Raw genomic sequence first — 111,745 nt, forward strand, 5'->3', positions numbered from 1 at the left:
CTGCGAGCTGACGGCGATGATGCTGCAACTGGTGGCCAGCCGCCGCGGGGTCTGCGTGCTGCCCAACTGGGCCCTGGCGGAATACCTGGCGCGCGACTACGTCGCCGCCCGGCCCCTGGGACCGCAGCCGCTGTGGGGAACGCTGTACGCGGCGGTGCGCGAAAGCGAACGGGAACTGGCCTACGTGAAGGGGTTCCTGGAGACGGCCAGGCGAGTGTCGTTCGAGACCCTGCGGGGGATTCGGATGGTTGGGGATCAGTAAACTTCGATGCAGGCGCCATTGCCACTTGCCAACCATTCCAGGACGTCATAAACCGTGATGCGCAAGCCACGAGTGCAGGGTTTACCGCCCCGTTTGCCGGGTTCCAGGGTGATGCGCTGTTTGTAGCCGTTCATTGCGCCAGGCCAAGCCTGGAGAAGGAGGAAGTCATGTAGAAGGAAAGACATTGCTGAAACCTTCAGAGCGACCTGACAGGTGCAAGTCCTGTCCGGCCAAGGCTGGCCACCAGCCGGAACCGAGTGTTGCGTGGTCGAGGAGTGATCCTGGCTGCGAAGCGTACACAGGGAGCCTGTAGGCTGCGTGATGGAGCCTCGAAAGTACGGAATGCGGAGCCGACGTTGTTGAACGGACGGAAGGCAACAGGGGTGGTGCTGTACAGGCCTGGCATCATTCCTCCGCCGGGGTCGAAGAGCGGGGCATGCAGGCAAGGGTCGCCCGGGAACCTGGGAGGGCTCGATCACTCCCTGCGAGGAAGAGCGGTGCGGGCGCCGTGTGAGAAAAGGCCCAGGTCCATCAGATTGGTGTCCGGCTGATGGAAGCGAACAGGACACAACTCAGGGTACCGGCGCGCGAAGGCAACCGAGCGCGCTGGGAAGGTGATCGAGCAATCGGAGCCTGCTGATAGTACCTGGGAAGTCGGGGAACCTGCCCCAAGGGACCCGACGGAGGGAAGCGGCAGGTCGGACGATGGGGCTTTCGGAGGGACAGATGGCCGGGACATCGAGCCAGGAGAACATCTCAACACGACAACGGAAGCTAGCGGAACTGGCCCGGATCGAACCGAAGCTGGTGTTGACCACGGTTGCCCACTGCCCAAGCCGGACCCGCCCGATCGGCATCCCCACCTTGCCACCTTGGAAGACAAGGTACTGCTGGAGCTAAATCTGGTGTACGCCATGATCAGGCGGCGCTTCTGCTGTCGTCGGTTCCGCTGTTCACTTCGACTTTCACTCCGTCCCTGAACTTTACTCCCTCAACGACCTTGGCCAGGTAATTGAATCCACGGATCCGGCGCCAGCGCTTCTCGGCACTCATCCCCAGCTTGTACAACATCGCCAGCATGGTGTTCCGGCTCACACATCCCTTGGCCTGATTGCTCCGGTGCCGAATCGTGGCAAAGGTCGACTCGATCGGATTCGTCGTCCGGATGTGCACCCAGTGCTCGGCCGGAAAGTCATAGAAGGCCAGCAGGGCCTCCCGGTCCTTCTCCAGACAAGCCACCGCCTTCGGGTACTTGGCCTGGTACGTCTCTACGAAATGGTCAAAGGCCTTGTGGGCCGAGGCCCGGTCCTCGGCCATCCAGATCTCCTGCAGGGCCTTCTTCGCCTTGGGCTGAACGGCCTTGGGCAGGTAGTTCAGCACGTTCGCAGTCTTGTGCACCCAGCAGCGCTGATGACGGGTCTCGGGATACACTTCATCCAGCGCCGCCCGGAAGCCCAGAGCGCCGTCGCCCACCGCCAGCTTCGGCGGCACTTCGAGGCCACGCTTCTTCAGGTCCAGCAGCACCTCCCGCCAGCTCTGGGTCGATTCCCGCATGCCATCCTCGATGGCCAGAAAATGCTTCTCGCCCCGCTCATTGACACCAGGGCGCACAGCCTCTGGCGCTCGGCCCGCAGGCCGCTGCAGATACCGTCCACCCACCAATAGACCCACCGGTCCCGGCTCATGTCCCGGTGGCGCCATTCGGCATATTCCGCCTCCCATTGCCGCTTCAAGCGGCCAATCACCGAGGCCGACAACCCTTTCGCCTCGGGACCGATCAGCACTTCCAAAGCTTCCTGCATCCGGCCGCTCGAGATACCCTTCAGGTACAGCCACGGCAGGGCCGCCTCCACCCGACGGGCCTTCCTCACGTAGGGCGGTACCAGCGAGGACCGGAATACCACCGGCTCGCCCGTCCGGCTGCGCACCTTCGGCACCTTCACCGGCACCGGTCCCACGCCGGTCAGAATCTCCCGCTCCGGCAGGTAGCCGTTGCGGACCACCGCCCGCCGGCCCTGATCGTCGACCTCCCCTTCATACCGCGCCAGCAGCTCGGCCAGCTCCGCCTCGATCGCCTGTTGAATCAACTGCCGTGCACCGCGCCTCAGCAGCTCCGTCAGAGGGTCCTCAACTCCCTCTGGCGAGGGTAAGGCAACTACGTTATCTTTGCTCACCGTTAGGTTGGCGGGAGTAGTTCATTATCTCGAGTGCGGCATCCGCGATACCCACTGGCAGGGACGATCCCTGGCCGACATCCGCCGGGAACTGCTGCAGCTCACCGGCATCGGCCCCTGGACCCTGGAGATGTTCGCCATCTTCCACCTCCACGAGCCGGACGTCTTCTCCCCCGGCGACATCGGCCTGCAGAAAGCGGTCGGACAGCTCTATTTCGAGCGCCCCGTACTGCCGCGCCCGGAGCTGGAGGACTTCGCCCGCCGCTGGGCGCCCTTCCGCACCGTCGCCGCCTGGTATCTGTGGCGCCATCTGGACCCGGAACCGGTGATCTACTGAAATGGCGGTTGCGCTTGCTTTGAGGAATATCCAATGAAACGCTGGTCGCTGATGTGGCTGGTTTTACTGGCCGACTGCGGGGAGCAGAAACCGGCGGAATCACTGCCGGAAACCGCCATCGCCGTGACCGTGACGCCTGCCGCCCAAGCCGACCTGGAAATCTGGGAGGAAAGCGTCGGCGGCCTGGAGGCCGTCAATGCCCCGCGGCTGGCCGCCGAGGTGGCCGGGCGCATCGTCGCTACCCGCGCCGAGATGGGGGACCGGGTGACGCCGGGGCAGACGCTGGCCCGCATCGATTCCGGGGACTACCGCCTTGCCCGGGATCTGGCCCGTGCCGAGATCGCCCGCCTTCAGGCTTTGCTCAAAGAAGCCCGTCTCAAAGTGCAGCGCCTGCGCCACCTGGTTGGCGCGCAAATCCGCCAACCAGGCGGCCCTGGACGAGGCCGAGGCCCGCTTGGGATCGCTGCTGGGGCAGCTGCAGGCGGCCCGGGTGCGCCTGCAGCAGGCCGAGCGCGATCTGGGCAAGACCGTGATTGTCAGCCCGGTAGGTGGCCGGGTCGATGCTCGCCACGTCTCGGTGGGCGACTACGTAAAACTGGGTTCACCTCTGTTCGACCTCACCGACCTGACCCGGCTGCGCGCCCGGCTGCCCTATCCTGAATCCCTGGCGGGTCGGTTGCGCCCCGGCCTGCCGGTGCGCCTTTCCACCCCCGCCGCGCCGGGGCAGACCGTGGCGGCGGTGGTGACCGATTTGCGCCCCCGCATCGATCCCGGCAGCCGCGCCGTCGAAATCCGCGTCGATTTCGCCAATTCCGGCGACTGGTGTCCCGGGGCGAGCGTCACCGGAATGTTGCAGGTGGCGCGCCACGAAAACGCCGTGACGGTGCCGGAGGCGGCGGTGGTGGCCCGTCCCGCCGGCAAGGTGGTGTATGTGATCGAGGACGGCAGGACGGCCGGGCCAGGCAGCGGGTGGTGCGCACCGGGCTGGTGCGGGGAGGCCGGGTGGAGATCCTCGACGGCCTTGCCGCCGGGGAGCCGGTGGTGGTGGACGGCGCCGGCTTCCTCACCGACGGGGCGGCGGTGGAGGTGGCCCGGTGAACTGGGGCCGTCTGGCCATCCACCGCCACGTTCTCACCTGGATGCTCAACGCCCTGATCGTGCTGGCGGGCTGGGTGGCTTTCGAGCGCATCGGTGTGGACCGCTATCCCCGGATCGATTTCCCCATGATCTCGGTGACCACGGTGCTGGCCGGAGCCAATCCGGACATCATCGACGCCAGCATCACCAACGTCGTCGAGAGCGCCGTCAACAGCGTGCCAGGCATCGAGCACGTCCAGTCCGACTCCTTTCCCGGCGCTTCGGTGGTGCGCATCACCTTCGAGCTGGAAAAGGACATCGATGTGGCCTTCAACGAGGTCCAGGCCAAGGTCAACCAGGTTCTGAGCGAGCTGCCGGACAACGCCGAGACCCCGGTGGTAGCCAAGGTGGAATTCGGAGCGGTGCCGATCCTGTGGCTGACCCTGAGCGGTGACCGTACCCTGCAACAGCTCAACCAGTACGCCCGCCTCCACATCAAGAAGCGCCTGGAGAATGTCGCCGGGGTCGGCGAGGTGCGCATTGGCGGCCGCCGTGAGCGCACCATCCGGGTCCATCTCGACCCCGCCCGCCTGAGCGCCTACGGTCTCACCGTCGGCGACGTGGTCGCCGCCTTTTCCCGGGAACACTTCCAGCTGCCGGGGGGCTTTTTGGTGGGACGCGACCGGGAGCTGCTGATCAAGCTGGACCTGGAATTCCACAAGCCGGCGGAGATCGAGGAACTGATCGTCGCCGCGCGCAACGGCGCGCCGATCCGTATTCGCGATATTGCCGCCGTGGAGGATGGCACCGAGGACGCCCGGCGGTTGGCGCGTTTCGGCAAATGTCAGGAAACGGCGGGACGGGAATCTGCGCGCCAGCCCGGAAATGCTTTCCTGCATTTAGGGCTGGTGCGGCCATCCCTGGCCGCCGGCGCTGCAGATTCCCGTCCCGCCGCCGTGCCTTCGGACTGCCACAGCGTCCCCGCCGTCGGCCTCGGCATCGTCAAGGTCACCGGTGCCAACGCGGTGGCGGTGATCCAGCAGGTCAAACAGCGCCTCGAGGAGGAAATCCTGCCCCAGCTGCCGCCGGGGCTGCGGATCGACATCGCCATCGACGATTCGGCCCTGATCCTGGCGCTGGTGGGGGCCCTGGAGGAACATCTGACCCTGGGCACCTTGCTGACCGCCCTGGTGGTGTGGCTGTTTCTCAAGAACCTGCGCGCCACCCTGATCATCGCCCTGGCGATCCCGGTGTCGCTGCTGGGGGCGGTGGCGGTGATGTATTTCGCCGGCTTCACCTTCAACACCATGACCCTGCTGGGGCTGCTGCTGCTGATCGGCATCGTGGTGGACGACGCCATCGTGGTGCTGGAGAACATCTATCGCCACCGCGAGGAAGATCCGGGCACCGGTTCTTTTGAGGCGGCCGAAGCCGGCGCCCGCCAGGTGGTGTTCGCGGTGGTGGCGGCGAGCCTGACCCTGGTGTCCATCTTCGCTTCGGTGCTGTTCATGGGCGGGGTGATCGGCAGTTTCTTCCGTTCTTTCTCGGTGGTGGTGAGCCTGGGGGTGCTGGTGTCCCTGTTCGTGTCCATCAGCCTCACGCCCATGCTGTGCGCTCGTTATCTGGAGGTGGCGCGCCGCCACGGTCCCCTCTACCTGTGGCTGGAGCGGGGTTTCAGGGCCCTGGAATCCGGTTACCGGCGGCTGCTGGGATGGACGTTGCGTCACCGGGTGTGGGTGGTGGCGATGGCGGTGATGGCGGTGATGCCGAGCGGCTTCTTCCTGGGCCAGCTGGGCAAGGGCTTTCTGCCGGAAGAGGACGAAGGCCGTTTTCTCATCAGCTTCAAGGCGCCCCTGGGTTCGAGCCTGCGCTACACCGAAGGGCGCCTGCGGGAAATGGAAAAGGTGCTGGCCCGCCACCGGGAGATCGCCTCCTGGTTCGCGGTGATCGGCGGCGGGGCCAGCGGCCAAGCCAGCCGCGGCGACGTCTTCGTGCGTCTGGTGCCGCGCGAAAAGCGGGACATCCACATGTACCGCCTCATCGACCGCCTGCGCGGCGAGCTGGCGGGAATTCCCGGTCTCCAGGCCTTCCCCGCGCCCATCCCGCCCCTGGGCGGCCAGTGCGGCGAGTGCTCCAGTTCGTGCTCCAGGGCCCGGACGTGGCGGGCGTGGCCGAACAGAGCCGGCGCCTGCTACAGGCGTTGCGCCGCCACCCGGAACTGGGGACCATCGACCTCGACCTGCAGCTGGAGCTTCCCCAGCTGCGCCTGCGGGTGGACCGCACCCGCGCCCGCCAGCTGGGCCTGCCGGCACGGGAGGTGACCCTGGCGGTCAACGTCCTGGCCGGGGGCCTGGACGTGGCCAAGTTCAACGACGAGCCCGGCGACGGCGAGCGCTACGACGTCCGTCTCAAGGCCGCCGAGGGAAGCTTCCGCGCCCCGGCCGACCTGCGCCAGATCTTCCTGCGGGCCAGCGGCGGCCGTCTGGTGCGCCTCGACACCGTGGCCCGCTGGGAGGAAAGGGTGGGGCCGGCGGTGGTGACCCGCTTCGACCTGCGCTATTCCGGCAATTTCTTCGCCACCCCCAAGGTTTCCGAGGGAGAGGCCGCCGCCATCGTCAAGCAAGTCGCCGCAAGTTCGTTGCCGCGCGGCTACCGGGTGAAGATGATCGGCCGTGCCGAGGAGTTCGAGAAGACCGCCGGCTACATGCTGTTCGCCCTGGTGGCGGCGGTGGTGCTGGTGTACATGGTGCTGGCCAGCCAGTTCAACGCCTTCCTCCAGCCCCTGGTCATCATGGCCGCCCAGCCCCTGGCGGTGGTGGGCGGGCTGGCGGGCCTGTGGCTTACCGGCCGCAGCCTCAACATGTTCTCCATGATGGGGCTGGTGCTGCTCATGGGGCTGGTGGCCAAGAACTCGATCCTGCTGGTGGACCTGACCAATCAGCTGTGCCTCCAGGGCCGCGGCATCGACGAAGCCCTGCGCGAGGCCTGCCCGGTGCGCCTCAGACCGGTATTGATGACCTCCCTGACGGTGATCGTCACCATGCTGCCGGCGGTGCTGGGTCTGGGAGCCGCCAGCGACACCGCCGCCCCCTTGGCGGCGGCGGTGGTGGGCGGCATGGTCAGCTCCACCCTGCTGACCCTGGTGGTGGTGCCGGCGCTGTATTCGCTGCTGGAGCACGGTTTGCGGCGCTGGCGCAAGGCCGATACGGTTACCGGGGATCGGGGGTGAGCAGTTTCAGCGGACGGTTGCGGTGTTTGCGATAGATGCGGAAATCGGAGTCCAGGGTAAAAATCAGATGGTCCGGGTGTTGCTCCGCCATCCGTACCAGACAGGCGTCGGCCAGGGACATGGGCACGTTTCGGTATCGTTGCACCAATGACCGGACCGAGGCTGCCTCTTCGGTCAGAGAAAAGTCAGGCAGCAGCAGACCGTTTTCGATCCAGCGATAGACCAGGTCACAGGCAATGGGAAAGGCACGCAGCAGGTGCAGGGTTTCAGCGATGACCGCCTCGCAAGTCAACAGCGGTGGCGGCAATTGCTTGAAGCATTCCACGCTCCAGGCGTGGTGGCGATCGTCCTCATCGAGGAATGCCACTAGGGGGCCGGTGTCAACGATCGCCTTTGGACGTTTCACCGAAATCCTCCAAGTGACGGGGGTCGGTGGCCAGGTCTCCCTTGCCGCTGTGAACGATGCCACAGCCGTCGGCCATGAGATCCCAGGCACTGCCTTCGGTTTCCTCCCCGCCCTCGGCTTCCGGTGCCGGTTGTTCGAGAACCCGGCGCAGCCCCTCGGCGATCAGGTCTTTCAGTTTTCGCCCACGCAGCGCCGCTTCCACTTTCGCCCGCCGGTAAAGTTCATCCGGGAGTTCCACGGTGGTTTTCATCGTTCCTACTCTCAGCCAGTAATATGGCTTTATGGTAAGCGACAGGCACAGTGATGTCCACGCGGAGGGTGTTTCCCTCACCCGATCCAGGTGGACGCAAACCTGGCCCTGTAGCTGGCGGTGTGCTGGCTCATCCATTCTATCGTTACAAAGGGGGGTGGGGGTGAAGGATCTGTGGCTCCTGATGACGCAACTGGCCGCATTGGGGGCCGTGGTCTTCGTCGCCGGCATCTGGCGTTTCCGGCGTCAGTTTGGTTGAATGGAGCGGAAACAGGAGGTGCAAATGAGCCGGGAACGACTGAACGTGCAGGCCCCCGTCCACGAACTGATCGCCGCCCGCTGGAGCCCCCGGGCGTTCGACGCGCGGCCGGTGGAGACGGAGAAGCTGGCCTCGTGCCTGGAGGCGGCCCGCTGGGCGCCGTCGTGCTACAACGACCAGCCCTGGCGCTTCCTGGTGGCCGACCGTCACCAGGAGGGGGAAGCCTGGCAGCGTTTGTTCGATTGTCTGTCCCCAGGCAACCAGACCTGGGCCCGAAGGGCGCCGGTGCTGATCCTGGCCTGCGCCGCGACCCGCTTCGGCCACAACGGTCAGCCCAACCGCTGGGCCCAATACGACACCGGTCAGGCGATGATGAGCCTGGTGCTGCAGGCCATCGCCCTGGGGCTGGCGGCCCATCAGATGGGGGGCTTCGACGCCGGTCGGGTCCGACAGGCCTTCGCCATCCCCGACGAGTACGATCTTATGAGCGTCGCCGCCCTAGGCTATCCTGGAGATCCCGCAGTGCTCGACGAAGAGACGCGGCAGCGGGAGCTGGCGTCCCATCAGCGCAAACCCCTGGAGGAGATCGCCTTTGCCGGGCGCCGGGGCCTGGGCTTCATGGTGCCGGATTCCCTGGGCTGGAAGGCGAAAGTCGGCCAGAGTGCCTGCCCTGGTACCATCCGGATCTCGATCCGGACGTGGCTGAAACCCTGGAGCGGCTTGGGATCGAGGGCAGGCGGGTGCTCGACCTGGGCGCCGGCCCCGGCACCCAGGCGGTGCCCCTGGCCAGGCGGGGCTTTCAGGTGGTGGCCACCGATGTCTCTCCGACCGCGGTGGATCGGGCCCGGCGGCTGGCGGAGCGGGAAGGGGTGGAGGTGACGTTTCTCGTGGACGACATCCTCGCCACCCGCCTGGAAGGGCCCTTCGACCTGATCCTCGACCGCGGCGTGTTCCACGTGTTCGCCCCCGAGGCGCACGGCCGCTATCTGGCGGCGGTTTCGTGGCTGCTCCGCCCCGGCGGGCTGCTGCTGCTCAAATGCTTCAGCGCCGAGGAAACCCGCCCGGAATGCCCGCCGGGACGCTACGCCCCGGAAGACATCCGGCGCATCTTCTCCGGCCCCTTCCGGGTCGTCGAGATTCGCCCCTCGGCCTTCGCAAGACCCGGGGACGACGATCCCCCCAAAGCCCTGTTCTGCGTTAATTTCCGATAGCGGCCCACTGAATGCGGGCTAACTGACATCGGATTACTTGTCGGCCAGATCATGCAGATAGGCCAGGCGCACCAGTTCTCCCAGGGTGCTGACCTCGAGCTTGCGCTTGATCTGGGTCATATAGTTGGCGGCGGTCTTGTAACTGATATATAGGCGCTCTGCGATCTCCTGCACCGACAGTCCTCGGGCAGCCAGACAGAAAATTTCGAATTCGCGGTTGGTAAGACAGCTCAACTTGCCTTCCTGCTCCTCGCCGTTGGCGTATTGCCAGGCCAGTTTCTGGGCGATGGTGGCGGCGATGTAGTGCTCCCCGCGGGCGATGGTGCGGATCGCTTCGGGCAGGATTTCCGGCTCGGTGCTCTTGCTGACGTAGCCCTTGGCGCCTGCTTCCAGGGCGCGTCTGGCGTACAGGGTTTCTTCATGCATGGTGTAAATCAGAATATTGGCCTCCGGATCGTGGCTGATGATGCGGCGCAGCACCGTCAGGCCCCCGGCGCCGGGCATGGACAGGTCCAGCACCAGGACGTCGGGGCAGTGATTGATGTAGCCGTGATAGGTGCGATCGCTGTCCTCGGCCTCGGCAACGATGCGGATGTCGTCGCTCTGTTCCAGCAGAAACCGGTGGCCGGCGCGGACTACCGGATGGTCATCCGCAAGCATGACGCGGATGGTCATCGTTTTCCTCCTCCTCGAAAGGCAGTTGAATGGACAGGGTGAAACCGCGGCCAGGGGCTGTGGTGACCTGGAACCGGCCGCCCAGACTCTCGACCCGCTCCCGCATGCCCTTCAGGCCGTAACCGCGCCCGCGCAGCGGTGGGATGGCGGCACCGCTGCCGTCGTCGTGGATGGTGAGGTGCAGCCAGCGGGGCCGGGGTGTTTCAGCTACCGTCAGTCGGACGCGAACGTGCCGGGGATGGCCATGGCGGAAGGCGTTGGTGAGGGCTTCCTGGACGATGCGGTAAACGTGGATTTGATGTCCAGCGGGGAAGTCGTCTGCGCCCGGGTCACATTGGAGCTGGATCCGGACTTGGGGACGCTGTTGCCGCCAGCGGTCGGCGAGGGCACCGAGGGCGGCGCACAAACCCAGATCATCAAGCATCAACGGCCGCAGGCGGTGGATCATGGCGCGGATGGTTTCGAACAGGTGATCCACCTGCTCGACGATCAGGCAGGCTGCCTGGCGTGTCGGTTCCGCGGGCCGTTGCTGCTTGATCGACAAAGCCAGCATCTTGATGCCGCTGAGCACCTGGCCAAGTTCATCGTGAAGCTCCCGGGCCAGCGTGCGGCGTTCCTCTTCCTCCACTTTGAGCAACTGCCGGGTCAGGCGGCAGTTGTCGGCGCGGGTCTGCTGCAACTCACCGGCGCAGTGGTTGAAGGCCTGGGCGATGCGGAACCACTCCGGTTGCGGGAATTGGGGCAGGCGGTGGTCATACCGTTCCTGCTCCAGGGCCACCAGCCCGCCCAGAACGGCATCCACCGGCTGAAAAGCCCGTCCCAGCACCCAATACAAGGCCGCGAAACACCCCCCTGCCAGAAGCAGGATCAGCCCCAGAAACAGGCGGGTTTCCTGCCAGGCTTCAGCGATTTCGTCGGCTGGATCGGCCACCAGCCGCACCTGCAGCCCCCGGCCCTGCCGGGTAGGGATGGTTTGTTCCAGAATGGCGGGCGGTGGCTGCACCAGGCGGGCGAACCAGGCCGGCACATCAGGGAGCGCCGGGGAAGGGGGCGGGGGTAGGGGCCTCTCGTCCTGGAGTATAAACAGGCGGACGTGACGTAATTGCCCCAGGCGTTCCAGCATCGACCGCCAGGCGGCGGCCTGTTCGTCGGGCAAGGGCCCCTGCAGATGACTGGCTTCCACCATTTCCCAGGCCAGGTGCAGGGCGGAACGGGTTTCCTCCGCCACTGATTTGCGCACGTGATGGACCACCAGCACGCTGCCGATGGCGACCACGAGGGTCAGGATGACGGCGATGATGAGGTTGACCCGGGTTTTCAGGCTCAACTGCATGAACATGCAGCCATTTTCAGGCATCCGCAGCCGGGATGCCATAGGAATCCTTCCTTGCCTTGAGGCGGGGGAATTTCCAAGGCCGGCCGGACGAATTTCATCCCGGTTTCAGGAACTTGGCGCCCCTGGATCCGGGAAAAACTCGGTAACGCGTCGGTGGGTTCCGGCATCACAATGGTAGCCGGAATTCAACACGAACAACCTGCAAGAGGAAGAGGAGCTGTTCCATGCGATACAAAACCCTGTCCCTGGTGCTGACGGCAATGCTGGCAGGCAGCGCCACCGTGGCCCAGGCCAACCAGAAGTTGATCGAACTGTCCAGGAAGGACACCAACTGGGTGATGCCGACCAAGGACTACAGCGCTACCCACTACTCCAGACTGGCTCAGATCGATACCGATAACGTCAAGAACCTTCAGGTGGCCTGGAGTTTTTCCACCGGTGTCCTCCACGGCCACGAAGGCGGGCCGCTGGTGGTGGATGGCCTCATGTACATCAACACCCCGTTTCCCAACACCGTCTATGCCCTGGATCTCGACAATCCCGGAAAGATCGTATGGGAATACAACCCCAAGCAGAATCCAGCCGCCCGCGCGGTGGCCTGTTGCGACGTGGTCAACCGCGGCGTGGCCTACGCCCCGGCGGAGAAAGGCAAGCCGGCCAAGATTTTCCTGGGCCAGCTCGACGGCAATCTGGTGGCCCTGAACGCCAAGACCGGTGAACCCGTCTGGAAGATGGAGGCATGCGACATCCGCGTCGGTGCCACCATCACCCAGGCCCCTTTCGTGGTCAAGGACAAGGTGTTGGTAGGCTGCTCCGGCGCCGAACTGGGGGTGCGCGGTTACGTGACCGCCTTCAACATCCACGATGGCAAAATGGAATGGCGGGCGTTCGCCACCGGTCCTGACAAGGATATTCGCCTGTCAGACAAGTTCAACGAGAAAACGCCACAATACGGCCGCTTTGGTCTCGGTCTCAAGACCTGGGAAGGGGACGCCTGGAAGATCGGCGGTGGCACCAACTGGGGTTGGTACGCCTACGATCCGGATCTGGATTTGATTTACTACGGCTCCGGCAACCCGGCGCCGTGGAACGAGACCATGCGTCCGGGGGACAACAAGTGGACCATGACCATATGGGCCCGCGATCCCGACGATGGCATGGCCGTTTATGGCTACCAGAAGACGCCTCACGACGAGTGGGACTATGCCGGGGTCAACTACATGGCGTTGTCCGAGCAGGTCATCGACGGCAAGAAGGTGAAGCTGGTGACCCACCCGGACCGTAACGGCATCGTCTATACCCTTAACCGGGAAACCGGGGAACTGGTGCGGGCCGACAAGCTGGACGACACGGTCAACTGGGTCAAGTACGTGGATCTGAAGACCGGCCAGCCGGTGCGCGACCCCGAATACGGAACCCGCATGGACCATCAGGCCAAGAACATCTGCCCTTCGGCCATGGGTTACCACAACCAGGGGGTGGATGCCTACGATCCCGAAAAACACTTGTTCTTCTTTGGTCTCAACCACATCTGCATGGACTGGGAGCCGTTCATGCTGCCCTACCGGGCCGGACAGTTCTTCGTCGGCGCCACCCTCAACATGTATCCCGGTCCCAAAGGGGTGATGGGCTTCGTGCGTGCCTACGATGTCAAAAACGGCCGATTCAAGTGGTCGGTACCGGAGAAATTCTCGGTCTGGGGCGGCACCCTGGCCACTCAGGGCAACCTGGTCTTCTATGGCACATTGGACGGCTGGATCAAGGCCCTCGACAGCCGCGACGGCAAGTTGAAATGGAAGTTCAAGTTGCCTTCCGGCGTCATCGGCCATCCCATCACCTATGAGCACAACGGCAAGCAGTACGTCGCCATCTACTACGGCGTCGGTGGCTGGCCCGGGGTCGGTCTGGTGTTCGATCTTAAAGACCCTTCGGCCGGTCTGGGCGCTGTGGGCGCTTTCAAGGAACTGGCCAAATACACCAAGATGGGCGGCGGCGTGATGGTGTTCGCCCTGCCGGACGAAACCTGATCGGCGCATTTTGCCAAACCAAGGTCTGCGGGCGGTCGTGTGGCCGCCCGCATCCAATCCCAAACAAAAAGGTGAAAGACACGTGAAGCGAATCGGCTGGTGGGGGATGGTGTGTTTGTGTCTGCTCGGTTGCCAGGGGCAGCCGGCCAGGGAAGCGGCGGCGCTGCCGGGGCCGCCGCTCAGGGTATGTGCCGGAGAGAACGAATTGCCCTATTCCAACCGCGCCGGCGAGGGTTTCGAAAACGCCATCGCCAGGGAATTGGGGCAAGCCCTGAGACGGCGGGTGGAATTCGTCTGGTGGCGGGATGCCCGCTTCGTGGTGCGCAATTACCTCGACGCCGGCAAGTGCGACGTGATAATTGGGGTCGATGCGGACAATCCGTTGGTAGAGACTACGACTCCCTATTACCGCTCCGGTTACGTCTTCGTCACCCGCAAGGGCGTGACGGTGCGTGATTGGGACGATCCGTTGCTGCAGCAGGCCGGGCGGATCGCCTTCGTACCTTATAGTCCGGCGGAGATCATGCTGCGCAAGATCGGGCGTTATGCGGATATGTTCTTCTACATGAACGAATTGGTGGACTTCAAATCCCGCCGCAACAAGTACGTGCGCTGGGAACCGAAACGCCTGATCGGGGATGTATTGTCCGGCAAGGCCGAGGTTGGGGTGCTGTGGGCGCCGGAGGCGGCCCGTTATGTGCGGGACGCCGACGGCCGGTTGCAGATGCAGTTGATTCCCGATCATCAGACCGACCGCCGCGGCGATCCGGTCCCGCAGCATTACAGCGTGGCCTTGGGCGTGCGTAAAGGCGACGGGTCATTACGTCAGGCCCTGCAGAGGGCGTTGGAAAAGCAGCGTTATGCCATCCGCGCCATTTTGGAGGCCGAGGGCATTCCCCTGTTGCCGCTCGATGAGAAAACCGCTTCACGATGACAGATGAAAAATTTTAAGGAGTAAAACCACGATGCAATTGAAAACGATGATCCTGGCTTCGATGTTAGTCACGGTGGCGGCAGGGACAGCCACGGCGGAAGTCACTTTCCGTCACGCTTTGGAAGGCATGCCGCTGGATCTGTCGGTAGCCAAGGACTACAAGAATCCCTCCGGGGCGGTCAAGCAGTTTCTGGAAAGCGGCGACAATCCCTATAACTGCGACAAGAAGGCCGTCGAAGAAGGCCACAGCCTGTTTCTGTCGGCCTGTTCCGGCTGCCACGGCCACGAAGCGGAAGGGAAACTGGGGCCGGGACTGGCGGATGACTACTGGACCTACCCGGCGGGCCTGACCGACAAGGGATTGTTCGAAATCATTTTCGGCGGTGCCCAGGGGATGATGGGACCGCAATACGGCAACCTGAGCATGGACGAGATGCTCAAGATCATGGCTTTCCTGCGCAGCATCTACAAGGGCAACCCCAGAAAGATCGAATGGAAAACCTGCAACGCCGCCGCCGACGGCGGTTCCAGTGGCGAGCAGAAAGGCATCATCCATATCAAACCGCAATCCTGAACAAAGGAGGAGACACCATGAAACGACACGCGCTGACATTGATCGGTATTTTGATGGGGCTGGGACTGGCGGCAACCGCCCAGGCCTATACCGGCACCAACTGCAAGGAGCCGGGTGTGTGCTGGGAGCCGAAGCCCGGCTATCCGGAAAAGATCAAAGGCACTCGCTACGACCCCAAGCACGATCCCAAGGAGCTGGACAAGCAGCGTCAGGCCATTGAGGCGATGGACAAGCGCAACCGTCTGCGCTGGCAGCACTTCAAGAAGACCGGCAAGTTCGTTTACGACGTGGACGAAATCGGTGGATAACTCGCTGTGACCCCCTTCGCACCGCCCCTTTCAGGGTTGGGGCGGGAGATCCTTCGGAAATGGATGTGGGACAGGGACGTTCCTTTTTTCAGGCATCATCGATCGTGAATCAAACGCAACGAAATCTGGAAAACTGGCGCCAGCAGGCGTCAGCTTTGGAAAACGCCTTGGGTCAGGCCATTCTCGGCCAGGCGGCGGTGATCCATCAATTGACCGTCGCCGTCTTCGCCCGCGGTCACGTGCTGCTGGAAGGCAGCGTCGGCATCGGCAAGACCACCACGCTCCGCGCCTTGGCGCGTCTGTTGGGCGGGCCTTATCAGCGCATCGAAGGGACCGTAGACCTGCTGCCCGCCGATCTTGTCTACCACACGTATCTCGATTCATCGGGAACGCCCCGGGTCGAGCCCGGCCCGCTGCTGGAGCACGGCGAGGCCCTGTCGGTGTTCTTCTTCAACGAAATCAATCGCGCCCGGCCCCAGGTGCATGCCCTGCTGCTTCGGGTCATGGCCGAACGTCAGGTGCGGGCGTTCGAGCGGGAATACCGCTTTCCCCATCTGCTGGTGTTCGCTGACCGCAACCGGGTCGAACGGGAAGAAACCTTCGATCTGCCGGCAGCAGCGAGGGACCGCTTCTTCATGGAAATCAACATGAAAATGCCTGAAGACGAACAGAGCCGCGACAGGCTGGCTTTCGAGCCCCGCTTTTACGACCCCGATGGGCTGGTCGCGGCCTTGCCGGAAGGGGTGTTCGACTACCGCGAGCTTGGACGGGTGGCGGCATCCATCCAGGAGCAGGTGACAGTCACACCGGCGCTGCGCAAATATGTCCTCGATCTCTGGCGGGCCAGCGAAGATCCCGGCCGGTTCGGCATCACCCTGCCGGAAGTAGAGATGGAGAACTTGATCCTGGCCGGCGCCAGTCCCCGCGGTATCGCGTCGCTGGTCCGGGCGGCCCGGGTGCGCGCTTGGCTGGCGGGGCGCGGCGCGGTGTCGCCGGAAGACGTCCGGACCGTATTTCCCACGGTCATGGGACACAGAATTTTCCTGCAACCGGTTTATGAAGCCCAGCGGGACTGGTGGATCCCCCAGCTGCTGACGGCCATCCTGGACCAGGTAGTGACGCCCGATCTGCCATGACCCGGTTGCGCCCCCTGCGTGAAATTTTCTATCGAATCCCCGGCCGGGTCGAAGGACATCTTCCCGGCGCCCACCGGAGCCGGGAGGCCGGTCTCGGGACGTTGTTCTACGGCGTGACCGATTTTCTCCATCATCCTGATCTTCAGAGATTGGAACTGCGGCGCAGTTTCACCGATCCCTTCCGCCGGCTGCATGTGCGCATCTTTGAGCATCCCACTGTTGCCACCGTGGTGATCGCCGCCGATCTCAGCGCTTCCATGGCCGCGGCCGGATCCAAGCGGCTCCAGCTGGCGACCCTGACGGAAGGTCTGGCGATGGGGGCCCGCCGTTTGGGGGACTGTTTCGGGTTTGTCGGCTTCGACCGCCGGGTCCGGCGGGGTTGGGTCATGCCCCCGATGACTGCCACCGGCTGGGTGCGGAGCTGGTGCCAGCGCCTGAATGACCACCCCTGGCAAGGGGACGGCGCCCAGGGTGCTTTGCAACTGGCCCAGTGGCTGCCCACCAGACGCTGCCTGGTGGTTCTTGTCTCCGATTTTCACTGGCCTGACGGGCTGCTGCCGCAGGTTCTGGGCCGACTGGGGACGCATCTGGTGGTGCCGGTGGTGTTGTGGAGCCGCGCCGAGACGGAAGACTGGCCCCGCTGGGGCATCCGCCGGGTGGTGGACGCCGAGACCGGGCGCGAGATTCTGGCCTGGTTGCATCCGCGTTGGCGGCACCGGCTCCAGGAGCGCTATCGGCAACGGCGGCAGACCTTGCAACGCCTGTTCCGGACGTCGGGGTGCCAGCCGTTGTGGCTGGAAGACGCTATCGATCCAAGCAGGATCGAACGCCATTTTCATGCCCTAGCCGGATGATGCGTGGTTTGGGATTGGCGATGCTGCTGGCGGTTTCCACTTTGATGGCCGGGGAGTCCATGCAGCCGCTTCCATACCGTGATTACGGCTGGTTCATCGGTGATGTGCTGACGCGTTGCTGGAGGGTGGCGGAACCGGGGAAGGTCCTGCCGCCGGAGCTGCCGCATTCTTTGAACCGGTGGCTGACGGTGATCCGGGTTCACCGGCAGGGGAATCGGCTGTGCATCGACTACCAGGTGGACTATGCCCCGTTCACAACCGAAACCGTGACCATTCCGGCCTGGAACCTGACCCTGCGGCAGCATGACGGAGAGAAGCCCCTGACGCTGGCGTCCTGGCGTTTGACTCTGGCTCCCCTGCGGCCGATCCAGAGCCTCAAGGGAGAACTGTTCCTGCAACCGGAACGCCTGCCGCCGCCGGAGGCCGCGCCATTGCGGCAGCGGTTCTGGATCGCCCTGGGTCTGATCGGGCTGGGACTGGGCGGCTTGTCATGGTACTGGCTCTGGGGACGGCGTGAGGTGAACTGGCCGTTTTGCCGCGCCTGGATCCGGATGGCCGGTTTCGAAGACGACGAAGCCGGTCGATTGCAGGCCTATCTCTGCCTGCACCGGGCTTTGGACAGCTACCGGGGAGGAAGCTGGTGGGGGAGATTGGACGACATGCTGGCGCGCTATCCGGGCTGGGGGAGCTTGGCGGATGAATTGAAAGCCTTTGCCGCCAGTTCTGCCGGATTGTTTTTCGCCGCCGGGGCGGCGGAGGCACCGTGGCCGTTGGAACGCCTGCGCCGGCTGGCGCGGCGGTTGGCGCTGGAGGAGCTTCGCCGTGGCGGTCTGGTCCGTTGACCTGGGCAATCCCTTGGGGTTGCTGCTGTTGCCGGCGATCCTGATGCCCTGGCTGGCATCCCCGCTGCGGCCTCGGGCCTGCGTCTGGAATGCGCTGCTCCCGGGCGGTCGGGTTTCAAAATGGCTGACCCGGCTGGTGCCGCTGGCAGGAAGCCTGACGCTGGGCGCGCTGATACTGGCCCTGGCGGGTCCCGCACTCCCGGAACGGGCGGTGGAGCGCATTGGCCGGGGGGCCCATCTGGTGCTGTTGCTCGACCGTAGCAACAGTATGGACAATACCTTCGCTGGCCGTGCGCCCAGCGGTGAAGAGGAATCCAAAGGCCAAGCGGCGGCGCGGTTGTTGTCCCGTTTTCTGGCGCACCGGCCCCACGACTGGATCGGGGTGGTCGGGTTCAGCACCGGCGCTTTGTACCAATGCCCCCTGACCGGTCGCCGCGCCCCCAACCAGGCGGCGGTCGCCACCGTCGCCTTGCCGGGTCTGGCTTACACCAACGTGGCCAAAGGCTTGGCCCTGGCGTTGGATTTCTTCGCCGATCTGCCTTTGAGCGGTTCCCGCGCCGTGGTGCTGGTTTCCGACGGCGCCGCGGTGATCGAGCCCAGGATCCAGCACGAACTGCGCATTGCCTTCAAGCGTCACCAGGTACGGTTCTACTGGATCTTTCTCCGCGGCGCCGACAGTCCCGGCATCCGCGAGAAGCCCACCGACCCGGCCCAGGACAATCCTCACGCCCGCCCCGAATACTATCTGCATCAGTACTTTCAGACGCTGGGCGTGCCGTATCAGGCCTTCGAGGCAGACACCCCCAAGATGCTCGAACGGGCCATCGCCACCATCGATCGCCTGGAAAAGCGTCCCTTCCACTATGTGGAAATCCGACCCCGCCGGGAACTGGACGGAACGCTGTACTGGCTGGCGTTTCTGGGCGTTCTGGGATTGCTTGGCGTCAAGATGTTGGAGGTGTGATGGCGACCTGGTGTTACCGGATCAGCGTGTTTTTGTTTTTGGCGGGCATCGGTCTAGGCGCGGCGACCGGCTGGCAATGGCGCCAACAGACAACCGAGGCCGGTCGTATCCGGAAGCTGGCCGAAGGTCAGGGGCATCCCCCCGACGCCGACGCCTCTCCCCTGCTACGCCTGGCTTGGGCCAATCATCTGGTTCAGCGGAGGCGGTATGAGGAAGCATTGACGATCTACAGCGATCTGCTCGAATCCGCTCCGGCCGGTTTGATGCCCTGGATCCATTACAACCTGGGCAATCTGTATTTGCGTCGTGCCCGTGAACAGGTGGAAAAAACCGCCTTCGACGAGGCCATCCCGCTGGTGGCACTGGCCAGGGGGGCTTATCGGCGGGCGCTGCGCCGCAGACCGGATCTGTGGGCGGCGCGTTACAACCTGGAGGCGGCGATACGCCTGTTGCCGGAGATCGAACGCATTGAAGCGAAAACCAAGGAAGGTAAGGAACCTGCCGAGGAGGCATTGTGGACCCGGGTGCCGGGATTTCCAAGGGGATTGCCGTGAGCACTTTCGATTTCCACCGCCTGCACGCGGAGAACGCAGAGGAAAAAATTTTTTCTGAGCATTCCGTGTCTCTGTGGTGTGCTTTCAAGCCGTTGGGGTTCCGATGAGGCGGCGCTTGCAAGATTGGCGCATGTGGCTGCTTGTGGCGGTGGCCGGGGTGATGGTTGCGATTCTGATCCGTCCTCACGGCTGGCGGGAGCGGCCCGGTTATCCGTTGGTGGCGGTGCTGGACATCACCCGCAGCATGAATACCCGCGATGTGATATTAGGGGGGCGCAAGGTGGACCGGCTGCGCTTCGCCAAGGACCGGCTGCGCCGGTTGCTCCGGCAGTTGCCTTGCGGTTCGACGCTGGGGTTGGGATTGTTCACCGAGCGCCGCAGCACCTTGCTGATGCTGCCTGTGGAAGTCTGCCGTCACTATTACGAATTGAGCCGGGTTATCGGCCGCATCGATTGGCGCATGGCCTGGGCCGCCGACAGCCGGATCGCCAAAGGACTCCACGACGCCATGGGGTTGCTGCAGCGTCCCGAACTGAAGGGCGCAGGGCTGCTGTTCATCACCGACGGTCATGAGGCGCCGCCGGTCAATCCCCGCTATCGGACCCGGTTCGATGACGTGAAAGGTCAAGTCAAGGGGTTGTTGGTCGGGGTCGGCGGCGACACGCCAACGCCCATTCCCAAATATGACGAATCCGGCAAGCCCCAGGGGTTCTATCGTCCAGAGGACGTGCCTCACCGTTCCACCTTCGGGGAACCGCTCAAGGCGCCCACGGAGCGGCCGGGGTTTCATCCCCGCAATGCCCCTTTCGGCGGCGAGTGGGTGCTGGGGCAGGAGCATCTGTCGTTCCTGCACGCCGACTATTTGCGCCAACTGGGAGAAGAAGCCGGTCTGGGCTTTCACCGTCTGCGGACTGCGGCACAGTTGCTGGCAGTGATCGATCGGCTGGGGGTGCAGCGGCTGACTATCCAGCCGTGGGACTGGCGCCCCTGGCTTGCGGCGTTGGCGTTGCTGTTGCTGACCGGACTGTATGGCATGGTCCGTTGGCAGGAACGCAGGGCCCCACTGGCAAAACCAAGTTTTTATTCCACTGACAACAAGGAGACAGGATGATGAAACCGTCGATCAGGACTTTATTCTGGATTTTGGCGGGAATTTGCCTGCTGGCCGGACAGGCCCAGGCCCACGGTCCCACGCCGCAGAAATCCGATGCCGCCATCACCATGAAAGCGCCGCTGAAAAAGGTTTGGCAGGCGATCAAGGAACCCACGGCCATCTGCCGCTGGCATCCCTCGATCGATCGCTGCGACTACGATGCCGACAAACAGGAACGGGTGTTTTATTTGCAAAGCGGCGAGCGCTTCAGCGAAGCGATTCTGGAAGTAAACGAGGCCAACCACACCGTCTATCTGCGTCAGGGAGAAGCCAACGTCAAGGCCCTGCCGGTCAGCTCCTATTCCACCCGCATCCAGGTGGAGGACAACGGCGACGGCACGGTTACGGTACGCTGGCGGGGACGCTATTACCGCGGCGATACCGGAAATTTCCCGCCGCAACATCTCAATGACGAGGCAGCGGTGAAAGCGATGAATGCGTGGATAGAGAAGGGGCTGAAAGGCTTGAAAAACGCTGTTGAAAGCTAAATATCTGGTCGCTTTCCCCTGATCGAAGGGGGCGGAGTCCAGTTTTGAGCCTGAGAGCTCGACCTCTGTCTTGTCCGGTTGCTGATGCTGGAACCGGCCTTGTGGGGGGCAGTGATCTTCGCCGCAGGCATCTGGCGTTTCCGGCGTCAGTTTGGTTGAATGGAGGCGGCTGAATGCTGCGTTCTGTGACAAGGAGGAAACCCGATGAAGACCAAGATCCTGCTGACCATCTCGCTGCTGGCCTGCACCGCAGCCCTGGCCCGTCCTCCCGCCGGGCTGCCGCCGGTGGAGAAGCGCCTCGATCGTCTGGAGGAGCGCCTGCAGCTGACTCCGGAGCAGCGGCCCAAAGTGCGCGAGATCCTGCGGGAACAGCAGAAGAAGATCCGGGCCATCCACGAGGAAACCCGCCGCCGTCTCAAGGAAGTGCTGACGGCCGAGCAGTGGGAGAAATTGCAGGAGATGCGCCGCAAGCGCATGGCGCGCTGGCGCGAGCGCATGGAAAAGCCCCGGAAGGACTGATGCTAGATGGCGTTGCGCAGCTCCAGGGCGGCGGGGTAGGGCGCCAGGTAGTACTGGCGGGCCAGATAGGGATCCCGGATGCGCTGCTGGTGGTGACGCAGCAAGGTAAGCGGAACCTCCAGGGTGGCTTCGCCGCGGCGGTAACGCTCGATGGCCTCGGCCAATTCCCGGCGGTCGGCGGCGCTCAGGTGGCCGCTTAAGCAACCGGCCAGGCGCTGAAGGACGCCTGCGTGGTTGCCGCGCTGCGCCGGTTGCGCCAGGGCGCTCATCAGTTCGGTGAAATAGGCGGTGCCCAAGGCTTCCAGGGAAAGTCTGCAGACCTGGGCCAGGAGGCGGCCGAGACGGCGGTAGGCGGCCACGCTGTGGGCCATCACCAGGTACTTGTGGCGGGTGTGAAAGTCGATGAGCCTGGCGGGAGTGAGTCCTTCTGCGCGAAGCTGGCGCCAGCGCCGGTGAACGAAGACCCGCTGGAGGAAATTTTCCCACAGCGCCGGATCGCGCAGCCGGCCTTCCTCCTCCACTGGCAGGCAGGGAAGATGACAGCGCACCCTGTGGGTGAACAGGCCGCTGCCGTAGTGGCGGAAATTCCCCTGTGGGTCTTTCACCGGGATTCTCTCCATGCCGCAGCTGGGAGATTTGCTCTTGGCGATGAAGCCGTCGGCCCGGGCCAGGAGCGGAATGTGATCGTGGGCGAAGCGCTGGAGCGCTTCGGTGTGGTCGCGGTCCGGATCATGGCACTCGCGCAGGCGGATTTGTCCGTCCGCCTCGACCAGATGCATCGGCGGCCGCGGGGTGCCCAGGCCCGCGCCCGCTTCCGGGCAGATGCCGCGGATTTCCAGATGCTCCGCCAGGACGTCGAGATGGGGGGCGTGCTTGTGGCCGCCGTCGTAGCGCACCGCCTGCCCCAGCAGGCAGGCGCTGGCGACGACGACGGGGCGCCCATTTTCGCGCGTGTCGCTCAAAGCCTCGTCAGGGCTTTTCGGTGTTGCCCTGCCGAGGGTCTGGGTCTTTCTTTTCCGGTGGGGCGTCATAGGTCGATGCCGCCAGGAGCGCAGGCTGCCCCGCCTCCCCATAGATCAAGTCCACCAGGCGCTTGAACCAGCGGGGACGGAACAGCACCACGTAGAGCATGATCAGGGTGGTGCCGGGAACCGGCAGGAAGCTGAACGCCACCATGAACAGTAGGAAGAAAAGGGTCAGAAGGCGAACGGTTCCGGGACTCATCGGGTTTCCTCCTCTCGTTGGTTCCGCTGTCTCCGCCATTGGAAGACTGGAAGACGCAGATGTTCCCTAGGGCGGGGCGTCCACCGGAGGCAGGCGCTGCAGCTCCTCGTCGGTGAACAGGCGCGAGCGGGTATGGAAGCGGACCCCTTCCGGCCCCTCCAGGGAGAACATGCCGCCGCGGCCCGGCACCACGTCGATGATGAGCTGGGTGTGGCGCCAGTATTCGAACTGGGGCCGGCTGATATAGAAGGGACAGCCGCCGATCTCCCCCAGCCGCACGTCCTGCTCGCCGACCCTGAATTCGCCTTGGGGATAGCACATGGGCGAAGAGCCGTCGCAGCAGCCGCCGGACTGGTGGAACATCAGCGGGCCGTGTTTTCCCTTGAGTTTTTCGATCAGTTCCAGGGCCGCCTCGGTGGCGACCACGCGGGGAACGGTTTCGGTCATGTCGTCACCTCCTGAAAAGGAAAGACCCCGGTGGGGCCGGGGTCGGGATGGACACCTTAGAAGAATCCCAGCGGCTTGGTGTCGTAGCTCACCAGAAGGTTTTTCACCTGCTGGTAGTGATCCAACATCATCTTGTGGGTCTCGCGGCCGATGCCGGACTGCTTGTAGCCTCCGAAGGCAGCGTGGGCCGGATAGAGGTGGTAGCAGTTGGTCCACACCCGCCCGGCCTGGATGCCCCGGCCCATGCGGTAGGCACGGTTGGCGTTCAGGGTCCAGACCCCGGCGCCGAGACCGTAGAGGGTGTCGTTGGCGATCTTGAGAGCTTCATCTTCGTCCTGGAAGGTCGTCACCGCCAGCACCGGGCCGAAGATCTCCTCCTGGAAGATGCGCATCCTGTTGTGCCCCTTGAACACGGTCGGCTGGATGTAGTAGCCGCCGGCCAGGTCTCCGGGCATTTCCAGCGGGCCGCCGCCCACCAGGCATTCGGCCCCTTCCTGGCGGGCGATGTCCAGGTAGGAGAGGATCTTCTCCTTCTGCTCGCTGGAGGCCTGGGCCCCCATCATGGTGTCGGTATCGAGGGGATCGCCCACCTTGACGGCCTTGACCCGTTCGATGGCCCGGGGGATGAACTCGTCGTAGATGGAGGCCTGGATCAGGGCCCGTGACGGGCAGGTGCAGACCTCGCCCTGGTTGAGGGCGAACATCGTAAAGCCTTCCAGGGCTTTGTCGAGGTATTCCTCACCGCTCGTCATCACGTCCTCGAAGAAGATGTTGGGCGACTTGCCCCCCAGCTCCAGGGTGACGGGAATGATGTTCTCCGAGGCGTACTGCATGATCAGACGCCCGGTGGTGGTCTCGCCGGTGAAGGCGATCTTGGCGATTCTGGGGCTCTGGGCCAGGGGCTTGCCGGCCTCGACCCCGAAGCCCTGGACCACGTTAACCACCCCCGGCGGGATCAGATCCCCCACCAGGTCCAGCCAGACGCCGATGGAGGCCGGCGTCTGTTCGGCCGGTTTGAGGACCACGCAGTTGCCCGCCGCCAGCGCCGGGGCCAGCTTCCAGGCGGCCATCAGCAGGGGGAAGTTCCAGGGGATGATCTGGCCCACCACGCCCAAAGGCTCGTGGAAGTGGTAGGCGACGGTCTTGTCATCCAGTTCGCAGATCCCGCCTTCCTGGGTGCGGACGGCGGCGGCGAAGTAGCGGAAGTGGTCGATGGCCAGGGGAATGTCAGCGGCCAGGGTCTCGCGGATCGGCTTGCCGTTGTCCCAGGTTTCCGCCACCGCCAGGGCTTCCAGGTTTTCTTCCATGCGGTCGGCGATCTTGAGCAGGATATTGGCGCGCTCGGCCGGTGAGGTCTTGCCCCAGGCGTCCTTGGCGGCATGGGCGGCATCGAGGGCCTTTTCCACGTCTTCGGTCGTGGAACGGGCCACTTCGCAGAAGGGCTGGCCGGTGACCGGAGTGATGTCCTCGAAGTACTGGCCCTTGACCGGCGGGGTCCACTGACCGCCGATGTAATTGTCGTAGCGGGGGCGGAAACTGACCTTGGCGCCATCGGTGTTGGGTCGGGCATACAGCATTTTGGGCCTCCTCAATCTGAACTTGAAAATCGCGGATTATTGTCGCGCGTCGGTCGCCCAAGTGGAAGGGATCAATCGGTGGCGAGATTGTGCCGATAAGCCAGGCGCACCAGTTCCCCGAGGGTGCCGACCCCGAGCTTGCGTTTGATCTGGGTCATGTGGTTGGCAGCGGTCTTGTGGCTGATGTACAGCCGGGCGGCGATCTCCGGTACCGACAGCCCCTGGGCGGCGAGGCAGAAGATCTCGAATTCCCGCTGGGTGAGGCGGGCAAGCGGATTTTCGGGGTCTTCTTTGCCGGGATGCCGCTTCCCCAGCTGGCTGGCGATGGCTTCGAGCACGTAGGTCCGTCCTTCGGCGATGCGGCGGATCGCCGCCGGCAGGATGTCGGGGTCGGCGTTCTTGGTGATGTAGCCTCTGGCGCCGGCTTCCAGGGCCCGTTTGGCGTATAACGCCTCTTCGTGCATGGTGAACACCAGGATCTTGGCCTCGGGATCGCGGCTGCAGATACGGCGGATGACGGTCAGCCCGCCGGCGCCCGGCAGGGACAGGTCGAGCACCAGCACGTCGGGACGATGGGCGAAATAGCCTTGGTAGGCGCCGTCGCTGTCCTCGGCCTCGGCGATGATGCGGATGTCGCCGCTCTGATCCAGCAGAAACCGATGGCCGGCGCGGACAACGGCGTGGTCATCCGCCAGCATGACACGGATGGTCACGGGCTTCCTCCTCGAAAGGCAATAGAATCGTCAACGTAAATCCCGCTCCCGGTGCGGTGGTCACCTGAAGACGGCCCCCTAAGCTTTCCGCCCGTTCGCGCATGCCCCGAAGGCCATATCCCCGCTGCCGCAGGCGGGACGGTTCGGCGCCGGCGCCGTCGTCGCGGATTGCGATCCGCAGCCAGTTCTGGTGGGGTTCCAGGCGGATGGCGATTTTCCGGGGCTGGGCGTGCCTGAAGGCGTTGGTCAGGGCTTCCTGAACGATGCGGTAGACATGGATCTGGTGTTCCGCCGGCAGCCGTTCCACGAAGGGATCGCAGCGCAGGTCGATGGCGATGTCGGCGTGTTGTTGCCGCCAGCCGTCCGTCAGGGCGTCGAGGGCGGCGCACAGTCCCAGGTCGTCCAGCATCAGGGGACGCAGGCGGTGGATCATGGCGCGCAGGAGCGCGAACAGGTGATCGACCTGCGCGGCGATCAGCCCGGCGGCGCGCTCGGCCGCTTCGGTCTTAGGGTTGTTTCGGATCGACTGCGCCAGCATCTTGATGCCGCTGAGGGTTTGCCCCAGCTCGTCGTGCAGCTCCCGCGCCAGGGCCCGGCGTTCTTCCTCCTCCACCTTCAGCAGCTGCCGGGTCAGGCTGCGGTTGTCGCGGCGGGTCTGCTGAAGCACCTCGGCGCAGTGGTTGAAGGCCCGGGCGATGCGGTTCCACTCCGGCTCGGGGAAGTCCGGCAGACGATGGTCGTAGGCTTCCCGCTCCAGGGCCACCAGCCCGGTCAAGACCGTCTCCACCGGCTGGAAGGCGCGCCCCAGCACTTGGTACACCGCGAGGAAACAGCCGCCGGCCAAAAACAGGATCAGGCCGAGGAACAATTGGGTTTCCTCCCAGGCTTCGGCGATTTCGTCGGCCGGATCGGCCACCAGCCGCACCCGCAGCACCCGGCCCTGTCGGGTGGAGATGGCCTGTTCCAGGATGGCGGGCGGTGGCTGCACCAGGCGGGCGAACCAGGCCGGCACGTCAGAGGGGGGCCGGGAAAGGGGTGGGGGCAGGGGCGCCCCGTCCTGAAATATGAACAGGCGGACGTGACGCAACTGCCCCAGGCGTTCCAGCATCGCCCGCCAGGCGGCGGCCTGCTCGTCGGGCAGGGGCCCCTGCAGGTGGCTGGCTTCCACCATTTCCCAGGCCAGCTGCAGGGCAGAACGGGTTTCCTCGGCCACCGAATCGCGCACGTGACGGATGACCAGGGCGCTGCCGATGAAGGTGATGATCAGCAGGATGGCGGCGATGACGAGGTTGATCCGGGTTTTCAAATTCAGACGGGTAAACACAGGCCCCTTCTCGACGATATTCCCCGAGGGCGGTATAGGAATAGGAACGTTTCCTTGGGTGCGCCACTGTTTTTAGGAAATCAGGGCAGCACGTCGGGATGGAACAGTTGCCTGCCGCCGACCTTGAACTCGCCGATCAGCTTCTGCCCCACCGGCCCGGTGAGGAAGGCGGCGTAGCGCATGGCCGCATCGAAGTTGGCCTTGGGGCAGCGTTTCGGGTTGACGGCGATGATGTGGTAGGGGTTGTACAGGGCCGGGTCGCCTTCGAAGACGACGGTCAGATCCGGCAGCTTGTCCCGCATCGCCAGCCAGGTGCCGCGGTCGGTGAGCAGGTAAGCGAGCTTTTCGTGGGCGAATCCGAGCGCGGCTCCCATCCCCTGGCCGATTGAATAGTACCAGCCGCCTTGCGGTTCGATGCCGGCTTGCCGCCACAGCTGTTTTTCCTTCTTGTGGGTGCCCGAGTCGTCGCCGCGGGAGACGAAGGGCGCCTTCGCCAGGGCGATTCTGCCGAGGGTTTCGGCGGCCGTTTTGGCCTGGCGGATGCCGGCTGGATCGTCCCTGGGGCCGGCGATGACGAAGTCGTTGTGCATCACCGCCAGACGGTCGATGCCATAACCGGCCTCGACGAACGCCTTCTCGGCGGCGGGGGCGTGCACCAGCACCGCATCCACGTCGCAGTTCCGGCCCAGCTTCAGCGCTTTGCCGGTGCCGACGGCGATCACGTCCACGGCGATGCCGGTGCGCGCCGTGAAGACTGGATTGATGGCCGCCAGCAGCCCGGAATTGTCGGTGCTGGTGGTGGTAGCCAGGCGCAGGCGTTCTGTGGCGGGCAGCGCTGGCGCCAGCAACAGAAGCAGCAGCAGGAAATGCAGTTTCATTTTCGTTCGGTTCAGTCGATCTTGTGGGTTGCCGGTTCCAGCCCCTGGGACTGATAGAAGCGGTATTTTTGCCGCCCGGCCTGGCGCACCGCCTCGTCCTGATCGACGATTTCGGCGAGGCGCCGGTAATGGGCCCAGTCCTCCGGCACGTCGGGGGCGAGGTTGATGAGGAAATCGTGAAAGTCCTCCGGTGCCGCGCCGGTGCCGATGAGGACGGCGGCCAAAGGATCGTTGTCGCGGTTCTCCGCCAGTGAGTGGGGGACGAAGCTGCCCTGGCGGAAGGTCCAGAGCAGCTCGTCCAGGATGCCCGCCTCGGCGGCATCGTTCACGCGGATGAAGATTTTGTGACCTGCTTTCCAGGCTTTTTCCGCCAGACGGCAGGCGAACACCCGCCGGGCGCTGGCGTCGGCGCCCGGCAGGACGTAGAAATCGACCCGGGTCATTCGAGCCGGTCGAGGAGGAACTGGGTCAGCAGCGGCACCGGGCGTCCGGTGGCCCCCTTGTTCTGGCCCGTGTTCCAGGCGGTGCCGGCGATGTCCAGATGGGCCCAGCGGAAGTTTTCGGCATAGCGGGCCAGGAAACAGGCGGCGGTGATGGTGCCGGCCTCACGGCCGCCGATGTTGGCCATGTCGGCGAAGTTGGACTTGAGCTGTTCCTGGTATTCCTCCCACAGGGGCAGCTGCCAGGCGCGGTCGAGGCTGGTTTCCCCGGCGTCGAGCAATTTCCGGCACAGATCGTCGTCGTTGCCCAGTAGTCCTGAGGCGTGGCGGCCGAGGGCGACGATGCAGGCGCCGGTCAGGGTGGCGATGTCGATGACCGTCTGCGGCTGGAAACGCTCGGCGTAGGTGAGGGCGTCGCACAGGATCAGGCGGCCCTCGGCGTCGGTGTTGAGCACCTCGATGGTCTTGCCGGACAGGCTCTTGACGATGTCGCCGGGCTTCATCGCGTTGCCGTCGGGCAGGTTCTCCGAAGCGGGGACGATGCCCACCAGGTTGATGGGCAGCCCCAATTGCGCCACGGTTTCGAAGGTGCCGAGCACGCTGGCGCCGCCGCACATGTCGTACTTCATCTCGTCCATGTTCTGAGACGGCTTGATGGAGATGCCACCGGCGTCGAAGGTCAGGCCCTTGCCCACCAGGGCGACGGGTTGGTCTTTGGCCTTGCCGCCGCGGTATTCCAGGACGATGAGCCTGGCCGGCTGGCGGCTGCCGCGGGAAACCGCCAGCAGCGCCCCCATCCCCAGCTTTTCCATATCCCCTTCTTCCAGCACCGTCGCCGTGATCTTGGCGTGGCGGTCGGTCAGTTTCCGGGCCTGTTCCGCCAGATAGGCGGGGGTGCAGACGTTGCCCGGCAGGTTGCCCAGATCCTTGGTCAGCTTCATGCCGGAAGCGATGGCCAGTCCCTCGCGGGCGCCGCGTTCGACCGCATCGCCTCGGGCCTTGTCCTCCAGGTGGAGATCGATCCGGGACAGGGCGGGCGGTTCGCCTGGTTCGCTTTTCAGCTCGGTGAAGCGGTACGTGGCGTCGGTGAACCGCTGCAGGATCTGACGGGCCTGCCAGCGGGCATCACGGTCGGGGACGGCGGCATCGGGCAGGGCGCACAGCGCCTTCTTCACCGGCATCCCGACCACCGCCTTGGCGGTGGCATCGATGGCCTTGGCATAGCGTTTGGCGTCGAGCGCCTTCTTCTTGCCCAGACCGACCACCAGAATCCGCTCCGCACGACAACCGTCGAGCTGGGGCAGGCGGAGGGTGTCGCCGGGCTCAGCCTTGAAGTTTTCGCGCTTGAGCACCCTGCCCAGGCGGCCGTCGGTGGCCTCGTCCAGGAGCTGGGCGGTGGGGGTGAGCTTGCGTTTGTCGTAAACCCCGACGATCAGACAGTCGGTGGGTTTTTTGAGCGGGTTTCCGGTGTGAAGGCTGAATTCCATGGCGCTACCCGATTGGGAATCAGGAGGTTTCTTCGCTGGGTTGGCTCTGGACGGGACCAGTCTCGCCGCTCTGGTCTTCCTGGGCGAAACGGACACCGAAAAACATGGCGATGTAAACCTCCACCGCCAGCATGAGCATGTACAGCAAGGCAGGCAGGCGGGCGAAGGTGAGACCGAAGAACAGGACCACGAAGGTGGCGGTGAGGGCGGGATGGGCCAGGAACTCCTCGGTGCGGATCTTGATCTTATAGGTATCAGGAATAGCGGTCATCGGTAGTCATCCTCCTCAAGACTGTGGTTTTTTGAAAATCCAGCTACAAGCTTAGCATTATAAGGGCATCCGTCCCTGTCAGCGAGCGCCTTTATAGGTGCTGCAAGTTTGGGGCTGTGGTAGGATTTTCCTCCATCGCAACGCTGGAGTACCTTGATGAGTGAAGAAAGCAAACGCCGATTGAGCGAAGGATTGGCGCGTCTGCGGGCGGAACTGGAGAATCTGGAGGCGGACGAGGCTACCCGCCAGCGCCTCGAGGATTTGGCCCTCCGGGTCGAGCGCCAGTTGGCGGAGGGTGGCGAGGAAAGCCATCACGGTCTGCTGGCGGAGCTGGAGGAGGAACTGCTCCGTTTCGAAGTGGAACATCCCCGCCTGACCGCCATTCTCAACGACATCATGGTAGCGTTGGCCAACATGGGGATTTGACATCAACCTGCCACGACGAGCCTTGCCGATTCTCAATCTGGTCAAAAAACTCCTGAAACCCGAGGAGGCGCCCAAGCCGGCTGCTGCCCATCCCGGTCCCCGCATCTATCCGCGATCCCAGCACTCGATTTCCCGGCGCCAGATCAGTCCGAACGCCCTCAAGGTGTTGTATCGGCTGCACAAGGCTGGGTTCCGCGCTTGCCTGGTGGGCGGCTGTGTGCGCGATCTGTTGCTGGGTCGCGAACCCAAAGATTTCGACGTCGCCACCGATGCCCATCCGGAACAGATCCGCAAGTTGTTTCGCAACTGCCGTCTGATTGGCCGCCGTTTCCGCCTCGCTCATGTGCGTTTCGGGCGCGAGATCATCGAGGTGGCCACCTTCCGTGCCGCCGCCCCCGAAGGGGCGGGGGATTGGGTCCGGGAAGAGGAAACCGGGCGGGTCTTGCGCGACAACGTCTACGGCACCATCGAGGAAGATGCCTGGCGCCGGGATTTTACCGTCAACGCCCTGTATTACGACATCGCCGACTTCTCGGTGGTCGATTATGTCGGCGGCATGGAAGACCTGAAGGCCGGGGTGCTGCGTCTGATCGGCGAACCGGAGGTGCGTTACCGCGAGGATCCGGTGCGGATGCTGCGGGCTGTCCGTTTCATGACCAAGCTCGGCTTCGTGCTCGACGAGTCCTGCCGGCTGCTGTTGCCGCGTCTGGCCCACTTGCTCGAAGACATTCCCCCGGCCCGCCTCTACGAGGAGGTGCTAAAGTTGTTCCTGTCCGGCTGTGCGGTGCAGACTTTCGAGGCGCTGCGCCGTTACGGCCTGTTCGGGCACCTGTTCCCGCTCACCGAGAGGGCCCTGGCCCGGCAGCCTGACGGGTTCCCCCTGACCCTGGTGGCCAAGGCGCTGGAGAACACCGACCGCCGCGTGGCCGAGGATGCGCCGGTGACGCCCTATTTCCTCTACGCGGCGCTGTTGTGGGAGCCGGTGCGCCTCGAAGCGCTGCGGCGTCAGGCCGAGGGGGCCACGTCGGCGGTGGCGGTACAGGAGGCCGCCAGCGAAGTGCTCAGCGCGCAGGTCCGTCACGTGGCCATCCCCAAGCGGGTGGCGCTGCCGATGCGCGAGGTCTGGACCTTGCAGCCCCGCTTCGAGCGCCGCCAGGGCGGCCGGCCGCTGCGGTTGCTGAGTCACCCCCGCTTCCGCGCCGCCTACGACTTTCTGCTGTTGCGCAGCGAGGCGGGAGAGATCGAGCCGGAGCTGGCCGAATGGTGGACCCGCTTCCAGCAGGCCGGCGAAAGCGAGCGCCGCAAGATGATCCAGGGGCCGGCCAGAGGCCGCCGCCGGCGGCGCCGTTCCCGCCGCCGTGCCAAACCCAGGGAGACCAGCGAATCATGACCGCGATCCGCGCCTACATCGGCCTCGGCAGCAATCTGGGGGAACCGGTGCGCCAGCTCGAACGGGCGCGGGCCGCGATCGCTGATCTGGACGGGGTCAAGGAGGCCGCCTTTTCCAGTCTCTACCGCAGCCGCCCCATGGGGCCTCAGGATCAGCCCGACTACGTCAACGCGGTCATGGCGGTCGATACTGAACTTGCAGCGCCGCAATTGTTGTCCGAACTCCAGGCCATCGAGGCCGCCCAGGGTCGGGTCCGGGAAGGCGATCGCTGGGGGCCGAGAACCCTGGATCTGGATCTTTTGCTCTATGGCCGCGCCTGCATCCGCACCGAGGATCTAACCGTGCCCCATTACGGTCTGGCCGAGCGCTGTTTCGTGCTCCTTCCCCTGGCGGAGATCGCGCCGGCGGATCTCTATGTGCCCGGCCACGGTCCGTTGTCCGAACTGGTCCGACACTGCCCCGCCGAGGGGCTGGAGCGTTTATGACCGCACCGATCACCGTTCCCGAACTGCGCGCGCGCAAGGCTCGGGGCGACAAGATCGCCTGCCTGACCGTGTACGACGCCACCTTCGCCCGGGTGCTGGAGCGGGCCGGGGTGGATGTGGCCCTGGTGGGGGATTCCCTGGGCGTGGTGGTTCAGGGGCAGCCGGCCACGGTGGCGGTGACCCTGGAACAGATGGCCTATCATGTCGGCTGCGTGCGCCGCGGCCTGGAGTGTCCCCTGCTGCTGGCCGATCTGCCTTTCGCCAGCTATGCGCATCCACACCAGGCGGTCGCCAGCGGCGCCGAACTGATGCGGGCCGGCGCCCAGATGGTAAAGCTGGAGGGTGGCCGCCAGCGTTTGGAGGCGGTGAAGGCGCTGGTGGCAGAAGGCATCCCGGTGTGCGGCCACCTGGGCCTGCTGCCCCAGTCGATCCACCGTCTGGGCCGTTACCGGGTGCAGGGCAACGATCCCCAGACGGCCCAGCGTTTGCTGGAGGACGCCTGCCTGCTGGAGGAAGCCGGTGTTGACCTGCTGGTACTCGAGTGCATCCCGGCGACCCTGGCCGAGGCGGTCACCGCCGAAGTTGCCGTACCCACCATAGGCATCGGCGCCGGGCCTCACTGCGACGGTCAGGTGCTGGTGCTTCACGATCTTCTGGGGCTGTGGTTCGAGGGCAGGCCGCCCCGCTTCGTGCAGGATTTCCTCGCCGCAGGGGGCAGCATCGAGGGGGCGGTGCGCGCTTACGTGGAGGCGGTCCGGAAGGGCCGCTTTCCCACCGCCGAACAATCCTACTGAGGAGGGGGAGCGATGTCCGTACGAGCCGAATCCCTGCGGCTGACGCCGCAGGCTTACCTCGAGGGGGAGAAGACCGCCTCGGTCAAACATGAATACCTCCAGGGCCAGGTATATGCCATGGTGGGGGCGGCGGACGGCCATGTGCGTCTGACCATGAATTTTGGTTTCCTGCTGCAATCCCACCTGCGTGGAACGCCCTGCAGCACTTACATCTCCGACATGAAGGTCCGCATCGACGCGGGGGAGGCGTTCTTCTATCCGGACGTGCTGGTGACCTGCGATGCCGAAGACCGCAGGCGGGTTTATTTCAAGGATCATCCGTTGCTGGTGATCGAAGTGCTGTCGCCGACCACCGAGGGTTTAGACCGCGGGGAAAAGTTCGCCTGGTACCGGCGGCTTTCCGCTTTGCGGGAATACGTGCTGGCCGACCCGCGCCGTTATGCCGTGGACGTGTTCCGCCGCAACGATCAGGGACGCTGGGAATTGTTCAGCTTCGCCGGCGAAGCGGCACGGCTGGAGCTGGCCAGCGTCGATTTCAGCTGCGCCCTGGCGGCGGTGTACGAAGGGGTGGATTTCAGCCTGGCGACAGGGGACGCCGATGCGCCGGATTGACCGCATCACCGACCTGCGCGCCTGCCTGGAGGGTTGGCGCCGTGCCGGGCAGCGCATCGCCCTGGCGCCCACCATGGGCAACCTGCACGAAGGTCACCTGCAGCTGGTGGATGCCGCCCGCCGCTGCGGCGACCGGGTGGTGGTGAGCATCTTCGTCAATCCGCTCCAGTTCGGCCCCGGCGAGGACTACGACCGCTATCCCCGCACCCTGGAGGCGGACTGCGCCAAGCTGGAGACGCGGGGCGCCGATCTGGTGTTCGCCCCATCTGTGGCCGAAATCTATCCCCGTTCCACGGCCGAATCCACCTTCGTCGAGGTGCTGGGGATCACCGAGATTCTCTGTGGCGCCAGCCGTCCCGGCCATTTCCGCGGCGTTGCCACGGTGGTGGCCAAGTTGTTCAATATCGTCCAGCCGGATGTGGCCGTCTTTGGCGAGAAGGATTATCAGCAGTTGCAGGTGATCCGCCGCCTGGTGGCCGATCTCGATTTCCCGGTGGAGATCGTCGGCGTGCCCATCGTGCGCGAGGCCGACGGCCTGGCGCTGAGCTCCCGCAACGGCTATCTCACCCCCGCCGAGCGGGCCAGGGCGCCGCTGCTCTACCGCAGCCTGTGTCAGGCCCGCGACGCCATCGCCGCAGGAGAGCGGGATTTTACCGCCCTGTGCCGACGCCAATTGGAATATCTGCAAAAGGCCGGTTTCCGGCCGGACTATTTCGAGATCCGCCGCCCCGATCTGGGGGAGGCGGGGCCGGACGACCGGCCACTGGTGATCCTGGCCGCCGCTTGGCTGGGCCGGACCCGTCTGATCGACAATCTGCAGGCGCCATGAGCGGCTTCGACACCCTCGCCGCCGAACTGGTCGAGGCCGGGCGGGAACTGTACCGCCGTGGCTGGGTGCCGGCCACCAGCGGCAATTTCTCCGCCCGCCTCGACGACGGCACCATCGCCATCACCGCCTCCGGCCGCCACAAGGGCAGGCTGACGGCTGGCGACATCCTGCGTATCGACGCCGAGGGCCGTTCCCTCGACGGCCGCCGTCCGTCGGCGGAAACCGGCCTGCATCTGGGGATCTACCGCCGCTTTCCCGAAGTGCGCGCCGTGCTCCATCCCCATTCCCCGGCGGCGGTGCTGGCCTCGCGCCTGTTCAAGGGCGAGCTGGTGCTGGCCGACCACGAGCTGCTCAAGGCCCTCGACGGCATCGACACCCACGCCCACCGCCTGGTGGTGCCGATCTTCGCCAACGACCAGGACATCCCGCGGCTGGCGCGCCAGGTGGATCAGTGGATCGAGCGCCACCGCCGCCTGCACGCCTACATCATCGCCGGCCACGGCTTCTATGCCTGGGGACGCAGCGTGGCGGCGGCGCTGACGGCGGTGGAAGCCCTGGAATTCATGTTCGACTGTGAAGTGAGACTGTACGGAGTGAGATCATGAGCCTGTTGACCGTTTCCCCCGAGACCGGCTTCGAGCCGTTCGAAAAGATCACCGATCCCGAGGAAATCGCCGCCCGTCTGGACCGGATCGGTGTGCTGTTCGAGCGCTGGGAGGCCGGAGAACCCCTGCCGGCCGACGCCGGCCCCGAGGCCATCCTGGCCGCCTACGCCGACCCGGTGGAGCGCCTGAAGCGGCGATACGGCTTCAAGTCCGCCGACGTCATCGCCGTCACCCCGGACCATCCCGACCGCGAGGCGCTGCGGGCCAAGTTCCTTTCCGAGCACACTCACAGCGACTTCGAGGTGCGCTTCTTCGTCGGCGGCCGCGGACTGTTCTATCTCCATCCCGACGACAAGGTCCACATCGTCCTGTGCGAGGCCGGCGATCTCATCAGCGTGCCCGCCGGCGCCCGTCACTGGTTCGACATGGGCGCGCGTCCCGAGCTCAAGTGCATCCGCCTGTTCACCACCCCGGAAGGCTGGCAGGCCGATTACACCGGCAGCGACATCGCCGCGCGCTTCCCCAGGTTGGAGGACTGGCTGGCGAAGGTCGGGGCATGATCCGCGCCATCCTCACCGACATCGAAGGGACCACCTCGTCCCTGAGCTTCGTCAAGGACGTGCTGTTTCCCTACGCCCGCCGGCGGCTGGCGGATTTCGTGCGGGCGCGTCGAAACGCGCCGGAAGTGCGGGAACTTCTGGACGAGGTCCGCCGCATCGCCGGCCGGGATCTTTCCCTGGACGAAGTCATCGCCCGGCTGGAAGCCTGGAGCGACCGGGACGAAAAGGCGCCGCCCCTCAAGGCGTTGCAGGGGATGATCTGGGAGGCCGGCTACCGGCGCGGCGACTTTCAGGGCCATGTCTATGCGGATGCGGCGGCGAAGCTGCGGGAATGGAAGGAGAAGGGGCTGGACCTGTACGTCTTCTCCTCCGGTTCGGTGCCGGCCCAGAAATTGTTGTTCGGCCACACTCCCTACGGGGATCTGACGCCGCTGTTCTCCGGCTATTTCGATACCCGCACCGGCCCCAAGCGCGAGGCCGAAAGCTATTGCCGCATCGCCGCGCGGATCGGACGGCCGCCGGCGGAAATCCTGTTCCTGTCGGATGTGCCTGAGGAACTGGACGCCGCCCGTGAAGCCGGCATGGAGACGGTGCAACTGGTGCGCGACGGTGAGCTGGACGACGGCGCCCGCCACCATCAGGTGCGCCGTTTCGACGAGATCGCGGTTTAATCGGCCCAGAGGCTTCCGAGGCCGAAGGGTACGGCCTGGAACGGTTCGGCGGCCACCGGGTCCTGGTCGGCGAAGGTGTGGAGCAGCAGCCACCGCCCGTCCTGGCGGCGATAGGCTTCCAGGGTGCGGGTTTCCGGATCCACCAGCCACAGCCAGGACACGCCGTGGCGCGCGTAGAGAGGCATCTTGCGCTTGCGGTCGGTCTTGCAGGTGGCCGGCGACAGCACTTCGCAGACCCAGTCGGGCGCCATCTCGAACCAAGCGGTGTCGGGCAGCCGGGGCAGCCGCTCGCGCCGCCAGCCCGCCAGGTCGGGCACGACCACGTCAGCGCCGAGGTGGACCTCCGGTTCGTCGAGAATCCACCAGCCGCCGGGGCCGCCGCTGCCTTTATGGTATGGATGAATGATTTCCCCGCCCAGCATGGATGCCGCGTGAGCGTGTCTGGGCGCCGGGCGGGGGTGGACGATCAGTTCGCCGTCGATGATTTCGGCCACCAGGTGTTCCGGGACCCGGCACAAATCCTCGTAGGTTGCCAGACGCTTCGCCGGTTCTGCCATGACGCTGCCTCGTGGGATTGGTAGAATTGCTGGAATCCAATTGTATCCCAACCATTCACGTCAAGGAGAAGTCATGGGAGTGTCGATGCGTCGTTCCGCCTTCCTGATCGGGTTTGCGCTGCTGGCCGGTTGTGCCTCACAGTCCGGCGGTTCCAAGGCGCAGGCCGAAGCGTCCCCCGCGCCGCCGCGGCCGGTCAACGACTGGCCCACCCAGGCTCGTGTCGAGTACGTGTTCCAGTGCATGCGCGAGCACGGCGGGCAGAATTACGACAACCTTTACCACTGCAGCTGCAAGGCGGACGAGGTGGCCAGGCGCCTGGACCATCAGACCTATTCCGAGGCGCAAGTGTTCAAGAACCTGAAATCGATGCCCGGTGAGCGCGGCGGGGTGTTCCGCGATCCGCCCCAGTCCAAGGTGTTGCGCGACCGCTTGAAACAGGCGGAAGCGGCGGCCGAGGTACATTGTTTCGTAAAATGAAACTAAGCGGTCAACAATAGCATTTGAATTCCGGGGCGTCCTTGGTTTAGATTTGCCCCGGTGTCACCCAACTGTAAAGGTACAGCGCATGGCTGCGGAACAGGCACGCAAGAAGAAAGGCCGGATCAACCGGGGACGGCCGGTGGACCTCAAAGCCCTGGAAGAGATCCGGGCATTGCTGGGGGACGAGCCCCGATGCCGCGATTTGCTCATCGAACATCTGCACAAGATCCAGGATACCTACGGGCACATCTCCGCCCGGCACTTGCGGGCCCTGGCGCACGAGATGAATCTGTCTCAAGCGGAAGTGTACGAAGTGGCCACCTTTTATCACCACTTCGATGTCGTCAAGGAAGGCGAGACCCCGCCGCCGCCCCTGACCATCCAGGTGTGCGAATCGCTGGCCTGCCAGATGAACGGCGCCCACGAGCTGATCGACGCCCTCAAACAGGCGCTCGGCGATCAGGTGCGGGTGTTGCCGGCGCCGTGTGTGGGCCGCTGCCAGCACGCCCCGGTGGCCGTCGTCGGCCAGAATCCCATCGACCGGGCGACGCCGGAGAAGGTGCGGGCGGCGGTCGAGGCCAAAGCGGTCGAGGCGCCGGTGCCCGATTACATCGACTACAACGCCTACCGGGCCCAAGGCGGATACGAGCTGCTGTTGGGGCTGGTGGAGGGCCGCCGCGATCCTGAAACCGTGATCGCGTCCCTCAAGGATGCCGGGCTGCGTGGCCTGGGGGGCGCCGGTTTCCCGGCCGGGGTCAAGTGGGACATCGTCAGAAAGCAACCGGCGCCGCGCTATCTGGCGGTCAACATCGACGAGGGGGAACCGGGCACCTTCAAGGACCGCCATTATCTGGAATCCGATCCCCACCGCTTCCTCGAAGGGGCGCTGGTGGCGGCCCGAGTGGTCGGTTGCGAGGCGATCTACATCTACCTGCGCGACGAGTACCCGGCGGCGCGCAAGATCCTCCAGACCGAGCTGGCCAGGTTGCAGGCCGATCCCCCGGTCAGGGGCTGGCTGCCGCCGATCCACCTGCGCCGCGGGGCCGGGGCCTACATTTGCGGCGAGGAGTCGGCCATGATCGAATCCATCGAGGGCAAGCGTGGCATGCCGCGCCTGCGGCCCCCTTATCTGGCGGAGGTGGGGCTGTTCGGCCGCCCGACCCTGGAGCACAACATGGAGACTCTGCACTGGGTGCGCGACATCGTCGAGAAGGGCCCGGACTGGTTCACCGCTTTCGGCCGTCACGGCCGCAAGGGGCTGCGGTCCTTCTCCGTCTCCGGGCGGGTCAAGAAGCCGGGGGTGCATCTGGCGCCGGCCGGCATCACCGTCAGGGAGCTGATCGACGAATACTGCGGCGGCATGCTCGACGGCCACGAATTCTACGGCTATTTCCCCGGCGGGGCTTCCGGCGGCATCTTGCCGGCCTCCCTGGGTGACATCCCGCTAGATTTCGATACGCTGAACCCTTACGGGTGTTTCATCGGCTCGGCGGCGGTGGTGGTCTTCTCCCAGCACGACAAGGCCAAGGATCTGGCCCTCAACGCCATCAAGTTCTTCGAGGACGAGTCCTGCGGCCAGTGCACCCCGTGCCGGGTGGGTACCGCCAAGGCGGCGCTGCTGCTGGAAAACGGCGAGTGGGACCGGGCGCGCCTGGACGACCTGTGTCAGGTGATGGCCGATGCCTCCATCTGCGGTCTGGGGCAGGCGGCGCCCAACCCCATCCGCTGCGTGTTCAAGTATTTCCCCCACGAACTGGAGGGCTGAGCGATGGCTGCCAATCCCGAATTCATCGAAGACCTCAAGACCGTCACCTTCACCCTCGACGGCCGGGAGATCACCGCCCACGAGGGGGAGACCATTCTGCAGGCGGCCAAGCGTCACGGCATCGAGATTCCCCACCTGTGCTACAAGGAGGGTTACCGCGCCGACGGCAACTGCCGCGCCTGCGTGGTGGAGATCGAGGGCGAGCGGGTGCTGGCGCCGTCCTGTTGCCGCGCCCCCAAAGAGGGCATGAAGGTCCAAGCCAAAAGCGAACGAGCGCTCAAATCGCAGAAGATGGTCCTGGAGCTGCTGCTTTCCGACATGCCGGAGCAGGGCAAGTCCCCCTACCGGGACGATTCCGAACTGGATCTGTGGGCCGAAAAGCTGGGGGTGGCCGATCCCCGGTTCCCCGGCCGCCCGCAGCCGGCGCCGGATCTTTCCCACCCGGCGATGGCGGTCAACCTCGACGCCTGCATCCAGTGCACCCGCTGCGTGCGCGCCTGCCGCGAGGAACAGGCCAACGACGTCATCGGTTACGCCTTCCGCGGGGCCAAGTCGAAAATCGTCTTCGATTTCGACGATCCCATGGGGGACAGCACCTGCGTCGCCTGCGGGGAATGCGTCCAGGCCTGCCCCACCGGGGCTCTGATGCCGGCCGGCGATGTGGGCCATCTGCAGGTGGATAAGAAAGTGGATTCCACCTGTCCTTACTGCGGGGTGGGGTGCCTGCTGACCTTCAACGTCCGCGGCGACCGCATCCTCTACGTGGAAGGACGCGACGGCGAGACCAACCATAGCCGCCTCTGCGTCAAGGGCCGGTTCGGCTTCGATTACGTCCATCATCCCCATCGCCTCACCAAGCCCCTGATCCGCCGCGAAGGGGCGCCCAAGACTACCGAGCTGCTTGACCCGGCGCGGATGCACGAGGTCTTCCGCGAGGCCAGCTGGGAGGAAGCGCTCGACAGGGCCGCCGGCGGCTTGAAACGCATCCGCGACCAGTACGGCCCCAAGGCGCTGGCCGGTTTCGGTTCGGCCAAGGGCAGCAACGAGGAGGCCTACCTGTTCCAGAAACTGGTGCGCACCGGTTTCGGCAGCAACAACGTCGATCATTGCACCCGCCTGTGCCACGCCTCCTCGGTGGTGGCGCTGCTCGAGTGCATCGGCTCGGGGGCGGTGTCGAATCCCGTGGCCGACGTGATGCAGGCGGAGGTGATCTTCCTCATCGGCTCCAATGCCACCGTCAACCATCCGGTGGCGGCCACCTGGATCAAGAACGCTGCCCGTCGGGGGGCCAAGCTGATCGTCGCCGATCCGGTCCGCACCGAGATCTGCCGTTTCGCCACCCACGCCCTGCAGTTCCGTCCCGACACCGACGTGGCGCTGCTCAACGGCATCATGCACGTCATCGTCGAGGAGGGCCTGTACGATCAGGTATTCATCGACAAACGCACCGAAGGCTTCGACAACCTGCGCCATCACCTGAAGCACTACGCCCCCGAGCGGGTGGCCCCGGTGTGCGGCATTCCCGCCGACACCATCCGTGAGGTGGCGCGGCTGTACGCGACCTCGAAGGCGTCGATGATCCTGTGGGGCATGGGCGTTTCCCAGCACGTTCACGGTACCGACAACGCCCGCTGCCTGATTTCCATGGCGCTGATGACCGGCCAGATCGGCCGTCCCGGCACCGGCCTGCACCCGCTGCGGGGGCAGAACAACGTCCAGGGCGCGTCCGACGTCGGCTTGATCCCGATGGTGTTCCCCGATTACCAGCCGGTAGGCAACCCCAAGGCGCGGGAATTCTTCGAACGGCTCTGGGACGCCAAGCTGGATCCGGAACCGGGCCTGACCGTGGTGGAAGTGATCCACGCCATCGAAAAAGGCCAGATCCGCGGCATGTACATCGAGGGCGAGAATCCGGCCATGTCCGATCCCAACGTCGCCCACGCCCGCGCCGCTCTGGCCAAGCTGGAGCATCTGGTGGTGCAGGACATCTTCCTCACCGAAACCGCCGGATTCGCCGACGTGGTGCTGCCGGCCTCGGCCTTCCCGGAGAAAACCGGCACCTTCACCAATACCGACCGCCGGGTCCAGCTCGGCCGCCAGGCCATCGACCCGCCGGGAGAGGCGCGTCAGGATCTGTGGATCATCCAGGAGATCGCCCGGAGGATGGGGCTGGATTGGCATTATCCCGGCCCCCGGGAAGTGTTCGAGGAAATGCGCCGGGCCATGCCCAGCATCGCCGGCATCACCTGGGAGCGGCTGGAAAAGGAGGATTCGGTCACCTATCCGTGCGAGAAGGAGGGCGACCCGGGGCAAGCGGTCATCTTCACCGAGAGCTTCCCCACGCCCACAGGCAAGGGGCTGTTCGTGCCGGCGGAATTCACCCGTGCCGCGGAACTTCCGGACGACGACTATCCCTTCGTCTTCATCACCGGCCGCCAGCTCGAGCATTGGCACACCGGTGCCATGACCCGCCACGCCAGTGTGCTCGACGCCATCGAGCCGTATCCGGTGGTGCAGATCCATCCCCAGGATCTGGCGGATCTGGGGGTGGCGCCCGGGGATCTGGTGACGCTGGAGTCGCGCCGGGGGCGGGTCAGCGCCTATGCCCGGGCGAATGTCGGCATGCAGCGAGGGACAACTTTCATGGCCTTCTGTTACAACGAGGCCGCCGCCAACCTGTTGACCAACGAGGCTCTCGATCCGGACGCCAAGATCCCGGAGTTCAAGTTCTGCGCCATCAGGGTTCGCCCCGGAGGCGAGTTGCCGCCGCGAATCTGCTGACGGGGCGTTCTATTGACTTTTTGAGGCAAATCCTTCAATTTAGCGCTTCGAGGCGTGGGTAGGAAAAGTTCCCACCCGGCCGCAAAATTTCGATCCCGACCACCTTCCAAAAACAACGAGGAGGATCTCATGAAGAAAACCCTGAAAAACGGCCTGATCGCGTCCGCAGTCGCTACCGCTCTGCTGGCGAGCGGCGCCCAGGCCAACCAGGAGGTGATCAAGCTGTCCAAGAATCCGGCCAACTGGCCTGTCTGGGGCGGCAATTACTGGGGCACCCGCTACAGCGAGCTGGACCAGATCAACAACCGGAACGCCTCCAAGCTGATGCCCGCCTGGACTTTTTCCACTGGCGTGTTGAAGGGCCATGAAGGCGGCCCGCTGTTCATCAACGGCGTGCTCTACGTCCACACCCCCTTCCCCAACAAGGTCATCGCCATCGATCCCAAGACCCAGACCATCATCTGGCAGTACGTCCCGACCCAGGATGCCGACACCACCATCCCGGTGATGTGCTGTGACGTGGTCAACCGTGGTCTGGCCTATGGCGACGGCAAGATCATCGTCCAGCAGGCCGACACTACCCTGACCGCCCTCGACGCCAAGACCGGCAAGGTGGTCTGGCAGGTCAAGAACGGCGATCCCAAGCTGGGCATGACCAACACCAACGCCCCGCTGGTGGTCAAGGACAAGGTGCTTACCGGCATCTCCGGGGGTGAGTTCGGGGTCCGCGGTTTCATCGCCGCCTACAGCCTCAAGGACGGCAAGCTGGTGTGGAAGAAGTACAGCACCGGTCCCGACGACGAAGTCGGCCTCGACCCGAACAAGACCATGACCTGGATGGGCAAGGACAAGGGCCTGCAGCCGGTCGGCAAGAATTCCTCCCTCAAGACCTGGGAAGGGGACCAGTGGAAGATCGGCGGCGGCACCACCTGGGGTTGGTACAGCTACGATCCGCAGCTCAACCTGATCTACTACGGCTCCGGCAACCCCGGCACCTGGAATCCGGTGCAGCGCCCGGGTGACAACAAGTGGTCCATGACCATCTGGGCCCGCGATGCCGACACCGGCGTGGCCAAGTGGGTCTATCAGATGACCCCGCACGACGAGTGGGACTACGACGGCATCAACGAAATGGTGCTGGTCGATCAGAAGATCGGCGGCAAGATGCGCAAGACCCTGGTCCACTTCGACCGCAACGGCTTCGCCTACACCCTCGACCGCGAAACCGGCGAGGTGCTGGTGGCCGAGAAGTACGACAAGTCGGTCAACTGGGCCAAGTACGTGGACATGAAGACCGGCCGCCCGGTGGTCGATCCCAAGTACAGCACCGAGGAGAACGGCGAAGACGTGACCACCGAGGACGTGTGTCCGGCGGCGCTCGGTTCCAAGAACCAGGGTCCGGTGGCCTATTCGCCGCGCACCGGTCTGTTCTACGTGCCGGGCAACCACCTGTGCATGAACTACGAGCCCTTCGAGGTGGAATACACCCCGGGCCAGCCGTACGTGGGCGCCACTCTGACCATGTTCCCGGCCGGCCGCGACGTGTTCACCGGCAAGAAGGACGGCTCCCACAACCTGGGTCAGTTCACCGCCTGGGACGCCAAGACCGGCAAGATCGTCTGGTCCTACAAGGAGCCCTTCTCGGTGTGGAGCGGCGTGCTCGCCACCAAGGGTGACATCGTGGTTCACGGCACCCTGGAAGGCTACCTGAAGGTGCGCGATGCCAAGACCGGTAAAGAACTGTACAAGTTCAAGACCCCGTCCGGCATCATCGGCAACCCGAACACCTGGATGTTCGAAGGCAAGCAGTACATCGGCGTGCTGTCCGGCCTCGGTGGCTGGGCCGGCATCGGCATGGCTGCCGGCCTCGAAGGCGAGACCGAAGGTCTGGGCGCCGTCGGTGCCTACCGCTCGCTGGAGAAGGTCACCCAGCTGGGTGGCGTGCTGAGCGTCTTCACCCTGTCCAAGTAAGACCTTTCAGGATCTGAAACGGCATTGACGCCAACCCCGGTCGGGCCCGCGCCCGGCCGGGGTTTTTTGTTTTATACTGATGCCTTGCCGGGCTTTGCGAGGAGACCTCATGGAAGAAATCGCTGCTTTCATCATGGCCAGTCGCTGGCGCGCCATGGCGGTGGCCGCTGTCTGCGCGCTGATCGGTATCTATTTCCTCCCTTTGATCGTGGTCAGTGGCGCGGTCATTGCCCTGGTGGTCCTGCGCCGGGGGTTGTGGGAGGGGGGGCTGGTCCTGATCGGTGCCGCGGTGTTGACCTGGCTGGGTTTCATGTGGCTGCCGCCGCGCCCCGGTTTCCCGTTCCCCTTGAGTTTCGTTCTGTGGCTGCCGCTGATGCCCGTGGCTCTGGTGCTGCGCAACACGTTTTCCCAGGGGGTTGCGCTGCTGACCCTGTGGGCGCTGATGGTCGCCTATGTGGGGCTGACCCATGCCCTGACCGGTGACGTAACGGCGTTCTGGAAGCACTGGTTGGCGCTGGCGGTCGCCAACGTCAAGGGGGCGACCGTTTACGGTTTCGAGCGCGAGGGTACCCTGCGTCTGCTCAACGGCCTGGTGGCGATGTTGTACGCCTTGTGCGTCTTCGCCGCGCTGGCCCTGGCCCGCTGGTGGCAGGCGCTGCTCTACAATCCCGGCGGGTTCGGTGAGGAGTTCTATCACCTGCGCCTGCCGCGCTGGCTGCTGCCGTTGGCGATCGCCCTGATCTGGGGCGCCGGCTACATCGACAAGGTGCTGATGGTCGATCTGCTGCTGGTGAGCCTGGCGGTCTACACCATCCAGGGCCTGGCGATCCTGCACTGCCTGCTGGACCTGCAAAACGCCAGCGGCCTGTGGATGATCCTGGTTTACGGGGCGCTGCTGTTCGTGCCCCAGTACGCCTTCGTCGCCGTGGCGACACTGGGTGCGATGGACAGCCTCATCGATCTGCGTGCCTGGGCGGCGCAGTCTTTGGGCGAATGATCCCACTGCGCGACACGATCCCCTGCCACCGCACGCCGTGGGTGACCTGGTGCCTGATCGGCATCAACGTCACGATCTTCCTTTATCTGTGGTGGCTGCCGGAGGAGATCCGCCTCAAGATCCTCTATCTCTACGGTCTGGTGCCGGCCCGCTACACCCATCCCGAATGGGCCGCCTGGGTCGGGCTCGATCCGAATGACTATTGGCCCTTCCTCACCAACCTGTTTCTCCACGGCGGTTGGCCGCACATCATTTTCAATGCCTGGTTGTTGTGGATCTTCGGCGACAACGTCGAGGACCGCATGGGGTCGGGGCGATTCCTGGTTTATTACCTGCTGTGCGGTCTGATCGCCAATGGCGTGCACATGGCCATCAACGCCGATGCCACCCTCGCGGCGGTGGGGGCTTCCGGCGCCATCGCCGGGGTGATGGCCGCCTACTTCTACCTCTTCCCCCACGCCCAGGTGATCGTGTGGATTTTCCCGTTCCCCCTGTTCGTTCCGGTGCCGGCGATCCTGTTTTTGGGGTTGTGGGTCATTTTCCAGGCCTATCAAGCCACCACCGCCGGCGCGGGGGCGGCCTGGTGGGGGCATCTGGGGGGATTCGCCGCCGGTTTCCTGTTGCACCGCTTCTTCGTCCGCAGGGAGACGGACCATGACCCGGCGTGACGCGATGATCCGCCGCCTGCAGGCGATCGTGCCCGACGAGGCGATCCTGCGGCGACCGGAGGAGCTGAAACCCTACGAGTGCGACGGCCTGACCGCCTACCGGCGCGTGCCCTGGCTGGTGGTACTGCCGGAACACGAATCCCAGCTGGTTCGGATCTTGAAACTGTGCCATGACGAAAAGGTACCCCTGGTGGTGCGCGGCGCCGGCACCGGGCTTTCCGGCGGCGCGCTGCCTCTGGAGGAAGGGCTGCTGGTGAGCCTGGCGCGCTTCGACCGGATTCTGGAACTGGACCCGTTGGGCCGCACCGCTCGGGTCCAGCCCGGGGTGCGCAATCTCGCCATCAGCGGGGCGGCTCGTCCTCACGGGCTGTATTACGCCCCCGATCCCTCGTCGCAGATCGCCTGCAGCATCGGCGGCAACGTGGCCGAGAACGCCGGCGGCATCCATTGTCTGAAATACGGCCTGACGGTGCACAACGTGATCGCCCTGCGCTGCCTGACGATGGAGGGGGAGACGGTGATTCTGGGAAGTGCCGGGCTCGACGGGCCCGGCTATGACCTTCTGGCTCTGGTGCACGGTTCCGAGGGACTGCTGGCGGTGGTGACGGAGATCACCGTGCGCCTGTTGCCGCTTCCGGGTTGCACCCGCACCCTGCTGGCGGCCTTCTCCACGGTGGCGGCGGCTGCGGACGCGGTGGCGGCGGTGATCGAGGCCGGGCTGATTCCGGCGGCGATGGAGATGATGGACCGGCCCGCCATCGTCGCGGTGGAGGATTATCTCCAGGCGGGTTATCCCCGCGAGGCGGCCGCGCTGGTGATCTGCGAACTGGATGGCCCTGAGGCCCAGGTGGAGGCGGAAGCGGCCGCTGCCCGCCGTCAGTTCGAGCGTCACGGCGCTTTCCGGGTGCAGGTGGCCCAGGACGAGGCCGAGCGGCAGCGCTTCTGGCAGGGGCGCAAGTCCGCCTTTCCCGCCATCGGCCGCATCACCCCCGACTACTACTGTATGGACGGCACCATTCCCCGCCACCGGGTGGCCGAGGTGCTGGCCGGAATCGCCCGGCTGGCGGACAAATACGGCCTGCGGGTGGCCAACGTCTTTCATGCCGGGGACGGTAATCTCCATCCCCTCATCATGTACGACGCCGCCGCCGGGGAGCTGGAGAAGGTCGAGCGCCTGGGGCGGGAGATTCTGGAACTGTGCGTCCAGGTCGGCGGCACCATCACCGGCGAGCACGGGGTGGGGGTGGAAAAACTCGATTCCATGTGCCGGCAATTCGGCGAAGGGGAGCTGCGCCTGTTCCACGCCGTCAAACAGGCGTTCGATCCTCGGGGGCTGCTCAATCCCGGCAAGGCGGTGCCCACCCTGGCCCGCTGTGCCGAACTGGGCGGAATGCACGTACACCAGGGGCGGTTGCCTCATCCTGAACTGGTGCGTTTCTGATATGGACTTGACCGAAGCATTGCAGGAACAGGTATCGACGTCCTGCCGTCGTGGCACGTCGCTACGGATCGTCGGCGGCGGCAGCAAAGCGTTCTACGGCCGTGCCGTCGAAGGCGAGGTGTTGGCGCTGGGCGAACACCGGGGAGTCGTCGCTTACCAGCCCAGCGAGCTGGTGGTGACCGTCCGCGGCGGCACTCCGCTGGCGGAACTGGAGCAGGTATTGGCGGCCGAGGGGCAGATGCTCGGTTTCGAACCGCCCCATTTCTGCCCGGCCACCGTCGGCGGGGCGGTGGCGGCGGGGCTTTCCGGGCCGCGGCGGCCCTTCGCCGGGGCGGTGCGGGATTTCGTCCTCGGCGTCAGACTGCTCACGGGACGCGGCGAGGTGTTGTCCTTCGGGGGGCAGGTGATGAAGAACGTGGCCGGCTTCGATCTGGCGCGGGTGCTGGCCGGTTCCCTGGGGACGCTGGGCGTCATCCTGGAGGTGTCGCTCAAGGTGCTTCCCAAACCGCCCCTGGAAGTGACCCTGCGCCGCCGCCTGCCGCCGCAGCAGGCGCTGGGCGCGATGGCGGAGCTGATGGGGCGCGATCTGCCCCTGAGCGGTTTGGCCTATGACGAGCCGTTTTTATATTTGCGCCTCAGCGGTCTGCCTGAGGTGATCGAGGAAACGGCGGCCGATCTGGGGGCGGAATATCTGCCTGACAACCGTTTCTGGCTGGATCTGCGAGAGCAGCGCCTGGCCTTCTTCACCGCAGGGGAAGAATCCCTGTGGCGGCTGGCTTGGCCCCCGGCCGCCCCCAACCCCGACCTGCCGGGCCGCTGGCTGCTCGACTGGGGCGGCGCCCAGCGCTGGCTCAGGACCACCGCTGAGCCGGACGCCATTTTCCAAGCGGCGGCGCAGGCGGGGGGGCACGCCACCTGGTTCCGGGGGCACGGTCCGGCCGATCCGGTGTTCCAGCCGTTGCCGCCGCAGCTGTTCAAGCTGCATAAAGCCCTCAAGGAAGCCTTCGATCCCAAGCGCATTCTCAATCCCGGCCGGATGTACGAGGATCTCTGATGCAGGTCGAACTCGCTTCTCAATATCGCCAGGATCCGGTCGCCCGGCTGGCGGCCGATATCATCCGCGGCTGTGTCCACTGCGGCTTCTGTAACGCCACCTGTCCCACCTACCGGCTGTTGGGGGACGAGCTGGACGGTCCCCGCGGGCGGATCTATCAGATCAAGGACCTGTTCGAAGGTCTGCCCCCCACCGCCAGCCTGCAGAAGCACCTGGACCGTTGCCTGACCTGCCGGGCCTGTGAAACCACCTGTCCTTCCGGCGTGGCCTACGGCCGCCTGCTGGATCTGGGGCGCGGTTGGGTGGCGCAGGCGGTGCCGCGTCCCTGGCGCCAGCGTCTGCTGCGGGCGGCGTTGCGCTTCTGGCTGCCCCATCCCCGGCGGCTGCGGCCGTGGTATCGGCTGGTCGAACCGCTGCGGCCGCTGCTGCCCCGTTCACTGCGCGTCCGTCTGGGGCGGGGCGGGCGCTTTACCTGGCCGCCGCCGCGCCATCCGCGCCGGATGCTGATTCTGGAAGGTTGTGTCCAGTCGGTGCTGGAACCAGGCATCGACGCGGCGGCCGCACGGGTGTTCGACTGTCTCGGCATCAGCCTGATCCGGGTGCCCGAAGCCGGCTGCTGCGGCGCCCTCAGCTATCATCTGGACGCCCAGACCGAGGGGCTCGATTTCGCCCGCCGCAACATCGACGCCTGGTGGCCCCACGTGGAAGCGGGCGCGGAAGCCATCCTCGTCACCGCCTCCGGCTGCGGGGTGATGGTGAAGGATTACGGCGAGCTGCTGGGCTGCGACCCCGCCTATCGCGACAAGGCCCGCCGGATCGCGGAGCTGGCCCGGGATCCGGCGGAAATTCTCGCAGGTTTGGATCTGCGCCCGCTGCAGGTCGCCCCCTGCCGAGTGGCGTTCCAGTCTCCCTGCACCCTGCAGCATGGCCAGCGCCTCGCCGGGGTGGTGGAAGGGATTCTGCAACGTTTGGGGTTCGCGCTGACGCCGGTACCCGACGCCCAGCTGTGCTGCGGTTCCGCTGGCGTCTATTCCCTGCTCCAACCCAGGCTGGCCGCCCGGCTGCGGGCACGAAAGATCGCCGCCTTGGAAAGCGGCGATCCGGATGTCATCGCCAGCGCCAACATCGGCTGCCTGCTGCACCTGGCGCCGGTGGCCACCAGGCCGGTGCGGCACTGGCTGGAGTTATTGGATACGACAGGCGCGCCGAATTCAGGGTAACGGTGCCGGCCGGGTGAAGACGAAATCGGTCTTGGCGGCGGCCTTGTGGCATTCGAAGCAGGGCTTGCCGCCGTCGTTGTCAAGGGGCTTGAGTTCCATCCCCACCCAGCGGGCGAAGCCCCAGCCGCCGGTGTCGGCGTATTTTTTGCTGTCCTTGACCATGAATTCGATGTGGGACAGGGTTCCCGGGACGATGGCGGGCTGCCACAAGGGGTGGCGGCTGTCCTTCCAGACCAGTTTCCCCAAGATGGCGCCGTCCGGCCAGGGATGGGTATTGCCTTTCCGGGTGGCCGTCATGGCGGTGGTGTTGCCGACGATCACCCGCAGGGACTGGTTGTCGTCCCGGTGGGAAACCCCCAGCACCTGCCAGTGTTTGTAGGTGGCCGGCAGCTTGATGCCGTTGGAAGGCGGCGGGGTGGCTTGTGCACCCAGGGGCAGGATCGCGGTTGCGAACAGAAATGCGAGCTTGCGCACTGGATTTCCTCCCATATTCATGTTTCCCCCTCATTGTCGGCAATCCAGCGATAGATTTCCACCGTCTGCAGCGGGCACAGGGTGCAGCCGCCGGGGCAGGGAGTGGCGGGCGGCAGCCTCTCCACCTCGCCGCGGCGGATGAGGCGTTCGAGCATGGGGCGGACGGTTTCCGGATCGCTGCCCAGAGCTTCGGCCAGTTCCTTGAGGGGAATCTGCCGCTGGCGGCGCAGCAGGGAGCGGAGCTCGAGGATCACCGGCAGCAGCTGCGGTGGATCAGACCGGGTCCGCCGCCGCTGGGGGCCAGGGGTGGGGGCGGCTGACGCCGCAGCCGCAGGCTGAGCCAGAACAGGGCCAGGGCGGCGGCGACCGCGGCCATCCAGGCCAGCGAGGACAGGGGATGGCGGGGCAGGGTGGCGGCCTGATAGAAGAAGGTGGCCACGCCGTAGGCCAGCCCGGTGGTCCAGCCCAGGGCGAACAGCATCCAGCGGCTGCCGGTCTCGCGGCGGATGGCGGCGGTGGCGGCCACGCAGGGGCTGTACAGCAGAACGAACAGCAGGTAGGCGAAGGCGCCGATACGGCCGTCGAAATGGCGCACCATGGCCCCGAAAGTGCTGCGGTGGACTTCCTGAACGGTTGCCGCCTGTTCCAGATCGCCCCCGCTTTCCAGCACCCGCAGGCCCAGAGGATCGCCAAGGGCGTCGAGACTGTCGTGGAGATTGACGGGAATGGTGGCGATGGCCGCCGCCAGCTCGGCTTTCAAGTCGAAAGCCGTCGTCTCCGTTTCCAGAGGTGCTGCGGTCTCGTCCAGACGGCTGTAGAGGGTGTCGAGGGTCCCCACCACCACTTCCTTGGCCAGAACGCCGGTAAGGATGCCGACGGTGGCCGGCCAGTTGTCGTCTGCGATTCCCAGGGGGCGTAGCGCCGGCGTGACGGCCTGGGCGGCGGCCGCCAGCATGGAGCGGTGGGGGGCGACGTCGCCGAAGCGGCCGTCGGTGCCCCAAGCGTTGAGGAGGTTGACCACCATCACCATGACGACGATGTATTTGCCGGCGTCGGTGACGAACCCCTTGAGACGCAGCCAGCTGTGCAACAGCAGGTTGCGGCCGCTCGGCAGCTGGTAGGCGGGCAGCTCCAGCAACAGCGGTTGCGGATCTCCCGGCAGCAAAGTGGATTTGAGCAGAAAGGCGGTGCCCATGGCCGCCAGGATGCCGACCAGATAGAGGAGGAACACCACGTTCTGTCCGCCCTGGGGGAAGAAGGCGGCGGCGAACAGAGCATAGACCGCCAGGCGTGCCCCACAGGACATGAACGGGGCCATCATCACCGTGAGAATGCGTTCCCGTTCCCGTTCCAGGGTACGGGTCGCCATGATCGCCGGGACGTTGCAGCCGAAGCCGACGATCAGCGGCACGAACGCTTTGCCCGGCAGACCCAGCCTCTGCATCAGCCGATCCATGATGAAGGCGGCCCGGGCCATGTAGCCGGAGTCTTCCAGAAAGGTGAGAAACAGGTACAGAAAGCCGATGATGGGAATGAAGGTGGCGACCACCTGGATGCCCCCGCCGATCCCGTCCGCCAGCAGTACCTGGAGCCAGGTGGGCACACCCCAGCCGGCCAGCAGCCGCTTCATCCCCTCCACGAACAGGGCGCCGGCGGCTTGATCGAAAAAGTCCACGAAGGCGCCGCCGATGTTGATGGTGAAGGTGAACAAGGCGTACATGGCCAGCAGAAACACCGGCATCCCGAGCCAGCGGTTGAGCACCACGGCGTCGATGCGGTCCGACAGGGAGCGGGAGCCGGTGATGTGGCGGCGGGTCACCTGGCGGGCCAGTTCGTGGGCCTGGCGGTAGCGGGCGTCGGCGATGACAAGGTCCAGGTCCGGGCCCAGTTCTCCCTGCAACCGGGTGCGCAGTTCCCCGATCTGGGCGGCGAGCGTCTCCGGTAGCGGTTCGGGGGGTGGGTGACCGGCGAGCAGATGCAGGGCCAGCCAGCGTCCCGGCCGTGTGGGAGCGATCCGGGCCAGCGCCGGGGTGAGCCGGGCGATGGCCTGTTCCAGTGCTGGGGGATAGGTGATCTGGATCCTGGGTGGAACCGGCTCCCTGGCCTGGCGGGCGATGGCGGCCTTGAGGTCCTCCAGGCCGGTGCCGTCCCGGGCGACGATGGGCACCACCGGGGTGTCCAGCAGCCGGCTCAGCTCGGCGGCATCCACCTCGATGCCGCGGCTTTCCGCCAGATCCATCATGTTGAGCGCCAGGACCTGGGGAACGCCGGTTTCCGCCAGCTGCAGGGTCAGATACAGGGCCCGCTCCAGCTGGCTGGCATCGGCGATGTTGACCAGCACGTCGGCCTGACGGGAGAGGATGAAGTCGCGGGCGATGCGCTCGTCGGGGGAGGTTTCCTCCGGGTCGAGGGAGTAGGTGCCGGGGAGATCGACGACCCGGAAGGTGGCGCCGCCGAAGCGATAGTCGCCCTCCTTGCGCTCCACCGTCACTCCCGGCCAGTTGCCGGTGCGCTGACGGGCGCCGGTCAGGCGGTTGAACAACGAGGTCTTGCCGGAATTGGGATTGCCGATCAGGGCGATGGTGTATGCGGTCATGGGGTTTCTTCCTGCACCAGGATGCGTTCGGCCAGATCGCGGCCGACGGCCATGCGGTCGTGATGGCGTCCGATCACCACCGAGCCGTTGCGGTTGCGCCATACCTGGATCGTCGTGCCCGGGGCCAGCCCCAGACTGAGGAGGCGCAGCCGGGTGCGTTTGTCGGCGACGTCGACGATGCGCACCGGGCGGCCGGCTGGGATGCCGCTGAGAGGTCGGGACGGGGTCATGGCGCTCTGAGGGAATAGTTAATGAGAACGATTATAGTTTATGGTCGGGGCTTGTCCAGCCCCGGCGTTTCCGATTTCGCTCCGAACCCATTAAGATAAAGGCGTTTTTGCAAAATTCCAGATCGAGTAAGCAGTCATGGCGGAGCGACAGGCGCTGGCGCAACGGAAAAAAGCCAGGAAGAAAAAGAAGAAATCGCGTTCCTACAAGGGCAGGGCCCTGTTGTGGATCTTTCTGTTCATGGTCGCCGACGAGATTACCCCCGGTCTGCCGCTGGCCGAGGTTTTCCTGCTCGCCCTGCTGATCTTCCTGCCCCGTTGGTTGTTGGAAATGGTTCACCGGGTATACGAATATATGCCGGACCGCCAGTCCTGGCACACCGTCGGCGACATCTGCAAGCGGGATGTGATCACCGTGGCCCCGGATGCCCGGGCGCTGGAAGTGGCCCAGTTGATGCGCGACGAGCATCTGCGCAGCCTCATCGTGGTGGAGGCGCGGCCCTATGTGCCGGAAGCAGAAGAAGTCGCGGAAACCGAAGACAAAGCGGCGGGGAAAAAAGGCAAAGCGCTGGCCAAGACCGCCGGTACAAGCATCCAGGTGCCGGTGGGAATCGTCACCGACCGCGATCTGGCCCTTCGGGTCGAAGGACAGGGCCTGTTGTGGGAGGACACCCTGATCGAAGAGATCATGACGCCCGATCCGGTGGTGGCCCGCGCCGACCAGGACGTCCATGCGGTGGTGGAGAAGATGCGCGAGATCGGCGCCCGCCAGTTGCCCATCGTCGACGAGCGCGGTCACCTGATCGGGACGTTGAGCCTGGACGACACCATCGCTATGCTGTCCCACAGCCTCGACGACATGGTGGAACTGCTGCAGCGGGAAATTCAGCGCGAAGCGGAAGTCAGCCGCTGATTTTGATCTGAGGACGGAAAGTCATGGCCGACAAGACCCCGGCGAAAAAGAAAAAACCCAAAAAGGAACGTGCCTACAAGACCAAGGTGATCCTCTGGACCGTCCTGCTGATGGTCATCGACGAGATCACCATCGGGATCCCCGAGGCCGATCTGGTGCTGTTCTACGTGGTGCTGGCACGGCCCAAGTGGTTCCTGGAGATGATCCACAAACTTTACAAATACGTGCCCCACCGCCGTGCCTGGCGGCCGGTCAGGCACGTCTGCCAGCGCCAGGTGGCCACGGTGACGGCGGACGCCAGCGTGACCGAGGCGGTGGAGAAGATGCGCGAGGCCGGCGTCCGCAGTCTGGTGGTGATCCGAGAGCAGACTCATAACCCTGCCGCCCAGGTCAGCCAGAAGAAGGGCTGGTTCGGCAAGCGGCGCAGGAAGAAGGCGTTGCCGGAGACGACGGCCGCCGAGGCCGAAACCATCCAGGTGCCCGTCGGCATGCTCAGCGACCGCGACGTGACCCTGTTGGTCGGGGCAGAGGGCCTGAGCGGCGAGGCGGTGACCGTGGCCGAGGTGATGCAGGACGACATCCCCCTGGCCCTGGAAAGCGAGGATCTGCATTCGGCGGTCACCAAGATGCGCGAGGCCGGCATGCGTCGCCTGCCGGTGGTGGACGAGCGCGGCGCGCTGGCAGGGCTTCTGAGTCTGGACGACACCATCACGGTGCTGTCCGAGGGACTCAACGACATGGTGGACCTGCTCGAGCGGGAAACGGAGCGCGAGGCCCGTCAGTCGGCCTGAGCCATGCTGAAAGCCGTCGTCCGTCTGCTGCTGCGTCTTTGCTACCGTCTCCGCATCGAGGGGCTGGAACCGCTGCGGCGCTTCGAAGGGCCGGTGCTGATCGTCGCCAATCACCAGTCGTTTCTCGACCCGGTCATCCTCTGGGCCTTTCTGCCCGCTGGACCGACGTTCGCCATCAACACCCACATCGCCCGCCTGTGGTGGGTGCGGCCGTTTCTGCGTTTCGCCGAGGTGGTGCCGCTCGACCCGCTGCAACCGGCCTCCCTCAAGACCCTGATCCGGCGGTTGCAGGCGGGCCGGCGCATCGTCATCTTTCCCGAGGGGCGCATCACCACCACCGGGGCGCTGATGAAAATCTACGAGGGCCCGGGGCTCATCGCCGACCACGCCGGCGTGCTGGTGGTGCCGGTTCGCATCGACGGAGCTCAGTATTCGCCCTTCTCCCGTCTCGACTGCCGCTTTCCCCGGCGCTGGTTTCCCCGCATCCGCGTGGTGGTGCGGCCGCCCCGGGACATCCGCCCGCCGGAGGAAATCAAAGGCATCGCCCGCCGGCGCCGGGCCGGTGAAAATCTGGCGGCGCTGATGCGCGAGACGATGTTCGTCACCACTCCCTATGATCGCACCCTGCTGGAAGCGGTCTGGGACGCCCGCCGCACGGTGGGGACGAGGCGGGCGGTGGTCGAGGACATCGAGCGGCGCCCGCTCGGCTATCATGGTCTGCTCACCCGGGTTCAGGTCATGGCCGCGTTGCTGCGGCGGCACCTGCGTCATCAGGGTCCCGTCGGAGTGCTGCTGCCGAGCGGCGTCGCTGCGGTCGTCGCGGTGTTGGCGCTGCAAAAGCACGGCCGGCTTCCGGCGATGCTCAACTATACCGCCGGTCCCGCCGGTCTGACCGGCGCCTGCCGCACCGGCACGATCCGGGAGGTGCTGACGGCGCGCCGTTTCGTCGAGCTTGCGGGGCTTTCCGAAGAGATCGCGGCGCTCGAGGCGGCGGGCATCGCCGTCCATTATCTGGAGGACTGGCGGGACGGGGTGGCCGCCTCCGACAAATTGGCGGCCTGGACCGCCGCCTGGTTCGGCGGTTCTTTTCGCAGCCGACCGGGGGCGGCGGCCGAGCCTGCGGTCATGCTGTTCACTTCCGGTTCCGAGGGGGCGCCCAAGGCGGTGCTGCTGTCCCACCGCAATCTGCTGGCCAATTGTGCTCAGCTGGCGGCGGTGCTCGATTTCAATCCCACCGACACGGTCCTCAACGTGCTGCCATTGTTCCACGTCTTCGGCCTGGGACCGGGGACGCTGCTGCCGCTGGTGTTCGGCATCCGCACCTTCCTCTATCCCAATCCCCTGCATTACAAGGTGATTCCGGAACTGGCCTACGAGATCAACGCCACGGTGCTGTTCGGTACCAACACTTTCCTCCAGGGCTATGGCAGGCATGCCCACCCTTACGACTTTCATACCCTGCGCTACGTCTTCGCCGGCGCGGAGAAGCTCCAGGAGGAGGTGCGCCGGCTGTGGCTGGAGAAATTCGGCCTGCGGATTCTGGAGGGGTACGGCGCCACCGAAACCAGCCCGGTACTGGCGGTCAACACCCCCATGCATTACCGCAGCGGCACCGTGGGCCGCTTTCTGCCGGGGATCGAATGGTGTCTGGAACCGGTGGAAGGGCTGGCGCAAGGCGGTCGCCTGCACGTGCGCGGACCCAACGTCATGCTCGGCTACTGGCTGCCCGAGCGGCCCGGAGAACTGGCGCCGCCGTCCTCGGGTTTCGGTGCGGGCTGGTACGACACCGGTGACGTGGCGATCGTAGACGACGACGGTTTCGTGACCCTGGCGGGCCGGCTGAAACGCTTCGCCAAGGTGGGCGGCGAGATGGTGCCCTTGAACGGCGTCGAATCCCTGGCCGCCCGAGTGTGGCCGGAACACCGCCATGCCGCCGTGGCGGTGGCCGATTCCCGGCGCGGCGAGGCGGTGGTGCTGGTGACCGAATGTCAAAACGCCACCCTGGAAGCGCTGCAATCCTGCGCCCGCGAGCAGGGCGTTCCGGAGCTGTGGCTGCCGCGGCGGATCGTCACCTGCGCGGCGCTGCCGCTGCTGGGAAGCGGCAAGCTCGATTACCGTCGCATCCAGCAGCAGGTGTCAGCCGGCTGATTCCGGTACCGGGGCTGGTTTCGGCGATCGGCGCCGCTTGGGTGGTTGTTTGAGGTATTCCGCCGGTGTCTGGTACAGCTCCTTGAGGCGGAGGCGGAACTCGTTGGTGAGCACGAAGGCGTCGTGGCGGTTGCGCACCACCCTTGGGGTGATGAGCACCACCAGTTCCGTGCGTTTGATCCGTTCCGTGGTGGTGCCGAACAGGTGGCCGATGATCGGTAGTTTGTAGAGCCAGGGGATGCCGTCCTGGCTCTGGTCACGGTTGTCCTTGATCAACCCGCCGAGCACCAGGGTATCGCCGTCCTTGACCGCCACGGTGCTGGTGATCTGGCGCTGGATGATGGTGGGGTTGGGATTGCCCGGCAGCTGGCGGCCGATGTCGTCTACCTTCTGTTCCAAATCCATAATGACCAGACCGCCGGTGTTTACCCGAGGCTTGATCTTCAGTTGAACCCCGGTGTCACGTTGCTGATACGTAGCGGTGATGATGGGATTGGTGCCGCTGCTGCCGGTATTGGTCGCCTGCGAAGTCTGGAGAGAGATCTGGTCGCCCACGTTGATGGTGGCTTCGTGATTGTTGAGCACCATCAGTGAAGGGGAGGAAACCACGTTGAGTTTTCCCTGTTGGGCTGCCATTTGCAGAATCACACCGATTTCCTGGGATTTGCTTTGCCATACATAACTGAAACCGGGTGCTAAGGCATTGAGAAGAGCCGTTTTGGCAGCGTCGCCCAGATTAAGTCCGTCAGTGCTGTATCCGGTGTTGCTGTATTTCTTGGGCAGCTTGTTCTGGGCGAACCATTCCAGCCCGTATTTGAGATCGTCACTCAGTGTCACTTCGATGATGGATGCGTCGATCAGCACCTGCAACGGCAGCCGGTCCAGGTCCTTGATGACCTTTTCGATTTCCCGGTACTGTTCCTGATTGGCGATGATGATCAGGGCGTTGTTGGGCTCATCGGCAATGATGCGCAGCGGGGTTTGGGTGCGGCGGGCGCTGCTCTGTGGCTGGTTGCGCCCCTTGAGGGTGACTCTCCTGCTGCCGGGCGCCACTTGGGTTCTCGGGACCTGGGTCTTGCCGGTGAAGATCTGATTCAGCGTTTCGGCCAACTTTTTGGCATCCATATTCTGGACCCGATAGACATGGACCGAACCGGTTTCCTCGGATACCGCCCGGTCGAGGCGCTTGATCCAGGTTTGAGCCAGTTGCAGGTATTCCGGCTGTCGGGTGATGACCATCAAGGCATTGAGACGGTCGATCGGGATCAAGCGTAAAAGGGAGGCGTCTTGCAGGACCTTTTTCCCGAGGGCCTTTTCGAGATCGGCGCTCAAGGTTTCGGCATCCAGGTTATGGAGCGGGAACAGCCCCACTGACATGCCCTTGAGGAAATTGACGTCGAAGGTGCGGACAACCTCGTCAGTGGCGCTCAATTCCGCGCTGGTGCCGGCCACCAGCAGTAGATTGCGGACCGGATCCGTATACAGCAGGGATTTAGGACCGAGCAGCGGTTGCAAGATTTTCTGGATCGATTCCACCTCCATGTAACGCAAGGGATAGATCCGCACTTGAAAACCTGGTGGCAGATTGCTTCCGGTCAGGGACAAAGGTGCCCCTTGGGTAGCTTCGTCCATCGGTCCAATCCAATAGAAATCGCCTTTTTTGACCAAAGCCAGGCCGTTCATGCGCAGCACCAGTTCCAGGGCCGGGAGCACCTCTTCCCGGTTCAGGGGGCGGGTGGTCTGCAGGGTGATCTTACCTGCCGCCCGGGGGCTGAGAACGTAGTTGACCTTGAGAATGTCCCCCAGGATGACTTTGGCGACCTCCCCCAGGTCGGCGTCGTCGAAATTGAGGGTGTATTTGCCTGGTTTGCGAGATGGGCGCGGATGACTCGGGGGACGAATCGTCTGTCCCGTGCCTAAGGTGATTTCCGCCTCCTTCAGCGGCGGTTCCAGCGGAGAGGCGCCCGCTTTGGATGGATTTTCCGAAGTTTCCGGGGGAACCGGGGGAACTTCAAGCAATTCCAGGGGCAATTTTTCCCCGGGACGGTGGGTCAGTGATTCGCAGGCGGCCAGTGCGCCGATCAGGGTCAGGGCGGTGATGGATTTGACGTGACGGATCACGGTGACTTCTTTCCTGGTTTTTTGCTGGGTCGGTGGTTCGTGAACGGGTTGGCGAAAGGGTTGCGGGGACTTGGTTTCGTCCGCCGGGGCTGGGAAATCCTGCGCTTGGGGGCTTTGCGGGGTTTGACCAGCTTGAGCGTGTGCGCCTGGCCGTTTTGGGTCAGGACGACGTGGTCGGCTTCGATGCGCTGCAGGCGCCAGCCGTCGATGGTTTCGTCCGGATGCAGGCGCACGACCTTTCCCCGCTTGTCGCGCAGCAGGATCAGGCGGGTTTCCGGGGTTTCCAGAATGCCGATCAGCTCGACCTCGGGCGGCGGTCCTTTGGCGGCGGCAGGTTCCGGCGTGGGTTCGTCGGCGCTTTCCTCCGCGACCGGACGGCGGCCTTCGAGAAACAGCGGGCGGGAGACGAAGGCCGACTCTGCAGACAGCGGCGGAAGCTGGAATTCCTGCGCCGGTTCTGTCGCCGGTGCTTCCAGCTTGGGTGTCTCGACACCCGGCTGGGGTTGTAACAGCGTGCGGCGTAGGTGCGTGTATTCCGCTGCAAGGAACATCGCCATTCCCAGACATGCCGTTCCCAGGACGATTGTCGGCCAGTGTTTGCGGTGGAGGCTCATGAGGGTTCGGTCTTCATGTAACCGTAGACGGTCAGATCGACGTTGAGCTTGTCGAGCGGAATGAATTGCCGGGTTTTGGGATCGCGCCGGCCGCGGACGGGGCGGACGGTCAGGCGCTCGATAAGAAGGTAGGGCGGGTTGGCTTCGATTTCCTGCAGGATCTCCTGCAACTGACGGCTGGAAGCGGTGAAGCGGGCCCGCACTGAGATTTGGGTGAAGCCGTCTTCTTCCTTCGTTCCCAGCACCTGGGTGCTGGTGAGCTCTCCGCCTGCTGCGCGCACGATTTCCCCCAGGCGCTTCTGCAGTTCGGCCGACGCCAGGGCCGGGGTGGCGCCCTGGAGATAGTGGCGCCGGGCGGCCGGATCCTGTTGCAGTGCCTGCAGTCGCCCTTCCCACAAGGGGGCTTTGGCGGCGGTCCGTTGCAGCCGCTGCAACTGGAAGCGCAGGTCTTCGATCCGCTCCCGGTTGTCCGCCAGGATCTTCAGATAAGGGGCGATGGCAAGCCCATAGAGCAGCACCAGCGGCAGCAACAACAGTAGCACCGCAAGGATGCGCTGCCCCGTCTCATTCAGATTGGGATTCAGGCGTTTTATCGGGGCCATGATGAACATCCATGCTGATGCGGAACCGTTCCAGACCGCTGTGGCGGTCCTGGGTGATGGGAGAGATGAAATGCACGTTGTCGAAGTAGGGGGAATCTTCCAGCAGTCGTACCAGTTTGGAAGCGGCGGGGGACCGGCCGTCGATGCGCAGCTGGCTGTCTTGATACCGCAATTGGGTCAGCCAGGTGTCGTCCGGCAGGCGGCGGCTCAGCTCCTCCAGCAGTTGCGTCAGGGCCGGGGTCTGAAGCTTCTTGTCCACCAGGAAGCGGCGCTGGCGTTTCAGCTCCGTCAGGCGCTGCTGGATGTCGGTGGCGCGGATGGCGGCCTTGCGGGCTTTGGCGACCTGCCGTTCCAGGATCTCGATCCGACGCTGCTGGAACAGGACGGGAAGCAGCAGGGCGGCGCCGATCAGGGCCAACAGTAAGGTGCCGAGCGCCAGATTCAGATGCCGAGACCAGCGCGGGCGCTGATCGCTTCGGCCTTCGGGCAGCAAGGCAAGTCCGGTCCTGGGCTGGCCGTGGTCGAGAACGGCGATGTCGTCGATGTTCAGGCCGGCGTCCTCGGCTTGGGCCAGCAGCGGGTCGAGCACCTGCCTGGGGACGACGATCAGCTCGACGACGATTTTGGCGTTGGCCTGTTCGACGATGCGGGTGTCGAAATAGACCTGATCGGCTTCGAACGGGGTGTGGCGGTCGATTTCGAAGCGGATGACCTGACTCAGATTCTTGCGTGCCGCCGCAGGCAGGACCGTGCGCCGCACCAGGCATTGTCCCGGTTGCAGCAGCAGGGTGTATCTTTCTTCCGCGTCGGCCCTGCCGTCGTGGGCGACCGGCTGCAAGGGTCGGTCGTCCTCGGTCTGGCGCAGGATTTCCATTTCCCCTTCTGGCGTGAAGGTGATGAAATAAGGTTCCGCCTTCGGCCAGCGGCGCCGCAGGGTTTCCGGGATCAGCGCCGCCAGCTGCTGGCGCCACCACTGCCAGAAGCGTCGCAGGCTCGGCGGGAAGGCGAAAGAGGCGATCAAAAGCATGCTGTGGTGGGGATTGCCGTCTGCGGAAGATGAATCCGTAAACCGGTCATTATAGATAACCTGGCGGAATGGAGCGAAGATGTCGAACGAAAAGAATCATCTGACCCTGTGGATTTTCATCGCCATCGTCCTCGGGGTCCTGCTGGGGTTGTGGCGGCCCCACTGGGCGGTGGGTTTCGCCGTCGGTGGGGAGATCTTTCTGCGTCTGCTGAAGATGCTGGTGGTGCCGCTGGTGATGACCAGCGTCATGGCCGGGATCCTCGGTTTCGGGGACGTGCGCCGGCTGGGCAGGCCGGGCGCGGTGGCCATCGGCTATTATCTGACCACCACGGTGCTGGCGGTGATCGTCGGCATCGTTCTGGTCAATGCCTTCGAGCCCGGCGCCGGTGCGCCGCCGCCGGATACGGCGCTGTTGGAATCGGCCCGGGTGGCGAACAAGGAAATGGGCCTCGGCGCCATCGTCGAGCACATGGCGCTGATGCTGGTGACCGACAACGTGATCAAGGCGATGGCGGAGATGCAGCTTTTGCCTTTGATCGTCTTTTCCATGCTGTTCGCCGGCACCCTGACCATTCTGGGTCCGAAGGCCGAGACCGTCAGCCGCTTCATCGTCCAGCTGAACGAAGCCTTCCTGGCGCTCATCCTCGGTATCATGACGCTGGCGCCGCTGGGGATCTTTTGTCTGGTGACCGCCCGTTTCGGGGAGGCCCAGCTGCACGGCGCCTTTCTGCAGACCCTGCAGCAAACCGGCAGATACATGGGCACCGTGCTCACCGGTTTGGCCTTTCACGCCTTCGTGACGCTGGCTTTGCTGCTGTGGATCTTCGCTCGCCGCTCCCCCTGGCGGTTTCTGGGGGCGATGTCACCGGCGCTGCTGACGGCCTTTTCCACCGCCAGTTCCTCGGCCACCCTGCCGGTGACCTTGGAGGCGGCGGTGGACCGGGGCGGAGTGCGGCGGGAAGCGGCCGAATTCGTCATTCCCCTCGGGGCGACCATCAACATGGACGGCACCGCCCTGTACGAGGCGGTGGCGGCGATCTACATCGCCCAGGTGCTGGGCGTGGATCTGAACCTGATGCAACAGGTCACCGTGGCGCTGACCGCCACCTTGGCGGCCATCGGCGCCGCCGGCATTCCCGAGGCGGGGTTGGTGACCATGGTGATCGTGCTGAGCGCGGTGGGGCTGCCGACCGAATACATCGGCATTCTGCTGTCGGTGGACTGGCTCCTGGACCGCTTCCGCACCGCGGTCAACGTCTGGGGCGACAGCGTCGGTTGCGCCATCGTCGAGCGGGTGTTGCCGGTGCCGGCTCAGGCCGACAGCAGCCACCATTCGTAGCCGATCAGCAGGGCATAGACGCCAAACAGCAACGGCAGGAAGGACGTTGCCGGCCGGTTCAGCAGGCGATGGCGGTGATGCAGCAGGACGAAGATCACCGCCAGGCTGGTGCCGAGGTATTTGACGTAGAAAAACGGATAGGTGCCCAGTTCGAGCAGCAAGCGCATCAGCGGATTGATCTCGATACCGCCCCGGGCCAGGATCATCAGCGTCAGGAGCGCGTCGAGGGCGCAGGCGGCGACGATCCCCAAGCTCCACAGCAGCAGCCGGTGGTCTTCGTAGTAATCGACATAATGGGGACGGTCTTGCTCTTCGGCACGTCGCGGCCCTCGGCGCCGTCCCCGTATCAGGGCGTACCAGAACGTGCGCCAGCCAAGTCGGCGGCGTTCCGGTTGGCGGCGGCGGTCGGTCATTTTCTCCTCCGGGGTTTTCCTGCCTTTGCCTGTGCCACCAGCACGTACAGACTGCGTCCGATCAGCGTCAGCTGATCCTGCCGCGTGAGCTTCTTTTCCCTGCCCACGGCGGCGATGTCCTCCGGTGGTGCGGCCGCGGTGTCCACCACCACGTGCCAGCATTGCCCCGGCGGCGGGGGCGGGAGGTGGAAAGAGACGGCTTCCGGTGCGGCGTTGAACAGCAGGCACAGTTGGGGCTCTTCGGGATCGAGGGGATGGATCGCCGCCCCCAGGGCCCGGCCGCTGCGCCAGTCCGGCGGTGAACCGTGGGGGCCGAACCATTCGATTTCCTCGGGGTGGTAGAAATCCCCTTTACGCAGGACCGGGTGGGCTTGGCGGAAACGGACCAGCCGGCTGACGAAGCGCACCAGCGGGCGGTTTTGCTTCATCAGACGCCAGTCGTACCAGGAGATCTCGTTGTCCTGGCAGTAGGCGTTGTTGTTGCCCCTCTGGGTGCGGCGGAACTCGTCCCCGCCCAGGAGCATCGGCACCCCGCGGGAAAGGAACAGGGTGGCGAGGAAATTTTTGATCTGGCGCAGGCGGATCGCTTCGATCTCGGGATCGTCGGTGGGGCCCTCGACGCCGTAATTGCAGCTGTAATTCTCGTTGGTCCCGTCGCGGTTGCCCTCGCCGTTGGCCTCGTTGTGCTTGTGTTCGTAGCTGACCAGGTCGTTGAGGGTGAAGCCGTCGTGGCTGGTGACGAAGTTGACGCTGTTGAGCGGGGTCTTGCCGCTGTGCTGGTACAGGTCGGCGCTGCCGCACAAACGGGTGGCGAACGGTCCCAGCATACCGTCGTCGCCGCGCCAGTAGCGGCGCACGTCGTCGCGGTACTGGCCGTTCCATTCCGACCAGCGTTCGCCCGGAAAGAAACCCACCTGATAGGCACCGCCCGCGTCCCATGCCTCGGCGATGAGCTTGACGCTGCCCAGGATCGGATCTTCGGCGATGGATTCCAGCAGCGGCGGATTGGGTACCAGCCTCCCGCTGCGGTCGCGCCCGAGGATCGAGGCTAGGTCGAAGCGGAAGCCGTCCACGTGCATCTCGGTGACCCAGTAACGCAGGCATTCGAGGATGTAGCCGCGCACCACCGGATGGTTGCAGTTGAAGGTGTTGCCGCAGCCGGAATAGTTGAGATAGCGGCTTTTGTCGTGCTCGTCGAGCAGGTAGTAGATGCTGTTGTCCAGTCCCTTGAAGTTGAGGGTCGGGCCGTGCTCGTTGCCCTCGGCGGTGTGGTTGAAGACCACGTCGAGGATGACTTCGATCCCGGCCTCGTGGAGGGCCTTGACCATGGCCTTGAACTCGGTGATCTGGGCGTCGATGCTGCGGCCGGTGCTGTACTGGGCGTGGGGAGCGAAGAAGGCCACGGTGCTGTAGCCCCAGTAGTTGACCAGCGGTTCACCGGTGAGGGGGTTTCTGCGGTCCAGTTCATGGGGATTGAACTGGTGCACCGGCATCAGCTCCAAAGTGGTGATCCCCAATTCCTTGAAATAGGGAATCTTCTCGATCACGCCCAGATAGGTGCCGGGGTAGTGGGCGCAGGAGGAGGGGTGGATGGTCAGGCCGCGCACGTGGGTTTCGTAGATGACGGTTTCCGACCAGGGGATCTTGGGATGACGGTCGCCATCCCAGTCGAATTCCCGCTCGCTTGGAATCAGCCCCTTGACCCGATACTGCGCCTTGGGGATCGGCTCGTCGGGATGTTCCTCCAGCCAGCGGTCGCAAAGCATGGCAAAGTCCCAATGCTCGACGCCGGTCAGGGCGGTGGCGTAAGGGTCGAGCAGGGCGCGCTGGGGATTGAAACGGTGGCCTTCGTGGGGGGCGAAAGGCCCGTCGGCCTGGAACACGTAGGTCAGCCCCGGGCGGGCGCCGTGAACGTAGACGTGCCAGATGTCACCGGTACGATGGGTTGCGGGATCCAGTTCGAAGCACCAGGTGGGCTCCAGCACCGCCGGGTCGTCGAACAGCAGCAGCCACATGCGGGTGGCGTTGCGGCTGAAGATGGCGAAGTTCATGCCACCGTCGAAGCCGTGGACACCGAGTGGCAAAGGACGCCCCCGGCTGATCGTCAAAGCCGTTTCCATAAACTTCAGTCTAGTCCAAAGGACGAAATACTTTACCACCAAACTGGGTTAAAATGATTTGCTTTCCTTGAAGATCACGAGCCCTATCTCACGGAGAGAAGTCTTATGCCAGGCCGCAACCTGCTCGTCACCAGCGCCCTGCCGTATGCCAACGGCCCCATCCATCTGGGCCATCTGGTGGAGTACATCCAGACCGACATCTGGGTCCGCTTCCAGAAGCTGCGGGGCAACGTCTGCTGGTACGTCTGTGCCGACGACGCCCACGGCACGCCGATCATGCTCAAGGCCCAGGAGGAGGGAATCACCCCGGAAGCGCTGGTCGAGCGCATCGGCCGCGAGCACCGCGCCGATTTCGCCGGCTTCGAGATCGGCTTCGACTGTTACCACAGCACCCATTCCCCGGAGAACCGCGAGCTGGCCACGGAGATCTACCGCCGCCTGAAGGCGAAGGGTTATATCGAAGCCCGTACCATCACCCAGTTCTACGATCCGGTCAGGCGGATGTTCCTGCCGGACCGGTTCATCAAGGGCGAGTGTCCTCGATGTGGCGCCAAGGACCAGTATGGGGACAATTGCGAGGTGTGCGGCGCCACCTATTCCCCCACCGAGCTGAAGAATCCGGTTTCCGCCGTTTCCGGGGCGACGCCGGTGGAGAAGGAGACCGAACATTTCTTCTTCAAGCTGTCGGCTTTCGCGTCCTTCCTCAAGGAATGGGTCCATCAGCCCGGCCACCTGCAGCCGGAAGTGGCCCACAAGGTGGACGAGTGGCTGCAGGGCGGCCTCAAGGACTGGGACATCACCCGTGACGCCCCGTACTTCGGCTTCGAGATTCCCGACGCCCCCGGCAAGTATTTCTACGTCTGGCTCGACGCCCCCATCGGCTACATGGCCAGTTTCAAACGCCTGTGTCGGGAAAAGGGCCTGGATTTCGACGCCTGGTGGGGACCGGACAGCGATGCCGAGCTGTACCACTTCATCGGCAAGGACATCATCTATTTCCACGCCTTGTTCTGGCCGGCGATGCTCCACGGGGCCGGTTTCCGCACCCCCACCGCCATCCACGCCCACGGCTTTCTCACCGTCAACGGCGAAAAGATGTCCAAGTCCCGCGGCACCTTCATCAAGGCCCGCACCTATCTGGACCATCTCGATCCCCAGTATCTGCGCTACTATTTCGCCGCCAAGCTGGGGCCGGGCGTGGACGACATCGACCTCAACTTCGAGGACTTCACCCAGCGGGTCAACGCCGACCTGGTGGGCAAGGTGGTCAACATCGCCTCGCGCTGCGCCGGTTTCATCAAAAAGCGTTTCGACAACCGCCTGGCCGGTCATCTGCCCGATCCCGACCTGTTCGTGCGCTTTCTCGAGGCCGGCGAGGAGATCGCCGCTCTGTACGAAAAGCGCGAGTTCGGCAAGGCCATGCGGGAAATCATGGCCCTGGCCGATGCCGCCAACCAGTTCATCGACGAACACAAACCTTGGGTCATCGCCAAAGAACCGGGCCGGGAGGGCGAACTGCAGGCAGTCTGCAGCGAAGGCATCAATCTGTTCCGCATCCTGGTCGCCTATCTCAAGCCGGTCCTGCCCAAGCTGGCGCGGGAGGCGGAGGCTTTTCTGGCCATCGAGCCTCAGGAATGGCCCGAGGTGGCGACTCAGCCGCTGCTCGATCACGTCATCAATGACTTCAAGCCGCTGCTGACCCGCGTCGATCCGGCCAAAATCGAGCAGATGATCGAAGCCTCCCGGGAAAGCCTGGCGCCGGCGCCCCAGCGGGCACCGGCGGTGGAGCCTGTCGCGCCGGAAATCGAGTTCGCCGATTTCGCTAAGATCGACCTGCGCATCGCCCGCATCGTCAAGGCCGAGCACGTGGAGGGGGCGGAGAAGCTGCTCAAGCTGACCCTGGATCTGGGCGGCGAGACCCGCACCGTATTCGCCGGCATCAAGGCCGCCTACGATCCCAAAACCCTTACAGGGCGGCTGACGGTGATGGTGGCCAACCTCAAGCCGCGCAAGATGCGCTTCGGGGTGTCCGAAGGCATGGTGTTGGCGGCCGGTCCCGGCGGCAAGGATCTGTACCTGCTGTCACCGGACGAAGGGGCCGAGCCGGGGATGCGGGTCAAGTGAAGCCATGACGGCAACCGGCGGCAGATTCGCCCGGGTGGCGAAGATCGACGAGACCTGTTGCATCGGCTGTGCCCGCTGCCTGGATGCCTGCCCGGTGGACGCTATCGTCGGCGCGCCCAACTGGATGCATACGGTGATCGCCGCCGAATGCATCGGCTGCGCATTGTGCCTGCCACCGTGTCCGGTGGAATGCATCGACATGCTGCCGGCGCCGGAGTCCCTCCGCCCGCGGACGGCCGAGGAACGCCGCGCCCGCAGCGAGCAGGCCAAGGCCCGCTACCGGGCGCGCCGGCGGCGTCTCGAGGAGGAAGCGGCCAGGCACCGGGCTAGGCTGGAAGCCAGGAAAGCGGCGCTGAAACGGAGACGGGCGGTTTGAATCAGAAAAAGCGCAGGCTGATTTTCGAACGTCTGGCCAAGGCCATTCCCAATCCCACCACCGAGCTCGAGTACCGCACGCCCTTCGAACTGCTGGTGGCGGTGGTGCTGTCGGCGCAGGCCACCGACAAGAGCGTCAACCGGGCCACCGCGGAATTGTTCAAGGTGGCCGACACGCCCGAGAAGATGCTGGCGCTGGGCGAGGAGGGGCTGAAGCGTTACATCCGTCACATCGGCCTTTACAACACCAAGGCGCGCAATCTCATCGCTCTGTGCCGGCAGCTGATCGAGAAACACGGCGGCCAGGTGCCGCGGACGCGCAAGGAGCTGGAAGCCCTGCCCGGCGTGGGACGCAAGACCGCCAACGTCATTCTCAACACCCTCTACGGCGAGCCGACCATCGCCGTCGATACCCACATTTTCCGGGTTGCCAACCGCACCGGCCTGGCGCCGGGCAGGACCGTGCGCGAGGTGGAGGAGAAGCTGAACCGCTACACCCCCGAGGAATTCAAGCAGGACGCCCACCATCTGTTGATCCTGCACGGTCGCTACGTGTGCACCGCCCGCAATCCCAAGTGCGACCGGTGCGTCATCCGCGACTTGTGCGAATACCCGGAAAAGCGCCTGGAAAGGACCGGCGACAGGGCGGCAACGGGCTGATTCTGATATGATTTTTCATCAAAAAGACTCAAGAGGAGGTGCGTCATGGCGCTGATGGAAACCCCGCTGTGCGAGTTCGGAAAACCCTGTCCCGACTTTGCCCTGCCCGGTGTCGATGGCCGTATCTGGACCCGGGATCAATGCAAAGGGCCCAACGGCCTGTTGGTGATGTTCATCTGCAACCACTGTCCCTACGTGAAGGCGATACTCGACATTTTGATCGAGGACTGCCGCGAGATCTCCCGTCACGGCATCGGTTGCGTGGCCATCAATCCCAACGACACCGAACGCTATCCGGAGGATTCCTTCGACAACATGAAGCGCATCGCCGCGGAGAAACAGTTCCCGTTTCCCTATCTGCTCGACGAAACCCAGGCGGTCGCCCGGGCCTTCGGCGCCATCTGCACCCCGGATTTCTTCGGCTACAACGCCGGGCTGCAGCTGCAGTACCGCGGCCGCCTGATCGAAGGCGGCAAGAATCCAGTGCCCGGCGCCCGCCACGAACTGCTGGAGGCCATGAAGCAGATCGCCGCCACCGGCCGGGGGCCCGAGGTGCAGTATCCCAGCATGGGCTGCTCCATCAAGTGGCGGGAAAACGCCTGATGGGGGAGCGCCCATTTCCCGTTCATCACTCGTTCATCCGACAGGAGGAAGCATGGCCATCAAGAAAATCACCGATTTGAAACTCAAGGGCAAACGGGTGCTGATCCGCGCCGACCTCAACGTGCCGATCAGCGACGGTAAAGTCACCTCCGACACCCGCATCCGCGCCAGTATTCCCACCATCCGTTACGCCCTGGAACAGGGCGCCGCCTGCGTGATGGTCATGTCCCATCTGGGCCGCCCCAAGGAAGGGGAATACGATCCCCAATATTCCCTGGCGCCGGTGGCGGAACGCATGTCCGAACTGATGGGGCTGCCGGTGCGGTTGGTCAGGGACTGGATCGACGGGGTGCAGTGTCAGGTGCCCGGTGAGCTGGTCCTGCTGGAGAACGTCCGCTTCCTGAAAGGGGAGAAGAAGAACGATCCGGAACTGGGCCGGAAGATGGCCGCCCTCTGCGACGTCTTCGTGATGGATGCTTTTGGCACCGCCCACCGGGCCCAGGCATCCACCCATGCGGTGGCTCAGTTCGCCCCCGAGGTATGCGCCGGCCTGCTGCTGGCCAAGGAACTGGAGGCCCTGTCGAAGGCGCTGGAAAATCCCGACCGTCCGTTGCTGGCCATCGTAGGCGGTTCCAAGGTATCCACCAAGCTGACGGTGCTGGAAACTTTGGCCCAGAAAGTGGATCAATTGATCGTGGGCGGCGGCATCGCCAATACCTTCATCGCCGCTGCCGGCCATCCGGTGGGCAAATCGCTTTACGAGGAAGATCTGATCCCGGAAGCCAAGCGCCTGATGGAACAAGCCCGGGCCCGCGGCGCCGAGATTCCCATCCCGGTGGACGTGGTGGTGGCCAAGGCGTTTTCCGAGGACGCCGAGGCGGTTACCAAGCCGGTGGAGGAAGTGGCCGAGGACGAGATGATCCTCGACATCGGTCCCAAAACCGCCGATCTCTACGCCGACAGGATCATGCAGGCAGGCACCATCGTCTGGAACGGGCCGGTGGGGGTGTTCGAGATCGAGCAGTTCAGCCACGGCACCCGCTGCATCGCCGAGGCCATCGCCAAAAGCCCGGCGTTCTCCATCGCCGGCGGCGGCGACACCCTGGCGGCGATCGAGCGGTTCGGCGTCGCCGACGGCATTTCCTACATGTCCACCGGCGGCGGCGCGTTTCTGGAATTCCTCGAAGGCAAGAAACTGCCGGCTGTGGAGATTCTGGAACAACGGGATTGCTAATTCGCAACAGATTTGTTATACGAATACAACAAGACTTGAGGGAAATCCATGGCCCGAATCACCGTAGAAGACTGCCTCGACAAGGTCGAAAACCGTTTCGAACTGGTGTTGCTCGCCACCAAGCGGGCCCGCCAGCTGCTCGCCGGCGCCGAACCCCTGGTCCCCTGGGGTGACGACAAGGCCACCGTGGTGGCCCTGCGGGAAATCGCCGCCGGCAAGCTCGACATCGACAAGCTGCGCGATCTGGACATGAACGGCGGTGTCGACCCGCTGCTGGGGTCAGCGCCGCAACCGCAAACGATCTAGGGAACTCGCCATGGCGGAACCGGCCCTGCAACTCCAACGCCCCCAGGATTTCCTGGCGGAGCGCTTGCTGGAGACGGCGGCCGGTTATCTGCCTGCGGAACAGCTTGAGCAAGTCCGTCAGGCGGTCGAGTTCGCCGACGAGGCCCATGCCGACCAGTTCCGCCTCAGCGGCGAACCCTACGTCTGCCATCCCATCGAAGTGGCGACGATTCTGGCCGAGCAGATGAAGATGGATACGGCCGGAATCGTCGCCGCGATCCTCCACGACGTCATCGAAGACACCCCGGTCACGAAGGCGCAGCTTGCCGAGTTGTTCGGCGACGAGGTGGCCGGGCTGGTGGACGGGGTCACCAAGCTGACCCAGCTCGACTCCAAATCCAAGCAGGAGCTCCAGGCGGAATCCCTGCGCAAGATGATCCTGGCCATGGCCCAGGATCTGCGCGTCATCCTGGTCAAGCTCGCCGACCGCCTGCACAACATGCGCACCCTGGGGCCGATGGCCCCCGCACGGCGGCGCCGCTTCGCCCGTGAAACCCTGGAGATCTACGCCCCGCTGGCCAACCGTCTGGGGATGAACCGCATTCGCCTCGAGCTGGAGGAGCTGGCCATGCAGGCCATGCACCCGATGCGCTACCGGGTGTTGAAGCTGGCGGTCAAGCGGGCCCGGGGCAACCGCAAGGAAGTGGTCGCCACCATCGAATCCAACCTGCGCCAGCGTCTGGAGGCAGCAGGCATCGAGGGGGAAGTTCGCGGACGGGAAAAACACATCTTCAGCATCTACAAGAAGATGCGCGAGAAGGGCCTGACCTTCAATCAGGTCTTCGACGTCTACGCGGTGCGCATCGTGACCGCCGACGTGGATGCCTGTTACCGGGCGTTGGGGGTGGTGCACAGGCTCTACAAACCCGTACCCGGACGGTTCAAGGATTACATCGCCCTGCCCAAGGACAACGGCTATCAATCGCTTCACACCGTGGTGGTCGGTCCTTACGGCGTGCCGGTGGAAGTGCAGATCCGCACCCGCGACATGCACCGGATCGCCGAAAACGGCATCGCCGCCCACTGGCTCTACAAAAAAGAGATCGCCGACACCGCCAAGGCCCGCGCCTATGCCTGGATCAAGGAGTTCCTGGAGCACCAGCAGGGCGAGGGCGGGTCGCTGGAGTTTCTCGACAATCTCAAAATCGATCTCTTTCCTTCGGAGGTTTACGTCTTCACTCCGGAAGGGGACATCGTCAAACTGCCCTATGGAGCGACCGCCCTGGATTTCGCCTACGCGGTCCACACCGAAGTGGGCAATCACTGCGTCGCCGCCCGTATCGATGGCCGGTTGATGCCGCTGCACACGCCCCTGGCCAACGGCCAGACGGTCGAGGCGGTGACCCAGGAACACGCCCGTCCCCATCCCTCCTGGCTCAGTTACGTGGTGACCGCCAAGGCCCGGAGTGCGGTCCGCGGCTACCTGCGCCAGCTCAAGCGCCGTGAGGCGGTGGGTCTGGGGCAGCGGATGCTGGAGGCGGAGTTGCACAAGCTGGGCCTGAGCCTGGAGGCGATCCCCTCCGAAGCGCTGACCACCAAGCTGCAGGCCATCGGCTGCCGTGATCTCGAACAGTTGTTCGAAGAGGTCGGCCTGGGCAACCGCATGGCGATGCTGGTGGCGCGCCAGCTGGCCGCCAGCGGTGACGGCGTCGATGTGGCGCTGGAGGAAAACGGCAGCGGGGCGCCATTGATCATCCAGGGCACCGAGGGCATGGTGGTCAGTCTGGCCAAGTGCTGCCGGCCGATCCCCGGCGATCCGATCATCGGTTTCTTCCGCCCCGGCAAGGGCCTGGTGGTGCACCGCAGCGGCTGCAAGAACGCTCTGGAATTCCAGAAGAAACAGGTGACCTGGGTGCCGGCGGAATGGGATCGCAACGTGGAAGGGGAGTTTCCCGTCGATTTGCGCATCGTCCTCCTCGACCGTCGCGGGGCGTTGGCCCGGGTGGCGGCGACCATCGCCGAGGCGGAGGCCAACATCGAGAACTTCCAGATCACCCAGCAGGACAGCCACACCAGCACCGATCTGGTCACTCTGACCGTCCGTGACCGTCGTCATCTGGCCCGGATCATCCGCCGTCTGCGCCATCTGCCGGTGGTTCTGAAGATACAGCGAGCCCGCAGCTGATCATGGCGGCAGCCGCCGCGATGTCCATTCCTCCGGTTTTGAGTCTCAAGGGCGTCGGCCCGACGCTGGCGGCACGGCTGCAGAAGCTCGGCGTTTTCGACCTGCGCGACCTGCTCCTGCACGCTCCCATTCGCTACGAGGACCGGCGTACCGTGGTTCCCATCGCCGCCGCCGCGGGCAAGTGCCTGATCGAAGGCGAGGTGGTGCTCACCGAAGTGACCGGACGGCGCAGGCCGATGCTGGTCAGCCGGATACGGGACGGCAGTGGCGCCATGGACCTGCGCTTTTTCCATTTCAGCGCCGCCCTGCGTAACCGGTTGCTTCCCGGTAGCCGCTGGCGCTGTTTCGGTGAGGTCAGGGTGTCTGGCTTCGGTCGCGAGATGATCCATCCCGAACTGGAGCCGGCCCAGCAGGCCAGCGGGGGGATCGTGCCGGTCTACGCCACCACCCCGGGACTCAGCCAGCGTACCCTGCGGCGCCTGCAGGGACAGGCGCTGGATCAGCTGGTCGCCGCCCCGCCGTGGTTGCCGGCGCTGCCGCCGGAATCCCTGCCGCCACCGCTGCGGATGGCGCTGGTGGAAGCGCTGGCCGCCCTGCACCGTCCCGGCGTCGAGGCCGACCCCGCCGCCCTGACCGCGGGGCATCATCCGGCCTGGCAGCGCTTGACCTTCGAGGAACTGTTGGCGCATCAGTTGGCTTTTCGGAACCAGGACCGTTTCCGGGCCGAGGGCAGGGCGCCGGCGCTGCCGCTGGTGGAGCAGGACCTGGAGCGGTTTCTGGCGCAGCTCCCTTTTCGGCTCACCGACGCCCAGCGGCGGGCGTTCGCCGAGATCCGCGGCGATCTGGCCGCCACCCGGCCGATGGGGCGGCTTTTGCAGGGGGATGTCGGTTCCGGCAAGACCGTGGTCGCCGCGCTGGCCGCCCTGTGCGCCGCCGCCAATGGCTGGCAGACCGCACTGATGGCACCGACGGAACTGCTGGCCGAGCAACACGCCCACACTTGGCGGACCTGGTTCGCGCCTCTGGGCGTGCGGCTGGCGCTGCTGACGGCCCGCACCGCCAGCCGCGAACGCCGCCGCCTGCTGGAAGCCGTCGCCGGGGGTGAGATCGATGTGGTCGTCGGCACCCACGCCCTGTTCCAGCGGGCGGTGGATTTCGCCCGCCTGGGACTGGTGATCGTCGATGAGCAGCACCGCTTCGGCGTCGATCAGCGCCTCGCCCTCAAGGCCAAGGCGGATGGGTGGATCCCCCATTATCTGGTGATGACCGCCACCCCCATCCCCCGCACCCTGGCGATGCTGCGCTACGGCGATCTGGAGGTGTCGGTGATCGACAAGCTGCCGCCGGGGCGGCAACCGGTGGAAACCCGGGTGATGAGCGAGGCCCGCCGCACCGAACTGATCGCCCGGCTGCAGGATTGGCTCGCCGGCGGCCGCCAGGCTTACTGGGTCTGTACCCTGATCGAGGAATCCGAGGTGTTGGCCGGGGAGGCGGCGGAAAAGACGGCGGAACGGCTCGCCGGGGAGCTTCCCGGCGTGCGCATCGGGCTGGTGCACGGGCGTATGAAAGGCGCCGACAAGGAAGCGGTGATGGCGGCCTTCAAGGCCGGCGACATCGACCTTCTGGTGGCGACTACCGTGATCGAGGTGGGCGTGGATGTGCCCAACGCCGGCCTGATGGTGATCGAGAACGCCGAACGCTTAGGGTTGGCCCAGCTGCACCAGCTGCGGGGCCGGGTGGGGCGGGGGCCGGGGCAGAGCTACTGCATCCTGCTTTACCGCCCCCCGCTGACGGAGGCGGCGCGCCAGCGCCTCGACTATCTGCGCCGCTGCCACGACGGTTTCACCCTGGCGGAAAAGGATCTGGAACTGCGCGGGCCGGGAGAGGTGCTCGGGACTCGCCAAAGCGGGGCCCTGCAGTTTAAAATGGCCGATCCGGTGCGCGACCGCCAATGGCTGCCCCAGGTGCGGCAGGCGGCCGAATGGCTCGAACGCCACGCCCCGGAACGCATCCCCCCGCTGCTGGCCTTCTGGATCGGCAGCGGCGACCGTTACGCCGACGTTTGACCCCACAGCGATCATTGCCTTTGAAGCCGCTCGCTCCCAGTCTGCTGCTCGCCAACGATCCGCACTGGTTCGTTCCCGGATTTTGGTCCGCCAGGCGTCCGCCTCTCCAGGTGCTGAGCTGGCTGGCGGAAACCGGTTCCCTCACCGCCCGCCTCCAGGCCCTGGCCGGCACAGTGGAGGTACAGGTATTGCGCCAGGGGCGGGGCCGGGCGCTGGCGAGCGAACGCTGCCGGCTCGCTTACCGGCCCCGGCTGCTATGGGTGCGGGAAGTGGTGCTGGCACACCGGGGGACGCCGCTGCTGGCGGCGCGGACGGTAGCCCCGCCGGCGACTCTGAAAGGGGCGGGGGCCGGCGTTGCCCGTCTGGGAACCCGGCCGCTGGGGGCGCTGCTGTTCACCGATCCGGGGGTGCGCCGGCGGGGCTGCGAATGGACCCGCCTCGTTTCCCGGAACTGGAAAGCGCCGTTGCCGCGCCCCGACTGGGGCCGGCGCATTCTCTACACCATCGACGGGCGCCCGCTGCTGGTCGCCGAATTCTTTTTGCCCTCCTTGTTCGAATTAGCTGAGGCGACAGCCTGCTCCATTTCCGCCGCAAGGGTAAATGTGCCAACTGCCACGAGATCGGCCTGAGCGATTCGCTGTTCACCGACAACCGCTTCTACAATCTCGGGGTGGACTTCGAGCGACTGAAGGCCAAATTCACCCGTTTCGTCGCTGCCTACAGGCAGATGAAGGCAGGCGTCGATCTATGATCCCCGCGAGTGCTCCGAACTGGGGCGTTTCCTGATAACGGGGCAGGTGGCTGACATTGGTAAGTTTCGCACCCCCACCCTGCGCAACGTCAGCCTGGCCGGTCCCTACATGCACGATGGTAGCCAGAAGACCCTGGAGGACGTGGTGGACTATTACGATCGGGGCGGTGAGAAGAATCCCTTCCTGGACCCGGCCATTTATCCATTGCACCTGAGCGAACAGGAGAAAGCCGATTTGGTGGCCTCCCTGAAATCCCTGAGCAATCCGGCTTGCCTGTTCAGTCCGGGCAGTTTTCCCCGTTCTGGTGAGAGATGATTTACCCGGATTCCCACCTGCGGCCAGGCCTGTTGCGACCGCCACGTCCAGGCAGTCCTCCCCGTTCCACACAACGCTGGAAAGCGGGCAGATGATTGTCCCGGGAGGCTCGTTGCAATTCCTGCAACACCGCCTGCACATCCGGAAATTGTCTGGCCTGATCCAGCAGCCGCTCGTACATTTCCATATTTTCGATTTCCGCCTCCACGCCCTGTTGGCAGGCTGCCAACAGTGACGCAGGGGGTTCTATCCGCGTGGGCCAGTCATCCGCAGGAATCGGAACATGGTATTTTTCGAACAACGGCAGCAGCGCCTGGATATGGCGTTCCTCGGCTTCCACGATATTGCTGAAGGGCCTGACATCGCCAAATTTCTCGATGACTTTACGGTACAGGGCGCGGGCCTTGTATTCATCCTGAATGGCCTCGTTGAGGATGGATGCGACTGTATCGTTCATGATTCTCTCCAGGCTGGTTCATTCGGAACCGGCACCCAAGGTCTTGGCTGCTGCAAGCCACGGTTTCGCCGGTTGCCAATAATGCCATTCGGATGAAGGGTATCCTGTCTTGACATTGGGGTCCACTTCAAGAAGGCAACCGCCAGCACATTGTCTTGATTCTGCCTCGGCGTTTGGCGGAATCGGGGCGAAATAGGCTGAGCGTTCGCTTAAAATGCAACAATCTGGCACCAGAGAAAAGCGTGGAAAACCGGGAAAATGAAATCAAGTGTTATCAATCGGTCGGTTGACTGGCGTGACCGCCTGCGGCAGTACGTCTATCTGATGCGGCTGCACCGCCCCATCGGCATCTTCCTGTTGCTGTGGCCGGCTTTGTGGGCCTTGTGGATCGCCGGGAACGGCCGTCCCGATCCTGTGATCGTGGCGGTCTTCATCCTGGGTGTGGTGCTGATGCGCTCGGCGGGCTGCGTCATCAACGATTACGCCGACCGCCGCTTCGACCCCCACGTACGCCGGACCTGCGACCGTCCCCTGGCGGCCGGCAGGGTCACTCCCGGGGAGGCGCTGATCCTGTTCGCGGTGTTGTGCGGGCTGGCGTTCGTGCTGGTGTTGTTCCTCAACCGGCTCACCATCGCCCTGGCCTTCGTCGCCGCCTTTCTGGCCGCTTCCTATCCCTTCATGAAACGCTACACCCATCTGCCCCAGGCCTATCTGGGGCTGGCCTTCGGCTGGGCGGTGCCGATGGCCTTCGCCGCCCAGACCGGTGCCGTGCCAGCCGTCGCCTGGTGGTTGTTGCTGGCGACGCTGCTCTGGGCTTTAGCCTACGATACCATGTATGCGATCGTCGACCGTGAGGACGATCTTCGTATCGGGGTCAAATCCACCGCCATCCTGTTCGGCCGCCACGACCGTCTCATCATCGGCCTGATCCAGCTGGCGATGCTGGCGGTGCTGGCCTGGGTCGGTCGCCTGGCGGGGCTGGGGGAGGGGTATTGGGCCGGTCTGCTGGCGGCGGCCGGCTTCATGGCCTACCAGCAGTGGCTCATCCGTGAGCGCGACCCTGGGCGCTGTTTCCAGGCGTTCCTCAACAACAATTGGCTGGGGGCGGTGGTGTTTCTGGGGATTCTGCTGGATTATCTGTGACGTGCGCTCAGGTGACGGTAGTGGTGCCAGCAGTAACCGACGCTGGCGGCGATGGTGGTCAGCAGACTGCCGGTGAGAACGAGTTCGACGCTGGACATGACTCATACCTCCGCTGTGTGATCGTTTCGGGGTAAGCATGGTTCAAGGCGCCCCCGGCGTCTGTGACCGGACTCACGCTTCGCCGCTCAGGCCCGCGCGATCACCCAAACCGAAACTTCGATCACACCGGCGCGTTTCAGGGTGAGGGCGATTTCGGCCACGGTGGCGCCGGTGGTCATGACGTCGTCGATCAGGGCGACGTGGCGGCCACGGACGGCCGGATCAGCTGCGAAGGCCCCGCGCAGATTGCGCCGCCGGTCGCGGGCGCTGAGGCCCTGCTGGGGCGGGGTGAGGCGGATCCGCCGGCACAGGCCGGGCTGCAGAGGGATTTCCAGGCGCTGGCCGACCACCCGGGCGATCTCCAAGCTCTGATTGAAACCGCGCTGGCGCAGGCGGCGGGGGTGCAGCGGCACCGGCACCAGGCGATCGGGGCGGGGGGCGCTGTCGAGCCGCCGCGCCAGGCATTCCCCGAACAGGCGCAGCGGCGGCCGCAGGCCACGGTATTTGGCGGCGGTCATCAGGTGGTCCACCGGCGGCTGGTAGTGCCACAGGGCGACGGTGCGTTCGAACGGAGGCGGCCGCCGCAGGCAGGCCCCGCAGGCCGGCGCGGCGGTGGGAAGGGGCCGGGCGCAGACGGGGCAGGGGTGTTCGATCCAAGGCAGCTCGGCTTCACAGGCAAGGCACAGATCCAGCGGCTTCCGTCCCGGCCCGCCGCAAAGAAGACAGCGGGGCGGCAGGAGATGGAACTGGATCGCTTTCAGCCAATGGTAAACTTTCATTCGTTCTTTCCAGTTGACAGCCGCGGAGGGTGCGCTAACATCGCCTTCCAAGTCTAATGCGTTCCCGGAGGATAGGATGGCGATGTCCGCAGCTGAACTGGCCCCGCAGGATGACCTGCGCCATGACTGGTCCCGGGAGGAAATCCTGGCGCTGTTCGACGAGCCTTTCAACGACCTGCTGTTCCAGGCCCAGACGGTGCATCGGCGTCACTTCGACCCCAACGAAGTCCAGGTCAGCACCCTGCTGTCGATCAAGACCGGTGGTTGCCCGGAGGACTGCGCTTACTGCCCCCAGAGCGGCCGTTACGAGACCGGGCTGGAACGCGAATCTCTGCTGCCGCTCGACGCCGTGGTCGAGGCCGCCCGGGCCGCCAAGGCCAAAGGGGCGACCCGCTTCTGCATGGGGGCGGCCTGGCGCGCCCCCAAGGACCGCGACATCGAGCAGGTGGCGGAAATGGTGGCGCAGGTCAAGTCCCTGGGGCTGGAGACCTGCATGACCCTGGGGATGTTGACCGCAGACCAGGCCCGCAGGTTGCGCCAGGCAGGCCTCGACTACTACAACCACAACCTCGACACCTCGCCGGAATACTATCCGCAGATCATCAGCACCCGCACCTACGAAGACCGTCTGCGTACCCTCGAACACGTGCGCGAGGCGGGGATGGCGGTGTGCTGCGGCGGCATCGTCGGCATGGGGGAGGACCGCGAGGACCGCGCCGGCCTGCTGCAACAGCTGGCCAATCTGCCGAAACATCCCGAGAGCGTGCCCATCAATTTGCTGGTCCAGGTGGAGGGAACCCCGCTGCACGGCCGGGAAGCCCTCGATCCCATCGAATTCGTGCGCACCGTCGCCGTGGCCCGCATCCTCATGCCTGCATCGCGGGTGCGGCTGTCGGCCGGACGCGGCGACATGAGCGACGAGATGCAGGCGCTGTGCTTCCTCGCCGGGGCCAATTCGGTGTTCTACGGCGAGAAGCTGCTGACCACCGACAATCCCGAGGCCGACGCCGACCGCCGCCTGTTCGAACGTCTGGGGTTGAAATTCTCCGGTGCGTGTCACTGAGCTGAGCGCCGCCCTGGCGGCGCGCCGTGCCGCCGGACTTTACCGTCACCGCCATGTGCTCGACAGCCCCCAGGGGGCGGAGGTGGTGGTGGACGGCCGCCGGGTGGTCAACTTCTGCAGCAACGATTATCTGGGTCTGGCCAACCATCCCAAGGTGGTCGCCGCCTGGCGGCGGGGGGCGGAAGTCTATGGTGTCGGCAGCGGCGCTTCCCATCTAGTCTGTGGTCACCTGCGTCCCCATCACGCCCTGGAGGAGGAGTTGGCGGCCTTCACCGGCCGTGACCGCGCTCTGCTGTTTTCCACCGGCTATCAGGCCAACCTCGGCGTCATCGGTGCGTTGGTGGCGCGCGGCGGGCGGGTGTTCGAGGACCGTCTCAATCACGCCTCGCTGCTGGACGGTGCCCGTCTCGCCGGAGCACGGCTGCGCCGCTATCCTCACGGGGATCTTAAGGTGCTGGAACGCTGGCTGGCGCGGGGGGAGGAAGCGCTGATCGCCACCGACGCGGTTTTCAGCATGGACGGCGATCTGGCGCCCTTGCCACAGCTGGCGGAACTGGCCCGCCGCCACGATGCCTGGTTCCACGTGGACGACGCCCACGGCTTCGGGGTTCTGGGGAAGACGGGGGCCGGAACCCTGTCCCATTTCGGCCTGGGGCAGAAACAGGTGCCCATTCTGATGGCGACCCTGGGAAAGGCCCTGGGGGTGTTCGGCGCTTTCGTCGCCGGCAGCGGCGATCTGATCGAATGGCTGCTCCAGAGCGCCCGCACCTACATTTACACCACCGCCCTGCCGCCGGCCCTGGCGGAGGCGGCGCGGGCGGCCCTGCGGCTGGTGCGGGACGAGGATTGGCGCCGTCGGCATCTGCAAGCCCTGATCGCCCGTTTCCGCCGCGGCGCAGAGCAGCTCGGTCTGCCGCTGCTGACGTCGCCGACTCCGATCCAGCCGCTCGTCGTCGGCGACAACGAGCGGGCGCTGCGCTGGAGCCGGTGGCTGCTGGAACGGGGATACTGGGTGGCGCCAATCCGCCCGCCCACGGTGCCGGCCGGGAGCGCACGGCTGCGGATTACCCTCAGCGCCGCCCACAGCGAGGAACAGGTGGACGGTCTGCTGGCGGCCCTGGCTGAACTGGCGGCGTGATCCGGCTGGCGGTCAGGCGGGTGGGCTGCGGCCCGCCGCTGGTGTTGCTTCCCGGCTGGGCCATGCACAGTGGCGTCTGGGGCGCGCTGGTCGAGGATTTGGCCCCTCATTTCCAGCTGCTGCTGGTGGATCTTCCGCCGATTTATCGCGCCGACGCTGCGCCGGCATTGATCGCCGCCTTGGCGGAACAGGTCCCGGCGGCGGGCTGGCTGGGGTGGTCCCTGGGGGGGCAGCTGGCGCTCCAGGTGGCGCGCCGCCATCCCGAGCGGGTCACCGGCCTGGTGCTGGTGGCCAGCAATCCCCGCTTTCTGGCCGCGCCCGACTGGCCGGGCATGGCGGCGGTTGCACTCTCCGACCTGGAGCGGCGGGTCCGGGAGGACCCGGTGCGCGCCCTGCGCCGCTTCCTGGCCCTGGTGGCGAAGGGCGGCCCTGCGGCCCGCTCCCTGACGCAATTGTGGCGGCAGCGGCCGCCACCGCCTCTGGAAACGCTGCTGGCCGGCCTGTCCTGGCTGCGGGAATGGGATTTGCGCGCCGCGCTACCGCAGCTTTCCTGTCCCACCCTGTGGCTCGGGAGTGGGGATGACGCCCTGGTGCCGGCGGCGGCGATGCGGGCGGCGGCTCGCCTCAGCGGCGGCCGCTGGCTGGAAGTGAACGGCGGCCATGCGCCTTTTCTCGCCGACCCTGCGCCGATGGCCGCAGCGATTCGGGACGTCTTGACATGAGTTGGGACAAGCGCCTGGTGCGCCGCGCCTTTTCCGCCGCCGCCCCGGGCTACGATCGCCACGCGGTGCTGCAGCGGCAGATCGGCCAGCGCCTGCTGGCTGCCTGTGTCGAAGAGCTGCCACCGGGTTGGTGGGTGGACATCGGAACCGGCACCGGCTGGTGTGCGCAGCGGTTGGCGGCATGGCGACCACCGGCTCTGCTGTTGGTGGATCTGGCCGAAGGGATGCTCCACCAGGCGCGGGCCCGGCTGGGACCGGCCGGGTGTTATCTGACCGCCGATGCCGAACGCCTGCCGCTGGCGACGGGTAGTGCCGCCCTGGTGGTCAGCAATCTGGCCTTGCAGTGGTGTCTCGATCCAGCCCGGGCTCTGGCGGAGATGGCTCGGATTCTGAAGCCCGGCGGCCGCCTGCTGCTGTCCACTTTCACGGCCGGCACTCTGGAGACGCTGCGCCGGGCCTGGGCGGCGGTGGACGACTACAGCCACGTCAACACCTTTCCGGATCCGGCGGATCTGGAAGCGGCGGTCGCCGCCGCCGGCTTCCGCCGCTGGCGGCAGCGCACTGAAACCCTGTCGCTGGTCTATCCGGACCTCAAGGCCCTGCTGCGTTCCCTGAAGGAGATCGGGGCCCACAACGTCACGAGCGGCCGTCCCCGTCATCTGCTGGGAAAAGGGGTCTGGCAGCGCCTGGAGGCGGCCTATCCCCGCCGTCAGGGGCAGGTGGTCGCCACCTATGTGGCGACTTACGTGACCGCGCTCAGGTGAGGGCCGGCGGACCGTTTCCTTTCCGCCCGGATCCAGATCAGGAACACCACCCCGGTGCCGATCACTCCCATCATCGCGCCGGGCCCCCAGATGAGGATGCCGCCGATCTGCTGGTCCATCAGCCGATCGATCCCCCAGCGGCCGGCGAGGACGTCATAGACCTGGTAGAGCGGCTGCCTGCTCAGGGTGATGCCGGCCCCCAGGAGGGTGTTGGGAATTGTCACCGCCCACAGGACGATCAGACGCAGCCCGTAGGGGAGCCGGGCCTGGGTGCCGCGGGGGTCGGCGATCAACCACCAGAAGAAAAAACCGGTGACGATCATGCTCAAGTGCATCAGATCGTGAAGCAGGGGGTCCTGCACCGCCTGGTCGTGCAGAGCGGGGATCTGCCACACCACCAAAGTGGCGACGAACAGGATCGGTGCGGCCAAAGGATGGCTGAAAAAGCCGTAGAGCCTGCGGGCCAGGCGGCTTCTGACCAGGGGCGTCAGCAGGGAATGGCGGGCCCGACGGGGAAGCCCCTGGATCAGCGGCGCCAGGGGCATGGCCAGGATCATGAGCAGGGGGGCGAAGACCCGCAGCAGCAGGTGTTCGATCTGGTGGACGAACAGGAAATGGTCCGAGAGCGGTTCGATGGGGGATTGCAACGCGATGAAGAAACACAGAATTCCCAGATAGAAAGCGGTGATCCGCCCGGCCGGCACCGGGCGGTGCTGGCGGTAGCGCCGCCAGCAGCCCCGGGCGTAGACCGCCCCCGTCAGCAGCAGCGGCGCCAGGATTTCCGGGGTGAAGACCCAAGCCCGCCAGCTATCGCCTTCCAGGCCGCCGTGGCTCCAGGCCGGCAGCGGCGACAGCAGTAGGACCAGCCAGGGGATCGGAGGTTTTTTTGCGTATGTCAAAGGGATGCGCATAATGCTCTTGAGTGTCAGCGGCTTATCGGCTACATTAAACCAGATTTAGCACATGCTTATTACCAAATGATCGAACGGCACCGCGGCACCGGCGATGATGCTTTTCGTCTGGTTCTGCGCCCCAATGCATCCCTGACGCCGTCCCAGGCCCGCCTGCTGATCGGCATGGTGGGTTTGATGATGGGGGCGATCGGTCTGGGGTTCGCCGCCGTGGGGGCATGGCTGGTGCTGCCGTTCTCCGGAGGCGAGCTGCTGTTGCTCGGCTACGCCCTGAGCTATAGTATGCGGCAGAGCGCGGTACGGGAAACCATCAGCGTCTCTCGGGAGACGATCCGAATCGAACACATGGGGCCAGACCGGAAAGACCGGCGGGAGTTCCTGCGGGCTTGGTTCCAGGTCGAATGGCAGCCGGGGCCGACACCGCGGTTGCGGATCGGATCTCACGGGAAGTGGGTGGAAGTCGGCGCTTTTCTGGCGGAAGAAGAAAAAATGCGTCTGGCGGGGATGCTGCGGCAGCTCCGCACCCAGGCGTTTTAGAGATCGTCAAAGATCGGTTTTCGTGGTTGCAAAACTTGAGGGGAGTGTTCCGTGAATTTGAATAAACTCGAGCGCTTGTTCGTCGCAGCGATCCTGGCTTTGGTGGGGGAGGTCGCCTGGGCCGATTATCAACTCAACATTCCGGTCGGTCCGACCGAAACCAGTCGCGTCATCTACGACTTCCACATGTATGCCATCTGGGTCTGCGTGGGCATCGCGGTGGTGGTCTTCGGGGTGATGTTCTATTCCATCATCAACCATCGCAAGTCCAGGCACCCGGTGCCGGCCAAGTTCCATGAGAACATGACGCTGGAAGTGGTCTGGACCGTGATTCCGGTGCTGATCCTCATCGGCCTGGCGGTGCCTTCCACCAAGGCGCTGATCGAAATTGAGGATACCAGCGGCGCCGAGATGGACATCAAGATCACCGGTTACCAGTGGAAGTGGCACTACGAATATCCCCAGGAAGGCATCGCCTTCTTCAGCAGCCTGGACGAGGCCAGCAACCGGGCCCGTCAGCTCGATTCCGGCATCGATCCCAGGACTGTTCCCAACTATCTGCTCAACGTCGATCATCCGCTGGTGGTGCCGGTCAACACCAAGATCCGCTTTCTCATCACCGGCGCCGATGTGATCCATGCCTGGTGGGTGCCGGCCTTCGGCTGGAAGAAGGACGCCATTCCTGGTTTCGTCACCACCGCTTGGGTGGAGGTCGAAAAACCCGGGGTCTACCGCGGCCAGTGTGCCGAGTTGTGCGGACGCGACCACGGCTACATGCCCATCGTGGTCAAGGCGGTGACCAAGGAGGAATACCGGGACTGGGTGGCTGAGCAGAAGCAAAAACTGGCCGGCAGCCAGGCCGCAGCCCAGGAATGGAATCTGCAGGTGGCGATGGAACGCGGGCGCGAGGCCTACAATGCCCATTGCGCCAGCTGCCATCAGGCCGACGGCAGCGGCGTCCCGGGCACCTTCCCGGCGCTGGCAGGCAGCCCCGTGGCCACCGGCGACGTGGATGCGATGATCGAGATCGTCCTTGAGGGCAAGGGCGCGATGCCGGCCTTCGGCAGGGACGAGAACATCCGTAACGAGGATCTAGCCGCCGTCATCACCTACGTCCGCAATGCCTTCGGCAACGACATCGGAGATGTGGTGACGCCGGAAGACATCGCCGACGCGCGCTGACAGATTTGGCTATTCAACGAAGAGGTAGACGCAAATGGCAACGGTAGCAGATACCCATACCGCAGAGCATGAACACGGCCCGGCAAAGGGCATCATGCGCTGGATTACCACCACCAACCATAAGGACATCGGTACCTTGTACCTGACCTTCGCCATGGCCATGTTCCTGGTGGGCGGGGCGATGGCGCTCATCATCCGCGCCGAGCTGTATCAGCCTGGCCTGCAGCTGGTGGACCCGCATTTCTTCAACCAGATGACCACCCTGCACGCCCTGATCATGGTGTTCGGGGCGGTGATGCCGGCTTTCGCCGGATTCGCCAACTGGATGATTCCGCCGATGATCGGGGCGCCGGACATGGCCCTGCCGCGGATGAACAACTGGAGTTTCTGGGTGCTACCGTTCGCCGCCGCCATGCTGAGCGCCACGCTGTTCATGGACGGCGGGGCGGTGGCCTCGGGATGGACCCTCTATCCGCCGCTGGTGCTGCAGTTCGGCAACGCCCTGCCGTTCACCATCTTCAGCGTCCACCTGCTGGGCCTGTCGTCGATCATGGCGGCGATCAACATCATCGTCACCATTTTCAACCTGCGCGCGCCGGGCATGACGATGATGAAGATGCCGATGTTCTGCTGGGCCTGGCTCATCACCGCCTTCCTGCTGATCCTGGTGATGCCGGTGCTCGCAGGCGCGGTCACCATGCTGCTGACCGACAAGTTCTTCGACACCAGCTTCTTCGACGCCGCCGGCGGCGGTGACCCGGTGCTGTTCCAGCATCTGTTCTGGTTCTTCGGCCATCCCGAGGTGTACATCATCATCCTGCCGGCCTTCGGCATCATCTCCCAGGTCGTCCCGACCTTCTCCCGCAAGCCGCTGTTCGGCAAGAATTCGATGGTGTTCGCCACCGCGGTGATCGGCTTCCTGTCCTTCATCGTCTGGGCTCACCATCAGTTCACCGTCGGCATGCCGGTGCCGGCGGAGCTGTACTTCATGTACGCCACCATGCTGATCGCCGTGCCCACCGGGGTGAAGGTGTTCAACTGGCTCGCCACCATGTGGAAGGGCTCTTTGACCTTCGAGACGCCGATGTTGCACGCCCTCGGTTTCATCGTGCTGTTCGTGTTCGGCGGCTTTACCGGCATCATGATGTCCCAGGCGCCGGTGGATCTTTACTATCACGACAACTACTTCATCGTCGCCCATTTCCATTACACCCTCGTGGGCGGCGGGGTGTTCGGTATCTTCGCCGGCCTGTTCTACTGGCTGCCCAAGTGGACCGGCACCATGTACGACGAGAAGCTGGGCAAGCTGCACTTCTGGCTCTCGTTCCTCGGCTTCAACCTGCTGTTCATGCCCCAGCACTTCCTGGGACTGGCAGGGATGCCGCGGCGGATCCCCGACTACGCGGTGCAGTTCACCGAGTTCAACCAGATGTCCACCGTCGGGGCCTTCATCTTCGGATTCACCCAGCTGTTGCTGATCTACATCGTCTACAAGTGCGTCAAGGGTGAGGGCGAAAAGGTCGGCGACGAGGTCTGGGAGGGGGCCAAGTCCCACGGACTGGAATGGAACCTGCCTTCGCCGATGCCGTACCATCATTCCTTCGAGGGTATCGACATCCACAAGGCGGTCGCCGACGAATGATGGATCCGGCCCCGCCTTCGGGCGGGGCCGACCTTCATGGAACGCGCATGGATATCCGCAAGAAAAATCTCATTCTGGCCGCTTTGCTGGGATTGGTGGCCTTGGTTTTCTATCTGCTCGCGCTGTACAACGTATTCGGTCTGCCGGCGGGCGGAACAAAATAAGACAGTAACGACATAGGGGAGAGTTATGGCATCTGCAAGCGGTTATTATCTGCCACACCAGGCCCGATGGCCGATCATCGGCTCCATCGGTCTGACCCTGTTCCTGGGTGGCTTCGGGGCGACGCTGATCGGCTCCGGCGCCGGGCCCGTCTTCATGGTGTTGGGGCTTTTGACCGTCGTCGGCATGATGGCGGGCTGGTTCGGTGAGGTCATCAACGAGGGACTCAACGGCCTTTACGATGCCCAGGTGGAGCGTTCCTTCCGCTGGGGCATGATCTGGTTCATCGCCTCGGAGGTGATGTTCTTCGCCGCCTTCTTCGGCAGCCTGTTCTACGTGCGCATGTACGCCGTTCCCTGGCTGGGCGGGGAAGGCACCACCGGCGTGGGTGCTTTCACCCATCTGCTGTGGCCGGATTACGCGCCGGAGTGGCCCACCAACGGGCCGGCCAGGATCGGCGGCGAGTTCGAACCCATGGAACCGTGGGGAATTCCGGCGCTCAACACCCTGATCCTGCTTTCCAGCGGCGCCACGGTCACCTGGGCGCACTGGGGCTTGCTCAAGAACGACCGGAGCCAGTTCGTCAAGGGGCTGATCGCCACCATCGCCCTGGGTTTCACCTTCGTCGGCTTCCAGGCGTACGAGTACTATCACGCCTACACCGAAATGGGCCTGACCCTGGGAGCCGGGATCTATGGTTCCACCTTCTTCATGCTCACCGGCTTCCACGGTTTCCACGTGACCATCGGCGCGATCTTCCTGACCGTGGTGCTGCTCCGCGCCCTGCGGGGCCATTTCGACGCCGAACACCACTTCGCCTTCGAAGCGGCGGCGTGGTACTGGCACTTCGTGGACGTGGTCTGGCTGGGCTTGTTCATCTTCGTGTACTGGCTCTGAGCGGTCCCGCCCGGCCAGCCAAGGGGCGCTGCTTTCAGGGCAGCGCCTTTTTTGTTGCCTGGGGCAGGGGGCGGATGCCGTGGGGCTTGATCCAGCCTTTGAAACCGGCGAACAGCAGGAAGAAGAACAGGACCAGCGACAGGGAGATGCGGGTGGTCAGCGCCTTGGCGGTGCGCGGTGAGCGGCTCGGATCGTTGAGGAGGTAATAGAGGGCGGAGCCGAGGCTGATGACGATGCCGACGAACGCGGCGAGGATGATCAGTCTAATGAGCATGATGAAACACCGCTGCAAAATCGGTCATGGTAAAGCGCCGTAAAATCCTTTTCAAACCCAGTCTCCTGATGACGCTTTTGACGCTGGTCGCCGTGGTTGCGTTCCTGAACCTAGGGAACTGGCAGCTGCGGCGGGCGGCGGAGAAACAGGCGCTGCTGGATCTGCAGACCCGGCGCTGGCAGCAGCCGCCGCTGGCTTTGGACGGAGAGGAAACCCTGGCACAGCTGGGGCGCTACCGCCACGTCCAGGTGACAGGCGTCTGGGACGGCAGGCGCCAGTTTCTGCTCGACGGGCGCATATACCAGGGACGGGCCGGTTACGAAGTCCTGACGCCGCTGGTGCTCGCCAGCGGCCGGATCGTGCTGGTCAACCGCGGTTGGGTGCCGGCCGCCGCCGACCGCCGTACGCTGCCGGACGTCTCCCTGGATGACCATGCGGTGACGGTGCCGGGACGGGTCGATGCCTTTCCCCGGGCCGGCATGGACCTGCCGGGGATGCGCCGTCTGTCACCGGGCTGGCCCAGCGTGGTCCAGGTGCTGGAACCGGAAGCGGCCGCGGCGCGGCTCGGCCGGCCGGTGGCCGATTTCCAGCTCAAGCTGGATCCCGAGGCGGAGGAGGGCTACGTGCGGGCCTGGAAGCTGACGCACCTTCGCCCGGAGCGCAGCCGGGGATATGCCTTACAATGGTTCAGTTTTGCCGCCATCGCCGTGGGGCTTTGGTTGTGGCACGGATGGAAACGGGCGAGGAGACGGACTTGAGACGACAACGCAAACGCCACGGTCTGTGGATATTCTGGCTGATCGTCCTGATCGGCGCGGCGCCGTGGCTGGGGGCCTGGTATCTGGTCAAGCATCCGGGGCTGTGGGGGAAGCCGGGAAATCACGGTCAGTTGCTTCAGCCGCCCCAGCCGCTCTCTTACGAGCTGTTCCAGTCGGTTCCCGGCGCCAAAAAGGATCTGAAGCAAATCCGGGGGCGCTGGGTCATGATTCACGTGATCGTCCCTGGCGACGAACCTGCCTGTCGCCAAGTGTTGGACAACACCCGGCGGCTGCATCCGCTGTTCAGCAAGGACATCCCCAGGGTGCGGCGGCTGGCGATCTGGCCCGAGGATCGGCCGCCTGTGGCGGAATTGCGGCCGCATCTGTTCGAAGACCGCGATCTGTATCTGGCGCGCGTGCCGGCGGATTTCGCGGCCCGGCTGACCGGCTGGATCGGCGGGCCGCTGCGCTGCGGCCAACTGTTTCTGATGGATCCGCTGGGAAATTTGATGATGTGGTATGATGCCGGGTTCGACCCCTACGGGCTCTACCGGGATTTGAAACGCCTGCTCAAAGCCTCGCGAATCGGCTGAAACGCGCTGCGATCATGTACAGAAAATTCGTTCTTTTGACCCTGTTCTTTCTCGTCGTCACCTTCGCCCTCGGCGTTTACGTGCGTGCCACCGGCGCCGGCACCGCCTGCCCCGACGCGCCGGCGTGCTTCGGTCAGTGGTGGCCCCCGGAAGACCTGCCGCCCGAGACATTGCAGCGCTATCCCGGTATCTTCTACGATGCCGCCGCCGCACGCCTGCACATGCTCCACCGTCTGGCGGCGGGCGCGGCAGGGGTGCTGCTGTTGGGGCTCCTGGTGACCGCAGTGCGCCACCCCCGCCGCCGCACCGCCCTGATCGGCAGCTGGAGTCTGGCCTTGTTGTACGGGCTGCAGGCGGGACTGGGCGCGGCCCTGGTGGCCAGCCGCATGATGCCGGCGCTGGTCGCCTTCCACTGGTTGACCGGTACGGTGATGATCCTGGTGGCCTTCGGCTGGTATCTGCGCCTCGCTCCGGTATCCTGGGAACGCTATACCCACACCCACGGATTGCGGCGTCTGGCCCTGACCGCCCTGGGCGTCGCCCTGCTCCAAGGCTGGCTCGGGGCCTTGGTGGGGGCCAATTACGCCGATCTGGTCTGCCCGGATTTCCCCACCTGTCAGGGGCGCTGGTGGCCCGAAAGCCTCGACTGGCACGCCCTGGCCTTCTGGGAACAGTGGCGCTACGGGCTGAGTGGATGGAGCCTGCCCGATGCCGACGGCCGCATCACCCTGCACTGGCTTCACCGCCTCGGGGCGCTGGTGGGGTTCGTGGTGCTGTTCCTGCTGGGGCTGTCGATCAGTTCCAATCCCAAGGCGCCCCACCTGAGCAAAGTCGGGGTGCTGCTCAATTTCCTGCTGCTGGTGGTGATCGCCTTCGGCATGTCGGTGGTCATCAAGGGCGCGCCGGCCTATCTGGTGGTGGGCCATTCGCTGGCGGCGCTGGCGATTCTGGTCACGGGCTACGGGGTGGCCTTCTTCCTCCGCTACGGTCCGCCGCTGCCCCGGGCGCGAGCGGCCGAAGCCATCGGAGAAGCACCGCCTCCCGAGGTTCCGGTCCCGCCGCCGGTGGAGGTGCCGCCCGCGCCGGAAACCCTGTTCGAGCGGCTCAAAAGCGGCCTGGGCAAGACCCGCAAAGGGCTGACCGGTTTCCTCGCTTCCCTGCCCCTGGCCGGACGCGAGCTGGATGAGGAGCTGCTGGAGGAGATCGAAACCCACCTGCTCATGGCCGACGTCGGCGTGGAAGCCACCGAGGCGATCATCGACCGCCTCAAGGCCTGCCTGTCGCGTCAGCAGCTCAAGGATCAGGAAACGGTGATGCAGGCCCTCCACGACGTGCTGCTGGAGATCCTCGAACCCTGCAGCCGGCCCCTCAGGATCGATCCCGCCCACAAACCCTTCGTGATCCTGGTGGTCGGGGTCAACGGCGTCGGCAAGACCACCACCATCGGCAAGCTGGCCAAGCGCCTACAGCGCCAGGGGCACAGCGTCATGCTCGCCGCCGGCGACACCTTCCGCGCTGCCGCCGTCGAACAGCTCAAGGTCTGGGGGGAACGCAACCAGGTGCCGGTCGTCGCCCAGCACACCGGCGCCGATTCCGCCTCGGTCATCTACGATGCCCTCCAGGCCGCCAAGGCGCGTGGCATCGACGTGCTCATCGCCGACACCGCCGGCCGTCTCCACACCAAGTCCAATTTGATGGAGGAGCTGGCCAAGATCAAACGCATCATGGCCAAGCTCGATCCCACCGCCCCCCACGAGGTGCTGCTGGTGCTGGATGCCACCACGGGGCAGAACGCCATCTCCCAGGCCGAGCAGTTCAACCAAGCGGTGGGGGTGACCGGCATCGCCCTGACCAAGCTCGACGGCACCGCCAAAGGTGGGGTGATCTTCGCTCTGGCCAAGCGCTTCGGTATCCCGATCCGCTTCATCGGCATCGGAGAGGGCATCGACGACCTACAGGATTTCGACGCCAGGGCGTTCGTCGACGCCTTGTTCGCCGAACAGCCCCGGGAGGCGCCGGCTCCGGTCCTGCACTGAGGCCATGCTGCGTTTTCAGGGGGTCGGCAAGCGCTATCCGGGCAGCGGCGAGATTCTGAAAGGACTCGATCTGACGGTCGGACGCGGTGACATGGCCTTCGTCACCGGCCATTCCGGAGCCGGCAAGAGCACGCTTCTCAAGCTGGCGGCCCTCATCGAACGGCCCAGCCGCGGCCGCATCTTCCTCAACGACCGCGATCTGACCCGGCTGCCGCCCCGGAGCGTGCCCTACCTGCGCCGCCGCCTCGGGCTGATCTTCCAGGACTACCGCCTGCTTTACGACCGCAGCGTGTTCGACAACGTCGCCCTGCCGCTTCAGATCGCCGGATACGCGCCGGAAGAGGTCGAGCGCCGCACCCGGGCGGCCCTGGCCAAGGTGGGTCTGGCCGGCTGGGAACGGCGCCGGCCGGTCACCCTCTCCGGGGGCGAACAACAGCGGGTCGGCATCGCCCGGGCCATCGTCACCCGCCCCCCCTTGATCCTGGCCGACGAGCCGACCGGCAATCTGGACCCGGACCTGTCCCAGGAGATCTTCGCCATGTTCCGCGATTTCAACCGGGTCGGGGTGACTTTTCTGATCGCCAGTCACGACCAGGCGCTGGTGGAACGCTTCGCCAGCCGCTGGTTCCACCTCGAGCAGGGCCGTGTCGTCGAAGTGGGAGGGAGGTGAGGCGGTGGCGCTGAAGACTTACCTGCGTCTGCACCGCCAGGCCTTGCTTTCCAGTCTGGAGGACTTGTGGCGGGCGCCGTGGATGACGGCGGTCACGATCGGCGTCATCGCGGTTACCCTGGTGCTGCCTTTGAGCTTCCATCTCACCTTGTCCCAGGCGCAGCGTTTGGGTGGCGCTTTCGGTTCCGGCCGGCAGGTGACGCTGTATCTGCAGCCGGATCTGCCCGCGGAGAAGGCGCAAAGTCTGGCGGCGCGTCTGCGGCAGGAGGCGGCGGTGGCGGAAGTCCACTTGATCGGCAAGGACGAGGCCCTGGCCCAGTTGCGCGAGGCGGGCGATTTCGCCGCGGCCCTGGACTGGCTGCCCGACAACCCGCTGCCGGCGGTCATCGAGGTGACGCCGAAGCCGGCCTGGAGCGAGGAGGCCCGCCTTGCCGGGCTGATCCAGCGCTGGCGCCGGTGGCCCGGCGTCGAGCAGATCCAATGGAATCAGTCCTGGTTGCGGCGTTTCCGGGCCTGGCTGACCCTGACCCGGCACGCTGCGCTGGCGCTGGGGGCGGTTCTGTCGTTGGCGGTGGTGCTGGTGGTGGGCAACACTGTCCGCCTGGAATTGGAAGAACATCATGAAGCGATCGAGGTGATGGGCCTGCTGGGAGCCACTCCCGGTTTCATCCGCCGCCCGTTCCTGTATTCCGGGTTCTGGCTCGGTTTCCTCGGCGGCGGTGCGGCGCTCGCTGGCGTTTTCCTACTGTATCGGTTGCTGTATCCCTATGTCGTCGAACTGGCGCGCCTCTACGGCAGCCGCTTCGAGCCGCACTTCTTCTCCTTGGGTGAAATCCTCGGGATCTGGCTGGCCGTGTGCCTGCTGACGACGGCCGCCGCCGCGCTGGTGGTCAGCCGTCATCTGTGGCGGCTGTTTCGCCGATAAATCCCGCACCTTTAGTGGTTTAATATCGCAACAGTTTGAATTTCAAATAGTTTTGTGGCGATATATAACCATAGAAAATGTATTGTTTTTGATCTAGGTCAAAAAAACCCAATAACGGATGGGGTAATCTTCGTTCCGCCTGTCATAACAACGAAACGTTAAGGAGGTTACTGATGGCAGCTACATCTGCTGGTGTCTCCGCACAAGCGGAAGCACCTTTGTTGAATACCCGATGGCTTGCGTTCGCCTTCGCGATCTACACCATCCTGTATTCCTGGGTGGTGTGGTACGAGAGGGTTTACGGGTGGCAAGCCGGCCTGGACTCTTTTGCACCAGAGTTCGAAACTTATTGGATGAACTTCCTCTACACCGAGATCGTGGTGGAGGTTGTCATCGCCTCTCTGCTGTGGGGCTACCTGTGGCGTACCCGTCCCCGTGATCTGGACAAGATCGCCGGCACTCGGGAGGAGCTGCGCCGCAACTTCACCCATCTTGTCTGGCTGTTCGCCTATGCCTACTCCATCTACTGGGGTGCGAGCTTCTTCACCGAACAGGACGGCACCTGGCATCAGACCATCGTGCGGGACACCGACTTCACGCCGAGCCATATCATCGAGTTCTATGGTTCGTATCCGGTGTACATCATCACGGGTTTCGGCGCCTTCATCTATGCCCATACCCGGTTGCCCTACTTTGACTATACGAAGAAGGGGCTGTCGCTGCCGTACCTGATCTCGGTGGTGGGTCCGTTCATGATCGTTCCCAACGTCGGTCTGAACGAGTGGGGTCATACCTTCTGGTTCATGGAAGAGCTGTTCGTCGCTCCGCTGCACTATGGTTTCGTCTTCTTCGGTTGGTTCGCTCTGGGAATCCTGGGAGTCTGGCTGCAGACCCTCGCCAGCATTCTGAACCTGATCGGCAAACCGCTGTGCGGCGAGATCTACGACGCGGCTGTCGCCCGCATCGGAGCTGACCAGGCTCAGTGGGCGGATGACGTCCTGGAGGATTGATCGTCCTGCTCTTCATGTTTTTCTCGATTTTCCCCCACAGGGAGGTGGGGGATCCAGGAAAAGTGATTGCGCTTTTCCTCCTTACGTAGCCATTGAATTGCCTCTTTTTTGGGGACCGCCCTTCGGGGCGGTTTTTTTTGCTTTGCGTCAAGGAACTTTCCAAAAAGCTAGCACTCTCTCTTTGGGAGTGCTAAAGTGACTTGCGGCTTTGCAACAACAACAAACCAACAGGGGGATAGCAGGATGAGCAACGCACTGGCCATTCCGAGCATCGGCAAGTCGATTCGTTCGGTCAACGACTACATCGTGGCCGTCAATCAACTACCGAAATTGAGCGCCGAGGAGGAGCGGGAGTTGGCTACCCGCTTTCGGCGCCAGAACGATCTGGAGGCAGCCAAGCAGCTGATTCTCGCCAATCTGCGCTATGTGGTGCCGATCGCCAGGGGCTATCTGGGATACGGTCTGCCGCTGGCGGACCTGATTCAGGAAGGCAACATCGGCCTGATGAAGGCGGTGAAGCGTTACGACCCGGCGGTCGGGGTGCGCCTGATTTCCTTCGCGGTGCACTGGATTCGTGCCGAGATCCACGAATTCATCCTGCGCAACTGGCGCATCGTCAAGATCGCCACCACCAAGGCGCAGCGCAAGCTGTTCTTCAACCTGCGCAAGGCGCGCAAAAAGCTGAACTGGCTGAACCGGAACGAAGCGGAAGCGATCGCCAAGGATCTGGGCGTGAAGGTGGAAACCGTGCGGGAGATGGAAAAACGCATGAACGGTCAGGACATGGCTTTCGACGGCGGTGCGGACGAGGAGGAAAACGCCGCGCCGGCGCCGGTCCATTTCCTCCATACGCAGATGGATTCCGATCCGGCGCACCAATTGGAGGAGAACGAGTGGCAACAGGTCGAGCACGAACGGCTGCAGGCCGCCCTGTCGCAGCTCGACGAGCGCAGCCGCGACATTCTGCAGTCGCGCTGGCTCGGGGAAAAGAAGGTCACCCTTCAGGAACTGGCCGACCGTTACGGTGTTTCCGCCGAGCGCATTCGCCAGCTGGAAAAGACTGCGCTCAAAAAGCTCAAGCACCTGATGTTGGCCGAAGCGGCCTGAGCGCCGGCCTGTTGCAAAGCCCGGCGGGCGTCTCCAAAAACGGGGGCGCCCGTTTTTTTATGGATGAAAATACCAGTAATGATCCACCAGCAGGGCGGCGAACAGGATCATGAGGTAAACGATGGAGTAGGCGAAGGTCCGCATCGCCAGGCGCTTGTCGTCCGGCCGCAGGCGCAGCTGCCAGGCCAGATAGAGGAAGACGGCGTCCAGGATGACGGTGACGCCCAGGTAGATCAGGCCGCTCATGCGGGTGAGGTAGGGCATCACGCTGATGACGCTGAGGAGGATGGTGTAGAGGAACACCTGCAGGCCGGTGAACTCGACCCCGTGGGTCACCGGCAGCATGGGAATGTCCACCTTGGCGTACTCGTCGCGTTTGGCGATGGCCAGGGCCCAGAAGTGGGGCGGGGTCCACAGGAAGATGATGAGGAACAGCAGCACCGTGTTGGGGTGGATCTGCCCCAGCACCGCGCACGATCCCAGGATCGGCGGCACCGCCCCGGCCGCCCCGCCGATGACGATGTTCTGGGGGGTGGCCCGTTTCAGATAGACGGTGTAAACGACCGCATAGCCGATCAGCGACAGGAAGGTCAGGATCGCCGTCAGCCAGTTGACCCAGACCACCAGGATGACCATCGAGGCTAGCCCCAAAACCGAGGCGAACACCAGCACCTTCCAGGGCTCCAGTTCCCCCTGGGGCAGGGGACGGTGGCGGGTGCGGCCCATCTGGGCGTCGGCGTGGCGGTCGAGATAGTGGTTGAAGGCGGCCGCCGAGGCCGCCGCCAGGGCGATGCCCAGGGAGCCGAAAACGAGCGCCCGCAAAGGCACCATGCCGGGAACCGACAGGAACATGCCGACGATGGCGGTGAAGACGATCAGCGCCACCACCCGGGGTTTGCACAGCTCGAAATAGGCGCGCCAGCCGGCGGGGGAGGGGATGGGATCGGCAACCGTCTTCGCTTTCATGGGCACCTGGTAATACAATAGAGCGGAAACGCGTTATTTTATACCAATTTCCTTGGAATTTAGGGGGCGGACACGCGATGATCCGAAGGTTCCTCAGTTTTTTCTGGCTGCTGTGTTGGCTTCCACTGGCCGCCTGCGCCGTCGATCCCAAGGTCCACGAGTACAAGCTCGACAACGGCCTCAAGGTGGTGGTGAAGGAAGATCACCGCGCGCCGGTGGCGGTCTCCCAGGTGTGGTACAAGGTCGGCTCGAGCTACGAGCACGACGGCATCACCGGCATCTCCCATATGCTCGAACACATGATGTTCAAAGGAACCGAAAAACACGGGCCGGGTGAATTCTCCCGCATCATCGCCGAGCTGGGCGGACGCGAGAACGCCTTCACCGGCACCGATTACACCGCCTATTTCGAAACCCTGGAAAAGTCCCGGCTGCCGGTGGCCTTCGAACTGGAGGCGGACCGCATGCGCCACCTCAAACTGGACGAAAAGGAATTCGCCAAGGAAAAGCAGGTGGTGCTGGAGGAGCGCCGCATGCGCACCGACGACCAGCCCCGGGCCAAGACCTACGAACACTTCATGGCCGTCGCCTTCACCAACGGCCCGTACCGGAACCCGGTGATCGGCTGGCCGGCGGACATCGAGGCCTTGACCGTCGCCGACCTGCGCCAGTGGTACCGGCAGTGGTACGCCCCCAACAACGCCACCCTGGTGGTGGTCGGAGACGTGGCGCCGGAGCGGATCCTGACGTGGGCGAAAAAGTGGTTCGGCCCGCTCGAACCCGGTGAGATTCCGCCGCCCAAGCCCCGCACCGAGGTCGAGCAGCGGGGGGAACGCCGCCTGACGGTGAAGGTGCCGGCTAAGCTGCCCTATCTGCTCATGGGGTACAAGGTGCCGGTATTGGCGAGCCTGCCCGAGGACCGGCAGTGGGAAGCCTACGCTCTTACGGTGCTGGCTGGCGTTCTCGACGGCGGCGAGAGCGCCCGGCTGGCCACCCGCCTGGTGCGGGGCAGACAGATCGCCGCCGCCGCGGGCGCCGGTTACGACCTCTACGACCGCCTGCCGACGCTGTTCCTGTTCAACGGCACCCCCGCCCAGGGCCACGACCTGGACGAACTGGAACAGGCCCTGCGCCAGGAGGTCAGGCGGTTGCAGGAAGAACCGGTGTCCGCCGCGGAGCTGGAACGGGTCAAGACCCAGGTGACCGCCGAAGCCGTCTATGAACGGGATTCCATGTTCTACCAGGCCATGCAGATCGGCCTGCTGGAAACCAACGGGCTGGGCTGGCGCCGCCTGGACGAGTACGTCGACCGCATTCAGCGGATCACCGCCGCCCAGGTGCAGGAGGTGGCGCGCAAGTATCTGATCGCCGATCATCTTACCGTCGCCCGGCTGCAGCCGCTGCCGATCAAGGCCGGTCAGCGGCCGCCCGCACCGGCAGGTTTAGGAGGTAATCATGTCCGTTAAAGCTTGTCTCGCGCTCTTTCTGGGGCTGGTGCTGGCCTTCGATGCCGGGGCCGGACCCAGAATCCAGTCCTGGCGGACCGAAAACGGGGTCAAGGTCTATTACGTCCACACGCCGGAATTGCCGCTGGTGGACGTGCAGGTGGTGTTCGCCGCCGGCAGCGCCTGGGACGGGGATCGCTTCGGTCTCGCCCATCTGACCTCGGCGCTGCTGGATACCGGCGCCGGCCGCTGGGACGCCGACGCCATCGCCCGGCGCCTGGAGAACGTGGGCGCGCAGCTGAGCACCGGGGTGTCGCGCGATTCCGCCTGGCTCGATCTGCGCAGCCTCACCGCCGCCGACAAACTGGACGTCGCCCTGGAAACCGCCGCTGAGATCCTGGCTCACCCCCGCTTCGCCCGGGCCGATTTCGAGCGGGAAAGGAAACGCCTGCTGCTGGCCCTGAAGCAGCGGGAGGAATCGCCCGGGCAGCTGGCGGCGATGCGTTTCTACAAGATGATCTACGGCGACCACCCCTACGCCCATCCCAGCGAGGGGGAGATCGACACCGTCAGGGCGATCCGGCGCCGGGATCTTGAGGATTTCCACCGCCGCTATTACGTCGCCGGCAACGCCCTGGTGGTGGTGGTCGGGGCCGTGAGCCGCACCGGGGCCGACCGCATCGCCCGCCGCCTCACCGACGCGCTGCCGCAGGGGGAGCCGGCCGCGCCGATTCCGCCGGTCCCGGCGCCGCAGCGCGCCCGTACCGAGCGCAAACCCTTCCCCTCGGCCCAGACCCACATCTACACTGGCATGCCGGTGATCAGACGGGGCGATCCCGATTACTACGCCCTCTACGTCGGTAACCACGTCCTTGGCGGAGGCGGCTTCACCTCGCGCATCGTCAAGGAGGTGCGGGAGAAGCGGGGGTTGTCCTACAGCGCCTACAGTTACTTCGTGCCGTTGAAGGAGAAGGGGCCGTTCGTCGCCGGCCTGCAGACCCGCAACGATGCGGCGGAGTCCGCCCTCGAGGTGCTGCGCCAGACCATCGACCGCTATCTGGCCGAGGGCCCGACCGAGGCGGAGCTGGAGGCGGCCAAAAAGAACATCACCGGCGGTTTCGTGCTGCGTTACGACAGCAACGCCAAGCTGGCCGACTACGTCGCCATGATCGGTTTCTACGGTCTGCCGCTGGACTATCTCGACCGCTTCCCCCGCGAGGTGGCCCGGGTCGACCGCACGGCGGTCGTCGAAGCCTTCCGGCGTCATCTGGATCCCGGCCGTTTTCAGACCGTGTTGGTGGGCGGGGGCGCCGTTTCCAAGGGCGATGGCGAAAAGCAGTGAAGTCCGCCTGATCGCCGGCCGCTGGCGCGGCCGCCGGCTGCGTTTCCCGGCGGTTCCGGGGCTGCGGCCGACGCCGGGGATCGTGCGCGAAACCCTGTTCAACTGGCTGCGGGAGGCGGTCTTAGGGGCTCGCTGCCTCGACCTCTACGCCGGCAGCGGCGCCCTTGGGCTGGAGGCCGCCTCGCGGGGGGCAGGGGAGGTGGTGCAGGTGGAATTCCACCCCGGCGTCGTGCGCCATCTGCAGGCGACCGCCCGTAAGCTGGATGCCGAAATCCGCGTGGTCCGTGCCGACGTGTTGCGGTTCCTGCGCCGCCCGCCTGACCGCCCCTTCGACATCGTGTTTCTCGACCCGCCCTTCGGCCGCGGCCAGGTGGCGCCTGTCTGCCAGTCCCTGGAACGAGGCAGGTGGCTGGCGGCGGCCGCCTGGATCTATGTCGAGGCCGAGGCGGCACTGACGCCGTCGGTGCCGTCCGGCTGGACGCTGTGGCGTCACAAACGGGTGGGGGAGGTCGGCTGCCAGCTGTACCGGAGGCAGGCATGAGCGTCACCGCCATCTATCCCGGCACCTTCGATCCCATTACCAACGGTCACGTGGATTTGGTCGGGCGCGCCGCCGGAGTCTTCTCCCGGGTGGTGGTGGCGGTGGCGGAAAACCGCGGCAAGGGACCGCTGTTCTCCCTCGACGAGCGCGTCGCCCTGGCCCGGCAGGTCCTGGCGCCCTGGGACAACGTCACCGTGATCGGCTTCGGCAATCTGCTGGTGGACTGCGCCCGCGAGCACGGGGCCCGGGTCATCCTCCGGGGGCTGCGGGCGGTGTCGGACTTCGAGTACGAATTCCAGCTGGCAGCGATGAACCGCCGCCTCACCGGCGACGCCATCGAAACGATGTTCCTGACCCCGGCGGAGCAGTACGCCTTCGTGTCCTCGAGCCTCATCAAGGAGATCGCCCGGCTCGGGGGGGACGTGACCCCGTTCGTGCCGGAACCGGTCGCCCGCAGGCTCGGGCAGGTTTTTCAAGCAGGAGACTGACATGGCCCTGAAGATCACCGACGAATGCATCTGCTGCGACGTGTGCGTGTTGGAATGTCCCAACGACGCCATCTCCCTGGGAGAGGAGATCTACGAGATCGACCCGGACCGCTGCACCGAATGCGTGGGGCATTACGAAACCTCCCAGTGCGTGGAGGTGTGTCCGGTGGACGCCATCATTCCCGATCCCGACATCCGCGAAGACCGGGAAACCCTGCAGCGCAAGTATCTCAGACTGCAGCAAGGATGAAACCGACGCTGGGTGGTGGCAGGAAGCGTGCATCAGGCAGGATGAGGTCGTTTCTGCTGCTCTGGCTGGCCTGGTCGGTAGCGCTCTGGGCCGGGCCGAAACCGCCCCAGGCCGCCATCGCCTCAGCCCATCCGTTGGCGACCGCCGCCGGTTTCGAGATTCTCGACCAGGGCGGCAACGCCTTCGATGCCGCCGTGGCGGTGGCCGCCGCGCTGGCGGTGGTGGAGCCGGCCGGTTCCGGTCTCGGGGGCGGCGGTTTCTTGCTGCTGCACCGGGCCCGTGACGGCCGCCAGGTGATGCTCGACGCCCGGGAGACTGCCCCGCTGGCGGCTCGGCGGGACATGTATCTGGATGCGGCGGGCAATCCCATCCCCCGTGCTTCCATAGACGGTCCGCTGGCGGCCGGCATTCCCGGGATGCCGGCCGCCCTGGCGCATCTGGCGGAGAACTACGGCCGCTTGCCGCTGCGGTGCTCCCTGGCTCCGGCGATCCGGTATGCCCGCGAGGGCTTCGTCGTCGGCCCCCGCTATCTGGAACAGGTCGAGCGGCGTCACGCGGTATTGGGCCGCTATCCCGCCGCTGCGGCGATATTCTTGGAAAAGGGGCAGGTGCCCCGGCCCGGCTTCCGCCTGGTGCAGCCGGATCTGGCCCGGGTGCTGGAGGCGCTTGCGGCCCGGGGCCGGGCCGGTTTCTACGACGGTTGGGTGGCGGAACGCCTGCTGGCCGGGGTGCGGGCCGCCGGCGGTGTCTGGAGCCGGGCGGATCTGGCCCGCTATCGGGTGGTGGAGCGGCGTCCCGTCGTCGGTCGTTACCATAACGTTCGCGTCGTCAGCGCCGCGCCGCCATCTTCCGGTGGGGTGGTGCTGGTGGAAACCCTCAACATCCTGTCGGCCTATCCGCTGACCCATCTCGATCCGGCCACCGCCAAGCATCTGATCGTGGAAGCCTGGCGCCGGGCCTACCGCGATCAGGCGCTGTATCTGGGCGATCCGGATTTCGTCTCCATGCCGCTGCGGCGTCTGCTCAGCCCCGATTACGCCGCCGGTCTGCGGGCCGCCATCCGTCCCGACCGGGCCCTGCCCAGCGCCTGGCTGGCCGCGGGACCGGAAGCCGGAGGCGCAGGGGCCGACACCACCCATTTTTCCATCCTCGACCGTGACGGCAACCGGGTAGCGGCGACCCTGAGCATCAATTACCTGTTCGGTTCCGGGTTCGTGGTGCCCGGTACCGGTGTGCTGCTCAACGACGAGATGGACGATTTCGCCATCAAGCCCGGTGTCCCCAACCTCTACGGCCTAGTCGGCGGCAGCGCCAATGCCATCGCCCCCGGCAAGCGGATGCTGTCGAGCATGACCCCCACCTTCCTGGAAACCCCGGACCGGATCGCCGTCCTCGGCACGCCCGGCGGCAGCCGCATCATTTCCATGGTGACCCTTGCAGCGCTGGATTTCGCTGCCGGCTTCCGTCCGGCCCTGTGGGTCGCCTGGCCCCGTTTCCATCACCAGTATCTGCCGGACGAAATCCAGTACGAACCCGACGCCCTGAGCGGCGCGGAACGCCGGGCCCTGCACCGCCGCGGCCACCGGCTCAAGGCCCTGGGGAGGACTTACGGCAACATGCAAGCGATTCTGTGGGACCGTTTCCTGGACCGGGTGGAGGCAGCCAGCGATCCGCGCGGGGGAGGGAGTGCGGTGGTTCGATAGGTGCCATTGGAAAGTTTTGTTACCCTACGATCCGGTGGCAAGGGGAGCCATCGATCATTTCCATGACTTTTGTGGGTAACAGTTATGCAAACAATCAGACAAATCAGCCTGGTTCTCGCCCTGGGAGCAACCATCTCCGCAGCGGGCGCTTTGGAATGCGACGATGGGGTGCCGGTCACGGTCAGCGGCACGATCGATACGATCAACCTTTCCCAAACCATTCAGGTGGGGCAAATCCACATGGTGCTGACGGATTTGGGGGGAAGTGAAGTGTTTGCGGGCACTGGCGGTATCATGGGCCAGATTAGAGGTATCAAGCCGGACGGTACGGTGCTGCTCAATCACTATATTTGTTTCGATAGCAGTGACTGCCTGATGACTCGCAAAGATCGGGCGACCCTGATGCCAGCGGCGAATCCGCTTTGCGTCGATGGCAGTGTGGGCCGCTTCGAGGTCGTGGAAATCGTCTCCCGGACCAAGGGAAAGGGATTTTTCAAAGGAATTGAAGCGGCTATCGAGGCGAACGGAACCGTCAGTTATTGCCCCGAGAACAACGGCAATCATTTCGTCCTGACAGGTGAAGCTTGCGTCGCTTCGCTAGACTGACGCAGCAATTTTCATGCTCTCCTTGCTGCCGCTGGACAATGAAATCCGCGTCTGGCATCTGTCTCTGGATTTGCCTCCGAATCTGCTGGCGCGCTGTGAGGCGGTGCTCGCCGAAGACGAACGCTGCAGGATAAGCCGTCTGCAACGGCCCGGTCATCGCCGCCGGGCTGTCGCCGCCCGGGGGCAGCTGCGCTGGCTGCTGGCGCGCGGGCTTGGGGTGACGCCGCAGGCGCTGGTCTTCGGCCGGGAGCCTCACGGCAAACCCTACTTGCTGGATCATCCGCTCCGCTTCAATCTCTCCCACAGCAAGGACTGTCTGCTGGTCGCCCTGGCCTGGGACGGCCGCTTGGGCGTGGACGTGGAATCGGTTCGCGCCTTGCCGCGGATGGCGGTGCTGGCCCAGCGCTGCTTCGCCTCCCAGGAATATCAGGTCTGGCAGGCTGCTGGCGCCAGGGCGGACGATTTTTTCCGCCTTTGGACCTTGAAGGAAGCCTTCGTCAAGGCGGACGGCCGGGGACTGGCTTTGGGGCTCGATCGCTGCCGCTTCGATCTGCATCCGCCGCGCCTCGTGGCGGCGCCGCCGGAGTGTGGCCGGGTTGCGGCCTGGCAGGCGCATGCCTGGTCCCCGGCGCCAGGCTGGCAGGCGGCCTTGTGCGTGCGCGGCGGCGGTGGACGGCTGGTGACGGGCACGCTGGCGCCCGGGCGGCTGTTCTGAACCTCCCAACGCCTAAAGCCAGGGGCCTGTGTGACGCAATTCGGTGGCTTGTCCCTGTATCCTGCCCTCAGGATGCTTCCATGTCGTTTCAGCAGATCGAGCGGCGCTGCCAAAATATTAACCCGGCAGAATTTTTTCGTACAAATTGGGTCCAACTCTGCGTTATGAAGAGAGAACGAATTGATGCCCGGAAATTGGATCCTGCGGCGCGGGAACAACTGCGTAAGGTTGTTATTCGGCTGTATGAGAGAGGTTACCGTCCCACGCAGATTGCCAAGGATCTTGGACTTCGTCGGCCGACGGTGTCGGAATGGATTGCCAGAGTGAAAGCCGGTCAGGGCACGGGCGAGAAGAAGCGAGGGAGACGGGTGGGAAGCGGTCGCAGATTGACCCCGGCTCAGGAGGCGAGAATTTATCAGGAGATCGTGGCAAAGACGCCGGACCGGTTGGGCTTGCCCTATGCACTTTGGAATGCCCAGGCAGTGCGGATGCTGATTCGGCGATCTTTTGGCATCGATCTGCCCAAGCGCACGGTTCGCCTGTATCTGCAACGCTGGGGGATGACTCCGCAACGGCCCGTCAAACGCGCCTATGAACGCGATTCTGCGGCGGTGAAACAATGGCTGGAAGCAACCTATCCTCGAATCCAGGCACGGGCGCGGCAGGAACAGGCCGAAATTCACTGGGGCGATGAGACAGGGGTGGTGACGGTGGAACATGCTCCCAGAGGCTATGCCCCGAGAGGGAAACCGCCCGTCCTGGCCCAATCCAAGCGCGAACGCATGAACTTGATCGCCTCGATCACCGCCCAAGGCAAAGTCCGTTTCATGCTCTACCCCGACACCCTGAAGGCCGCCATCCTGATCGAATTTCTCCGCCGCCTGATCCAAGACACCGAGCGCAAGGTGTTTTTGATCCTCGACAACCATAGGGTCCATCACAGCAGTGGAGTTACCCCGCTTCAGTGGACAGTTCCACATTTTGGGTCTGAATCCCGCCCTTGCGCTGGGTATGCTGACGCTCGAAGTTGATCGGCGACAGATAGCCCAGCGCTGAATGCCGACGATGCGGATTGTACCAACCCTCGATGAACTCGAAGATGGCACGCTCCGCCTCGGCACGTGTACGGAATGTGCTCCGGTCCAGCAACTCACATTCCAGCGTGGCGAAAAAGCTCTCCGCCATGGCATTGTCGAAGCAGTCTCCGACGCTGCCCATCGACGGCCGTACACCGGCCTCCTCACAGTATCGGCTGAAGGCCAGCGACGTGTACTGGCACCCCTGGTCCGAGTGATGAACGACTTCCTCGGGCTGGCGTTGCCACAGCGCCATGTTGAGCGCCGAGAGCACCAGTTCGGTCCGCAGGTGCGCCGCCATGGCCCAGCCCACGATACGCCGGCTGAACACATCCAGCACCACCGCCAGATACAGGAACCCCTCCCAGGTCGGCACGTAGGTAATATCCGCCACCCACAGCCGGTCCGGGGCCTCGGCGACAAATTCCCGCTCCACCAGGTCCGGCGCCGGCCGGGCAGCTTCGTCGCGCGATGTCGTGCACCAACCCCTGCGGCGGCTGGCGCCCACCAAGCCTCTGGCCTTCATCATCCGCGCCACCCGCTTGCGGCTGACCTGCTCGCCCTCAACACGCAGTTCGGCATGAATGCGAGGGGCGCCGTAGGTCCCGCGAGAGCGCTTGTGGATCGCCTCGACCTTGTCGGCCAGCTCGGCATCCCGTCGCGCCCTGGCCGACTCAGGACGCTTCAGCCACGCATAAAACCCGCTCGTGGAGACACCGAGCAGCCGGCACATCGTGGCAACAGGGTAATCGGCCCGATTCACCTTCACGAACTCGAAGACTTCGGCGGCACCGAGTCGGTCTCCCGAGCGAACCAGGCCGCGGCTTTTGCCAGGATCTCCCGTTCAATCTTCAGCTGGCGGTTCTCACGCCGCAGGCGGCGGCGCAGCTCCTCTCTCTCCGGGCTTGTCAGGCCATCCTCACGACGTCCCTCGTCACGGTCGGCCTGCTTGACCCAGTTGCGGATGCTCTCCGCCGTCGGCTCGAACTCCCGAGCCAGCGACTCCGGCGTCCGTCCAGCCCGAACCAACTCGACCATCTGTCGCCGGAACTCCGGCGGATACGGTTTTCTCGTCTTTCCCATTTCCAGACACCTCCTCTCAAATCATCAGGTGTCCACAAAAACGGGTCAACTCCATACCTTGTTTTTGAACCTGCGGGCCATCCGTGAAATCGGATTGTCCAATAGCAGGGCGGCGGCCCTTTCCGCCTTTTTCATTTTTTCTTCCAGGGTGGTGACCTTCTGACCCAGATAACCTGTTTCCATAGCTCCCTGGAGCAGCAGGTCTATCACATAGTTTCCGGGAGAAGGAGCAGGAGAGGAAAGGATTTCTTCATACACGTCCATCAGTTTCTGCACCGAATGGCGCACGTCGAATTCGCCGCAGGTCAATACGAATTCCCGTCCTTGCTTTGTGATTTGCTGTCTCAGTTCGGGGTTTCGCAGCAATTCCCGTAGTGCATCCGCTGTCGATTTGGGATCGCCGTACTCCACCAAGAAGCCTGTCTGGCCGGGGCGAACGACGTACTCGACGAATCCGCCGCAGCGGCTGGCCACGCAGGCGCAGCCACAGGCCATCGCCTCGAGCAGCACATAGGGCCCACCTTCCGAGCGCGAGGTCAACAGGAAAACGTCCGACTGGGTAAGGATGGTGGGGATGTCCTGGCGAAAGCCCAAAAAATGAAAGCACCGATCGATCCCCAACGCCTGAACCCGTGCTTTCAGCTGGTCCTGGTAATCTGGGGAATCGGTGCTCCCCACGATGGCGAAATGGGCCTCGGGAAATTCCCGGGCCACTTCGGCAGCAGCCTCCACGAAGTATTCAAACCCCTTGTCCGGATGGAGGCGGCCGACGCCGGTGATCAGGGGGGCATTCCGGGGTATGCCAAGTTCCTGTCGGATACTTGGCTGCTCAAACTGGCGCAAGTTTTGAAAACGTTCTAGCTCAATCCCATTGTGAATGACCCGGATTTTTTCCCGCGGAATGGGTGGGGAGAGCGAACGGGCGACCGGTTCAGCCACGGCGATGATGCGGGTGGAAAGATCGCCGATCAGTTCGGCGAAGCTGTGTGGATCGAGGGGGAAACGCTGGTAGATGGGGAGATTGCTCTGGAAGGGGATGTGCACCACAATGAGGTGGTGGATGCCCGCCAGCCTGGCCGCCAGTGCCCCTTCTAGAATTTGATTGGAGTTGGTATGGACGAGCGCGACCTGTTCTTTTTCGATCAAGTGGACGAGATTGCGCACCCGTTGCGGCAGATCCGCCAGAAAGGAGTACCAGGGCAGGGGCGGCTTGAGCCAGCCGTAATTGACTTCCTGGATTACCCATTCGATACCCATCTCGTCGAGAAGGGCACGAAACGCGCCGTCGCCGGGCAGGACTACCAAAGGGCGAAAGTGGGAGCGAGCCATATGCTGGAACACATCCCTTAGGTAGATTTCCCCCCCCGCGATGTCGGAGCGGCTGGCGATGTAGAGGATGGTGTTCATGATGAGACTCTTATCGGACGCAATCTAATGGCCTCGCGCAGACTTTGGAGAATGAATCCCAGTTTCGCCATGTGCCAGGAACGGGCGTAAAAAGGCAATTCACGGATGTGCCAAAAAATTTTTCTGGGATTCCAGGAAGGTCCTTTAACCCTGTGGAACAAATCGTACGTTTCTCTGGCTGCTTGGGATACCAGGGACCCCCGACTCAAGGGAGAATCGATTTGCTGGTGAACAACATCTGAAATCCCTTGCCAGTAGCTGCGCCTGAGTACCCAGGATTTTTCGGTGCGCGCTGCCGGAATCCGGTGCCAAAGCACGGCAAAAGGAGTATAGAGGACTTTATAGCCTGCAGCGTACACCCGCTTGAAAAAGTCGGCCTCTTCGCCGGAAAGCAATGATTTGCCAATCCTGCCCAGCCTAGGATCAAACAACCCGACTCGCTCAAAGAGATGCCGACGAAAAGCCATATTTACCCCGTAAGGATGTTTGGGAGGTTCAAACCAGCAGATCGCATCTCCCGAATTGGTGACGCCATACATATAGAGCAGGTGCTCATGTAGCCAAAGCGGTTCGCCACTTTCGAACAGGGGAATGGTCTTGCCGCCCACGCAACCTGCGTCTGGATGGGTACAAAACGCTTCGGCCAAGGCTTTTAGCCAGGAGCTGTCAAAAAAAACGTCGTCGTCGGCGAACGCCAGGATGTCACCACGCGCTTCCTGGATGCCGCGGTTTCTCGCATAGGACAGTCCGGTTTCGGGTTCAAACACATAGCGCGCCCATGCATGGTCGGCAGCAAAACATTTGCCAATTTCCCCGGTCGAGTCGCTTGAATGATTGTCAATGAGGATCAGTTCCACTGCAACGCCGTTTGCCTCTGCTTCTCCCACGGCAGGCACTAGGCTTGCCAGTGTATCGCCTAGAATATCTCCGCGGTTGTGGGTGCAGATGATCACACTGATCATGCTTTGTACTCAGCGATGACCTGGAGTGCTTCCTCCCGGCTCAAGTGGGGGATTGCCGCAAGGAAGGATTCCATTTCCCGAAACGCCGCATCTTCACTGTAGGCTTTGGCCGGCGGGCGCAGCGAATGTCGTACCGGGGTGCAATCGATAATGCCAAGGCGCATCCCCTGTTCTTCCAAAATCACTGGCCAGACGAAATCCAGTCCCCACCCCATTGGACTGATCTCGGGAAAAGGCAAGAGCCAGGGAAAGGCATCCTGCCGGATACTGAATAGTGGGCCGATTTCCACGAACCGGGTCTGCCTGGCGATCATGCCCGGAACCTGGCGGACGATGGCGTGGTCAAGGTGGCTGTTGGGGGTACGGGCCGGCTGAGCAAGGGCAAAGTCGTAGCGCTGCTGGAGGGAGAGAAATTCGTCCAAGAATTCGGCAGGAAGCTGGATGTCGTCGTCGCATACCAGCACGAACGCATACCTTTCCAGGGGGATGCCGGCCAGCAGGCGGTTAAGCAACTGGAATTTCGGAATTTTCCGGTCTGTTCTGAAGGCAGTCGCCCTGGCCACATGCGGTGCGGGGGGGGGGCCGCCGACGGCGGCCCAGCGCTGGGTGACCCGGAACAGGCGGCTTTCGCCCAACTCCTGCACGATGTGGCGGATAAGGTTTTTCCGGTCGGCAAGATAGATCCCGATGACAAGCACTCTGGGAAAACCTAGTCGCGCAGGATTGGCACGCCGGAGGAGGCAGCTGATTTTACGCCGGATTCTTGCGGTAAGATCGTTCATCGAACTTTTTCTAGCACCAACAGCCAGTCGGAGCCGGCAGGCCTTGCCGGCAGGGTGAGGTATCCCCCGCTGGTGGGGGAGAATGCCTTCGGCAGAGAGGTGAACACCCCCCGGCGCGGATCGAACCATTTGCCGGTATAGACGCCCTGAGGCATCCGCTGCAACCGGACTACGTGGTTGGCATCCAGATAGCGGGGGAAATAAATCGCCCACCATCGGTCGTCATCACCTTTCAGCAGCACACGCCTTTTGTCATCATCGCCGATGTTATCGATCACCTGCTTCGGTCGGGGAGCCATATTCCACCACGGCAGGGCTTCATAGAACCGGCGCAGATGCCCCATCTGCTCTGCACCTGGGCGTTTGAGGGCCTGCCACCAGGGCAATGCCTTCCCCCATGCTTCCAATGAAGGGATTTTCTCACCTGGATACAGCAGCGGCAGCCATAAGCCGTGACTGCCGTAAGTATAGCCGAAGCTTCCGGCCTGGATGGCCCGGTAGGCGGCGTGGCGCACATCGTCCGGTCCGGCGTTGAAGATTCCCTCGTAGCGGGCTTCGGTCTCCAAAAAAGGTTTGGCAGGAGAACGGTTAAAGATCGAAAGGTAATATTTTATCGGCGGTGGATAGCCATGGCCTCCCTGAATCATGATGAAGTCGTACCAGGGTCTATCCCAGAGCTGGTGCTTTTCCTTGGTGTAAAGCCACGGGTGAACGCTCAACGCCCGTTTGTAGGGATCGAGCTTTTTGATGTACTCTCCAAGTTCATCGACCTTGGCGATGCGCCGGCTGTCGTTTTGAAAATTGTATTCCCCCACGATCAGCCAGCCGACTGCATATGCGCTGTAGCGGGCGATGAGATAGCGCCACAACAATTTCAGCTGGGATAAGGGAACCTTGTCCAGGGCTTTGTGAAAGCCAGTGCCCAAAACCGGAATCAGCCCTTTTTGATTGGCATAGGAAATATAAGAGTCAACCAAGTACCAATTGCGCAGATAGCTTGCATTCCACTGGTCTGGGTACAGGAATGTGGGACTGTGGCCGGCAAAAAGCATCAGCGCCGTCGTATATCCCTGCTTTGCCCGCACATCCACCATGTGCTTGTACATGGAACCAATTTTGGGATTTGATGATCGATTGAGCGGGCATCGGCGACCCGGGCAGAACCACCATGTGTCGCCCAACCAGAAAAAAGGGGTCCCGTCGGTAAAGGTAAGATAGCGACGGTTTGCCGAGACCTGGAGAAAACCGCCATGTCGGAACAAGGGATTGGTGGAGTGGGATGCCTCCACCTTGAAGGTTCCCTCTTTCCCCTTGAGACTGGCTTCCGAGGCATAGGTCCGATAGGTCCAGATTCCGGCCGAGGGGGGGGCAAAGCGGATCTTGAAAGTTCGGCCGCCATCCCAGAATCCGGGAACGGTCAGCCGGGATTGCTCCGGCCCTCGGAAAACTGCGCCGAATTTGACGCCTAGCGGGTGTGGGAGGGATCGGTTAGCTTCAAACTGGAGTTCGGTGGGGTGCCATTGGATAGCAGTGCGTGCTTCAGCGTCAGCAATAATGACGAGCAGAAAAAACAGCAATCTAATCATGTCCTAAAGCGCCATGCCAAGTGGCGCTCGTATTCGATTTGTAGAGATTTGGTCAGGCGTTCCCGCCAAGGCAAAGGCTTTGGTTGGCTGGCTAAGATACTTTCAAAAGTCTTTATCACCTGAGGGCGCAAGGATTCTTCAGAATAACGTTTGCGGATGAAGTTCCAGCCGGCAAGTCGGATTGTTTCGTGGAGGATCGGGTCTTTATACAAGTTGACGATGTGCTTGGCAAAGACTTCAGGCGTATCGCCGATCAAAATATGCTTACCTGGAGTGAATCCGAAGCCTTCTGCGCCAACGGACGTGGTAACCACTGGGAGACCTGCGGCCATAGCCTCACCGATCTTACCTTTCATCCCGGCGCCGTAACGCAAAGGAGCGATAGATATATGGCTGCGCTTTAGATAGGGGAGGGTATCTTCAACATGTCCAGTGACGATGATCGTGTCGCTGTGGAGATTACAAATTTCCGGGGGAGGGTTGGAGCCAATTATGTAAGTCTCGACAGGAATTCTGAGTGCGATTCTGGGAAGGATCTCGCGGCAGAAATACAGTACTGCGTCAATATTTGGGCTGTGTTGAAAACCTCCTACGAATACCAGGCGGCAGGTGTTTTCCGGGGGCTTGAGATCCGGTGAATGGATTCGGTGAATATTGGGAACAAGGGCTATTTTTGCTTTTGGAAGATAATGGTTGATGTGCTTTTGATCCGCTTCCGTGACGGCAAGGATAAAATCGGCGCGATTGTAAGCTAAAACCTCTTCTTTACGGGTTTTTTCAGCTTGCTCAAAGTCCTTTCGGTTGCCGGTGATTTTGGCCTTTTCATGCAGGCGCTTGAAATGGACATCAACAGAATCTATAACAAGCTTGGCCTGGGGGTTATGATATCTGGCTTCGATGATCCATTCGGGCCGGGCGGTATGGTAGAACTCGAACGCGATGATTTCCCAATTTCCTTGGCGTAAGAGAGCAGGTATATGTCCCAAGTGGAGATGGATTCCATGCTTAGAAAGCAGCGATTGGTAATGATTGAATTTTGTTTCTTTGAGCTTTGCTTTTTGTGCGGGCCAGCCAAAAATAGAAAGATGGACCTGGCTGATTGCTGTTAGAATTTTTAGCAGGGAGAAAAACCTGAGGTCACCGGAGGCGTGGTCGGGTAGGGGGAGCTTTTCAGAAACAAAGAGCAGCCTTGACACAATCAGTTTCCTCTCGGATAAAACATTTCGACAAGGAATTGATGAAAATATCCCACTAAGGAATAGAGTAAGATTTTCTGATGCATGGGGATATTTATCAATTGCCAATAAGCCCTTTTGGGGTGTGCCCAAGAAATCCCTTTTAAAGTAGGTCTTAGAGTAGTGAAAAATTTATCTGTAAATTTGCTTAATATTTGGAGGCGGGAGTGCTTATACACGATCCTATCCATTACTGCTTCGGAACGGCCTTGCCAATAGTATCTTCGGAGGACCCACTCCGGGGTAGATCGTTCTTTGGGAATTCTGTGGTAGATAATAGCATTGGGATTGTAGGCCACCTTTAGGCCGGCGCAGTGGATACGCCAGAACAACTCAGATTCCTCGTTGGAGAGAAGATTACTGCCTTTTCTTCCCAGATTGGGGTTAAACAGACCAACTGTTTCAAATACCTCCCTACGGAAAGCCATGTTGAGCCCAAAAGGATGCTCTGGATAATGCATTAGTTTAGGTAAATCGCCGGAGCGCGTAGATCCATAAATGGAAAGAATGTCCTCTGTCAGCCAAGGAAGTTCCCCAGCATCGAACAGTGGGATGGACTTGCCTCCCATGCAGGCAATATTAGGATCATTGAAGGTTTCTTCCAGCTCGACTAACCAGTTTTGGGAAAAATAGACGTCGTCGTCGACGAAGGCGATGACTTTCCCCTGGGCGCATCTAATGCCTCGGTTTCTTGCGTGAGAGAGGCCTTGCATGGATTCCCAAATATAACTGATTGTCGATTCCCGACTACTGAACTGCTCCACCACCTTGCTGGTGTTATCCTGAGAATTATTATCCACCACAAGAAGCTCATGATCGATTCCAGAGCGTTTACAGGCAAGAAAGCTTTCGATCGTATCTGCTAGGATATTTGCGCGGTTGTAGGTGCATAAAATGATCGAAACTTTCATTGTGCCTTAATTTTGTTTATGCGCCAGAGTAGATGTTTTTCCAGAGAGGATTGGGCATACTTCTTGAGAAAAAATGACATTTCTCTAAGCCATAAGCTGTCAGTTGGGTGTAATTTGGCTAGTTCCAAGGAGAAAAAGAGGCCTTTTTCCCAATCATGGCTCTCTTTTGCTTCGTATAAAAAGGATATATATTTTTTGTTGCGCAACTCTTCAAAGAATGGAACGTGTTCTGGATAGGTTTTTTTTAGGTATGCGCAAAACTTAGATTCTGGCATTTCGTTGTAACGATCAGATCCTGTAGTTTTTCGTTGTTTATAGTAAACATAGGCGAGGACATGCTGTGCCAGTTGTTCATTTAAATGGCTAACAGAAGTACTATGCTTATGTCTTCTAACCTTTCCGAGATATTCAGGTAAATTATGGGTATTGAATTTCTCAATAACTCGCAGCCATAGATCTAGGTCCTCAGAGTATTTGAACTTATCTCGATACTTACCAATATCCTTGATCGCCCGCTTATTGAAAATAACCGTGCTATGACAAAATGGGTTTTCCCA

The 111,745-nt window shown here is 64.0% G+C and carries 115 protein-coding genes and 4 pseudogenes (2 of these 119 cut by a window edge); 78 read left to right on the forward strand and 41 right to left on the reverse strand.

From position 1 onward, the window contains the following. Positions 1 to 262, forward strand: the 3' end of a protein-coding gene (locus MIN45_RS08400; RefSeq protein WP_286291528.1) for a LysR family transcriptional regulator. The gene continues 665 nt to the left of window position 1, outside the view; 262 of the gene's 927 nt are visible here — the last part of the coding sequence; the start codon falls outside the window, past its left edge; it ends in the stop codon at positions 260 to 262. Here the strand turns inward: MIN45_RS08400 and MIN45_RS08405 are convergent. Both MIN45_RS08405 and MIN45_RS08410 read right to left on the reverse strand, forming a co-directional pair. Further along, positions 256 to 396, reverse strand: coding sequence for a DUF433 domain-containing protein (locus MIN45_RS08405; RefSeq protein WP_286291529.1), 141 nt, complete (start codon positions 394 to 396; stop codon positions 256 to 258). The genes MIN45_RS08400 and MIN45_RS08405 overlap by 7 nt on opposite strands. A gap of 784 nt (positions 397 to 1,180) precedes the next feature. After that, positions 1,181 to 2,436, reverse strand: a pseudogene (locus MIN45_RS08410) (IS256 family transposase). Between the two features lie 7 nt (positions 2,437 to 2,443). Here MIN45_RS08410 and MIN45_RS08415 point away from each other — a divergent pair. After that, on the forward strand, positions 2,444 to 2,773 hold the full coding sequence (locus tag MIN45_RS08415) for a DNA-3-methyladenine glycosylase family protein (RefSeq protein ID WP_286291530.1): 330 nt from the start codon (positions 2,444 to 2,446) through the stop codon (positions 2,771 to 2,773). Positions 2,774 to 2,872: 99 nt separating this feature from the next. Here the strand turns inward: MIN45_RS08415 and MIN45_RS12470 are convergent, their stop codons facing one another. After that, a complete protein-coding gene (locus tag MIN45_RS12470) occupies positions 2,873 to 3,298 on the reverse strand; it encodes a hypothetical protein (protein ID WP_286291531.1) in 426 nt (141 codons plus the stop codon). On the opposite strand from MIN45_RS12470, the pseudogene MIN45_RS12450 reads away from it, so the two are divergent. From MIN45_RS12450 to MIN45_RS08440, 4 genes and pseudogenes are all read left to right on the forward strand, one after another. Further along, a pseudogene (locus MIN45_RS12450) lies at positions 3,228 to 3,659 on the forward strand (efflux RND transporter periplasmic adaptor subunit); the annotation flags it as partial. The gene MIN45_RS12470 and the pseudogene MIN45_RS12450 overlap by 71 nt on opposite strands. Further along, positions 3,596 to 3,871 (forward strand): permuted SH3 domain-containing protein, encoded by a 276-nt coding sequence (locus MIN45_RS12475; RefSeq protein ID WP_479691238.1) that lies wholly within the window; start codon positions 3,596 to 3,598, stop codon positions 3,869 to 3,871. The pseudogene MIN45_RS12450 and the gene MIN45_RS12475, both read left to right, overlap by 64 nt. After that, positions 3,868 to 5,952: pseudogene (locus MIN45_RS08435) on the forward strand (efflux RND transporter permease subunit); the annotation flags it as partial. The gene MIN45_RS12475 and the pseudogene MIN45_RS08435, both read left to right, overlap by 4 nt. 65 nt (positions 5,953 to 6,017) lie before the next feature. Beyond that, positions 6,018 to 7,079, forward strand: coding sequence for an efflux RND transporter permease subunit (locus tag MIN45_RS08440; RefSeq protein ID WP_286291535.1), 1,062 nt, complete (start codon positions 6,018 to 6,020; stop codon positions 7,077 to 7,079). On the opposite strand, the gene MIN45_RS08445 is transcribed toward MIN45_RS08440, so the two are convergent. Both MIN45_RS08445 and MIN45_RS08450 read right to left on the reverse strand, forming a co-directional pair. Further along, entirely contained in the window at positions 7,060 to 7,485 is a 426-nt protein-coding gene (locus MIN45_RS08445) for a type II toxin-antitoxin system VapC family toxin (protein WP_286291536.1), read from the reverse strand. The genes MIN45_RS08440 and MIN45_RS08445 overlap by 20 nt on opposite strands. Beyond that, entirely contained in the window at positions 7,460 to 7,735 is a 276-nt protein-coding gene (locus MIN45_RS08450) for a hypothetical protein (protein WP_286291537.1), read from the reverse strand. The genes MIN45_RS08445 and MIN45_RS08450 overlap by 26 nt, the downstream gene beginning before the upstream one ends. Positions 7,736 to 8,018: 283 nt before the next feature. Here MIN45_RS08450 and MIN45_RS08455 point away from each other — a divergent pair. Next, positions 8,019 to 8,489: pseudogene (locus tag MIN45_RS08455) on the forward strand (nitroreductase family protein); the annotation flags it as partial. Between the two features lie 203 nt (positions 8,490 to 8,692). Next, entirely contained in the window at positions 8,693 to 9,205 is a 513-nt protein-coding gene (locus MIN45_RS08460) for a class I SAM-dependent methyltransferase (protein WP_286291539.1), read from the forward strand. A gap of 33 nt (positions 9,206 to 9,238) precedes the next feature. On the opposite strand, the gene MIN45_RS08465 is transcribed toward MIN45_RS08460, so the two are convergent. After that, the gene (locus tag MIN45_RS08465; RefSeq protein ID WP_286291540.1) at positions 9,239 to 9,880 is read right to left on the reverse strand and encodes a response regulator; all 642 of its coding nucleotides are present in this window, start codon (positions 9,878 to 9,880) and stop codon (positions 9,239 to 9,241) included. After that, positions 9,852 to 11,255 (reverse strand): ATP-binding protein, encoded by a 1,404-nt coding sequence (locus MIN45_RS08470; protein ID WP_286291541.1) that lies wholly within the window; start codon positions 11,253 to 11,255, stop codon positions 9,852 to 9,854. The genes MIN45_RS08465 and MIN45_RS08470 overlap by 29 nt, the downstream gene beginning before the upstream one ends. Before the next feature lie 185 nt (positions 11,256 to 11,440). Here MIN45_RS08470 and MIN45_RS08475 point away from each other — a divergent pair, with 185 nt between their 5' ends. From MIN45_RS08475 to MIN45_RS08530, 12 genes are all read left to right on the forward strand, one after another. Continuing rightward, a complete protein-coding gene (locus MIN45_RS08475; RefSeq protein ID WP_286291542.1) occupies positions 11,441 to 13,243 on the forward strand; it encodes a methanol/ethanol family PQQ-dependent dehydrogenase in 1,803 nt (600 codons plus the stop codon). Between the two features lie 82 nt (positions 13,244 to 13,325). Further along, positions 13,326 to 14,177, forward strand: coding sequence for a methanol oxidation system protein MoxJ (gene moxJ, locus MIN45_RS08480; RefSeq protein WP_286291543.1), 852 nt, complete (start codon positions 13,326 to 13,328; stop codon positions 14,175 to 14,177). A 31-nt stretch (positions 14,178 to 14,208) separates the two neighbouring features. Then, complete coding sequence (gene moxG, locus MIN45_RS08485; protein ID WP_286291544.1) at positions 14,209 to 14,751, forward strand: cytochrome c(L), periplasmic; 543 nt, start codon at positions 14,209 to 14,211, stop codon at positions 14,749 to 14,751. A 17-nt stretch (positions 14,752 to 14,768) separates the two neighbouring features. After that, positions 14,769 to 15,059, forward strand: a complete 291-nt coding sequence (locus MIN45_RS08490; RefSeq protein ID WP_286291546.1) for a methanol dehydrogenase [cytochrome c] subunit — start codon at positions 14,769 to 14,771, stop codon at positions 15,057 to 15,059. Positions 15,060 to 15,160: 101 nt separating this feature from the next. After that, positions 15,161 to 16,195 (forward strand): AAA family ATPase, encoded by a 1,035-nt coding sequence (locus tag MIN45_RS08495; RefSeq protein WP_286294151.1) that lies wholly within the window; start codon positions 15,161 to 15,163, stop codon positions 16,193 to 16,195. After that, complete coding sequence (locus MIN45_RS08500; RefSeq protein WP_286291547.1) at positions 16,192 to 17,049, forward strand: DUF58 domain-containing protein; 858 nt, start codon at positions 16,192 to 16,194, stop codon at positions 17,047 to 17,049. The genes MIN45_RS08495 and MIN45_RS08500 overlap by 4 nt, the downstream gene beginning before the upstream one ends. Beyond that, positions 17,046 to 17,891: a hypothetical protein gene (locus MIN45_RS08505; RefSeq protein WP_286291548.1), complete on the forward strand. Its 846-nt coding sequence runs from the start codon at positions 17,046 to 17,048 to the stop codon at positions 17,889 to 17,891. The genes MIN45_RS08500 and MIN45_RS08505 overlap by 4 nt, the downstream gene beginning before the upstream one ends. Then, entirely contained in the window at positions 17,872 to 18,855 is a 984-nt protein-coding gene (locus tag MIN45_RS08510) for a vWA domain-containing protein (protein ID WP_286291549.1), read from the forward strand. Before MIN45_RS08505 ends, MIN45_RS08510 begins: the two co-directional genes overlap by 20 nt. Continuing rightward, entirely contained in the window at positions 18,855 to 19,409 is a 555-nt protein-coding gene (locus tag MIN45_RS08515) for an MxaK protein (protein WP_286291550.1), read from the forward strand. The genes MIN45_RS08510 and MIN45_RS08515 overlap by 1 nt, the downstream gene beginning before the upstream one ends. Positions 19,410 to 19,539: 130 nt before the next feature. Beyond that, positions 19,540 to 20,520, forward strand: a complete 981-nt coding sequence (locus MIN45_RS08520; protein ID WP_286291551.1) for a vWA domain-containing protein — start codon at positions 19,540 to 19,542, stop codon at positions 20,518 to 20,520. After that, entirely contained in the window at positions 20,517 to 21,050 is a 534-nt protein-coding gene (locus MIN45_RS08525) for an SRPBCC family protein (RefSeq protein ID WP_286291552.1), read from the forward strand. The genes MIN45_RS08520 and MIN45_RS08525 overlap by 4 nt, the downstream gene beginning before the upstream one ends. 204 nt (positions 21,051 to 21,254) lie before the next feature. Continuing rightward, entirely contained in the window at positions 21,255 to 21,569 is a 315-nt protein-coding gene (locus tag MIN45_RS08530; RefSeq protein WP_286291553.1) for a Spy/CpxP family protein refolding chaperone, read from the forward strand. Between the two features lie 2 nt (positions 21,570 to 21,571). On the opposite strand, the gene MIN45_RS08535 is transcribed toward MIN45_RS08530, so the two are convergent. The 10 genes from MIN45_RS08535 to MIN45_RS08580 form a co-directional block, all read right to left on the reverse strand. Further along, entirely contained in the window at positions 21,572 to 22,531 is a 960-nt protein-coding gene (locus MIN45_RS08535; RefSeq protein WP_286291554.1) for a DUF523 and DUF1722 domain-containing protein, read from the reverse strand. Positions 22,532 to 22,538: 7 nt separating this feature from the next. Next, positions 22,539 to 22,793 (reverse strand): hypothetical protein, encoded by a 255-nt coding sequence (locus tag MIN45_RS08540; protein ID WP_286294180.1) that lies wholly within the window; start codon positions 22,791 to 22,793, stop codon positions 22,539 to 22,541. Positions 22,794 to 22,859: 66 nt separating this feature from the next. Continuing rightward, on the reverse strand, positions 22,860 to 23,240 hold the full coding sequence (locus tag MIN45_RS08545; protein WP_286291555.1) for a DUF779 domain-containing protein: 381 nt from the start codon (positions 23,238 to 23,240) through the stop codon (positions 22,860 to 22,862). 56 nt (positions 23,241 to 23,296) lie between these two features. Next, on the reverse strand, positions 23,297 to 24,817 hold the full coding sequence (gene adh / locus MIN45_RS08550; RefSeq protein WP_337250343.1) for an aldehyde dehydrogenase: 1,521 nt from the start codon (positions 24,815 to 24,817) through the stop codon (positions 23,297 to 23,299). A 71-nt stretch (positions 24,818 to 24,888) separates the two neighbouring features. After that, positions 24,889 to 25,530, reverse strand: a complete 642-nt coding sequence (locus MIN45_RS08555; RefSeq protein WP_286291556.1) for a response regulator — start codon at positions 25,528 to 25,530, stop codon at positions 24,889 to 24,891. Next, positions 25,502 to 26,854 (reverse strand): ATP-binding protein, encoded by a 1,353-nt coding sequence (locus tag MIN45_RS08560; protein WP_286291557.1) that lies wholly within the window; start codon positions 26,852 to 26,854, stop codon positions 25,502 to 25,504. Before MIN45_RS08560 ends, MIN45_RS08555 begins: the two co-directional genes overlap by 29 nt. 80 nt (positions 26,855 to 26,934) lie before the next feature. Next, the gene (locus tag MIN45_RS08565; protein WP_286291558.1) at positions 26,935 to 27,732 is read right to left on the reverse strand and encodes an ABC transporter substrate-binding protein; all 798 of its coding nucleotides are present in this window, start codon (positions 27,730 to 27,732) and stop codon (positions 26,935 to 26,937) included. Between the two features lie 11 nt (positions 27,733 to 27,743). After that, on the reverse strand, positions 27,744 to 28,175 hold the full coding sequence (locus MIN45_RS08570; RefSeq protein WP_286291559.1) for a DNA polymerase III subunit chi: 432 nt from the start codon (positions 28,173 to 28,175) through the stop codon (positions 27,744 to 27,746). Beyond that, positions 28,172 to 29,659 carry a leucyl aminopeptidase gene (locus MIN45_RS08575; protein ID WP_286291560.1) on the reverse strand — a complete coding sequence of 496 codons (1,488 nt, stop codon included), beginning with the start codon at positions 29,657 to 29,659 and terminating at the stop codon, positions 28,172 to 28,174. The genes MIN45_RS08570 and MIN45_RS08575 overlap by 4 nt, the downstream gene beginning before the upstream one ends. 19 nt (positions 29,660 to 29,678) lie before the next feature. Beyond that, a complete protein-coding gene (locus MIN45_RS08580; protein WP_286291561.1) occupies positions 29,679 to 29,930 on the reverse strand; it encodes a hypothetical protein in 252 nt (83 codons plus the stop codon). A gap of 156 nt (positions 29,931 to 30,086) precedes the next feature. Between MIN45_RS08580 and MIN45_RS08585 the strand changes: the two genes are divergently transcribed. Genes MIN45_RS08585 through mtnC form a run of 9 tightly spaced genes read left to right on the forward strand, consistent with a single transcriptional unit; the run spans position 30,087 to position 36,302 of the window. Beyond that, a complete protein-coding gene (locus MIN45_RS08585; RefSeq protein WP_286291562.1) occupies positions 30,087 to 30,356 on the forward strand; it encodes a DUF4404 family protein in 270 nt (89 codons plus the stop codon). 22 nt (positions 30,357 to 30,378) lie between these two features. Beyond that, positions 30,379 to 31,746: a polynucleotide adenylyltransferase PcnB gene (gene pcnB / locus MIN45_RS08590; RefSeq protein ID WP_422732655.1), complete on the forward strand. Its 1,368-nt coding sequence runs from the start codon at positions 30,379 to 30,381 to the stop codon at positions 31,744 to 31,746. Further along, positions 31,743 to 32,231, forward strand: coding sequence for a 2-amino-4-hydroxy-6-hydroxymethyldihydropteridine diphosphokinase (gene folK / locus MIN45_RS08595; protein ID WP_286291563.1), 489 nt, complete (start codon positions 31,743 to 31,745; stop codon positions 32,229 to 32,231). The genes pcnB and folK overlap by 4 nt, the downstream gene beginning before the upstream one ends. Next, entirely contained in the window at positions 32,228 to 33,025 is a 798-nt protein-coding gene (panB, locus tag MIN45_RS08600; protein WP_286291564.1) for a 3-methyl-2-oxobutanoate hydroxymethyltransferase, read from the forward strand. The genes folK and panB overlap by 4 nt, the downstream gene beginning before the upstream one ends. Positions 33,026 to 33,037: 12 nt before the next feature. After that, on the forward strand, positions 33,038 to 33,637 hold the full coding sequence (locus MIN45_RS08605) for a Uma2 family endonuclease (protein ID WP_286291565.1): 600 nt from the start codon (positions 33,038 to 33,040) through the stop codon (positions 33,635 to 33,637). After that, positions 33,624 to 34,466: a pantoate--beta-alanine ligase gene (gene panC / locus MIN45_RS08610; RefSeq protein WP_286291566.1), complete on the forward strand. Its 843-nt coding sequence runs from the start codon at positions 33,624 to 33,626 to the stop codon at positions 34,464 to 34,466. The genes MIN45_RS08605 and panC overlap by 14 nt, the downstream gene beginning before the upstream one ends. Then, positions 34,463 to 35,071 carry a methylthioribulose 1-phosphate dehydratase gene (locus MIN45_RS08615; RefSeq protein WP_286291567.1) on the forward strand — a complete coding sequence of 203 codons (609 nt, stop codon included), beginning with the start codon at positions 34,463 to 34,465 and terminating at the stop codon, positions 35,069 to 35,071. Before panC ends, MIN45_RS08615 begins: the two co-directional genes overlap by 4 nt. Then, entirely contained in the window at positions 35,068 to 35,631 is a 564-nt protein-coding gene (locus MIN45_RS08620; RefSeq protein ID WP_286291569.1) for a 1,2-dihydroxy-3-keto-5-methylthiopentene dioxygenase, read from the forward strand. The genes MIN45_RS08615 and MIN45_RS08620 overlap by 4 nt, the downstream gene beginning before the upstream one ends. After that, complete coding sequence (gene mtnC, locus MIN45_RS08625) at positions 35,628 to 36,302, forward strand: acireductone synthase (protein ID WP_286291571.1); 675 nt, start codon at positions 35,628 to 35,630, stop codon at positions 36,300 to 36,302. The genes MIN45_RS08620 and mtnC overlap by 4 nt, the downstream gene beginning before the upstream one ends. On the opposite strand, the gene MIN45_RS08630 is transcribed toward mtnC, so the two are convergent. Further along, on the reverse strand, positions 36,299 to 36,859 hold the full coding sequence (locus MIN45_RS08630; RefSeq protein ID WP_286291574.1) for a Uma2 family endonuclease: 561 nt from the start codon (positions 36,857 to 36,859) through the stop codon (positions 36,299 to 36,301). The genes mtnC and MIN45_RS08630 overlap by 4 nt on opposite strands. Positions 36,860 to 36,944: 85 nt before the next feature. Between MIN45_RS08630 and MIN45_RS08635 the strand changes: the two genes are divergently transcribed. The 9 genes from MIN45_RS08635 (at position 36,945) to glcF (ending at position 49,237) form a co-directional block, all read left to right on the forward strand. Then, complete coding sequence (locus MIN45_RS08635) at positions 36,945 to 37,337, forward strand: hypothetical protein (protein WP_286291576.1); 393 nt, start codon at positions 36,945 to 36,947, stop codon at positions 37,335 to 37,337. 88 nt (positions 37,338 to 37,425) lie between these two features. Further along, positions 37,426 to 39,105, forward strand: a complete 1,680-nt coding sequence (locus MIN45_RS08640; RefSeq protein WP_286291578.1) for an NAD(P)H-dependent oxidoreductase subunit E — start codon at positions 37,426 to 37,428, stop codon at positions 39,103 to 39,105. A gap of 3 nt (positions 39,106 to 39,108) precedes the next feature. Continuing rightward, the gene (fdhF, locus tag MIN45_RS08645) at positions 39,109 to 41,886 is read left to right on the forward strand and encodes a formate dehydrogenase subunit alpha (RefSeq protein ID WP_286291579.1); all 2,778 of its coding nucleotides are present in this window, start codon (positions 39,109 to 39,111) and stop codon (positions 41,884 to 41,886) included. Positions 41,887 to 42,015: 129 nt separating this feature from the next. After that, on the forward strand, positions 42,016 to 43,857 hold the full coding sequence (locus MIN45_RS08650) for a methanol/ethanol family PQQ-dependent dehydrogenase (protein ID WP_286291580.1): 1,842 nt from the start codon (positions 42,016 to 42,018) through the stop codon (positions 43,855 to 43,857). Between the two features lie 109 nt (positions 43,858 to 43,966). Continuing rightward, complete coding sequence (locus MIN45_RS08655; RefSeq protein WP_286291581.1) at positions 43,967 to 44,854, forward strand: DUF2232 domain-containing protein; 888 nt, start codon at positions 43,967 to 43,969, stop codon at positions 44,852 to 44,854. Further along, complete coding sequence (locus MIN45_RS08660; RefSeq protein ID WP_286291583.1) at positions 44,851 to 45,522, forward strand: rhomboid family intramembrane serine protease; 672 nt, start codon at positions 44,851 to 44,853, stop codon at positions 45,520 to 45,522. The genes MIN45_RS08655 and MIN45_RS08660 overlap by 4 nt, the downstream gene beginning before the upstream one ends. Beyond that, positions 45,509 to 46,963 (forward strand): FAD-linked oxidase C-terminal domain-containing protein, encoded by a 1,455-nt coding sequence (locus MIN45_RS08665; RefSeq protein ID WP_286291585.1) that lies wholly within the window; start codon positions 45,509 to 45,511, stop codon positions 46,961 to 46,963. The genes MIN45_RS08660 and MIN45_RS08665 overlap by 14 nt, the downstream gene beginning before the upstream one ends. 1 nt (position 46,964) lies before the next feature. After that, a complete protein-coding gene (gene glcE / locus MIN45_RS08670; RefSeq protein ID WP_286291588.1) occupies positions 46,965 to 48,017 on the forward strand; it encodes a glycolate oxidase subunit GlcE in 1,053 nt (350 codons plus the stop codon). Beyond that, entirely contained in the window at positions 48,017 to 49,237 is a 1,221-nt protein-coding gene (glcF, locus tag MIN45_RS08675) for a glycolate oxidase subunit GlcF (protein ID WP_286291589.1), read from the forward strand. The genes glcE and glcF overlap by 1 nt, the downstream gene beginning before the upstream one ends. Here the strand turns inward: glcF and MIN45_RS08680 are convergent. From MIN45_RS08680 to MIN45_RS08695, 4 genes are read right to left on the reverse strand one after another with little or no spacing between them, the layout of a single operon-like run. Further along, entirely contained in the window at positions 49,229 to 49,711 is a 483-nt protein-coding gene (locus MIN45_RS08680; RefSeq protein ID WP_286291590.1) for a cytochrome P460 family protein, read from the reverse strand. The genes glcF and MIN45_RS08680 overlap by 9 nt on opposite strands. Before the next feature lie 17 nt (positions 49,712 to 49,728). Further along, the gene (locus MIN45_RS08685) at positions 49,729 to 49,965 is read right to left on the reverse strand and encodes a FeoC-like transcriptional regulator (protein ID WP_286291591.1); all 237 of its coding nucleotides are present in this window, start codon (positions 49,963 to 49,965) and stop codon (positions 49,729 to 49,731) included. Then, on the reverse strand, positions 49,962 to 52,307 hold the full coding sequence (gene feoB / locus MIN45_RS08690; RefSeq protein ID WP_286291592.1) for a Fe(2+) transporter permease subunit FeoB: 2,346 nt from the start codon (positions 52,305 to 52,307) through the stop codon (positions 49,962 to 49,964). Before feoB ends, MIN45_RS08685 begins: the two co-directional genes overlap by 4 nt. Continuing rightward, the gene (locus tag MIN45_RS08695; protein ID WP_286291593.1) at positions 52,304 to 52,537 is read right to left on the reverse strand and encodes a FeoA family protein; all 234 of its coding nucleotides are present in this window, start codon (positions 52,535 to 52,537) and stop codon (positions 52,304 to 52,306) included. Before MIN45_RS08695 ends, feoB begins: the two co-directional genes overlap by 4 nt. Positions 52,538 to 52,673: 136 nt before the next feature. Here MIN45_RS08695 and MIN45_RS08700 point away from each other — a divergent pair, with 136 nt between their 5' ends. From MIN45_RS08700 to MIN45_RS08710, 3 genes are read left to right on the forward strand one after another with little or no spacing between them, the layout of a single operon-like run. Continuing rightward, positions 52,674 to 53,447, forward strand: a complete 774-nt coding sequence (locus MIN45_RS08700) for a CBS domain-containing protein (protein WP_286291594.1) — start codon at positions 52,674 to 52,676, stop codon at positions 53,445 to 53,447. A 23-nt stretch (positions 53,448 to 53,470) separates the two neighbouring features. After that, the gene (locus MIN45_RS08705) at positions 53,471 to 54,238 is read left to right on the forward strand and encodes a CBS domain-containing protein (RefSeq protein WP_286291595.1); all 768 of its coding nucleotides are present in this window, start codon (positions 53,471 to 53,473) and stop codon (positions 54,236 to 54,238) included. Between the two features lie 3 nt (positions 54,239 to 54,241). Further along, positions 54,242 to 56,386 (forward strand): AMP-binding protein, encoded by a 2,145-nt coding sequence (locus MIN45_RS08710; RefSeq protein ID WP_286291596.1) that lies wholly within the window; start codon positions 54,242 to 54,244, stop codon positions 56,384 to 56,386. On the opposite strand, the gene gspD is transcribed toward MIN45_RS08710, so the two are convergent. The 4 genes from gspD to MIN45_RS08730 are packed head-to-tail and all read right to left on the reverse strand — an operon-like array spanning position 56,375 to position 60,750. Continuing rightward, positions 56,375 to 58,507: a type II secretion system secretin GspD gene (gene gspD, locus MIN45_RS08715; protein WP_286291597.1), complete on the reverse strand. Its 2,133-nt coding sequence runs from the start codon at positions 58,505 to 58,507 to the stop codon at positions 56,375 to 56,377. The genes MIN45_RS08710 and gspD overlap by 12 nt on opposite strands. Beyond that, on the reverse strand, positions 58,504 to 59,121 hold the full coding sequence (locus tag MIN45_RS08720) for a hypothetical protein (protein ID WP_286291598.1): 618 nt from the start codon (positions 59,119 to 59,121) through the stop codon (positions 58,504 to 58,506). Before MIN45_RS08720 ends, gspD begins: the two co-directional genes overlap by 4 nt. After that, positions 59,118 to 59,723: a type II secretion system protein GspM gene (gene gspM / locus MIN45_RS08725; protein ID WP_286291600.1), complete on the reverse strand. Its 606-nt coding sequence runs from the start codon at positions 59,721 to 59,723 to the stop codon at positions 59,118 to 59,120. The genes MIN45_RS08720 and gspM overlap by 4 nt, the downstream gene beginning before the upstream one ends. Then, positions 59,686 to 60,750: a PilN domain-containing protein gene (locus MIN45_RS08730; RefSeq protein ID WP_286291601.1), complete on the reverse strand. Its 1,065-nt coding sequence runs from the start codon at positions 60,748 to 60,750 to the stop codon at positions 59,686 to 59,688. Before MIN45_RS08730 ends, gspM begins: the two co-directional genes overlap by 38 nt. 79 nt (positions 60,751 to 60,829) lie before the next feature. Here MIN45_RS08730 and MIN45_RS08735 point away from each other — a divergent pair, with 79 nt between their 5' ends. Continuing rightward, positions 60,830 to 62,089: a dicarboxylate/amino acid:cation symporter gene (locus tag MIN45_RS08735; RefSeq protein ID WP_286291602.1), complete on the forward strand. Its 1,260-nt coding sequence runs from the start codon at positions 60,830 to 60,832 to the stop codon at positions 62,087 to 62,089. Here MIN45_RS08735 and MIN45_RS08740 read toward each other — a convergent pair. Together MIN45_RS08740 and glgX are read right to left on the reverse strand one after the other, a co-directional pair. Continuing rightward, a complete protein-coding gene (locus tag MIN45_RS08740) occupies positions 62,062 to 62,502 on the reverse strand; it encodes a DUF5658 family protein (protein WP_286291603.1) in 441 nt (146 codons plus the stop codon). The two genes, MIN45_RS08735 and MIN45_RS08740, sit on opposite strands and share 28 nt — an antisense overlap. Next, positions 62,499 to 64,610, reverse strand: coding sequence for a glycogen debranching protein GlgX (glgX, locus tag MIN45_RS08745; protein WP_286291604.1), 2,112 nt, complete (start codon positions 64,608 to 64,610; stop codon positions 62,499 to 62,501). Before glgX ends, MIN45_RS08740 begins: the two co-directional genes overlap by 4 nt. A 117-nt stretch (positions 64,611 to 64,727) precedes the next feature. Between glgX and metG the strand changes: the two genes are divergently transcribed. From metG to MIN45_RS08795, 10 genes are all read left to right on the forward strand, one after another. Beyond that, complete coding sequence (metG, locus tag MIN45_RS08750; RefSeq protein WP_286291605.1) at positions 64,728 to 66,746, forward strand: methionine--tRNA ligase; 2,019 nt, start codon at positions 64,728 to 64,730, stop codon at positions 66,744 to 66,746. A 4-nt stretch (positions 66,747 to 66,750) separates the two neighbouring features. Then, positions 66,751 to 67,122, forward strand: coding sequence for an RnfABCDGE type electron transport complex subunit B (locus MIN45_RS08755; RefSeq protein WP_286291607.1), 372 nt, complete (start codon positions 66,751 to 66,753; stop codon positions 67,120 to 67,122). After that, positions 67,119 to 67,781, forward strand: a complete 663-nt coding sequence (gene nth, locus MIN45_RS08760; RefSeq protein ID WP_286291608.1) for an endonuclease III — start codon at positions 67,119 to 67,121, stop codon at positions 67,779 to 67,781. The genes MIN45_RS08755 and nth overlap by 4 nt, the downstream gene beginning before the upstream one ends. A 45-nt stretch (positions 67,782 to 67,826) precedes the next feature. After that, complete coding sequence (locus tag MIN45_RS08765; RefSeq protein ID WP_286291609.1) at positions 67,827 to 68,384, forward strand: thioredoxin family protein; 558 nt, start codon at positions 67,827 to 67,829, stop codon at positions 68,382 to 68,384. A gap of 52 nt (positions 68,385 to 68,436) precedes the next feature. Further along, the gene (locus MIN45_RS08770) at positions 68,437 to 69,618 is read left to right on the forward strand and encodes a phosphoglycerate kinase (RefSeq protein ID WP_286291610.1); all 1,182 of its coding nucleotides are present in this window, start codon (positions 68,437 to 68,439) and stop codon (positions 69,616 to 69,618) included. Between the two features lie 48 nt (positions 69,619 to 69,666). Further along, positions 69,667 to 69,924 (forward strand): DNA-directed RNA polymerase subunit omega, encoded by a 258-nt coding sequence (gene rpoZ, locus MIN45_RS08775; RefSeq protein ID WP_286291611.1) that lies wholly within the window; start codon positions 69,667 to 69,669, stop codon positions 69,922 to 69,924. 10 nt (positions 69,925 to 69,934) lie between these two features. After that, the gene (locus MIN45_RS08780) at positions 69,935 to 72,088 is read left to right on the forward strand and encodes a RelA/SpoT family protein (RefSeq protein ID WP_286291612.1); all 2,154 of its coding nucleotides are present in this window, start codon (positions 69,935 to 69,937) and stop codon (positions 72,086 to 72,088) included. A 2-nt stretch (positions 72,089 to 72,090) separates the two neighbouring features. Further along, on the forward strand, positions 72,091 to 74,154 hold the full coding sequence (gene recG / locus MIN45_RS08785; RefSeq protein ID WP_286291613.1) for an ATP-dependent DNA helicase RecG: 2,064 nt from the start codon (positions 72,091 to 72,093) through the stop codon (positions 74,152 to 74,154). Between the two features lie 20 nt (positions 74,155 to 74,174). Next, positions 74,175 to 74,783 carry a chorismate--pyruvate lyase family protein gene (locus MIN45_RS08790; protein WP_286291614.1) on the forward strand — a complete coding sequence of 203 codons (609 nt, stop codon included), beginning with the start codon at positions 74,175 to 74,177 and terminating at the stop codon, positions 74,781 to 74,783. 168 nt (positions 74,784 to 74,951) lie between these two features. Next, on the forward strand, positions 74,952 to 75,221 hold the full coding sequence (locus MIN45_RS08795) for a cytochrome-c peroxidase (RefSeq protein WP_286291615.1): 270 nt from the start codon (positions 74,952 to 74,954) through the stop codon (positions 75,219 to 75,221). A gap of 1 nt (position 75,222) precedes the next feature. Here MIN45_RS08795 and MIN45_RS08800 read toward each other — a convergent pair whose 3' ends face one another. After that, positions 75,223 to 75,678 carry a ferritin-like domain-containing protein gene (locus MIN45_RS08800; protein ID WP_286291616.1) on the reverse strand — a complete coding sequence of 152 codons (456 nt, stop codon included), beginning with the start codon at positions 75,676 to 75,678 and terminating at the stop codon, positions 75,223 to 75,225. A gap of 258 nt (positions 75,679 to 75,936) precedes the next feature. Here MIN45_RS08800 and ubiA point away from each other — a divergent pair, with 258 nt between their 5' ends. Beyond that, positions 75,937 to 76,821, forward strand: a complete 885-nt coding sequence (gene ubiA, locus MIN45_RS08805) for a 4-hydroxybenzoate octaprenyltransferase (protein ID WP_422732656.1) — start codon at positions 75,937 to 75,939, stop codon at positions 76,819 to 76,821. 185 nt (positions 76,822 to 77,006) lie between these two features. On the opposite strand, the gene MIN45_RS08810 is transcribed toward ubiA, so the two are convergent. After that, positions 77,007 to 77,699 carry a ComF family protein gene (locus tag MIN45_RS08810; protein WP_286291618.1) on the reverse strand — a complete coding sequence of 231 codons (693 nt, stop codon included), beginning with the start codon at positions 77,697 to 77,699 and terminating at the stop codon, positions 77,007 to 77,009. Positions 77,700 to 77,781: 82 nt separating this feature from the next. Here MIN45_RS08810 and bioB point away from each other — a divergent pair, with 82 nt between their 5' ends. Genes bioB through bioC form a run of 4 tightly spaced genes read left to right on the forward strand, consistent with a single transcriptional unit; the run spans position 77,782 to position 81,386 of the window. Beyond that, a complete protein-coding gene (gene bioB, locus MIN45_RS08815) occupies positions 77,782 to 78,762 on the forward strand; it encodes a biotin synthase BioB (protein ID WP_286291620.1) in 981 nt (326 codons plus the stop codon). Next, positions 78,749 to 79,900: an 8-amino-7-oxononanoate synthase gene (gene bioF, locus MIN45_RS08820; RefSeq protein WP_286291622.1), complete on the forward strand. Its 1,152-nt coding sequence runs from the start codon at positions 78,749 to 78,751 to the stop codon at positions 79,898 to 79,900. Before bioB ends, bioF begins: the two co-directional genes overlap by 14 nt. Next, positions 79,897 to 80,622 carry an alpha/beta fold hydrolase gene (locus tag MIN45_RS08825; RefSeq protein WP_286291623.1) on the forward strand — a complete coding sequence of 242 codons (726 nt, stop codon included), beginning with the start codon at positions 79,897 to 79,899 and terminating at the stop codon, positions 80,620 to 80,622. Before bioF ends, MIN45_RS08825 begins: the two co-directional genes overlap by 4 nt. After that, positions 80,619 to 81,386: a malonyl-ACP O-methyltransferase BioC gene (gene bioC / locus MIN45_RS08830; RefSeq protein ID WP_286291624.1), complete on the forward strand. Its 768-nt coding sequence runs from the start codon at positions 80,619 to 80,621 to the stop codon at positions 81,384 to 81,386. The genes MIN45_RS08825 and bioC overlap by 4 nt, the downstream gene beginning before the upstream one ends. Here bioC and MIN45_RS08835 read toward each other — a convergent pair. Continuing rightward, positions 81,365 to 82,285: a cytochrome c oxidase assembly protein gene (locus MIN45_RS08835; protein ID WP_286291625.1), complete on the reverse strand. Its 921-nt coding sequence runs from the start codon at positions 82,283 to 82,285 to the stop codon at positions 81,365 to 81,367. The genes bioC and MIN45_RS08835 overlap by 22 nt on opposite strands. 78 nt (positions 82,286 to 82,363) lie before the next feature. On the opposite strand from MIN45_RS08835, the gene MIN45_RS08840 reads away from it, so the two are divergent. The 5 genes from MIN45_RS08840 to MIN45_RS08860 are packed head-to-tail and all read left to right on the forward strand — an operon-like array spanning position 82,364 to position 86,717. Continuing rightward, a complete protein-coding gene (locus MIN45_RS08840; RefSeq protein ID WP_286291626.1) occupies positions 82,364 to 82,834 on the forward strand; it encodes a DUF2244 domain-containing protein in 471 nt (156 codons plus the stop codon). A 51-nt stretch (positions 82,835 to 82,885) separates the two neighbouring features. After that, positions 82,886 to 84,016 (forward strand): cytochrome c oxidase subunit II, encoded by a 1,131-nt coding sequence (gene coxB, locus MIN45_RS08845; RefSeq protein WP_286291627.1) that lies wholly within the window; start codon positions 82,886 to 82,888, stop codon positions 84,014 to 84,016. Between the two features lie 34 nt (positions 84,017 to 84,050). Then, positions 84,051 to 85,658, forward strand: coding sequence for a cytochrome c oxidase subunit I (ctaD, locus tag MIN45_RS08850; RefSeq protein WP_286291628.1), 1,608 nt, complete (start codon positions 84,051 to 84,053; stop codon positions 85,656 to 85,658). After that, complete coding sequence (locus MIN45_RS08855) at positions 85,655 to 85,822, forward strand: hypothetical protein (RefSeq protein ID WP_286291630.1); 168 nt, start codon at positions 85,655 to 85,657, stop codon at positions 85,820 to 85,822. The genes ctaD and MIN45_RS08855 overlap by 4 nt, the downstream gene beginning before the upstream one ends. 25 nt (positions 85,823 to 85,847) lie before the next feature. Further along, positions 85,848 to 86,717, forward strand: coding sequence for a cytochrome c oxidase subunit 3 (locus tag MIN45_RS08860; RefSeq protein WP_286291632.1), 870 nt, complete (start codon positions 85,848 to 85,850; stop codon positions 86,715 to 86,717). 34 nt (positions 86,718 to 86,751) lie between these two features. Here MIN45_RS08860 and MIN45_RS08865 read toward each other — a convergent pair whose 3' ends face one another. Then, entirely contained in the window at positions 86,752 to 86,991 is a 240-nt protein-coding gene (locus MIN45_RS08865) for a twin transmembrane helix small protein (protein ID WP_286291634.1), read from the reverse strand. 68 nt (positions 86,992 to 87,059) lie between these two features. Here MIN45_RS08865 and MIN45_RS08870 point away from each other — a divergent pair, with 68 nt between their 5' ends. From MIN45_RS08870 to rpoH, 7 genes are all read left to right on the forward strand, one after another. Further along, positions 87,060 to 87,749: an SURF1 family protein gene (locus tag MIN45_RS08870; RefSeq protein WP_286291636.1), complete on the forward strand. Its 690-nt coding sequence runs from the start codon at positions 87,060 to 87,062 to the stop codon at positions 87,747 to 87,749. Then, positions 87,746 to 88,342 (forward strand): hypothetical protein, encoded by a 597-nt coding sequence (locus tag MIN45_RS08875; protein ID WP_286291638.1) that lies wholly within the window; start codon positions 87,746 to 87,748, stop codon positions 88,340 to 88,342. Before MIN45_RS08870 ends, MIN45_RS08875 begins: the two co-directional genes overlap by 4 nt. A gap of 14 nt (positions 88,343 to 88,356) precedes the next feature. Then, entirely contained in the window at positions 88,357 to 90,378 is a 2,022-nt protein-coding gene (gene ftsY / locus MIN45_RS08880) for a signal recognition particle-docking protein FtsY (protein ID WP_286291639.1), read from the forward strand. 4 nt (positions 90,379 to 90,382) lie between these two features. Then, positions 90,383 to 91,048, forward strand: coding sequence for a cell division ATP-binding protein FtsE (locus MIN45_RS08885; protein ID WP_286291641.1), 666 nt, complete (start codon positions 90,383 to 90,385; stop codon positions 91,046 to 91,048). 4 nt (positions 91,049 to 91,052) lie between these two features. Beyond that, positions 91,053 to 91,973, forward strand: a complete 921-nt coding sequence (ftsX, locus tag MIN45_RS08890; protein ID WP_286291643.1) for a permease-like cell division protein FtsX — start codon at positions 91,053 to 91,055, stop codon at positions 91,971 to 91,973. 173 nt (positions 91,974 to 92,146) lie between these two features. Continuing rightward, positions 92,147 to 92,983 carry a bacterial ammonia monooxygenase, subunit AmoC gene (gene amoC / locus MIN45_RS08895; protein WP_286291645.1) on the forward strand — a complete coding sequence of 279 codons (837 nt, stop codon included), beginning with the start codon at positions 92,147 to 92,149 and terminating at the stop codon, positions 92,981 to 92,983. A 243-nt stretch (positions 92,984 to 93,226) separates the two neighbouring features. After that, on the forward strand, positions 93,227 to 94,090 hold the full coding sequence (gene rpoH / locus MIN45_RS08900; RefSeq protein ID WP_286291646.1) for an RNA polymerase sigma factor RpoH: 864 nt from the start codon (positions 93,227 to 93,229) through the stop codon (positions 94,088 to 94,090). A gap of 57 nt (positions 94,091 to 94,147) precedes the next feature. Here the strand turns inward: rpoH and cyoE are convergent, their stop codons facing one another. After that, positions 94,148 to 95,056 carry a heme o synthase gene (cyoE, locus tag MIN45_RS08905; RefSeq protein WP_286291648.1) on the reverse strand — a complete coding sequence of 303 codons (909 nt, stop codon included), beginning with the start codon at positions 95,054 to 95,056 and terminating at the stop codon, positions 94,148 to 94,150. A gap of 77 nt (positions 95,057 to 95,133) precedes the next feature. On the opposite strand from cyoE, the gene MIN45_RS08910 reads away from it, so the two are divergent. From MIN45_RS08910 to MIN45_RS08950, 9 genes are all read left to right on the forward strand, one after another. Beyond that, positions 95,134 to 96,522: a M16 family metallopeptidase gene (locus MIN45_RS08910; RefSeq protein ID WP_286291651.1), complete on the forward strand. Its 1,389-nt coding sequence runs from the start codon at positions 95,134 to 95,136 to the stop codon at positions 96,520 to 96,522. Continuing rightward, positions 96,512 to 97,843 carry a M16 family metallopeptidase gene (locus tag MIN45_RS08915; RefSeq protein WP_286291652.1) on the forward strand — a complete coding sequence of 444 codons (1,332 nt, stop codon included), beginning with the start codon at positions 96,512 to 96,514 and terminating at the stop codon, positions 97,841 to 97,843. Before MIN45_RS08910 ends, MIN45_RS08915 begins: the two co-directional genes overlap by 11 nt. After that, complete coding sequence (rsmD, locus tag MIN45_RS08920; RefSeq protein WP_286291653.1) at positions 97,827 to 98,384, forward strand: 16S rRNA (guanine(966)-N(2))-methyltransferase RsmD; 558 nt, start codon at positions 97,827 to 97,829, stop codon at positions 98,382 to 98,384. The genes MIN45_RS08915 and rsmD overlap by 17 nt, the downstream gene beginning before the upstream one ends. Beyond that, entirely contained in the window at positions 98,381 to 98,872 is a 492-nt protein-coding gene (gene coaD / locus MIN45_RS08925) for a pantetheine-phosphate adenylyltransferase (protein ID WP_286291655.1), read from the forward strand. The genes rsmD and coaD overlap by 4 nt, the downstream gene beginning before the upstream one ends. 1 nt (position 98,873) lies before the next feature. Next, positions 98,874 to 99,122 (forward strand): YfhL family 4Fe-4S dicluster ferredoxin, encoded by a 249-nt coding sequence (locus MIN45_RS08930; protein WP_286291657.1) that lies wholly within the window; start codon positions 98,874 to 98,876, stop codon positions 99,120 to 99,122. A gap of 41 nt (positions 99,123 to 99,163) precedes the next feature. Next, positions 99,164 to 100,825 (forward strand): gamma-glutamyltransferase, encoded by a 1,662-nt coding sequence (ggt, locus tag MIN45_RS08935; RefSeq protein ID WP_286291658.1) that lies wholly within the window; start codon positions 99,164 to 99,166, stop codon positions 100,823 to 100,825. An 84-nt stretch (positions 100,826 to 100,909) separates the two neighbouring features. Continuing rightward, positions 100,910 to 101,431 (forward strand): hypothetical protein, encoded by a 522-nt coding sequence (locus MIN45_RS08940; protein WP_286291659.1) that lies wholly within the window; start codon positions 100,910 to 100,912, stop codon positions 101,429 to 101,431. Positions 101,432 to 101,444: 13 nt separating this feature from the next. Next, positions 101,445 to 102,146 (forward strand): 4'-phosphopantetheinyl transferase family protein, encoded by a 702-nt coding sequence (locus MIN45_RS08945; protein ID WP_286291660.1) that lies wholly within the window; start codon positions 101,445 to 101,447, stop codon positions 102,144 to 102,146. Between the two features lie 80 nt (positions 102,147 to 102,226). Beyond that, a complete protein-coding gene (locus MIN45_RS08950; RefSeq protein ID WP_286291661.1) occupies positions 102,227 to 103,177 on the forward strand; it encodes an IS630 family transposase in 951 nt (316 codons plus the stop codon). Here the strand turns inward: MIN45_RS08950 and MIN45_RS08955 are convergent. The 8 genes from MIN45_RS08955 to MIN45_RS08990 all read right to left on the reverse strand — a co-directional run. Next, positions 103,098 to 104,305, reverse strand: a protein-coding gene (locus MIN45_RS08955; RefSeq protein WP_286291662.1) for an IS3 family transposase whose coding sequence is annotated in 2 segments (ribosomal slippage) — positions 103,098 to 104,053 and positions 104,053 to 104,305 — 1,209 coding nt in all. Because the reading frame shifts where the segments join, the coding sequence is not laid out codon by codon here. The two genes, MIN45_RS08950 and MIN45_RS08955, sit on opposite strands and share 80 nt — an antisense overlap. 45 nt (positions 104,306 to 104,350) lie before the next feature. Then, a complete protein-coding gene (locus MIN45_RS08960) occupies positions 104,351 to 105,712 on the reverse strand; it encodes a glycosyltransferase family 4 protein (RefSeq protein WP_286291663.1) in 1,362 nt (453 codons plus the stop codon). Continuing rightward, entirely contained in the window at positions 105,709 to 106,674 is a 966-nt protein-coding gene (locus tag MIN45_RS08965) for a glycosyltransferase family 2 protein (protein WP_286291664.1), read from the reverse strand. Before MIN45_RS08965 ends, MIN45_RS08960 begins: the two co-directional genes overlap by 4 nt. Then, positions 106,671 to 107,456, reverse strand: a complete 786-nt coding sequence (locus MIN45_RS08970) for a hypothetical protein (protein WP_286291665.1) — start codon at positions 107,454 to 107,456, stop codon at positions 106,671 to 106,673. The genes MIN45_RS08965 and MIN45_RS08970 overlap by 4 nt, the downstream gene beginning before the upstream one ends. Beyond that, positions 107,453 to 109,033, reverse strand: a complete 1,581-nt coding sequence (locus MIN45_RS08975) for a glycoside hydrolase family 140 protein (RefSeq protein WP_286291666.1) — start codon at positions 109,031 to 109,033, stop codon at positions 107,453 to 107,455. Before MIN45_RS08975 ends, MIN45_RS08970 begins: the two co-directional genes overlap by 4 nt. A 5-nt stretch (positions 109,034 to 109,038) precedes the next feature. Then, on the reverse strand, positions 109,039 to 110,238 hold the full coding sequence (locus MIN45_RS08980; RefSeq protein WP_286291667.1) for a glycosyltransferase: 1,200 nt from the start codon (positions 110,236 to 110,238) through the stop codon (positions 109,039 to 109,041). A 2-nt stretch (positions 110,239 to 110,240) separates the two neighbouring features. Continuing rightward, complete coding sequence (locus MIN45_RS08985) at positions 110,241 to 111,188, reverse strand: glycosyltransferase family 2 protein (protein ID WP_286291668.1); 948 nt, start codon at positions 111,186 to 111,188, stop codon at positions 110,241 to 110,243. Beyond that, positions 111,185 to 111,745, reverse strand: the 3' portion of a protein-coding gene (locus tag MIN45_RS08990) for a glycosyltransferase (protein ID WP_286291669.1). It continues 417 nt past the right edge of the window; the window shows 561 of its 978 coding nt (coding positions 418-978); its start codon lies beyond the right edge, outside the window — the gene reads right to left on this strand; it ends in the stop codon at positions 111,185 to 111,187. Before MIN45_RS08990 ends, MIN45_RS08985 begins: the two co-directional genes overlap by 4 nt.

Source organism: Methylomarinovum tepidoasis, assembly GCF_030294985.1.
GTDB lineage: Bacteria > Pseudomonadota > Gammaproteobacteria > Methylococcales > Methylothermaceae > Methylohalobius > Methylohalobius tepidoasis.

Bases quoted from the DNA above. Each gene is read 5' to 3' on its own strand.
- MIN45_RS08405 (WP_286291529.1), bottom strand. From the start codon at position 396: ATGAACGGCTACAAACAGCGCATCACCCTGGAACCCGGCAAACGGGGC.
- MIN45_RS08450 (WP_286291537.1), bottom strand. From the start codon at position 7,735: ATGAAAACCACCGTGGAACTCCCGGATGAACTTTACCGGCGGGCGAAA.
- MIN45_RS08465 (WP_286291540.1), bottom strand. From the start codon at position 9,880: ATGACCATCCGCGTCATGCTTGCGGATGACCATCCGGTAGTCCGCGCC.
- MIN45_RS08470 (WP_286291541.1), bottom strand. From the start codon at position 11,255: ATGGCATCCCGGCTGCGGATGCCTGAAAATGGCTGCATGTTCATGCAG.
- MIN45_RS08475 (WP_286291542.1), top strand. From the start codon at position 11,441: ATGCGATACAAAACCCTGTCCCTGGTGCTGACGGCAATGCTGGCAGGC.
- moxG (WP_286291544.1), top strand. From the start codon at position 14,209: ATGCAATTGAAAACGATGATCCTGGCTTCGATGTTAGTCACGGTGGCG.
- MIN45_RS08490 (WP_286291546.1), top strand. From the start codon at position 14,769: ATGAAACGACACGCGCTGACATTGATCGGTATTTTGATGGGGCTGGGA.
- MIN45_RS08500 (WP_286291547.1), top strand. From the start codon at position 16,192: ATGACCCGGTTGCGCCCCCTGCGTGAAATTTTCTATCGAATCCCCGGC.
- MIN45_RS08505 (WP_286291548.1), top strand. From the start codon at position 17,046: ATGATGCGTGGTTTGGGATTGGCGATGCTGCTGGCGGTTTCCACTTTG.
- MIN45_RS08515 (WP_286291550.1), top strand. From the start codon at position 18,855: ATGGCGACCTGGTGTTACCGGATCAGCGTGTTTTTGTTTTTGGCGGGC.
- MIN45_RS08520 (WP_286291551.1), top strand. From the start codon at position 19,540: ATGTGGCTGCTTGTGGCGGTGGCCGGGGTGATGGTTGCGATTCTGATC.
- MIN45_RS08525 (WP_286291552.1), top strand. From the start codon at position 20,517: ATGATGAAACCGTCGATCAGGACTTTATTCTGGATTTTGGCGGGAATT.
- MIN45_RS08530 (WP_286291553.1), top strand. From the start codon at position 21,255: ATGAAGACCAAGATCCTGCTGACCATCTCGCTGCTGGCCTGCACCGCA.
- MIN45_RS08540 (WP_286294180.1), bottom strand. From the start codon at position 22,793: ATGAGTCCCGGAACCGTTCGCCTTCTGACCCTTTTCTTCCTACTGTTC.
- MIN45_RS08545 (WP_286291555.1), bottom strand. From the start codon at position 23,240: ATGACCGAAACCGTTCCCCGCGTGGTCGCCACCGAGGCGGCCCTGGAA.
- adh (WP_337250343.1), bottom strand. From the start codon at position 24,817: ATGCTGTATGCCCGACCCAACACCGATGGCGCCAAGGTCAGTTTCCGC.
- MIN45_RS08565 (WP_286291558.1), bottom strand. From the start codon at position 27,732: ATGAAACTGCATTTCCTGCTGCTGCTTCTGTTGCTGGCGCCAGCGCTG.
- MIN45_RS08570 (WP_286291559.1), bottom strand. From the start codon at position 28,175: ATGACCCGGGTCGATTTCTACGTCCTGCCGGGCGCCGACGCCAGCGCC.
- MIN45_RS08575 (WP_286291560.1), bottom strand. From the start codon at position 29,659: ATGGAATTCAGCCTTCACACCGGAAACCCGCTCAAAAAACCCACCGAC.
- MIN45_RS08580 (WP_286291561.1), bottom strand. From the start codon at position 29,930: ATGACCGCTATTCCTGATACCTATAAGATCAAGATCCGCACCGAGGAG.
- MIN45_RS08585 (WP_286291562.1), top strand. From the start codon at position 30,087: ATGAGTGAAGAAAGCAAACGCCGATTGAGCGAAGGATTGGCGCGTCTG.
- folK (WP_286291563.1), top strand. From the start codon at position 31,743: ATGACCGCGATCCGCGCCTACATCGGCCTCGGCAGCAATCTGGGGGAA.
- panB (WP_286291564.1), top strand. From the start codon at position 32,228: ATGACCGCACCGATCACCGTTCCCGAACTGCGCGCGCGCAAGGCTCGG.
- MIN45_RS08605 (WP_286291565.1), top strand. From the start codon at position 33,038: ATGTCCGTACGAGCCGAATCCCTGCGGCTGACGCCGCAGGCTTACCTC.
- panC (WP_286291566.1), top strand. From the start codon at position 33,624: ATGCGCCGGATTGACCGCATCACCGACCTGCGCGCCTGCCTGGAGGGT.
- MIN45_RS08615 (WP_286291567.1), top strand. From the start codon at position 34,463: ATGAGCGGCTTCGACACCCTCGCCGCCGAACTGGTCGAGGCCGGGCGG.
- MIN45_RS08620 (WP_286291569.1), top strand. From the start codon at position 35,068: ATGAGCCTGTTGACCGTTTCCCCCGAGACCGGCTTCGAGCCGTTCGAA.
- mtnC (WP_286291571.1), top strand. From the start codon at position 35,628: ATGATCCGCGCCATCCTCACCGACATCGAAGGGACCACCTCGTCCCTG.
- MIN45_RS08630 (WP_286291574.1), bottom strand. From the start codon at position 36,859: ATGGCAGAACCGGCGAAGCGTCTGGCAACCTACGAGGATTTGTGCCGG.
- MIN45_RS08635 (WP_286291576.1), top strand. From the start codon at position 36,945: ATGCGTCGTTCCGCCTTCCTGATCGGGTTTGCGCTGCTGGCCGGTTGT.
- MIN45_RS08640 (WP_286291578.1), top strand. From the start codon at position 37,426: ATGGCTGCGGAACAGGCACGCAAGAAGAAAGGCCGGATCAACCGGGGA.
- fdhF (WP_286291579.1), top strand. From the start codon at position 39,109: ATGGCTGCCAATCCCGAATTCATCGAAGACCTCAAGACCGTCACCTTC.
- MIN45_RS08650 (WP_286291580.1), top strand. From the start codon at position 42,016: ATGAAGAAAACCCTGAAAAACGGCCTGATCGCGTCCGCAGTCGCTACC.
- MIN45_RS08655 (WP_286291581.1), top strand. From the start codon at position 43,967: ATGGAAGAAATCGCTGCTTTCATCATGGCCAGTCGCTGGCGCGCCATG.
- MIN45_RS08660 (WP_286291583.1), top strand. From the start codon at position 44,851: ATGATCCCACTGCGCGACACGATCCCCTGCCACCGCACGCCGTGGGTG.
- MIN45_RS08665 (WP_286291585.1), top strand. From the start codon at position 45,509: ATGACCCGGCGTGACGCGATGATCCGCCGCCTGCAGGCGATCGTGCCC.
- glcE (WP_286291588.1), top strand. From the start codon at position 46,965: ATGGACTTGACCGAAGCATTGCAGGAACAGGTATCGACGTCCTGCCGT.
- glcF (WP_286291589.1), top strand. From the start codon at position 48,017: ATGCAGGTCGAACTCGCTTCTCAATATCGCCAGGATCCGGTCGCCCGG.
- feoB (WP_286291592.1), bottom strand. From the start codon at position 52,307: ATGACCGCATACACCATCGCCCTGATCGGCAATCCCAATTCCGGCAAG.
- MIN45_RS08695 (WP_286291593.1), bottom strand. From the start codon at position 52,537: ATGACCCCGTCCCGACCTCTCAGCGGCATCCCAGCCGGCCGCCCGGTG.
- MIN45_RS08700 (WP_286291594.1), top strand. From the start codon at position 52,674: ATGGCGGAGCGACAGGCGCTGGCGCAACGGAAAAAAGCCAGGAAGAAA.
- MIN45_RS08705 (WP_286291595.1), top strand. From the start codon at position 53,471: ATGGCCGACAAGACCCCGGCGAAAAAGAAAAAACCCAAAAAGGAACGT.
- MIN45_RS08710 (WP_286291596.1), top strand. From the start codon at position 54,242: ATGCTGAAAGCCGTCGTCCGTCTGCTGCTGCGTCTTTGCTACCGTCTC.
- MIN45_RS08720 (WP_286291598.1), bottom strand. From the start codon at position 59,121: ATGAGCCTCCACCGCAAACACTGGCCGACAATCGTCCTGGGAACGGCA.
- gspM (WP_286291600.1), bottom strand. From the start codon at position 59,723: ATGGCCCCGATAAAACGCCTGAATCCCAATCTGAATGAGACGGGGCAG.
- MIN45_RS08730 (WP_286291601.1), bottom strand. From the start codon at position 60,750: ATGCTTTTGATCGCCTCTTTCGCCTTCCCGCCGAGCCTGCGACGCTTC.
- MIN45_RS08735 (WP_286291602.1), top strand. From the start codon at position 60,830: ATGTCGAACGAAAAGAATCATCTGACCCTGTGGATTTTCATCGCCATC.
- MIN45_RS08740 (WP_286291603.1), bottom strand. From the start codon at position 62,502: ATGACCGACCGCCGCCGCCAACCGGAACGCCGCCGACTTGGCTGGCGC.
- metG (WP_286291605.1), top strand. From the start codon at position 64,728: ATGCCAGGCCGCAACCTGCTCGTCACCAGCGCCCTGCCGTATGCCAAC.
- MIN45_RS08755 (WP_286291607.1), top strand. From the start codon at position 66,751: ATGACGGCAACCGGCGGCAGATTCGCCCGGGTGGCGAAGATCGACGAG.
- MIN45_RS08765 (WP_286291609.1), top strand. From the start codon at position 67,827: ATGGCGCTGATGGAAACCCCGCTGTGCGAGTTCGGAAAACCCTGTCCC.
- MIN45_RS08770 (WP_286291610.1), top strand. From the start codon at position 68,437: ATGGCCATCAAGAAAATCACCGATTTGAAACTCAAGGGCAAACGGGTG.
- rpoZ (WP_286291611.1), top strand. From the start codon at position 69,667: ATGGCCCGAATCACCGTAGAAGACTGCCTCGACAAGGTCGAAAACCGT.
- MIN45_RS08780 (WP_286291612.1), top strand. From the start codon at position 69,935: ATGGCGGAACCGGCCCTGCAACTCCAACGCCCCCAGGATTTCCTGGCG.
- recG (WP_286291613.1), top strand. From the start codon at position 72,091: ATGGCGGCAGCCGCCGCGATGTCCATTCCTCCGGTTTTGAGTCTCAAG.
- MIN45_RS08800 (WP_286291616.1), bottom strand. From the start codon at position 75,678: ATGAACGATACAGTCGCATCCATCCTCAACGAGGCCATTCAGGATGAA.
- ubiA (WP_422732656.1), top strand. From the start codon at position 75,937: ATGAAATCAAGTGTTATCAATCGGTCGGTTGACTGGCGTGACCGCCTG.
- MIN45_RS08810 (WP_286291618.1), bottom strand. From the start codon at position 77,699: ATGAAAGTTTACCATTGGCTGAAAGCGATCCAGTTCCATCTCCTGCCG.
- bioB (WP_286291620.1), top strand. From the start codon at position 77,782: ATGTCCGCAGCTGAACTGGCCCCGCAGGATGACCTGCGCCATGACTGG.
- bioC (WP_286291624.1), top strand. From the start codon at position 80,619: ATGAGTTGGGACAAGCGCCTGGTGCGCCGCGCCTTTTCCGCCGCCGCC.
- MIN45_RS08840 (WP_286291626.1), top strand. From the start codon at position 82,364: ATGATCGAACGGCACCGCGGCACCGGCGATGATGCTTTTCGTCTGGTT.
- ctaD (WP_286291628.1), top strand. From the start codon at position 84,051: ATGGCAACGGTAGCAGATACCCATACCGCAGAGCATGAACACGGCCCG.
- MIN45_RS08855 (WP_286291630.1), top strand. From the start codon at position 85,655: ATGATGGATCCGGCCCCGCCTTCGGGCGGGGCCGACCTTCATGGAACG.
- MIN45_RS08860 (WP_286291632.1), top strand. From the start codon at position 85,848: ATGGCATCTGCAAGCGGTTATTATCTGCCACACCAGGCCCGATGGCCG.
- MIN45_RS08865 (WP_286291634.1), bottom strand. From the start codon at position 86,991: ATGCTCATTAGACTGATCATCCTCGCCGCGTTCGTCGGCATCGTCATC.
- MIN45_RS08870 (WP_286291636.1), top strand. From the start codon at position 87,060: ATGACGCTTTTGACGCTGGTCGCCGTGGTTGCGTTCCTGAACCTAGGG.
- ftsY (WP_286291639.1), top strand. From the start codon at position 88,357: ATGTACAGAAAATTCGTTCTTTTGACCCTGTTCTTTCTCGTCGTCACC.
- MIN45_RS08885 (WP_286291641.1), top strand. From the start codon at position 90,383: ATGCTGCGTTTTCAGGGGGTCGGCAAGCGCTATCCGGGCAGCGGCGAG.
- amoC (WP_286291645.1), top strand. From the start codon at position 92,147: ATGGCAGCTACATCTGCTGGTGTCTCCGCACAAGCGGAAGCACCTTTG.
- rpoH (WP_286291646.1), top strand. From the start codon at position 93,227: ATGAGCAACGCACTGGCCATTCCGAGCATCGGCAAGTCGATTCGTTCG.
- cyoE (WP_286291648.1), bottom strand. From the start codon at position 95,056: ATGAAAGCGAAGACGGTTGCCGATCCCATCCCCTCCCCCGCCGGCTGG.
- MIN45_RS08910 (WP_286291651.1), top strand. From the start codon at position 95,134: ATGATCCGAAGGTTCCTCAGTTTTTTCTGGCTGCTGTGTTGGCTTCCA.
- MIN45_RS08915 (WP_286291652.1), top strand. From the start codon at position 96,512: ATGTCCGTTAAAGCTTGTCTCGCGCTCTTTCTGGGGCTGGTGCTGGCC.
- rsmD (WP_286291653.1), top strand. From the start codon at position 97,827: ATGGCGAAAAGCAGTGAAGTCCGCCTGATCGCCGGCCGCTGGCGCGGC.
- coaD (WP_286291655.1), top strand. From the start codon at position 98,381: ATGAGCGTCACCGCCATCTATCCCGGCACCTTCGATCCCATTACCAAC.
- MIN45_RS08930 (WP_286291657.1), top strand. From the start codon at position 98,874: ATGGCCCTGAAGATCACCGACGAATGCATCTGCTGCGACGTGTGCGTG.
- ggt (WP_286291658.1), top strand. From the start codon at position 99,164: ATGAGGTCGTTTCTGCTGCTCTGGCTGGCCTGGTCGGTAGCGCTCTGG.
- MIN45_RS08940 (WP_286291659.1), top strand. From the start codon at position 100,910: ATGCAAACAATCAGACAAATCAGCCTGGTTCTCGCCCTGGGAGCAACC.
- MIN45_RS08945 (WP_286291660.1), top strand. From the start codon at position 101,445: ATGCTCTCCTTGCTGCCGCTGGACAATGAAATCCGCGTCTGGCATCTG.
- MIN45_RS08950 (WP_286291661.1), top strand. From the start codon at position 102,227: ATGTCGTTTCAGCAGATCGAGCGGCGCTGCCAAAATATTAACCCGGCA.
- MIN45_RS08960 (WP_286291663.1), bottom strand. From the start codon at position 105,712: ATGAACACCATCCTCTACATCGCCAGCCGCTCCGACATCGCGGGGGGG.
- MIN45_RS08965 (WP_286291664.1), bottom strand. From the start codon at position 106,674: ATGATCAGTGTGATCATCTGCACCCACAACCGCGGAGATATTCTAGGC.
- MIN45_RS08970 (WP_286291665.1), bottom strand. From the start codon at position 107,456: ATGAACGATCTTACCGCAAGAATCCGGCGTAAAATCAGCTGCCTCCTC.
- MIN45_RS08985 (WP_286291668.1), bottom strand. From the start codon at position 111,188: ATGAAAGTTTCGATCATTTTATGCACCTACAACCGCGCAAATATCCTA.